The sequence below is a fragment of the Nocardioides sp. Z40_12 genome, assembly GCF_058215795.1.
In genome coordinates this window covers 166,288-275,924 of sequence record NZ_JBZAJA010000007.1, presented here as the reverse complement: position 1 = coordinate 275,924, position 109,637 = coordinate 166,288, and the positions used below count along the sequence as shown (strand labels likewise).

102 protein-coding genes and 1 pseudogene (1 of these 103 running past the window's edge) are annotated in these 109,637 nt (G+C 72.9%); 34 read left to right on the top strand and 69 right to left on the bottom strand.

Annotated features, from left to right (window positions below; translation table 11 throughout):
• Window positions 1–85: 85 nt before the first annotated feature.
• A pseudogene (locus tag AC4BG9_RS14885) lies at window positions 86–232 on the top strand (HNH endonuclease signature motif containing protein); the annotation flags it as partial.
• Window positions 233–250: 18 nt separating this feature from the next.
• Here the strand turns inward: AC4BG9_RS14885 and AC4BG9_RS14880 are convergent.
• From AC4BG9_RS14880 to AC4BG9_RS14840, 9 genes are all read right to left on the bottom strand, one after another.
• Entirely contained in the window at window positions 251–1,177 is a 927-nt protein-coding gene (locus AC4BG9_RS14880; protein WP_490571891.1) for an amidohydrolase family protein, read from the bottom strand.
• A gap of 3 nt (window positions 1,178–1,180) precedes the next feature.
• The gene (smpB, locus tag AC4BG9_RS14875; protein WP_490571890.1) at window positions 1,181–1,660 is read right to left on the bottom strand and encodes an SsrA-binding protein SmpB; all 480 of its coding nucleotides are present in this window, start codon (window positions 1,658–1,660) and stop codon (window positions 1,181–1,183) included.
• Between the two features lie 102 nt (window positions 1,661–1,762).
• Window positions 1,763–3,112, bottom strand: coding sequence for a peptidoglycan DD-metalloendopeptidase family protein (locus AC4BG9_RS14870; RefSeq protein WP_490571889.1), 1,350 nt, complete (start codon window positions 3,110–3,112; stop codon window positions 1,763–1,765).
• Between the two features lie 54 nt (window positions 3,113–3,166).
• Window positions 3,167–4,078 (bottom strand): permease-like cell division protein FtsX, encoded by a 912-nt coding sequence (ftsX, locus tag AC4BG9_RS14865; RefSeq protein ID WP_490571888.1) that lies wholly within the window; start codon window positions 4,076–4,078, stop codon window positions 3,167–3,169.
• 19 nt (window positions 4,079–4,097) lie between these two features.
• Complete coding sequence (gene ftsE / locus AC4BG9_RS14860; RefSeq protein ID WP_490571887.1) at window positions 4,098–4,787, bottom strand: cell division ATP-binding protein FtsE; 690 nt, start codon at window positions 4,785–4,787, stop codon at window positions 4,098–4,100.
• 154 nt (window positions 4,788–4,941) lie between these two features.
• Window positions 4,942–6,060: a peptide chain release factor 2 gene (gene prfB / locus AC4BG9_RS14855; protein ID WP_490571886.1), complete on the bottom strand. Its 1,119-nt coding sequence runs from the start codon at window positions 6,058–6,060 to the stop codon at window positions 4,942–4,944.
• A gap of 92 nt (window positions 6,061–6,152) precedes the next feature.
• Complete coding sequence (locus AC4BG9_RS14850) at window positions 6,153–6,998, bottom strand: NPCBM/NEW2 domain-containing protein (protein ID WP_490571885.1); 846 nt, start codon at window positions 6,996–6,998, stop codon at window positions 6,153–6,155.
• Window positions 6,999–7,167: 169 nt separating this feature from the next.
• Window positions 7,168–7,731, bottom strand: coding sequence for a CAP domain-containing protein (locus AC4BG9_RS14845; protein WP_490571884.1), 564 nt, complete (start codon window positions 7,729–7,731; stop codon window positions 7,168–7,170).
• Between the two features lie 58 nt (window positions 7,732–7,789).
• Window positions 7,790–8,887 (bottom strand): Gfo/Idh/MocA family protein, encoded by a 1,098-nt coding sequence (locus tag AC4BG9_RS14840; RefSeq protein ID WP_490571883.1) that lies wholly within the window; start codon window positions 8,885–8,887, stop codon window positions 7,790–7,792.
• A gap of 302 nt (window positions 8,888–9,189) precedes the next feature.
• On the opposite strand from AC4BG9_RS14840, the gene AC4BG9_RS14835 reads away from it, so the two are divergent.
• Window positions 9,190–9,699 carry a hypothetical protein gene (locus AC4BG9_RS14835; protein WP_490571882.1) on the top strand — a complete coding sequence of 170 codons (510 nt, stop codon included), beginning with the start codon at window positions 9,190–9,192 and terminating at the stop codon, window positions 9,697–9,699.
• Window positions 9,700–9,744: 45 nt separating this feature from the next.
• On the opposite strand, the gene AC4BG9_RS14830 is transcribed toward AC4BG9_RS14835, so the two are convergent.
• From AC4BG9_RS14830 to AC4BG9_RS14780, 11 genes are all read right to left on the bottom strand, one after another.
• On the bottom strand, window positions 9,745–10,197 hold the full coding sequence (locus AC4BG9_RS14830; protein ID WP_490571881.1) for a Tad domain-containing protein: 453 nt from the start codon (window positions 10,195–10,197) through the stop codon (window positions 9,745–9,747).
• On the bottom strand, window positions 10,197–10,682 hold the full coding sequence (locus AC4BG9_RS14825) for a hypothetical protein (RefSeq protein ID WP_490571880.1): 486 nt from the start codon (window positions 10,680–10,682) through the stop codon (window positions 10,197–10,199). The genes AC4BG9_RS14830 and AC4BG9_RS14825 overlap by 1 nt, the downstream gene beginning before the upstream one ends.
• Window positions 10,679–11,185: a TadE/TadG family type IV pilus assembly protein gene (locus AC4BG9_RS14820; RefSeq protein ID WP_490571879.1), complete on the bottom strand. Its 507-nt coding sequence runs from the start codon at window positions 11,183–11,185 to the stop codon at window positions 10,679–10,681. The genes AC4BG9_RS14825 and AC4BG9_RS14820 overlap by 4 nt, the downstream gene beginning before the upstream one ends.
• A gap of 53 nt (window positions 11,186–11,238) precedes the next feature.
• Complete coding sequence (locus AC4BG9_RS14815) at window positions 11,239–11,472, bottom strand: hypothetical protein (protein WP_490571878.1); 234 nt, start codon at window positions 11,470–11,472, stop codon at window positions 11,239–11,241.
• 107 nt (window positions 11,473–11,579) lie between these two features.
• A complete protein-coding gene (locus tag AC4BG9_RS14810) occupies window positions 11,580–12,521 on the bottom strand; it encodes a type II secretion system F family protein (protein WP_490571877.1) in 942 nt (313 codons plus the stop codon).
• Window positions 12,518–13,372 carry a type II secretion system F family protein gene (locus AC4BG9_RS14805; RefSeq protein WP_490571876.1) on the bottom strand — a complete coding sequence of 285 codons (855 nt, stop codon included), beginning with the start codon at window positions 13,370–13,372 and terminating at the stop codon, window positions 12,518–12,520. The genes AC4BG9_RS14810 and AC4BG9_RS14805 overlap by 4 nt, the downstream gene beginning before the upstream one ends.
• A complete protein-coding gene (locus AC4BG9_RS14800) occupies window positions 13,372–14,667 on the bottom strand; it encodes a TadA family conjugal transfer-associated ATPase (RefSeq protein ID WP_490571875.1) in 1,296 nt (431 codons plus the stop codon). The genes AC4BG9_RS14805 and AC4BG9_RS14800 overlap by 1 nt, the downstream gene beginning before the upstream one ends.
• 289 nt (window positions 14,668–14,956) lie before the next feature.
• Entirely contained in the window at window positions 14,957–15,727 is a 771-nt protein-coding gene (map, locus tag AC4BG9_RS14795) for a type I methionyl aminopeptidase (protein WP_490571874.1), read from the bottom strand.
• A 187-nt stretch (window positions 15,728–15,914) separates the two neighbouring features.
• On the bottom strand, window positions 15,915–16,598 hold the full coding sequence (locus tag AC4BG9_RS14790) for a helix-turn-helix transcriptional regulator (protein WP_490571873.1): 684 nt from the start codon (window positions 16,596–16,598) through the stop codon (window positions 15,915–15,917).
• Between the two features lie 28 nt (window positions 16,599–16,626).
• The gene (locus tag AC4BG9_RS14785) at window positions 16,627–17,442 is read right to left on the bottom strand and encodes a LamG domain-containing protein (protein WP_490571872.1); all 816 of its coding nucleotides are present in this window, start codon (window positions 17,440–17,442) and stop codon (window positions 16,627–16,629) included.
• Between the two features lie 114 nt (window positions 17,443–17,556).
• Window positions 17,557–20,622, bottom strand: a complete 3,066-nt coding sequence (locus tag AC4BG9_RS14780; RefSeq protein ID WP_490571871.1) for a PKD domain-containing protein — start codon at window positions 20,620–20,622, stop codon at window positions 17,557–17,559.
• A 181-nt stretch (window positions 20,623–20,803) separates the two neighbouring features.
• Here AC4BG9_RS14780 and AC4BG9_RS14775 point away from each other — a divergent pair, with 181 nt between their 5' ends.
• From AC4BG9_RS14775 to AC4BG9_RS14760, 4 genes are all read left to right on the top strand, one after another.
• Window positions 20,804–22,957 carry a hypothetical protein gene (locus AC4BG9_RS14775; RefSeq protein ID WP_490571870.1) on the top strand — a complete coding sequence of 718 codons (2,154 nt, stop codon included), beginning with the start codon at window positions 20,804–20,806 and terminating at the stop codon, window positions 22,955–22,957.
• Window positions 22,950–23,861: a glycosyltransferase family 2 protein gene (locus tag AC4BG9_RS14770; protein ID WP_490571869.1), complete on the top strand. Its 912-nt coding sequence runs from the start codon at window positions 22,950–22,952 to the stop codon at window positions 23,859–23,861. Before AC4BG9_RS14775 ends, AC4BG9_RS14770 begins: the two co-directional genes overlap by 8 nt.
• Before the next feature lie 214 nt (window positions 23,862–24,075).
• On the top strand, window positions 24,076–25,713 hold the full coding sequence (locus tag AC4BG9_RS14765) for a glycoside hydrolase family 26 protein (RefSeq protein WP_490571868.1): 1,638 nt from the start codon (window positions 24,076–24,078) through the stop codon (window positions 25,711–25,713).
• 68 nt (window positions 25,714–25,781) lie between these two features.
• Window positions 25,782–26,987 (top strand): hypothetical protein, encoded by a 1,206-nt coding sequence (locus AC4BG9_RS14760; RefSeq protein ID WP_490571867.1) that lies wholly within the window; start codon window positions 25,782–25,784, stop codon window positions 26,985–26,987.
• Here AC4BG9_RS14760 and AC4BG9_RS14755 read toward each other — a convergent pair.
• Together AC4BG9_RS14755 and AC4BG9_RS14750 are read right to left on the bottom strand one after the other, a co-directional pair.
• The gene (locus AC4BG9_RS14755) at window positions 26,891–29,413 is read right to left on the bottom strand and encodes an oligosaccharide flippase family protein (protein WP_490571866.1); all 2,523 of its coding nucleotides are present in this window, start codon (window positions 29,411–29,413) and stop codon (window positions 26,891–26,893) included. The two genes, AC4BG9_RS14760 and AC4BG9_RS14755, sit on opposite strands and share 97 nt — an antisense overlap.
• Window positions 29,410–30,852, bottom strand: a complete 1,443-nt coding sequence (locus AC4BG9_RS14750; protein WP_490571865.1) for a P-loop NTPase family protein — start codon at window positions 30,850–30,852, stop codon at window positions 29,410–29,412. Before AC4BG9_RS14750 ends, AC4BG9_RS14755 begins: the two co-directional genes overlap by 4 nt.
• Window positions 30,853–31,302: 450 nt before the next feature.
• On the opposite strand from AC4BG9_RS14750, the gene AC4BG9_RS14745 reads away from it, so the two are divergent.
• The 4 genes from AC4BG9_RS14745 (at window position 31,303) to AC4BG9_RS14730 (ending at window position 33,882) form a co-directional block, all read left to right on the top strand.
• Window positions 31,303–31,959, top strand: coding sequence for a response regulator (locus AC4BG9_RS14745; protein ID WP_490571864.1), 657 nt, complete (start codon window positions 31,303–31,305; stop codon window positions 31,957–31,959).
• A 176-nt stretch (window positions 31,960–32,135) separates the two neighbouring features.
• Window positions 32,136–32,573, top strand: coding sequence for a UDP-N-acetylglucosamine--LPS N-acetylglucosamine transferase (locus tag AC4BG9_RS14740; RefSeq protein WP_490571863.1), 438 nt, complete (start codon window positions 32,136–32,138; stop codon window positions 32,571–32,573).
• 2 nt (window positions 32,574–32,575) lie between these two features.
• Complete coding sequence (locus AC4BG9_RS14735) at window positions 32,576–33,145, top strand: glycosyltransferase (RefSeq protein ID WP_490571899.1); 570 nt, start codon at window positions 32,576–32,578, stop codon at window positions 33,143–33,145.
• Between the two features lie 41 nt (window positions 33,146–33,186).
• The gene (locus tag AC4BG9_RS14730) at window positions 33,187–33,882 is read left to right on the top strand and encodes a sugar transferase (protein ID WP_490571862.1); all 696 of its coding nucleotides are present in this window, start codon (window positions 33,187–33,189) and stop codon (window positions 33,880–33,882) included.
• 34 nt (window positions 33,883–33,916) lie between these two features.
• Here AC4BG9_RS14730 and ligD (AC4BG9_RS14725) read toward each other — a convergent pair whose 3' ends face one another.
• Both ligD (AC4BG9_RS14725) and ligD (AC4BG9_RS14720) read right to left on the bottom strand, forming a co-directional pair.
• Complete coding sequence (ligD, locus tag AC4BG9_RS14725) at window positions 33,917–34,825, bottom strand: non-homologous end-joining DNA ligase (protein WP_490571861.1); 909 nt, start codon at window positions 34,823–34,825, stop codon at window positions 33,917–33,919.
• Entirely contained in the window at window positions 34,818–35,798 is a 981-nt protein-coding gene (gene ligD / locus AC4BG9_RS14720) for a non-homologous end-joining DNA ligase (RefSeq protein ID WP_490571898.1), read from the bottom strand. Before ligD (AC4BG9_RS14720) ends, ligD (AC4BG9_RS14725) begins: the two co-directional genes overlap by 8 nt.
• Window positions 35,799–35,892: 94 nt before the next feature.
• Here ligD (AC4BG9_RS14720) and ku point away from each other — a divergent pair, with 94 nt between their 5' ends.
• Window positions 35,893–36,942: a non-homologous end joining protein Ku gene (ku, locus tag AC4BG9_RS14715; protein ID WP_490571860.1), complete on the top strand. Its 1,050-nt coding sequence runs from the start codon at window positions 35,893–35,895 to the stop codon at window positions 36,940–36,942.
• Between the two features lie 25 nt (window positions 36,943–36,967).
• On the opposite strand, the gene AC4BG9_RS14710 is transcribed toward ku, so the two are convergent.
• Complete coding sequence (locus tag AC4BG9_RS14710; RefSeq protein WP_490571859.1) at window positions 36,968–41,860, bottom strand: NAD-glutamate dehydrogenase; 4,893 nt, start codon at window positions 41,858–41,860, stop codon at window positions 36,968–36,970.
• A 94-nt stretch (window positions 41,861–41,954) separates the two neighbouring features.
• Here AC4BG9_RS14710 and AC4BG9_RS14705 point away from each other — a divergent pair, with 94 nt between their 5' ends.
• The gene (locus AC4BG9_RS14705; protein WP_490571858.1) at window positions 41,955–42,437 is read left to right on the top strand and encodes a DUF2505 domain-containing protein; all 483 of its coding nucleotides are present in this window, start codon (window positions 41,955–41,957) and stop codon (window positions 42,435–42,437) included.
• 269 nt (window positions 42,438–42,706) lie between these two features.
• Here AC4BG9_RS14705 and pruA read toward each other — a convergent pair whose 3' ends face one another.
• From pruA to AC4BG9_RS14690, 3 genes are read right to left on the bottom strand one after another with little or no spacing between them, the layout of a single operon-like run.
• Window positions 42,707–44,335, bottom strand: a complete 1,629-nt coding sequence (gene pruA / locus AC4BG9_RS14700; RefSeq protein ID WP_490571857.1) for an L-glutamate gamma-semialdehyde dehydrogenase — start codon at window positions 44,333–44,335, stop codon at window positions 42,707–42,709.
• A 20-nt stretch (window positions 44,336–44,355) separates the two neighbouring features.
• Window positions 44,356–44,757, bottom strand: coding sequence for a DUF6912 family protein (locus tag AC4BG9_RS14695; protein ID WP_490571856.1), 402 nt, complete (start codon window positions 44,755–44,757; stop codon window positions 44,356–44,358).
• Window positions 44,754–46,220 (bottom strand): WS/DGAT/MGAT family O-acyltransferase, encoded by a 1,467-nt coding sequence (locus AC4BG9_RS14690; protein ID WP_490571855.1) that lies wholly within the window; start codon window positions 46,218–46,220, stop codon window positions 44,754–44,756. Before AC4BG9_RS14690 ends, AC4BG9_RS14695 begins: the two co-directional genes overlap by 4 nt.
• Before the next feature lie 77 nt (window positions 46,221–46,297).
• Between AC4BG9_RS14690 and AC4BG9_RS14685 the strand changes: the two genes are divergently transcribed.
• The gene (locus AC4BG9_RS14685) at window positions 46,298–46,696 is read left to right on the top strand and encodes a hypothetical protein (protein WP_490571854.1); all 399 of its coding nucleotides are present in this window, start codon (window positions 46,298–46,300) and stop codon (window positions 46,694–46,696) included.
• Between the two features lies 1 nt (window position 46,697).
• On the top strand, window positions 46,698–48,020 hold the full coding sequence (locus AC4BG9_RS14680) for a hypothetical protein (RefSeq protein WP_490571853.1): 1,323 nt from the start codon (window positions 46,698–46,700) through the stop codon (window positions 48,018–48,020).
• Here the strand turns inward: AC4BG9_RS14680 and AC4BG9_RS14675 are convergent.
• Both AC4BG9_RS14675 and AC4BG9_RS14670 read right to left on the bottom strand, forming a co-directional pair.
• Window positions 47,983–49,290, bottom strand: a complete 1,308-nt coding sequence (locus tag AC4BG9_RS14675; protein WP_490571852.1) for a CpaE/TadZ family protein — start codon at window positions 49,288–49,290, stop codon at window positions 47,983–47,985. The two genes, AC4BG9_RS14680 and AC4BG9_RS14675, sit on opposite strands and share 38 nt — an antisense overlap.
• Window positions 49,291–49,302: 12 nt before the next feature.
• Window positions 49,303–49,956, bottom strand: a complete 654-nt coding sequence (locus tag AC4BG9_RS14670; RefSeq protein WP_490571851.1) for a hypothetical protein — start codon at window positions 49,954–49,956, stop codon at window positions 49,303–49,305.
• Window positions 49,957–50,075: 119 nt separating this feature from the next.
• Between AC4BG9_RS14670 and AC4BG9_RS14665 the strand changes: the two genes are divergently transcribed.
• The gene (locus AC4BG9_RS14665) at window positions 50,076–50,318 is read left to right on the top strand and encodes a helix-turn-helix domain-containing protein (RefSeq protein WP_490571850.1); all 243 of its coding nucleotides are present in this window, start codon (window positions 50,076–50,078) and stop codon (window positions 50,316–50,318) included.
• Between the two features lie 19 nt (window positions 50,319–50,337).
• On the opposite strand, the gene AC4BG9_RS14660 is transcribed toward AC4BG9_RS14665, so the two are convergent.
• From AC4BG9_RS14660 to sigE, 3 genes are all read right to left on the bottom strand, one after another.
• Window positions 50,338–51,387, bottom strand: a complete 1,050-nt coding sequence (locus tag AC4BG9_RS14660; protein WP_490571849.1) for a S1C family serine protease — start codon at window positions 51,385–51,387, stop codon at window positions 50,338–50,340.
• 431 nt (window positions 51,388–51,818) lie between these two features.
• A complete protein-coding gene (locus AC4BG9_RS14655) occupies window positions 51,819–52,331 on the bottom strand; it encodes an anti-sigma factor (protein ID WP_490571848.1) in 513 nt (170 codons plus the stop codon).
• Window positions 52,328–53,002, bottom strand: coding sequence for an RNA polymerase sigma factor SigE (gene sigE, locus AC4BG9_RS14650; RefSeq protein WP_490571847.1), 675 nt, complete (start codon window positions 53,000–53,002; stop codon window positions 52,328–52,330). The genes AC4BG9_RS14655 and sigE overlap by 4 nt, the downstream gene beginning before the upstream one ends.
• A 192-nt stretch (window positions 53,003–53,194) precedes the next feature.
• On the opposite strand from sigE, the gene AC4BG9_RS14645 reads away from it, so the two are divergent.
• Complete coding sequence (locus AC4BG9_RS14645; protein WP_490571846.1) at window positions 53,195–53,833, top strand: O-methyltransferase; 639 nt, start codon at window positions 53,195–53,197, stop codon at window positions 53,831–53,833.
• Between the two features lie 42 nt (window positions 53,834–53,875).
• Here AC4BG9_RS14645 and AC4BG9_RS14640 read toward each other — a convergent pair whose 3' ends face one another.
• The 3 genes from AC4BG9_RS14640 to AC4BG9_RS14630 are packed head-to-tail and all read right to left on the bottom strand — an operon-like array spanning window position 53,876 to window position 55,910.
• On the bottom strand, window positions 53,876–54,211 hold the full coding sequence (locus AC4BG9_RS14640) for a hypothetical protein (protein ID WP_490571845.1): 336 nt from the start codon (window positions 54,209–54,211) through the stop codon (window positions 53,876–53,878).
• Complete coding sequence (locus tag AC4BG9_RS14635) at window positions 54,208–55,740, bottom strand: leucyl aminopeptidase (RefSeq protein WP_490571844.1); 1,533 nt, start codon at window positions 55,738–55,740, stop codon at window positions 54,208–54,210. The genes AC4BG9_RS14640 and AC4BG9_RS14635 overlap by 4 nt, the downstream gene beginning before the upstream one ends.
• A gap of 2 nt (window positions 55,741–55,742) precedes the next feature.
• On the bottom strand, window positions 55,743–55,910 hold the full coding sequence (locus tag AC4BG9_RS14630; protein WP_082574674.1) for a DUF3117 domain-containing protein: 168 nt from the start codon (window positions 55,908–55,910) through the stop codon (window positions 55,743–55,745).
• A 138-nt stretch (window positions 55,911–56,048) separates the two neighbouring features.
• On the opposite strand from AC4BG9_RS14630, the gene AC4BG9_RS14625 reads away from it, so the two are divergent.
• Together AC4BG9_RS14625 and AC4BG9_RS14620 are read left to right on the top strand one after the other, a co-directional pair.
• Window positions 56,049–56,849, top strand: coding sequence for a PaaX family transcriptional regulator (locus AC4BG9_RS14625; protein ID WP_490571843.1), 801 nt, complete (start codon window positions 56,049–56,051; stop codon window positions 56,847–56,849).
• Entirely contained in the window at window positions 56,846–57,637 is a 792-nt protein-coding gene (locus tag AC4BG9_RS14620) for an enoyl-CoA hydratase/isomerase family protein (RefSeq protein WP_490571842.1), read from the top strand. Before AC4BG9_RS14625 ends, AC4BG9_RS14620 begins: the two co-directional genes overlap by 4 nt.
• Window positions 57,638–57,764: 127 nt before the next feature.
• On the opposite strand, the gene AC4BG9_RS14615 is transcribed toward AC4BG9_RS14620, so the two are convergent.
• The 4 genes from AC4BG9_RS14615 to dapE all read right to left on the bottom strand — a co-directional run bounded on the left by AC4BG9_RS14615 (window position 57,765) and on the right by dapE (window position 60,470).
• Window positions 57,765–58,187, bottom strand: coding sequence for a hypothetical protein (locus AC4BG9_RS14615; RefSeq protein WP_490571841.1), 423 nt, complete (start codon window positions 58,185–58,187; stop codon window positions 57,765–57,767).
• A gap of 50 nt (window positions 58,188–58,237) precedes the next feature.
• On the bottom strand, window positions 58,238–58,558 hold the full coding sequence (locus tag AC4BG9_RS14610; protein ID WP_490571840.1) for a DivIVA domain-containing protein: 321 nt from the start codon (window positions 58,556–58,558) through the stop codon (window positions 58,238–58,240).
• 74 nt (window positions 58,559–58,632) lie between these two features.
• Window positions 58,633–59,358: an LOG family protein gene (locus tag AC4BG9_RS14605; protein ID WP_490571897.1), complete on the bottom strand. Its 726-nt coding sequence runs from the start codon at window positions 59,356–59,358 to the stop codon at window positions 58,633–58,635.
• A gap of 26 nt (window positions 59,359–59,384) precedes the next feature.
• Window positions 59,385–60,470, bottom strand: a complete 1,086-nt coding sequence (dapE, locus tag AC4BG9_RS14600; protein WP_490571839.1) for a succinyl-diaminopimelate desuccinylase — start codon at window positions 60,468–60,470, stop codon at window positions 59,385–59,387.
• A gap of 150 nt (window positions 60,471–60,620) precedes the next feature.
• Here dapE and AC4BG9_RS14595 point away from each other — a divergent pair, with 150 nt between their 5' ends.
• From AC4BG9_RS14595 to AC4BG9_RS14580, 4 genes are read left to right on the top strand one after another with little or no spacing between them, the layout of a single operon-like run.
• The gene (locus AC4BG9_RS14595) at window positions 60,621–61,547 is read left to right on the top strand and encodes an ABC transporter ATP-binding protein (protein WP_490571838.1); all 927 of its coding nucleotides are present in this window, start codon (window positions 60,621–60,623) and stop codon (window positions 61,545–61,547) included.
• A complete protein-coding gene (locus AC4BG9_RS14590) occupies window positions 61,544–62,287 on the top strand; it encodes an ABC transporter permease (RefSeq protein ID WP_490571837.1) in 744 nt (247 codons plus the stop codon). The genes AC4BG9_RS14595 and AC4BG9_RS14590 overlap by 4 nt, the downstream gene beginning before the upstream one ends.
• A 21-nt stretch (window positions 62,288–62,308) precedes the next feature.
• The gene (locus AC4BG9_RS14585) at window positions 62,309–63,562 is read left to right on the top strand and encodes a sensor histidine kinase (RefSeq protein WP_490571836.1); all 1,254 of its coding nucleotides are present in this window, start codon (window positions 62,309–62,311) and stop codon (window positions 63,560–63,562) included.
• The gene (locus AC4BG9_RS14580) at window positions 63,559–64,194 is read left to right on the top strand and encodes a response regulator (RefSeq protein WP_490571835.1); all 636 of its coding nucleotides are present in this window, start codon (window positions 63,559–63,561) and stop codon (window positions 64,192–64,194) included. Before AC4BG9_RS14585 ends, AC4BG9_RS14580 begins: the two co-directional genes overlap by 4 nt.
• Before the next feature lie 19 nt (window positions 64,195–64,213).
• Here AC4BG9_RS14580 and ileS read toward each other — a convergent pair whose 3' ends face one another.
• Window positions 64,214–67,537 carry an isoleucine--tRNA ligase gene (ileS, locus tag AC4BG9_RS14575; protein WP_490571834.1) on the bottom strand — a complete coding sequence of 1,108 codons (3,324 nt, stop codon included), beginning with the start codon at window positions 67,535–67,537 and terminating at the stop codon, window positions 64,214–64,216.
• A 335-nt stretch (window positions 67,538–67,872) separates the two neighbouring features.
• Between ileS and AC4BG9_RS14570 the strand changes: the two genes are divergently transcribed.
• Entirely contained in the window at window positions 67,873–68,421 is a 549-nt protein-coding gene (locus tag AC4BG9_RS14570; RefSeq protein WP_490571833.1) for a DinB family protein, read from the top strand.
• Between the two features lie 267 nt (window positions 68,422–68,688).
• Here the strand turns inward: AC4BG9_RS14570 and AC4BG9_RS14565 are convergent, their stop codons facing one another.
• Window positions 68,689–69,114 (bottom strand): hypothetical protein, encoded by a 426-nt coding sequence (locus AC4BG9_RS14565; protein ID WP_490571832.1) that lies wholly within the window; start codon window positions 69,112–69,114, stop codon window positions 68,689–68,691.
• Window positions 69,111–69,509, bottom strand: a complete 399-nt coding sequence (locus AC4BG9_RS14560; RefSeq protein WP_490571831.1) for a hypothetical protein — start codon at window positions 69,507–69,509, stop codon at window positions 69,111–69,113. The genes AC4BG9_RS14565 and AC4BG9_RS14560 overlap by 4 nt, the downstream gene beginning before the upstream one ends.
• Window positions 69,510–69,548: 39 nt before the next feature.
• On the opposite strand from AC4BG9_RS14560, the gene dapD reads away from it, so the two are divergent.
• Window positions 69,549–70,511, top strand: a complete 963-nt coding sequence (gene dapD, locus AC4BG9_RS14555; protein WP_490571830.1) for a 2,3,4,5-tetrahydropyridine-2,6-dicarboxylate N-succinyltransferase — start codon at window positions 69,549–69,551, stop codon at window positions 70,509–70,511.
• A gap of 4 nt (window positions 70,512–70,515) precedes the next feature.
• Window positions 70,516–71,514 (top strand): VldE C-terminal domain-containing protein, encoded by a 999-nt coding sequence (locus AC4BG9_RS14550; protein ID WP_490571829.1) that lies wholly within the window; start codon window positions 70,516–70,518, stop codon window positions 71,512–71,514.
• Window positions 71,515–71,592: 78 nt separating this feature from the next.
• Here the strand turns inward: AC4BG9_RS14550 and dapC are convergent, their stop codons facing one another.
• A complete protein-coding gene (dapC, locus tag AC4BG9_RS14545) occupies window positions 71,593–72,702 on the bottom strand; it encodes a succinyldiaminopimelate transaminase (RefSeq protein WP_490571828.1) in 1,110 nt (369 codons plus the stop codon).
• 4 nt (window positions 72,703–72,706) lie between these two features.
• Complete coding sequence (fdxA, locus tag AC4BG9_RS14540) at window positions 72,707–73,033, bottom strand: ferredoxin (RefSeq protein WP_490571827.1); 327 nt, start codon at window positions 73,031–73,033, stop codon at window positions 72,707–72,709.
• Between the two features lie 123 nt (window positions 73,034–73,156).
• On the opposite strand from fdxA, the gene AC4BG9_RS14535 reads away from it, so the two are divergent.
• Window positions 73,157–74,056 (top strand): GNAT family N-acetyltransferase, encoded by a 900-nt coding sequence (locus AC4BG9_RS14535; RefSeq protein WP_490571826.1) that lies wholly within the window; start codon window positions 73,157–73,159, stop codon window positions 74,054–74,056.
• Window positions 74,057–74,079: 23 nt separating this feature from the next.
• Here AC4BG9_RS14535 and AC4BG9_RS14530 read toward each other — a convergent pair whose 3' ends face one another.
• From AC4BG9_RS14530 to AC4BG9_RS14500, 7 genes are read right to left on the bottom strand one after another with little or no spacing between them, the layout of a single operon-like run.
• Window positions 74,080–76,185, bottom strand: a complete 2,106-nt coding sequence (locus tag AC4BG9_RS14530) for an acyltransferase family protein (protein ID WP_490571825.1) — start codon at window positions 76,183–76,185, stop codon at window positions 74,080–74,082.
• A 37-nt stretch (window positions 76,186–76,222) separates the two neighbouring features.
• Window positions 76,223–77,977: a VanW family protein gene (locus AC4BG9_RS14525; RefSeq protein ID WP_490571824.1), complete on the bottom strand. Its 1,755-nt coding sequence runs from the start codon at window positions 77,975–77,977 to the stop codon at window positions 76,223–76,225.
• Window positions 77,978–77,986: 9 nt separating this feature from the next.
• The gene (locus tag AC4BG9_RS14520) at window positions 77,987–78,358 is read right to left on the bottom strand and encodes a DUF6113 family protein (protein WP_490571823.1); all 372 of its coding nucleotides are present in this window, start codon (window positions 78,356–78,358) and stop codon (window positions 77,987–77,989) included.
• Entirely contained in the window at window positions 78,355–79,269 is a 915-nt protein-coding gene (gene mshB / locus AC4BG9_RS14515) for an N-acetyl-1-D-myo-inositol-2-amino-2-deoxy-alpha-D-glucopyranoside deacetylase (protein WP_490571822.1), read from the bottom strand. The genes AC4BG9_RS14520 and mshB overlap by 4 nt, the downstream gene beginning before the upstream one ends.
• 10 nt (window positions 79,270–79,279) lie before the next feature.
• Entirely contained in the window at window positions 79,280–79,585 is a 306-nt protein-coding gene (locus AC4BG9_RS14510; protein ID WP_490571821.1) for a hypothetical protein, read from the bottom strand.
• Window positions 79,582–80,004 (bottom strand): (deoxy)nucleoside triphosphate pyrophosphohydrolase, encoded by a 423-nt coding sequence (locus AC4BG9_RS14505; protein WP_490571820.1) that lies wholly within the window; start codon window positions 80,002–80,004, stop codon window positions 79,582–79,584. The genes AC4BG9_RS14510 and AC4BG9_RS14505 overlap by 4 nt, the downstream gene beginning before the upstream one ends.
• A 3-nt stretch (window positions 80,005–80,007) precedes the next feature.
• Window positions 80,008–81,075, bottom strand: a complete 1,068-nt coding sequence (locus tag AC4BG9_RS14500; protein ID WP_490571819.1) for an NADP-dependent oxidoreductase — start codon at window positions 81,073–81,075, stop codon at window positions 80,008–80,010.
• A gap of 24 nt (window positions 81,076–81,099) precedes the next feature.
• Here AC4BG9_RS14500 and AC4BG9_RS14495 point away from each other — a divergent pair, with 24 nt between their 5' ends.
• Window positions 81,100–82,197, top strand: coding sequence for a hypothetical protein (locus tag AC4BG9_RS14495; RefSeq protein WP_490571818.1), 1,098 nt, complete (start codon window positions 81,100–81,102; stop codon window positions 82,195–82,197).
• Between the two features lie 55 nt (window positions 82,198–82,252).
• Here AC4BG9_RS14495 and AC4BG9_RS14490 read toward each other — a convergent pair whose 3' ends face one another.
• Window positions 82,253–83,053, bottom strand: a complete 801-nt coding sequence (locus tag AC4BG9_RS14490; RefSeq protein WP_490571817.1) for a thioesterase family protein — start codon at window positions 83,051–83,053, stop codon at window positions 82,253–82,255.
• Between the two features lie 278 nt (window positions 83,054–83,331).
• On the opposite strand from AC4BG9_RS14490, the gene AC4BG9_RS14485 reads away from it, so the two are divergent.
• From AC4BG9_RS14485 to AC4BG9_RS14470, 4 genes are all read left to right on the top strand, one after another.
• A complete protein-coding gene (locus AC4BG9_RS14485; protein WP_490571816.1) occupies window positions 83,332–85,470 on the top strand; it encodes a DEAD/DEAH box helicase in 2,139 nt (712 codons plus the stop codon).
• A gap of 253 nt (window positions 85,471–85,723) precedes the next feature.
• Window positions 85,724–86,257: a right-handed parallel beta-helix repeat-containing protein gene (locus AC4BG9_RS14480; RefSeq protein ID WP_490571815.1), complete on the top strand. Its 534-nt coding sequence runs from the start codon at window positions 85,724–85,726 to the stop codon at window positions 86,255–86,257.
• A complete protein-coding gene (locus AC4BG9_RS14475; RefSeq protein ID WP_490571814.1) occupies window positions 86,242–88,953 on the top strand; it encodes a choice-of-anchor Q domain-containing protein in 2,712 nt (903 codons plus the stop codon). Before AC4BG9_RS14480 ends, AC4BG9_RS14475 begins: the two co-directional genes overlap by 16 nt.
• A 37-nt stretch (window positions 88,954–88,990) precedes the next feature.
• A complete protein-coding gene (locus tag AC4BG9_RS14470; RefSeq protein ID WP_490571813.1) occupies window positions 88,991–89,887 on the top strand; it encodes an ATP-grasp domain-containing protein in 897 nt (298 codons plus the stop codon).
• On the opposite strand, the gene AC4BG9_RS14465 is transcribed toward AC4BG9_RS14470, so the two are convergent.
• The 15 genes from AC4BG9_RS14465 to AC4BG9_RS14395 all read right to left on the bottom strand — a co-directional run bounded on the left by AC4BG9_RS14465 (window position 89,823) and on the right by AC4BG9_RS14395 (window position 106,916).
• A complete protein-coding gene (locus AC4BG9_RS14465) occupies window positions 89,823–91,511 on the bottom strand; it encodes a peptide chain release factor 3 (protein ID WP_490571812.1) in 1,689 nt (562 codons plus the stop codon). The genes AC4BG9_RS14470 and AC4BG9_RS14465 overlap by 65 nt on opposite strands.
• Before the next feature lie 51 nt (window positions 91,512–91,562).
• Entirely contained in the window at window positions 91,563–92,063 is a 501-nt protein-coding gene (locus tag AC4BG9_RS14460) for a GNAT family N-acetyltransferase (protein WP_490571811.1), read from the bottom strand.
• 4 nt (window positions 92,064–92,067) lie between these two features.
• Window positions 92,068–92,949, bottom strand: a complete 882-nt coding sequence (locus AC4BG9_RS14455; protein WP_490571810.1) for an alpha/beta fold hydrolase — start codon at window positions 92,947–92,949, stop codon at window positions 92,068–92,070.
• Window positions 92,950–93,087: 138 nt separating this feature from the next.
• A complete protein-coding gene (locus tag AC4BG9_RS14450; RefSeq protein WP_490571809.1) occupies window positions 93,088–93,291 on the bottom strand; it encodes a cold-shock protein in 204 nt (67 codons plus the stop codon).
• A gap of 255 nt (window positions 93,292–93,546) precedes the next feature.
• Complete coding sequence (locus AC4BG9_RS14445) at window positions 93,547–94,461, bottom strand: spermidine synthase (RefSeq protein ID WP_490571808.1); 915 nt, start codon at window positions 94,459–94,461, stop codon at window positions 93,547–93,549.
• Window positions 94,458–96,143, bottom strand: a complete 1,686-nt coding sequence (locus AC4BG9_RS14440) for an ABC transporter substrate-binding protein (RefSeq protein ID WP_490571807.1) — start codon at window positions 96,141–96,143, stop codon at window positions 94,458–94,460. The genes AC4BG9_RS14445 and AC4BG9_RS14440 overlap by 4 nt, the downstream gene beginning before the upstream one ends.
• Before the next feature lie 160 nt (window positions 96,144–96,303).
• The gene (locus AC4BG9_RS14435; RefSeq protein WP_490571806.1) at window positions 96,304–96,639 is read right to left on the bottom strand and encodes a hypothetical protein; all 336 of its coding nucleotides are present in this window, start codon (window positions 96,637–96,639) and stop codon (window positions 96,304–96,306) included.
• Window positions 96,640–96,683: 44 nt separating this feature from the next.
• The gene (locus AC4BG9_RS14430) at window positions 96,684–97,496 is read right to left on the bottom strand and encodes a hypothetical protein (RefSeq protein ID WP_490571805.1); all 813 of its coding nucleotides are present in this window, start codon (window positions 97,494–97,496) and stop codon (window positions 96,684–96,686) included.
• A gap of 4 nt (window positions 97,497–97,500) precedes the next feature.
• Window positions 97,501–98,034 carry a protein TPRXL gene (locus AC4BG9_RS14425; RefSeq protein WP_490571804.1) on the bottom strand — a complete coding sequence of 178 codons (534 nt, stop codon included), beginning with the start codon at window positions 98,032–98,034 and terminating at the stop codon, window positions 97,501–97,503.
• 77 nt (window positions 98,035–98,111) lie between these two features.
• Window positions 98,112–98,660 (bottom strand): hypothetical protein, encoded by a 549-nt coding sequence (locus AC4BG9_RS14420; RefSeq protein WP_490571803.1) that lies wholly within the window; start codon window positions 98,658–98,660, stop codon window positions 98,112–98,114.
• A 201-nt stretch (window positions 98,661–98,861) separates the two neighbouring features.
• Entirely contained in the window at window positions 98,862–100,103 is a 1,242-nt protein-coding gene (locus AC4BG9_RS14415; protein WP_490571802.1) for a hypothetical protein, read from the bottom strand.
• Between the two features lie 146 nt (window positions 100,104–100,249).
• Entirely contained in the window at window positions 100,250–100,549 is a 300-nt protein-coding gene (locus AC4BG9_RS14410) for a flagellar protein FlgN (protein ID WP_490571801.1), read from the bottom strand.
• 70 nt (window positions 100,550–100,619) lie between these two features.
• On the bottom strand, window positions 100,620–100,907 hold the full coding sequence (locus AC4BG9_RS14405; protein ID WP_490571800.1) for a WXG100 family type VII secretion target: 288 nt from the start codon (window positions 100,905–100,907) through the stop codon (window positions 100,620–100,622).
• Between the two features lie 85 nt (window positions 100,908–100,992).
• The gene (locus AC4BG9_RS14400; RefSeq protein ID WP_490571799.1) at window positions 100,993–105,489 is read right to left on the bottom strand and encodes a type VII secretion EssC family protein; all 4,497 of its coding nucleotides are present in this window, start codon (window positions 105,487–105,489) and stop codon (window positions 100,993–100,995) included.
• A 47-nt stretch (window positions 105,490–105,536) separates the two neighbouring features.
• On the bottom strand, window positions 105,537–106,916 hold the full coding sequence (locus AC4BG9_RS14395) for an RDD family protein (protein ID WP_490571798.1): 1,380 nt from the start codon (window positions 106,914–106,916) through the stop codon (window positions 105,537–105,539).
• A 428-nt stretch (window positions 106,917–107,344) separates the two neighbouring features.
• On the opposite strand from AC4BG9_RS14395, the gene AC4BG9_RS14390 reads away from it, so the two are divergent.
• The 3 genes from AC4BG9_RS14390 to AC4BG9_RS14380 all read left to right on the top strand — a co-directional run bounded on the left by AC4BG9_RS14390 (window position 107,345) and on the right by AC4BG9_RS14380 (window position 109,340).
• Entirely contained in the window at window positions 107,345–107,713 is a 369-nt protein-coding gene (locus AC4BG9_RS14390; protein WP_490571797.1) for a cupin domain-containing protein, read from the top strand.
• Between the two features lie 533 nt (window positions 107,714–108,246).
• A complete protein-coding gene (locus tag AC4BG9_RS14385) occupies window positions 108,247–109,281 on the top strand; it encodes an SAVED domain-containing protein (RefSeq protein ID WP_490571796.1) in 1,035 nt (344 codons plus the stop codon).
• Window positions 109,242–109,340, top strand: coding sequence for a hypothetical protein (locus AC4BG9_RS14380; RefSeq protein ID WP_490571896.1), 99 nt, complete (start codon window positions 109,242–109,244; stop codon window positions 109,338–109,340). The genes AC4BG9_RS14385 and AC4BG9_RS14380 overlap by 40 nt, the downstream gene beginning before the upstream one ends.
• A 140-nt stretch (window positions 109,341–109,480) precedes the next feature.
• Here the strand turns inward: AC4BG9_RS14380 and ychF are convergent, their stop codons facing one another.
• A protein-coding gene (gene ychF, locus AC4BG9_RS14375) for a redox-regulated ATPase YchF (RefSeq protein ID WP_490571795.1) crosses the window boundary here: on the bottom strand, window positions 109,481–109,637 show its final stretch. Its footprint extends 917 nt past the window's final position; the window shows 157 of its 1,074 coding nt (coding positions 918–1,074); its start codon lies off the right edge, out of view; it ends in the stop codon at window positions 109,481–109,483.

Below are 109,637 nucleotides of genomic sequence, written 5' to 3'. Positions count from 1 at the left end.
GAATAGGTCGTCATCTAGACACCTCTCCGTGGTCTTTCGACCACTGTGACGGTGTCCACGAGACCGGGGGAAGACCAAAGCCCACCACCTCACACCCTGGACCCGACAAGGCCCCACCGACCTCGAGAACGGGCTCCTCCTCTGCTCCCACCATCACCACCTCGTCCACGACGACCGCTACCTCCACGACCGCCTCCCCAACGGCGACATCCGCTACCGCCGCCGCAGGTAGGAGCCCATATGCGGCCGGTCAGCGACCGAAGAGCCCGATGGCGTTCTCCCAGCACACGGCGCGGAGCCACGCCCGGTCGAGGCCGGGGTGGCGCTCACCGAGGCGCTCCAGCGACTCCAGCTGATGCACGTAGGGATAAGGGATGTTGGGGAAGTCGGAGCCGAGCAGCACCTTCTCCCCCAGGTCGACGAGCCGCGGCAGCAGCGCGTCCGGCCACGGTCCGCCCATCTCCTCGAAGAAGTCGGTGAACGCCATCGTGGTGTCGAGGCGCACGTGCTCGTAGGACTGCGCCAGCGTGGTGAACTCCTCGTACTCCGGCGCCCCCATGTGGGCGATCACCAGCGCCAGGCGCGGGTGCCGGGCGAGCAGCCCGGCGACCGGGCCAGGCCCGGTGTACGGGGTGGGGACCGGGCCGCTGCCGGCGTGCAGCACCACCGGGGTGCCCGCCTCGGCCACCACGCCCCAGGCCTCGTCGAGGAGCGGGTCGGTCACATGGAACGCACCCACCTGGACGTGCACCTTGAACAGCTCCAGGCCGTCCTCGATCCGGCGCCGTACGTAGTCGGCCGCCCCGGGCTCGGGAAAGAAGGTGCCGCAGTGCAGCGCCTCCGGCGTCCGCACCGCGAAGTCGTGCGCCCAGTCGTTGAGGAACTCGGCCATCCCCGGCTTGTGCGCGTAGGGCAGCGCGGAGAAGTGCCGCACCCCGAAGGAGCGCAGGAGAGCCGCCAGGGCCTCGTCCGTGTCGCGGTAGCGCAGCGGCCACGCCCCGCCGATGAGCGGACCGGCCGCGTCGAACTGGGCCCGGACCTTCGCCATCACCCGCGGGGGCAGGAAGTGGGTGTGGACGTCGAAGAGTCCCGGGAGCCCCATCCGGTCGATCCAGGCCCGGACGGCGGCGGCGTCCTGCTCTGGCGCCTCCCGCCCGTCGGCGTCGCGAGGGGGCACCCCTCAGTCCTTGTAGCCCTTGAGCCGCCGCTGGACGGCCTGCTCCTTCTCGCGGTTGGCCTGCCTCTCGGCCAGCGAGTGACGCTTGTCGTAGGACTTCTTGCCCTTCGCCAGCGCGATCTCGACCTTGGCCCGCCCGTCCTTGAAGTAGAGCTGCAGCGGCACCAGGGTGTAGCCGGAGTCGGAGACCTTGCGCTCGATCTTGCTGATCTCGGAGCGGTTGAGCAGGAGCTTGCGCTTGCGGCGCGAGGCGTGGTTGGTCCAGGTGCCCTGGCTGTACTCCGGGATGTGCACCTGGTGGAGCCAGACCTCGCCCCCGTCGACCTCGGCGAAGCCGTCGACCAGCGACGCGCGACCCTGGCGCAGCGACTTCACCTCGGTGCCGACCAGCACGATGCCGGCCTCCCAGGTGTCCTCGATGTGGTAGTCGTGCCGCGCCTTGCGGTTCTGCGCGATCGTCTTGGTGCCCTGCTCCCTGGCCATGGGGCTCATCCTCTCAACAGTGCGCAACCGGGTTCCCACAGGGCGGGCCGAGCCGACCCGCCCCCCGCCCGCGGTCCCGCCGGGCAGGGCACCCGGGAGCTCTCAGAGCCAGCCGCGCGGGTCGACCGCCTGGCCGTTGGCCATCACCGTGAAGTGCAGGTGGCAGCCGGTGGACCAGCCGGTGCTGCCGACGTAGCCGATGACCTGGCCGCGCTGCACGCTGGCGCCCGTCCCCACGGTGTAGCTCGTCGCGTGGTTGTAGACGGTGGCGAGCCCGCGGCCCGCAGCGACACCGTGGTTGAGCACCAGACGGTTGCCGTAGACCGAGGAGTAGTAGGACGAGACGACCCGCCCGTCGGCGGCGGCGTAGAGCGGCTCGCCGCAGTCGGCCGCCCAGTCCTGGCCGTCGTGCAGGCCCCAGTAGCCGTAGATCGGGTGGGAGCGGTAGCCGAACGGCGAGGAGAGAGTGCCTCCGCCGACCGGAGGGTTCAGGAAGCCGCCGCTGTTGCCGGGCGGGCCCGACTGCTGCGCCGCCCGGGCGCGCTGGGCCCGCAGGGCCGCCAGAGCCAGCTGTCGCAGCTTCTCGGCGAGCGCCTTCTCCTCGCGCTCGAGCTGGGCCAGCTCGGCCTCGTCGGCCCGCCGGGCGGCTGCGGCCTCCGCGTGTGCGTTACGTCGCTCCCCCACCAGCGCGGCCACCGACTCCTTGGCGGCCTCCGCCTCGGCCTGGTAGCCCTGCATCTCCACGAGGTGGTCGGCCGCGGCCTGCCGCTTGACCTCGACCGCCGCCTTGGCCTCGGCGACCCGGGTCTCGCGGACCGCGAGCAGCACCTCGGAGGCCTGGAGCTGCTGGTAGGCCCGGGCCTCGCGGTCGACGATCGCGTCGCGCATCTCGCTCTGGCGGGTCAGGTCGGCAGGGGTGCGGGCGTCGAGCAGCGAGGCGAAGGCGAGCAGCTCGGGGTCGCCCTGCTGGTACATGTCGGCGATGGTGGCGGCCACCTGGTCGCGCTGGACGGCACGGTCCGCCTGCCCCTGCGCGAGCTCGGCCTGCGCCTGCTCCAGCGCCGCGGTGGCCTCGGCCAGCTCGGCCTGCATCCGGGCGTCACGCTCCTGCGCGGTGGCGACCTTGGCCTCGGCGGCGGCCAGGGCGACCTGGGCGGCGCCGAGCTGGTCGCGGGCCGTGGCCAGGGCGGCGCTGGCCCGCTGCATCCGGCGGCTGGAGGAGTGCAGCTCGGACTCGGCGTCCTCGATCCGCTCGGCGACCTTGCGTCGCTTCTTCTTCAGGTCGTCGGCACCGGCCTGCGCGACACCGGAGTGCATGGCCATGGAGCCCTGCGCGGTCGTCGACGCGGTGGCCGCGCTCAGCTCGCCGACAGCGAGCGCGCTGACCGCCAGGGTGCTCGCGAGCAGCGCGGAGCCCGTGCGGCGACGCGTGGTACGGGGGAAGGGACGCACCGTGTTGCCTTCGATGTTCGGGGAAGTGAACTCGACGACGGTAACCGAGCGCGGTCAGACTTTGAGGTATTTGCGCGTCAGCACGAGTGTCGGGAGCAGGGTGAGCACCGGACCCAGCAGCGCGATCGCCGCCACCGCGGTGCCGTACTCCCCCATCCCGATCCACGGCATGAACTTCAAGTCGTCGGCGGTGCGCTCGTGGATCCCGAAGTACATGAAGGCCCCCAGCGCCCCGGCGGCCAGCGCCACCCCGATCAGCGCGGTGACCAGGGCCTCGAGGAGGAACGGCAGCGTGATGTAGAGGGTGGAGGCACCCACCAGTCGCATGATGCCGATCTCCTTGCGCCGGGCGAAGGCCGCCAGGCGGATGGTGTTGCCGACCAGCAGCAGCGCCGCGAGCACCAGGAACGCCGCGGTGCCCAGGGCTCCCCACTTCAGCGCGTTGATCGAGCCGTAGATCGGCTTGAGCGTCTCGCGCATGTCGCGGATGCCGGAGACCCCGTCGAGCCCCCGGACCGCGGAGACGATGCCCTCGTACTCCTCGGCGTTCTTGAGCTCGATCCAGACCGACTCGGGCATGTCCTCGGCGGTGGCCGCCGGGTTGGGGCCCTCGAAGCGCTCGGGGCCGACCAGCTCCTTGACCTTCTCGAACGCCTCCTCCTTGGACTCCAGGTGGTAGCCGGCCACCTCGGGGTTGTCCTCGACGACCGCCACCAGGGCGTCGCGCTGGGCGTCGGTCACCTCACCGGTGCAGGCCGCGGAGCTGTCCTCGGCCTTACAGAGCCACACGGTGATCTGCAGCTGGCTGCCCCAGTGGGCGGCGGCCTTGTCGGCCTGCTGGTTGAGCAGCACGCCGAGCCCGACCAGGGTGAGCGAGACGAAGAGCGTGAGCACCACCGCGAGATGCATCGACAGATTGCGCCGAAGCCCTTGACCGAGCTCGGAGAAGACGTAACGCAGCTGCATGGGGGGTTGTTGCCTCTCGTCAGTTCTGGACGCCGTAGACGCCCTGGGACTGGTCCCGGATGACCTTGCCGTGCTCCAGCTCGATCACCCGCTTGCGCATCTGGTCGACGATCCCGGCGTCGTGGGTGGCCATCACCACGGTCGTGCCGGTGCGGTTGATGCGGTCCAGCAGCTTCATGATCCCCACCGAGGTGGTCGGGTCGAGGTTGCCGGTGGGCTCGTCGGCGATCAGGATCATCGGCCGGTTGACGAACGCCCGCGCCACCGCGACCCGCTGCTGCTCGCCGCCGGAGAGCTCGTCGGGCATCCGGTCGCCCTTGCCCTCCAGGCCCACCAGCTCCAGGGTCTCCGGGACGAGCGTCTTGATGTCGGAGCGCGACCGGCCGATCACCTGCAGGGCGAACGCGACGTTCTCGCTGACCGTCTTGTTGGGCAGCAGGCGGAAGTCCTGGAAGACGGTGCCGATGTCGCGGCGCAGCCGGGGCACCTTCCAGCTGGCCAGCCGGTTGATCTCCTTGCCGGCCACGTAGACACGACCCGAGGTCGCCTTGTACTCACGCAGCACCAGGCGCAGGAACGTCGTCTTGCCGGAGCCCGACGACCCGACCAGGAAGACGAACTCGCCCTTCTCGATGTCGACCGAGACCTGGTCGAGACCGGGGTGCGGATGCCCTGGATAGGCCTTGGTGACCTTCTCGAATCGAATCACGTGACCCGAGGGTACGCGAGGGCACCAGCGGGTGGGGGCGCCGCGCCAGAGCGGCGGTCGACGCGTGCCGTGAGAGAGACCACGGGGGTGATCCCGGCCACCACCACCAGCCCCGGCGCCCGGTCCGCCGCGGCGGTCCCGGGGCGGGCCGGGGTCAGTTCTCCTCGGCCTTGTCGGTGCCCCGGCGCCAGCGGATGCCGGCCTCGAGGAAGCCGTCGAGGTCGCCGTCGAAGACCGCGCTGGGGTTGCCGACCTCGTAGCCGGTGCGCAGGTCCTTGACGATCTGGTAGGGGTTGAGCACGTAGTTGCGCATCTGGTCGCCCCAGCTCGCCTGGACGTCGCCGCGCATCTCGTCGAGGTGGGCCTTCTCCTCGGCCTTCTTCAGCGCGAGCAGCTTTGCCTTGAGGACCACCATCGCGGAGGCCTTGTTCTGCAGCTGCGACTTCTCGTTCTGGCAGGAGACGACCGTGCCGGTGGGGATGTGGGTCAGCCGCACCGCGGAGTCGGTCGTGTTGACCGACTGGCCGCCGGGGCCGCCGGAGCGGTAGACGTCGACCCGGATCTCCTCGTCGGGGACGTCGATCTCGTCGGTCTGCTCCAGCACCGGGACCACCTCGACGGCGGCGAACGACGTCTGCCGGCGGCCCTGGTTGTCGAACGGGCTGATCCGCACCAGGCGGTGCGTCCCGGCCTCGACCGAGAGGGTGCCGTAGGCGTAGGGGGCGTGGATGGCGAAGGTGGCGGACTTGAGCCCGGCCTCCTCGGCGTAGGAGGTCTCGAAGACCTCCACGGGGTACTTGTGCTGCTCGGCCCAGCGCGTGTACATGCGCATCAGGGTCTCGGCGAAGTCGGCCGCATCGACGCCACCGGCACCGGCGCGGATGCTCACCAGCGCCTCGCGGGCGTCGTACTCGCCGTTGAGCAGGGTGCGGATCTCCAGCGACTCCACCGACTTCTTGATCCGCTCGAGCTCGGTCTCGGCGTCGGCCATCGCGTCGGCGTCGCCCTCCTCCTGACCGAGCTCGACCATGATCTCGAGGTCGTCGATGCGGTCGCTGAGGCCGGTGAACTTGTCGAGCTCGCCCTGGAGCATCGACAGGCGTCCGGTCACCCGGGTCGCGTTGGCCTGGTCGTCCCACAGGTCCGGGGCCGCGACCTGGTCGCCGAGGTCGGCGATCTCGGAGCGCATCGCGTCCAGGTCGAGCACCTGCCCGATGGTGTGCATCGTCGCCCGGAGCTGCTTGATCTGCGCGTCGAAGTCGGTGCCTGCCACAAGGAGTCACCCTACGGCGCCGCCGGTGCCGTGTCGAAACCCCTCCTCGCAGTCAGGGCTCCGCCACGGTCACCGGCGGCGTCGGGGCGCGCTCACTTGGTGCAGAGGACCCACACGTCGCCGGCCGCGACCTGAGCGGCGGGCTCGGCGCTGGCGTTGAACCGGAAGAGCACCCGGTAGGCACCGGTGATGTCGCTGGTGTGCTTCTTGATCGCCCCGATGGTCAGGTCCTCCCAGACCTTGGTCACCCCGTCGGCCTCGAGCTTCGCGGTGCCGGTCGCCCCGGTGGAGCTGCTGTCGGTCAGCCCGTAGGTCGCGGACAGGGAGGTGCACAGACCACCCAGGGTGAACTCGACGGTGCCTTCACCGGGGGCCTTGGTCGCCAGGCTGTTGTCGTAGACCTGGGCGCCGATGTTGACGATGCCCGGGTCGACGTTGACCTTGGGGCCGAAGGTGCGAGCGGTGAGGCGGTCCCAGCGGTAGACCACGACCTTGACCTCCTCGGAGAAGGCCACCGTGGCGCCCTTGCCCGGGCTCTTGCGGATCCGGTAGAAGCGGGTGCCGGGGGCGCTCGGCGCGTCCTCGAGGGTGAACCGGCCGCTCGCGCGCAGCCGGGTGGAGCTCGACTTGGACCAGCGCGTGTTGCCGGCCAGGCGCTGCTGCAGGACCACCCGCTGCCCCTTGACCTTGGGCCGGGCCCAACCGGTGAACTTCAGGACGTCCGCACCGGCGACGGCGACCTCGCGGTCGACCTTGAGGCGGACCTTGCCCTGCTTCTTCGGCTGGGCCTTCAGGGCCGCCGCACCCGAGGCGTCGACGGCGCTCTGCGCGCCGGCCCGGTGCGCTGGCGCCTGCGCCGCGGTGCCGGCCGGGGCGGCCACCAGCGTCATGGAGGCGAGCGCCACGGCGGCGGCGGTGCTGATGATGGTGCGCTTCATGGGGTCTTCTCCCTCGTCGGTGTGCAGGCACCTGGTCCTGCAGGCTCGACAGTGTGACCCCATCGACCCCCCATTTGTTGTGACCAATTCAGGGTATTTGTTTGGGGTCGCGATCAGGTGGCCGGCGCAGTCACGCCGAGGACGTCGGCGACCCGCGCCCGCGCCCCGCTCACCGGCCGCCGAAGACCTGGGCGGAGTACCAGATCCCGTCGCCGCCCTTGGCCGCGCCGATGCCGATCAGGCGGAACTCGCGCCGCAGGATGTTCTCGCGGTGACCGGGCGAGTCCATCCAGCCACGGACCGCGGCCCGGCCCGTGCGATAGCCCATCGCCACGTTCTCCCCCACCGTGCGCATGCCGCAGCGGCGCAGCACCGGGCCCAGCTCCTGGTGGTACAAGGTCGCGCTCGCTGCCATCGCATTCGCCTGGGCCTGGGCCGACCGGACCAGGCAGCGGTGGGTGCGGAAGGTGCTCAGGCCCTGCCGGCCGCGGTGGGCGTTGGTGGCCCGCAGCGCCTTCTTGGCGTAGCGCCTGCCCGTGGCCGCCCGGCTCGATCCGGCGGCCTCGTGGCCCACCGCCCCGCGTACGCCGTTCCCGGTGCTCCCGTCCGGGCCGGCCACCGCGGCCGCCGGAAGCAGCAGCGTCAGGATGAGCAGCACCGGCAGGACGGGCAGCGCGGGCAGGATCGCGAAGGGCGTGGGCCGCGCGTGGCGGCGGCGTCCGGCACGAGGCATCTCGGGGCTCCGGTCGTCGAGAGGTCAGGACGGGCGGCCCACCGTAACGCGAGGGGGCTCACTCCTCGCCCGGGTAGACCAGACCGATCTGTCGACGGACCTCGTCCAGCGTCTCCATCACGGCGATGCTCTGCGTCGCGGGCAGCAGCGGCGACTCGGTGAGACCGGCGCGGACCAGTCGCTCGAGCTCCCGCGCCTGGTGCTGCATCCCGCGGCCCGCACCGCGGCCCGGCTCGCGGCCGTCGTACTCCTCGAGCAGCGTGCCGTCCGTGGCGATGACGCGCAGCGTGGTCGGCGCATACCAGGTGGGCGCGATCTCGACCCGCGCCCGCGTCCCCAGCACGACGGCGTCGTTGCGCCCGGCGACGTCGAGGGCGGTGTGCAGGACGGACTGCTCCCCCCGCGCGTGGGTGAGCGTGACCGCCGTCTGGCGGTCCACCCCGGTGGGCGTCGGGACCGACCTGCCGTCGACGGTGACCGGGGCACCGAAGAGGTCCCAGGCCAACGAGACCGGGTAGATCCCCAGGTCGAGCAGGGCGCCCCCGCCCAGTGCCGGGTCGAGCAGCCGGCCGGCCGGGTCGTCGGAGAGCTGCTGGCTGTGGTCGGCGACCAGGGTGCGGAGCTCGCCCAGGGTGCCGGCCGCCACGATCTCGCGCAGCCGCACCATGTGCGGCAGGAAGCGGGTCCACATCGCCTCGAGGACGACCAGGTGCCGCGCCCGTGCCTCGGCGACGACGGCCCTGGCCTGGGCCGCGTTGAGGGTGAACGGCTTCTCGAGGAGCACGTGCTTGCCCGCGCGCAGGGCGAGCAGCGCGTGCTCGGCGTGGAAGACGTGGGGCGTGGCGACGTAGACGACGTCGACGTCGGGGTCGGCGACCAGCGCCTGGTAGCTCGGGTGGGCCGTGAGCGGGCGGAGCTCACCGCCACCTCCCGCGGCCGTGCCGGAAGCGGCGGCCGACGCCGCGAACCGTTCCGCCCCCTCCCGGGTCCGTGACCCGACGGCCTGCACGCTCAGCCCGTCGGCCCGCAGGTCGTCGGCGAACCGCCGGGCGATCCCGCCGGTGCCCAGCACCCCCCAGCGCAGCGCGCCGGTCCGCCCACCCGCAGGCTCGCCCGCCCCCGAGTCCGTCCCCGCCTGCGACACGTCGTCCGTCACGTCGTCCCTCCCCCCACCCGTCATTCCACCCACCGTACGGAGTCGCGCTCGGGCTCCTCGGTCGACGGCCTCCCGCGAGAGCTCTCCCGGCCGGGGCGCTTCGCCCGGTAGGCCCTTCTTGGGGTCTTCACCCCATAGCAACGGCGTGTCACGCTGGCAAGTGGATGCCCGCGTATTGATCTCACCGACGCGGTCGCCGCTCAGTCGCACCGGGAGGATCCGTGACCCAGCCGACCCGAATGCTTCGGCGAACCGTCGTCGGTGTCGTCGTGACACTTGTGTGTTCAGGTCTGCTCTCGACAGTGTCCACCGCGCCGGCCGCGGCGGTCACCGAGGTGACGAGCGGCCGCCCCGGGCACACCACCGTGTACACACCGATGCTGACGATCCGGGACAACCAGGTGTACCTGGGGCCGGGGCTGATCATGTCGTACAAGTCGTTCGCCACGAACGGCCTCACGGTTGGCCGAAGTCCTCGACGAGGCCGCAAGCCCCGACCACAGACGGTCTCCGCCCAGTACAACCTGCAGTCCTGGGACGGAACCGCCTGGGTCACCTACCAGTCGAGCGAGCCATACACCTCCCGGATGGGACGGTGGACCAGGCAGGTCACCTTCCCCGCCTGGTCGGTCCAGCCTGCGAACCAGTACACGATGCCGGCCACCTACCGGCTCGCAGTGGCGGTTGCGTGGGCCAACCGGCGAGGACGGACGATCGGCACCAAGGTCATCTTCCACAACCTGCCCTCGGAAGTGCAGTGTGCGACCGTGCATCAAAGGTGCACGAACGACGGGGTCTCCCTCATCGTCTGACGTGTGCCCTGGCTGGGTGGCGGGCACCTCCTTGAGCCGTCGTCCCTACCGCTGCACCGTCACCGCCGCGGCGCCGCTGGCCGAGACCGCCGGCGGCTCCTCCAGCCCCGGCACGGCCAACGGCAGGTCGAGCGGGGCGGTCAGCGTCACCCGGACCAGCCCGGCTGCAGGGTCCACCTGCACGCTGTGGGTCAGCCCCGGGAAGCGCTGCCGGGCGCCCACCAGCTCGAGGTAGTCGCGCACCGCCCGGTCGACGGACTCGCGCTCCTGGCGGAGCCTGTCCTGGGGGATACCTCCGCCGTAGACGCCGGTGGAGCCCAGGTCTGCCCCCTGCAACGCGGCGCCGTCCGCCAGGGTGTCCAGCCCCTGGCGCTGGAGGTAGGCCGCCGAGGCGTCGATCACCACGGCGATGGCGATCAGCAGGATGGCGGCGAAGCCGATGATGAGCACCGAGACCTGCCCTCGTTCCTCGCCGCGGCGGCGCGGCGCCGGGCCCATCAGCCGCCGCCCTGGGTGTACTGCCCCACCGGGACGGTGTGGCTGGCCTCGAGGCCGAAGCTCGACCGGCCGCCCTTCAGCGCGTCCGGAATCGCCGGCAGGTCGACCCCGGAGACGACCTGCACCGTGATCACCGAGGTGCCCTCGAGGCAGCGCCCGGGCCCGTTGCTGCAGGTGACCTTGACCTCGGCGGTCATGCCCTCGCCGCCCTGGTCGTCGAGGGTCTGCTGGGCGATGGCCTCGGCGCGCCGCTGCGCGGTCCCCTCGTCCGGGGAGAGGGCGTACGCGCGCCCCGCCGCGCGGGCGGCGGCGCTCACCGCGAAGGCGCCCCGCTGCACCTCGAAGACCGAGACCACGATCCACACCAGCGGCACCAGCAGCAGGACTCCCAGCCAGACCAGCTCGACGAGCGCGCTGCCCCGCTCGTCGCGCCGGGCGCGGCGCCCCGGGAGCTGCCCGGTGCTCCCCCGTCCTCGGCGGCTCACGGCGCTCCCCCGTCCTCGTGGCCGCCCGCCGCTTCGCCGTCCTCGGGGCTCGGTGCCGCCGGCACCCCGCGGGCGGGGTCCGGCTCGATCACGGCGTTGCCGCTCACCTCGAAGGTGATCGCCGGCCCGCCCAGCCCGAGCGCCGGCACCCGGACCTGCGCCGTCATCCGGTAGGCGGGCTGCCCCTCGATCTCCACCGCCTCGATCTGCGCCCCCTCGACGAGCTCGGGCGCGAGGGCACCGGCGTACTGCTCGCGGGCCTTGGCGAGGCCGTCCTCGGGGGTGGCCTCCCAGGTGGCCGCGTACCTGGCGCCCTCGGCCATCGCCGAGGCGACCGTGTTGCGCACGTGCAGCACGAGCGCGACCTGGAGGATGCCGAGGACCAGCGGCACGAGGATCACCAGCACCAGCACGAAGTCGACGACCGCGGCGCCCTCCTCGCCGCGCCGGCCGGCCCGCTGGCCAGCCCGCCGTCCCGCGCGTCGTCCCGCCTGGCGTCCCATGTCGTCTCGGAGTCGTCGCTGCGGGTGGTGTCCGGAGGTCGCCTGGGACGTCGTCAGGACCCGACGGGCGTGACGCTGCCCAGCGCCGTCTTCAGGATGCTGACCAGCTCGGGCTCGGCGAAGCGGAGCAGCGCCGCGACGATGCCCGCGGACATCACCGTGACAAGCACCCAGCCCGGCACGTCTCCCCGCTGGTCGTCGGCCCGCTCGGCCAGTCTCGACCGCAGACGGGAGCGGCTGCGCTGCGGGGCGTGCGGGACGGTCTCGGAGCTCTGGCTCGGGGTCATGTCTGGTTCCTTCCGTGGGTGGATCGGTTGGTGAAGATCGGTGGGCGGATCGAGGTGGGTCGGTTGCTGGGCCGGCACGTCAGCGGGCCTGCCCGGCGGGCTGGGGCTCAGGGGGTGGCGAGGCGCAGACCGACCAGCCCGGGATAGAAGGCGAAGAGCACGGTCACGGGAAGCACCAGGAAGACGACGGGTACGAGCATCAGGACCTCCCGTCTGGCCGCACTCTCGATCAGCGCGCGACGACCGGCCTCGCGCACGTCGCCCGCCTGCGCGTGCAGCACGTCGGCGAGCGGGGTCCCCCGGTCCACGGCCACCGCGACCCCCTGGGCGAACCGGGCGACCAGCGTCAGCCCGGTGCGCCGGGAGAGGTGGTCGAAGGCGTGCGCCACCGGCTCGCCCGTCCTGATCTCGGAGAGCACGTGGCCCAGGTCCGCCGAGAGCGCCCCGTTGCTCCGGCGGACCACCCGGTCCAGGGCCGCCACCGGGCTTTCCCCGGAGGCCACCGAGAGCGCCAGGAGCTCGGCGATGATGGGGAACTCCGCCACGATCTCGCGCTCGCGCTCCACCGCCCGCGCCGTGAGCCGCTGGTCGCGCAGCACCACCCCGCCCGCGAAGGCGATCAGGCACAGGGCCGCCGAGGTGATGACCGACGAGGAGCCGGTGACGGCGCCCAGGAGCTCCCAGGCGGCCACCGCGGCGAAGCCGACCAGGCCCCAGACCACCTGCTCCACCCGGAACTCCTGGACGGTCTTGTCCAGGTCGGCACGCTCCAGTCGGCGTGCGACCGAGGCGGACCCGCCGAGCACCCGCTCGACCAGGTCGGCGGCCGAGCGAAGCATGGGGCCGAAGAGCTGGCCGGCGGCGCTGACCGGCGAGGAGGAGACCGCCTGGAGCTGCGGCAGGCGGCCGGCCTGGGGCAGGTCCCTGACGTAGGGCAGGACGCGTACGGCGATCGGGGTGCGCCGGATCGCGGCGACCCGGACCGCGACGAGCAGCACCCCGAACCCGGCGACCAGCCCCAGCAGGGCGCCGACCAGCGCGAGGCTCACGACAGGATCCTGCGCTCGACGGGGAGCCGGCCGATGCGGAGCATCATCGCGTAGGCGCCGAAGCAGAGGCTGGCGCCGACCACGAGCACCAGGGCGCCGCTGGGGGTCGCGTAGCGGGCGATCAGCTCGGTCTGGAAGGCCATCATGAGCAGGACCACCCAGGGGGCCGCGACGGCCAGGCGGGCGCCGTTGACGGTCCACGCCTGGCGGGACTCCAGCTCGGAGCGCGTCCTGGCCTCCTCGCGCAGGTAGCCGGAGAGGTTGCGCAGCAGGCGCCCGAGGTCTCCCCCGCCGACCTCGCGCGCGATCCGCAGCCCCTCGACCATGCGGTCGCCGACGGGATCGGCGAGCCGTTCCTTGAGCCGGTCGAGGGACTCCCCGAACCGGCCGGTGACCTGGTAGTCCAGGGCGAACTGGGCGAAGGAGTCGCGCAGCGCCCCCGGCCCGTTGACCGCCAGCCCCGACAACGCGTCGGGCAGCGACAGCCCGGCGCGGACGGCCGAGGAGAGGTTGTCCACCGCCTCGGGCCACACCTCGGCGAACTCGCGCTGCCGCCTGCGGACCCGCCCCGCCAGCACCGCCAGCGGCAGGTAGGCGCTGATCAGGCCGAACGCCAGGGCCACCGGGAAGGCGCCCGAGACCACCTGGACCAGCGCGAGCGCGCCCAGCCCGAGCACCGAGCACAGGGCCAGCAGGCTCGAGACGGAGACCTCGCCCATCCCGGCCCGGGCCAGGAGCTCCTGGAGCCGGCCGGCACGCCGTGACCCGCTCCGCTCGGCCCGGGGCAGGAAGAACGCCGACCAGACGAGCAGGGCGCCGGTGCCGAAGCCCAGGCCGACCAGGGCGCCCATCAGGAGCCGCCCCCGTTCAGGAGCTGGTGGACGTCGACGCCGACGCGCTGGTAGCGCTCGGGGCGGTGGGGCACCCCTCCGGTCCAGCGGAGCCCGGCGCCGCCGGGGCCCGAGGAGCGCTCGAAGATCGGCTCGATCTCGATGACGTCGTCCTCGACCCGACCCGGCACGGCCACGATCTCGTTGACCCGGCGCACCCCGCGCACGTCGATGCCGAGGTGGACGACCAGGTCGACCGAGCTCGCTACCGTCGGCACCACGAACCGGGCCGAGATGTTCTCCCCCGCCAGCAGCGGAAGGGTGCACATCTTGACCAGGGCCTCGCGGGCGCTGTTGGCGTGCAGGGTGCACATGCCGGGGAGCCCGGAGTTGAGGGCGAGGAGCAGGTCGAGGCACTCCTCTGCCCGCACCTCGCCCACGATCACCCGCGAGGGCCGCATCCGCAGCGACTCCTTGACCAGGTCGCGGAGCCGGATCTCGCCCGTCCCCTCGAGCCCGACCTGACGGGTCTGCATGGGCACCCAGTCGGGGTGGGGGAACTTCAGCTCGAAGACCTCCTCGGCGCTGATCACCCGCTCGCCGCCCGGGATGGCGGCCGCCAGGCAGTTGAGCATGGTGGTCTTGCCGGCCTGCGTCGCGCCGGCGACCAGGATGTTGAGCCCGGCCCGCACCGAGGCCTCGAGGAAGGCGGCCGCCGCGGGGGTGAGGCTGTCGAGCTGGACGAGGTCGGCCAGGCGGGCGGCCTGGAGCCGGAACTTGCGGATGTTGACGGCCGTGAACCCCCGGCTGATCCCCTGCAGCACCACGTGCAGCCGGTGGCCGTCGGGGAGCATGGCGTCGACGAAGGGCTGGCTCAGGTCGACCCGGCGTCCGCTGGTCTTCAGCATCCGCTCCACCAGCTCGGTGACCTGGGCCTGGGTGAGGACCAGGTTGGTCAGCTCGTGGCGGCCGTGGCGGGCCACGAAGACCCGGCTCGGGTCGTTGATCCACACCTCCTCCACCGTCGGGTCGTCGAGCAGGCTCTGCAGGGCGCCGAAGCCTGCCACCCGGGCCACCAGCTCGTCGACCAGCGCCTCGGCATCCGGCACCGGCGCCACCGCGCCGGTCAGGGACTGCTCGTCGTGGGCCGTCACCAGCTGCTCGGCGAGCTGACGGACCCGCCCGGCGTCGCGCTGGGGATCGATGCCCTCGCGGCGGACCACCTGGCGCAGCCGCGCGTCCAGCGCCTCCACCACCTCGGGCGGGCTGCTCACCGGCAGCGACGAGCCGGAGGCGGACACCACGGACGCGGTCATGGCTCTCCCCCCGAGCTCTCCTGCGACGACCCGAACATCGACCCCAGCGACGCTAGTGGAGCGCGAGGGGGCCTCGGCCGCCGTCCCGCGCTCCTGTGGAGGACACGCCGCCCGGGCGGGGAAGTTACCCACGATGGCGTAGGCGGGATACCTCAGCGGGCATAGGCCGAACGACGGACGAACGACCGGGGAGCCCGCCGCCGGCGGGCCGGACGGACTGCGACCCCGGGCTATCGGGGGTACGACGGGGACACCGGGCCACCGGGAACGGCGGCCATCGGAGCACGGGCTACCGCGGCAGGGTGAGGATCTCCGCGCCGTCGTCGGTGATCGCGATGGTGTGCTCGCTGTGCGCGGTCCGGCAGCCGGTGGCGCTCTTCAGCGTCCACCCGTCGTCGTCGGTGACCAGCTCGTCGGTGTCGGCCATCACCCACGGCTCCAGGGCCAGCAGCAGGCCAGGGCGCAGCGTGAATCCGCGACCCGGGCGCCCGTTGTTGGAGACGTGCGGGTCCTGGTGCATCGTCGAGCCCACCCCGTGCCCGCCGAACTGGGTGTTGATCGGGTAGCCGGCCGCCGCGAGGACCGAGCCGATCGCGTGGGAGAGGTCCCCGATCTTCGCGCCGGGCCCGGCCGCGGCGATCCCCGCCGCCAGGGCCCGCTCGGTCGCCTCGATCATGGCGGTGTCCTCGGGCCGCTCCACCTCACCGACCACGAAGCTGATGGCCGAGTCGGCGACCACCCCGTCGAGCGAGACGGCCAGGTCCAGGGAGAGCAGGTCGCCCTCGGCCAGCTCGTAGTCGTGCGGGAGACCGTGGAGCACGGCGTCGTTGACCGAGGTGCAGATGTAGTGGCCGAAGGGCCCGCTGCCGAACGACGGCGCGTAGTCGACGTAGCAGGAGACGGCCCCGGCGTCGAGGATCATCTCCTTGACCCCCCGGTCGATGTCGAGGAGGTTGGTGCCCGGGGTGCTGCGGCGCCGCATCGTCTGCAGGATCTCGGCCACCAGGGCGCCCGTCTCCCGGCCCAGGGCCACCCGGGCGGGATTGAGGATCTCGATCATGTGACGCCTTCCCGTGCTTCGGGACCGGTACAGCGCGACCGGCCCTCGCCCCGAAACTATCGCGGCCCGCCCAGCCCGGGACGGCAGCCCGGGACGCACGCCGGTGATGCACCCCCCGCGACTCACGCCGCGACTCACGCCGCGGCGCACGCCGCGCGACGCAGGGCCGGGGCCGGCGGCGGAGCGCTCAGCCGGTCTTGGAGTAGTTGAGGTCGGTCGCCTGCTGGTAGGCCGCCACCGCCGCGAGCTGCGACTTGACGTTGAGCTTCTGCCGGATCGCCCTCACCTGGCTGCGCACGGTGCCCTCGCTCACCCCGCCGGCCTCCGCGATGGCCTTGATCGACAGGCCCTCCTTGAGCATCTCCAGCACCGCCCACTCACGCGGGGAGAGCGCGGAGATCCGCAGGATCAGCGACCGGCGCGAGGCCCCGAGGCGCTCCCACTCCGCCAGCACCTCCTCGCGGGTCGACGCCGGCATCCCCGGCCCGCCACGGGCCACCGCCCACAGCGTGCGGGTCAGTACGTCGAGCCCGGCCGACATCGGGACGATGCCCAGGCAGCCCGCCGCCACCAGCGCCCCCCAGCGCGCCGGGTTGCGCGAGCCGGTGACCACCAGCCAGCGCATCCGGATCGACTCCACCATCGCCAGCGCGTCGCGCCACTGGCCCAGGTCGTCGATCTCGGCGACCACCACCCCGACCCCGGCCTTCTCCCGGGCGATCTCGCGGCGGGCCTCCATCAGCTCCTGGCGGGAGCGCGGGCTGGCCATCCGGACGATCTGGAAGTCGCGGGCGCTCAGCGCCACCTCGATGGCCTCGCCGACGAGGTGACCCTCGGCGACGACGACGACCTTCGGCGGGGACGCGCTCACCGGTCCTCCCCCTCCCCTCGGCCGGCGCTCACGAGATGTCCATGAAGACGTTGTCGATCAGCCCGTTGAACTGGTCGGTGTCGCGGGGCTGGATCCGCCCCTTGGGTGTCACCTTGCCGCCGATGGCGACCGGCTCCGAGCGCCGGAACTCGATCGCCCCGACGGCGGCCGGCACCGACCACACCTGGGGGTCGGGTCGCCCGGGCTCGCCCACCGCCAGGGTCAGCTCGTCGTGGCGCAGCTGGCACATGATGCGGTGCCACTGCTCACGGTCCACCGAGACCTTCGCCGAGACGATCGCCTCGCCCGTCTCGCCCCGCACCCGGCACGACGGCACGTCGCCGTCGAGCTGGAGCTTGACCTGTGCCTGGTCGTCGAAGAGACCGCGCTGCATCACGTTGTCGCCGTTGTCGCCCTGCGTCGTGCCCTGCTCGGCGTCGAGCATCACGTCGGCACCCCAGCGGAAGGCCCGGCTCCCGGGGCTGAGCTGGTCGGCGCCGCGGGGCTTGACCACCAGCACCGCGGCCGGGGTGGGGCCGGCGTCGCTGAACGGCGGGGTCCGGACCGCGTAGCCGGAGCGGCCCACGACCCGGTCGAGAGTTCCGCCGCCGGCGGTGCTCACGCTGATCCGCAGGGTGGCGGTGCCGGAGCTCTGCACCCGCCGCATCGGGTCGCCCTCAGCGCTCAGCCCTTCGTCGAACTCCAGCACGAGCTGGCCCCGCGGGCCCGGCAGGCTGGTCGCCCGCTCGGTGGCCTCGGTGGCGGAACCGCACCCGACCAGGGTGAGCAGGACGAGGACGCAGGCGGCCCCGGACAGCCGCCCCGATGCGTCTGTCTTCTTCACTCCCACCCACTCCCACCTGGTTGGCGACCGGGGTGGTCACCGAACCCCTGACACTGCTCTGATCTTTCGTCCCTCGGCGCTGCTGAACCTTCTCCCCCGCGGCGCCCGAACCGCCTACCTGAGACCGATGGCGGTGGAGAACACGATGGCACGGGACACCTCCACGGTGGTCCTGCCCACCAGGTTGCCCGCCGGCCCGGCGGCCACGGGGCCGTTCGAGTCCGAGATGGTGGCGGTGATCCGGCCGCTGCCGGCCCCCGACGACGTGGCTCGCGCGGTCTGCCCCCCGATCTGGCTCCAGGAGGTCTCGGCGGCCGCCTTCAGCGCCCAGTAGCTCGCCAGCCACCCCCCGTCCGCCGGCGCGGTCACCTGCGGCGTGGTGAACTCGGTGCCCCGCGAGGTGTGGAGACGCCCCTTGTGGTCGGCCACGTAGGCCTGGAGCCCGCCCGTGCCGCGGTAGGCGGCCACCGAGAGGTCGCCCTTGGCCGCGGCCCCGACGTCGACGCGGACGCCCTTGCCGGCGTCCCCGGCCGCCGCGTAGCGCCACCACGACCGACCCGCGACCCCGCCGCCGGAGAGTGTCTCCAGGGGCGTCCAGCCGGCCGGGGCGGTGACCTCGACGTCGCTGTTGAGAGCGAGCTGGAGCACCAGCAGGTCGCCGGCCGCCACCGTCGCCGGCAGCACGACCCGGTGGCTGGTGCTGTTGCTGTTGGCGGAGGCGGCCCCGCCGAAGACGACCTTGAGGAGGTTGGCGGCCACGTCCTGGGTGGTGCTGACGCTCACCCCGTCGCTGTCGGTCACCGTCAGGGTCACCCGGCGGGTGCCTTCGGCGGCGTAGGTCTTCTTCGGGGTCATGCCCGTGCCGTAGGTGTCGTCACCGAAGTTCCACGCGTACTGCAGGGGCCCCTCGGCGTCGGTCGAGGCCGAGGCGTCGAAGGAGCAGCTGGTGCCCAGGCACGAGGCGGTGAAGGCCGCCTGAGGGCGCTGGTTGACCCGGACCACCTCGACGTCGCGAGTGACCCGGCTGCTCCCGCCCCGCGTGCTGGTGATCGACAGGGTGACCTGCCGCCGGCCGTTGGAGGCGAAGGTGTGGGTGGCAGTCGGGCCCGTCGCCGTGGCGCCGTCGCCGAAGCTCCACTCGTAGGAGGCGACCTCGCCGCCCGGCGTCACCGACGACGTGCCGTCGAAGGTGCAGGTGAGGCTGGTGCAGGAGAAGTCGAAGGAGGCCTGCGAGTCCATCGGCGCCCCGCGTCCCTGGGCGTCCTGGAAGACGAAGAGGTCCCGCGCGGTCCAGTTGACCCCGCCGGTCCGCGGCTCCGACACCATCGCCATGGTGCCGGCCACGGGCGCGCCGGAGGTGCCCTTCTCGGTCCAGTCGATCCGGCGCAGCGCCCCCGAGGCGTCGGCCCAGTAGAGCTTGCCGTCCGCCAGGAACATGCCCCGGACCCCGGAGAAGCTGATGCCGGAGACGTTGCCGGAGGCGACCAGGCGCTTGGCGCCGACGACCCCGCTCTGCGGGGTGAAGTAGCGGTAGCGCAGCTCGTTGGTGCCCGACTGGGTGAAGTAGAGGCGGCCGTTGTCGTAGAACATGCCGGTCGCGGAGCGCATGTCCTCGCGCCAGGTCGTGTCCAGCCGGATCAGGTCGCTGGTGTTGACCCGCTCGACCGGACCGAGGGTGGTCCCGTCGAAGGTCCGCCGCACGAAGGTGCCGTCGGACTGCGCGAGGTAGAGCCAGCCGTTGACCATGAACGCGCCCTTGACCGTGCTGGTTGAGAGCCCGGAGACCGAGCGGGCCGGGCCCACGACACCGTCGCGCAGGCTGCGGGCGGTCACCGTCGAGCTGCCGACGGTGTAGACGTCGTTGGGCAGCTGGGCCGAGCGGACGGCCGGGAAGGTCACGCCGTCCAGCGGCAGCCGGGCGATCCGCGGCCTGAGCTGGCCCGCCCCGATCCGCTCGGTGTCCGAGGCGACCCACAGGCCGCTGCCGGTCAGGGCGAAGTCGAAGACCCCGATGCCCCGGTCGCGGCCCGGGTTCCAGGAGTAGGGCAGCCCGTTGGCCGGGTCCAGCGCGGCGATGCCGGCGCGACCGACGGCGCCGTAGCTGCCGACGTCGGAGCCGTAGGGGTTGTTCTGCCAGCGGAAGTGGCCACCGACGTAGACCACCGACTCGGTGACCTCCACGGCGTAGAGGGTGTCGCCCCCGGTGAGGTTCACCCACGAGGGCTGCACCGTCTGGCCGGAGGCGTAGGTCTCGAAGCGGGAGGAGGCGTCGCACGGCGAGTCCGCGCCGCCGTAGGCGCCGGTGGTGGTCACCACGAAGAAGGAGCCGTCGGGCGAGAAGTCGACGTCGCGCATGTAGGTGTCGAACGACTTGGAGCACGTCGCGGTGAAGAACCTGGTGTTGAAGTCCGTCTCGCGCGCCTCGGAGCCGCTGATGTCGAGCTGGAGGAGCTGGTGGCGCACCACGCCCTGCAGGGTGTCGAAGTTGCCGACCGCGACCAGCCGGTCGCCCCGGGGGCTGACGTCGATCTTGAGCACGTTGGTCGCGCCGCTGTTGTGGACGCCGGCGATGCGCTGGCGCATGTAGGGCAGGAAGGCGCCGCTGCGCGGGTCGACGGTCGCCAGCGCGGTCTGGTCGTGGCCCTGGACGTGGGTGAAGTGGCCGGCGACCCACAGGCGGCCGCCGGTCAGGCGCAGGTCGCGGACCTGGCCGGTGATCTTGCCGGCGTCGAAGGGCAGCACGGCGCCGTCGGAGATCCGGACCAGGGCCAGGTTCTTGCGGCTCTGGCCGCCGATGCTGGTGAACTTGCCGCCGACGTAGACCGACTGGCCGTCGGCCGCGGGCAGCACCACGCGGACCACGCCGTTGGGCTGGGGCACGAAGCTCTGGCTGATCTCGCCCGAGACCGGGTCGAAAGCCAGCAGGTTCTCGCGGGACAGCTGGCCGGTGGCGCCCTCGTTGCGCGCCTTGCTGAAGTCACCGCCCAGGACCATCTTGCCGCCGGCCTCGACCACGGAGTAGACCATCCCGTCGAGCACGTGCGGGGTGCGCGCCGCCGCCACGTCGCGGACGAGCTGTCCGCCCGGCTGGACGACGCCGACGGCGGGGAGGTGGCCCACCAGCGCCGTCACGCACGCGAGGACGACGATCGCCAGCGCGCGGTTGATCCTGCTGCCCATATGCCTTGCCACCGTTCCTAGAACCAGCTGGCGACCCTTGCGTCACCGGGACCGTTGGCCGTCCCGAGGTGGCCACCAGGGGGAATCTTGACCAAGGAACCTCCGGATAAGCCGTTCGAGGGCATGATTTCCCCTCAATTGATGACGCTCCCCGAAGGGGTCCCGGCCTGTGATGGACCGCATGACGCAGCTGGTGGGTGAGGCTGCCTCGCCGACCCCCGTGCGGACGTCGCCGCCCTCCCTGGCCGGCCCCGCTCGCACCCGCTGGTGGCGCCGCCTCGGCCAGGGCTGGCCGCTGGCCGCCATGCTGCTCGGCTGGCCCGTCTGGTGGCTCCTGGGCCTGGCCGAGACCGTGCCGCTCCTGGTCGCGGGGGTGATGGCCGTCCAGCTGGTCCGCCAGCCCCTGGTCCACCTGCCGCGCGGCTTCGGGTGGTGGGCGCTCTTCCTCGTCTGGATCGTGCTCGGGGCGGCGATGCTCTGGATCGACGCCCCCGGCGCGGTGCCCGGCGGGGCCGGCGGGGGCAGGCTGATGGTCTTCGCCTTCAAGCTCGCCTGGTACGTCGCCTGCACGGTCGCCCTGGTCTGGATCACCACGATGCCGCGCCGCACGGTCCCGGACCGCCTCGTCCACGGCTCGGTGGCGTGGATGTTCCTGGTCAGCACCGCCGGCGGCCTGCTCGCGCTGATCGCCCCCACCCTGGAGCTGCGGACCCCGTTCGAGATGCTGCTGCCGCCGGGAGTGGCCTCCAACGCCTTCGTCCAGTCACTGGTCCACGTCGAGGTCGCCGACGTGCAGACGGTGCTGGGCACCGAGGGGACCCGCCCCAAGGCGCCCTTCGCCTACACCAACACCTGGGGCGCGGTGATGGCGATGTCCCTGGTCTTCGTGGGGGGCTGGCTGGCCCGGGCCCGCGGCCGCTCCCGGGTGCGCTGGTCGGTGGTCGCCCTGGTGAGCGTGGCCGCGGCCCTGCCGCCGGTCCTCTACTCCCTCAACCGGGGGCTGTGGGGTGCCCTGGCCATGGGCGGGGTGGGCCTCGCGCTGCTCGCCGCGGCCAAGGGGCGACCGGCGCTGCTGATGGCGTGCGGCCTCCTGGCCGGCATCGGCCTGCTCACCGTGCTGGTCACCCCGCTCGGGGGCCTGGTCACCGACCGCCTCGACAACCAGCACAGCAACGACCGGCGCGGCGGCCTGCTCACCCTCACCACCGAGTCGGTCTCCCAGGGGTCGCCGGTGCTCGGCTTCGGCGGCACCCGGGACGTCCAGGGCAGCTTCGCCTCGATCACCGGCGCCTCCACGCCGGACTGCCCCGGTTGCGGGGTCCCCCCGCTCGGCACCCAGGGCCTGCTGTGGATGGTGCTGTTCTCCCAGGGCTGGCCGGGCCTGGCCTTCTTCCTCCTCTTCATCCTGCTGGCGCTGCTGAGGTCCTGGCGGTGCGCGACGGTCAACGAGACGCTCTGCACCTTCGCCATCGCCTTCTTCCTGCTGCAGCTCCCGATCTACGACACCCTCGGCCTGCCGCTGATGGTGCTGATGCTCGCCATCGGCCTGGTGGCCCGGGAGCGGCGCGAGGCCGACGGCAGCGGACCGCCCCGCCTGCTGACCACGCTGCCCCGGCTCGTCGCCGAGGTACGGCGCGGGCGCGTCGTCCTGATCGGCACCGCCACGGTGGGCGCGGTGGTGGGGCTGGTCCTGGCGCTGCTCGCCCCCGCTCCCGACCACGAGGCGAGGGTCGCCATCGCGATCACCCCCGCCCCGGTCTACCTGGAGACCGAGGTGCCCGAGGAGGAGGCGGTGGAGGAGGAGCTGAAGCGGCCCTCCCAGGACATCACCGTCGACACCGAGGCGGCGCTGCTGATGTCGGAGGCCACGCTGCGCGCGGCCGCCAGCTCGGTCGACTCGACCCCCCGCCGGCTGCGCGAGGGCCTGGCCGTGACCGGCGAGCCCAACTCCAGCGTGCTGGTGATGCACGTGCGCTGGCCCGACCCGGCCGAGATCCCCGCGCTGGCCACCGCCGTCAGCGAGTCCTACCTCGACGCCCGCGAGGACTACCTCGAGCAGCGCCGCCAGGACGTCGTCGCCCAGCTGCGCGAGGAGCTGCGCGAGCTCCAGGGCGGGGCCGCCTCGGAGGAGGCCCGGGCGAGCCTCAACGCCGCGATCAACCAGCTGGAGACCGACCGCCGGGCGGTCGGCGAGGTCGTCCGCACCGGTGAGCCCGAGCCGGGGCGACGCGACTACGAGCTGCTCACGGTGTCCGGGGGTGCGGTCGGCCTGCTGGGGGGTGTCATCCTGATGACGCTGATGCCCCCACGTGCCAGGAGACGAGAGCGTGACTGAGGCCTGCCCCGACGTGGACGTGGTGATCGCCACCCGTGACCGTCCCCAGCTGCTGCGGCGCGCCCTGGGGGCCGTGGTCGGGCAGGACTATCCCGGGGTGGTGCGCACCTGGGTCGTCTTCGACCGGAGCGAGGTGGACCCCTCGCTCGCCTCCACCGACCCCCGCCGGCCCGTCCACCCCATCGCCAACACGCGCTCCGCCGGGCTGGCCGGGGCCCGCAACAGCGGCATCCTGGCGGGGACCGCACCCTGGGTGGCGTTCTGCGACGACGACGACGAGTGGCTCGAGGGCAAGCTGCTGGCCCAGGTCGGCGAGCTCGCCCGTACCGGCGCCCCCACCTGCGTGACCGGCATCGTGGTGGCCTACGGCGAGACCCGCACCCCGCGGGTGGCGACCCGCGACGAGCTGACCCTGGCCAACCTGGTGCGCAGTCGCGTGATGTCGGCGCACCCCTCCACGGTGATGGTCGCGCGCGAGGCGCTGCTGGGCGGGATCGGCCTGGTCGACGAGGAGATCCCCGGCAGCCACGGCGAGGACTACGACTGGATCATCCGCGCCGCGCGCCACGGCGGTTTCGCCGTCGTGGAGCGGCCGCTGGTCCGGGTCACCTGGGGGCAGTCGATGTTCTCCCAGCGCTGGGCCACCATCGTGGCGGCCACCGACTACTGGCTGGGCAAGCACCCGGAGTTCCACGCCGATCCCCGGGCGCTGGCCCGGCTCCTCGGCCAGCGCGCCTTCGCGCTGGCCGCCCTGCGCGACCCCGGGGCCTGGGCCGCGATCAGGGCCACGGTCCGGGCCAGGCCGATGGAGCGACGCTGGCTGCTGGCCGCCTCCGTCGCACTGCGGCTGGTCTCGGCCGAGCGGCTGATGGACCTGGCCCACCGCCGCGGTCGCGGCATCTGACCCGCCGGACGCCGGTCTGGAGTGGCCTAGTCGGACCCGAGGAATGACCCGGGTTATCTACCCCAGATAGGGGATGGATCGCGAGACGCCTTACCGAAATTGGGGTACGTTCGGAGCATTGGTATGAGGGAGATCACTTCCCCCGCCGCCGCTTCACCTTCCGCGACTCCCGCCCCTCGCCCGGCACTGCGCCGGCCCCACGAAGGTTCTGCCCGTGACCCATTCACGCACCTCGGTTCAGCGCGCCCTCCTCCCGGCGCTGGCGACCGTCCTGATGGCTTCTCCCCTCCTCCTGGTCCCCTCCTCCGGCGCAGCGCCGGCGCAGGACGGCACCCAGCGAGCCGCCGCCTCCGCCCCCGCCCCGTCGTCCCGAGCGCTCTTCAACGAGACCTTCGAGTACGGCACCCGCGGCTGGACGGCCCGCGGCAAGGCCCGGCTGACCACCGTGGCGGAGGGCCGGCGCTCCCACCGCGCGGCCCGCCTGAAGGCGACGTCCACGGGCCTCGTGGTGGCCGCCTCCACCGCCCACGCCCGCGACCTCAAGGGTGCCCGGCACGAGGTCACCGCCTGGCTCCGCTCCACCCGGGGCCGGGTCCCCGCCCGTCTGGTGGTCCGCGAGGTCGAGCCCGCCACGGGTGAGGTGCTGGACACCCGCCGGGACAGGCTGACGGTCGGCAAGGCCTGGTCGCTGGCCCGGGTGCGGGTCGTCCGCAGCTCCGACACCTCGGTGGTCAAGGTGGAGGTGCGCACCCGTCAGTCGCGCCAGGACCGGGTGCTCCTCGACGACGTGCGGGTGCTGCGGGTCAAGAAGGGCAAGAAGGCGCGGCAGACGCCGCCCAAGGACCGCAAGCAGAACCCCGAGTCGAAGAACCCGAAGAAGAAGAAGCCACGCAACCAGAAGCCCAAGGGCCCCAAGCCCCCGGAGCCGACCTCCCCGCCGACCACCGAGCCCACGCCCACGCCCACGCCCACCGACGTGGCCGGCTACCTGAGCAACGGCTGCAGCTACGACAGCCGGGGCCTCCCCGCCTGCGGCGCCTACCTGGGCTCGGCCTTCGGGGCCAACTCCGACCCGGCCCCGATGGAGGCGGCCACCGGCCACCGTCTCGGCGTGCGCCGCACCTACTACCAGGGCCACCAGGTCGACAAGGCGGTGTCGGTCTCCGCCGCCGACCTGGCCGCCGGACGACTCCCCTGGATCAGCTTCAAGCTCCCGCTGAGCTGGGAGGACATGGCCGCCGGCAAGGGGGATGCCTGGGCCCTCGACCTCGCCGGCAAGCTCAAGACGGTCGGCGGACCGGTCTGGGTGGCCTTCCACCACGAGCCCGAGAAGGACGGCGACATCCGGGCCTGGAAGGCCATGCAGGAGCGCCTCGGCCCGCTGGTGCGGCACGCCGCACCCAACGTCGCCTTCACCGTGATCACCACCGGCTGGAACCAGCTCTACGGGCCCGCCGAGTTCCGGCTGGAGAACATCTGGCCCCAGACCAAGGTCGATGTCGCCGGCTTCGACGTCTACAACTGGCACATGACGAGGAAGTCCGACGGCACGCTCATCACCAAGACCGAGGACGTCAGGTCGGTCTACTTCGAGAAGTTCCAGGCGTGGGCCGCGGCCCACGACACCACCTGGGCGCTGGCCGAGACCGGGCTGACCGACGAGGCCTTCGCCGCCGACCAGGGCTGGCTCCAGCGGACCTACGCCCAGCTCGTCGACACCGGCGGCCTGGCCATGGCCTACTTCAACACCGAGCTCAACAGCTACGGCAACTCCTACCCGATCACCAGCCCGGCCAAGTTCGCCAGCTTCTCGGCCGCCCAGGCGGGCGCCCCGCTGCTGCCGACCCGCTGAACCGGCCGCTGAGCCGCTCACAGGTGTCGCAGGACGCCGGAGGCGGCCGGCTACGGGAGACTGCTCCCGTGCCCGCCGCCTCCGACGACGCCCTGGACGTGCTGCGCTCCACCCTGGAGCGGCTGTGGCCGGGGGCCAGGACCGAGCTGGTCCGCTCCCGGCGCGACGACCCGGGGGCCACCGCGGAGTTCCTGCTCCTCCCCCACGCGCGCTCCCCCCGACTCCTGCTCCCGGTGGGTCCGGCCGCCGCCGCGTCGTCCGTGCTGCGCTTCAGTGCGGCCGCCCGTCCCGCGGAGATCGGCGCCCGCACCCTGGCCTCGGCGGCCCTGCGCGCCGGCGCCACCCGCGCCCTGCCGGAGCGGCTGCTGGTCCACGCGCCGGCCGGCGACCCGGGCGGGCCCGGCTCGCTGGCCGACTTCCTGGCCCGGCAGCTGGGGACCTCGCGGGTCGACTTCAGCCTCAGCGTGGGTCCCGCCCGGGTCAACCGCAAGCCGGTGCTCCAGCTCTTCGACGAGCGCGGAGGCTCCCTGGGCTTCGCCAAGCTGGGCGACTCCGCCACCGCCGCGGCACACGTCGGCGCCGAGTCCCTGGCCCTGGCGACCCTGGCGGAGCTGGCGGCCGATTCCCCCTTCGCCACGCTGCGGGTGCCCCGGCTCCTCTTCACCGGGGCCTGGCACGACGTCCGGGTGCTGGTCCAGGAGGACCTCCGCGTCGGGCCCGCGGCGGCGCTGCCGGGACGCCGCGGCCTGATCCGGCGGGCCGGCGACGAGCTCGCGGCGGCGTTCTCGGCCGAGCCCACCCCCCTGGCGGAGCTGTCCTGGTGGCAACGCTGCCTGGCCCAGGCTCGGGCCGCGCCCGACCGCGAGGCGGGCGCCCGGCTCGCCACCGCCATGGACACGCTGTGCCGCCGCCACCCCGGACCGGTGCCGGTCGGCGCCTGGCACGGGGACTGGACCCCCTGGAACATGGTGCCGGGCGGAGCCGCCCACGGCGGCCGCGCCCTGCTCGTCTGGGACTGGGAGCGCTTCGAGACCGGCGTCCCCGCCGGGCTGGACCGGGTGCACTTCGCCGTCAACGCGGCCACCCGGCGCCACGGGACCACCGCGGAGGTGGTGCTCGCCGCCCTTCCGGGGACCGGAGCGGTCGAGGCGGCCTACCTGGTGGCCATCACCGCGCGCTACCTGGAGATGTCGGCCGCGCCGGGGGGCGAGCTGATCGTGCCGCGGGCGCTGGTCTCGCTGGCGGCGCTGGAGTCGGTGCTCGCCGGGCGCTGACGCCACATCGGCGGGCGGCCCAGGTAGGTCTCGAGCTGGGCGTCGGAGGACTCGAAGTGCTGGAGCAGCAGCTCCCGGCGCTGCTGCGGCAGGCGGGAGCCCCCGGGCCGGGCGTTCCACCGCTCGACCCGCTCGGGCAGGTGGACGGGGATCCCGAGGCGCCGCTGCAGGTCGGCGAACTCCCGGGCGGGGTCGGCGAAGAAGGCGTCGGCGTCGACCACGTGCACCCGGTCCCGGCCCAGGGCCTCGACGAACCGCGCGACCTGGCTGCCGTACTCCCCGCGGGCGAGGTAGGCGTGGTGACGGTGGGTGTGGCTGCGGTAGCCGGGATCGCCGGCCAGGCGGTCCACCTCGCCGTCCAGGCGGCGGGCCTCGACCGCCAGGGCCTCCTCCAGGGGCAGCTCCTCGAACCCGCGGGCCAGCTCGTGGCGGTGGGCCGACATCGCCCGCTCCACGGGGTCGCGGACCAGCACCACCACGTGGACGTCCGGCAGCTCCGCGGCCAGGCGCTCGGCGGCCAGGGGGTGGAAGAGGTAGTAGCCGCTGCTCTCGAAGGCCCGCGCCTGCGGGCCGCCGAGGAGACGCCCGGTCAGCCGGAGCGGGAAGTGCGCGCGGTACCAGCGGGGTCCCTTGTGGTGGTGGTCGTCGAAGTAGCCGGTGCCCTTCGACTGGGTGGGACGCAGCAGGACGGGGTGCGACTCCAGCATCCGGAACAACGTGGTGGTGCCGCACCGCTGCGCGCCGACCACCACCACCGTCGGCGTCATCCGCAGGTCGGCGGTGAGCCAGCCCCAGCCGAAGGTGAGCGCTCGCAGCACCCGGACCACCGGCTCGGGTGCGCGCTGCCTCACCGCGGAGGTGATCTTCCTGAGTCCCACGAGCTGGGTTCCTTCCGGTCGGGTTCCCGAGGAGACGGCGGCGCCCGAGACCCGCGCGCGGGCCGAGCGCCCGAGGACGTCGAGCTGGAGGTGGCGGCGCAGGACCAGCACCGCCGAGAGGTAGAGCGCCAGTGCCGCGGCCGCGGCCACCGGCCACGACGCCCCGGCGCGGGTGAGGCTGAGCACCGGCACCGCCACCGCGAGCAGGCAGACGCCGCCGGCGAGCCACACCACCGGAGCCAGCCCGACGACCCGGACCTCCCGGCGGACGAAGAAGACCGCGAGACCGGCCTTGACCAGCACGGCCGCGGCCCACGCCGTGGCGGCGCCGACGATCCCGAGGACCGGGATCAGCGCCAGGCACAGCGCCAGGTCGACGGCGAGCGCGACCACGGAGTTCACCATGCTCGTGGTGCTGCGCCCGGCCATCACCAGCAGCGTGTCGACCGGGCCGGTGGCCGCGGTGACCAGCATCGCGAGCGTCATCGCGATCACCACCCAGCGGGCCTGCTCGGTGTCGTAGCCCGGCCCGAAGAGCCCCAGGTAGGCGGCCGGGGCGCAGCCCACGGCGAGGTAGAGCGGCCAGGAGAGCAGGATGCTCCAGGCCGTGGCGGTCTGGTGGACGGTGGCCAGGTTGCTCCGCGAGCCCTCCAGCAGCAGGGTGGCGAACCGCGGCTGGAGCACCTGGGTGACCGCCGTGGCCGCCACCTGGCCCAGCGCCACGAAGCGGGTGGCCGCGGCATAGAGCGCGGCGTCCTGCGGGGTCAGCAGGGCGGCGACCAGCACCACGTCGACCTTCTGGATCCCCAGGCGGGCCACCACCGAGAGGGTGCGCGGCCAGGTGAACGACCAGAACTCCCGGGTGGTCTCCGCCGTCACCCCGCCCGGGTCGTCGGGGTCTGCGGCCAGCCGGCGGGCCAGGAAGGTGCGCAGCGCCAGGGTCGACCACAGGGCCGCCACCGGGTACCAGGCCAGCCAGGCGAGCATCAACCCCACCGGGTCCGCGCCGGCGGCGCCGGCGAGGGCGACCCCGGCCACCTGCGCGAGCGAGCGGCCGATGCGGTCCACCACCACGGTCTCGTGCATCCGGCCGAAGGCGCGCGTCCCGGCCTGGCCGAACTCGGCCAGCACCGCCAGCGGGAGGGCGAGCGCGAGGACCCGCAGCATGTCGGCCCCGGCGTCGCCCCACTCCATCAGTCGGGCGGCGGGGCCGGAGACCAGCAGGACCAGTGCGCTCAGCGCCAGCGAGCTGGCCAGCACACCGCGTCGCGCCTGGCCGAACAGGGCCCGCACCTGAGTGGCTCGGCCCTCGTGCTCCAGGCGCTGGCCGAAGCGGGCCAGTCCGGCCTCGGTCCCGAGCCCGGCCAGTCCCACCAGGATCAGGAAGACCGCGGTCGCGGCGAAGAAGAGCCCGGTCACCTCCGTGTCGAAGGCGCGGGCCACCACCAGGACGAGCCCGAAGGTGGCCACCGCGGAGACGGCCGACCCGGTCAGGCTCAGGCTCGCTCCCCGGGCGACGTGGCGGAGGTGCTGCCGCGCCTCGGTCATGGGGCGGGGGCTTCCTCGGTCCGGTGGACCAGCACGAGTCCGACGACCTGCCCGCCGGCGCTCCACATCATCGAGCGGGCCGCGGAGATGTCCTTGAGCCTGGTGCTCTCGGCGTGCACCTCGAGCAGCACGCCGTGGGTGTGGCGGACCACCGCCTGGCTCCAGGCCTCGTGCGCCGAGCCGGCGTCCAGCAGCACCACGTCGGCGCGCTTGCCCAGCTCGCCGAGCGTGGTGCCCATGTCGGGCGAGCCGAGCAGGTCCGGCAGCCGCTCGGGCATCCGCCCGGGGACCACCCGGGAGAGGTGCGAGGTGACCGGGACCAGCACGTCGTCGGGCGAGACCCGGTCGAGCACGAGGTCGGAGAGCCCCTCGCGGTTGCCGGCCCCCGAGGTGAGCTCGACCAGGACCGCCTCGTAGCGGGCGCGGGCCATGCTGCGCGCCAGCCCCTCGGCCACGTGCACCTCGCGCCCGGCGCTGACCAGCGCGAGCACCAGCGGCCGCTGCGGCAGCGCGGCCAGGATGCCGGAGCGCAGGCCGGCGGTGGTGAGGTCGTCGCCGTCACCGGCGTCGGCGACCTCGCCCAGCACGGGGACGCCGACCTCGGCCAGGTCGTCGATGGAGCGGACGCGGCCGTCGCGGCGGGCCCGCACGGCCGCCGCGCCGAGACTGCCGCCCAGACCGAGCAGCAGGCCCAGCCCGGCCATCAGCTCGCGGGGGCCGAGCAGCCCGGCCTCGGGCAGCGCCGCCGGGGTGACCACCTCGCCCGGGTCGGCGCGGGCGGCCTGGAGCGCGGAGAGCTGGGCGCGCAGCTCGACGAGCTGGGTGTTGATGTCGAGGATCTGCTGGCGCACGAGCAGGGCGCCCGGGGAGTCGGGCTGCGCCGCGGGCAGCTCGCGCGACTTGCGGTTGAGCTCCTGCTGACGCTGGGCGATCTGCTCGCTGACCTGCTCCGCGAGGGCGCTGGAGGCGGCCAGGGCGCGGCCGCGCCGGAAGTCGAGGTAGGACTCGGCGAACGCCTGGGCCGTGGACAGCGCCCGGTCGGGGTCCCGGTGCTCGGCGGCGATCCGCAGGATCTGGGTGTTGGGCGGCACCTCGACCGAGACCGACTCCAGCAGCTCGGCCGGCGACAGGTCGAGGGCCAGGTCGACCAGCACGTCGTCGGCGACCGCGTTGGAGCGCACCAGCTGCGCCTCGGTCTCCAGGTTGACCAGCGCGCTCCCGGTCCCGTCGGGACTGAAGGCGTTGCCCTCCAGCGGGCTGATCAGCACCACGGCGGTCGCCTCGTGGTAGGCGGCGCGGCGGGCGCCGTACCACCCGCCGGCGAGCAGGCCGAGCAGGCTCGCCAGGACGGCCAGGGCCACCCCGGTGCGCAGCCCGCGCAGGGCGCGCCGGGTCCACCGGTCCTCCGGCTTGAGGTACAGGTCGTACGGACCGCTCACCCAGCAAACTCCTGTCGACTGTCGGTGGCGGCGACGCAGGGCCGGACCGCCTCGGTTCCGTCGCACCCGCCACGACGAGCCCAGGGGCCATGGTCCGCCCTCGGAGGCCCCGGGGGGCACGAACGCCGAAGTTATTCCCCACTATTGATGAGCCTGCCCTCCGGATGCCTCGCCTCCCCCGCTCTCCGGCCGCCGCCGCGTCACCCAATTGAGGCAACGGATTCCCGAGACCGGGTGACGCCGAAGGAGGACAGGCCGTAACCTCCCTGGTGGGAGAAGACGCCAGGACCCGGAACCGGGCCGGTGTCCGACACGGAGGCCGGGGCGGCACCTCGGTAGACCAGCGGACGGCGGCCGGCGCCGCAGATTCGCCCGAACTCGTCCCGGACACCGGGACGACGAGACACGGTAGGGCGACAGTTGGAGGGCACGATGAGAGGCACATCGAGGGTGTGTGTCATCGAGGACCACACTTTGTTCGCGGAGTCGCTGCAGATCGCGCTCGAGCTCAAGGGCCACGAGGTGCGCCGCGTCCCGCTCCCCGCCGACCTGCACCAGGCCACCAGCCTGCTCCCCGCGGTGATGAAGCACCAGCCCCACGTCCTGCTCCTCGACCTCGACCTGGGCAACGCCGACGGCAGCCGGCTGATCGAGCCGGTGGCCCGGGCCGGGACCGCCGTGGTGGTGCTGACCGGCAGCAGCGACCGGGCCCGCTGGGGCCAGTGCCTGCGCCTGGGCGCGCGCAAGGTGATGGTGAAGACCGCGCCGCTCAACGAGATCCTGGCGACGATCCGCCTCATCGGCGAGGGCCGGCCGGTGATGCCGGTCGCCGAGCGCGAGGAGCTGGTGCGCCACTGGCAGGAGGAGCGAGCCGCGGTCAGCGAGTTGCAGGACCGTCTCAACCGGCTCACCGCCCGTGAGGCCGAGGTGCTCGGCCAGCTGATGGACGGGCGTCAGGTCCGCCAGATCGCGGAGACCAGCGTCGTCTCGGAGGCCACGGTGCGCACCCAGGTGAAGTCGATCCTCTCCAAGCTCGAGGTCACCTCCCAGATCGGTGCGGTCGGGCTGGCCCACCACGCCGGCTGGGTCGCCCCCGTCTCCTCCTGACCTGCCCGACTAGACCACCGGGCCTTGGCCGGAACAAATCCGGTCCTGCTGTCACATGCCCTATTTGGGGCATGCGTGCCTCTCGTTCGTTTCATAGCGTGAGCGCCGTCGCCCGCCAGGGTGACCCTGTGACTCAGGGATGCGGCGTGGGGGGGGACCGTTCGATGCGAGTGCTCATGGTCTGTTCCTCCGGCGGGCACCTCACGCAGCTGATGTGCCTGGAGTCCTGGTGGACCGAGCACGAGCGCCGGTGGGTCACCTTCGACACCGAGGACGCCGTGACCAAGCTGGCCACCGAGGACGTCGTCCACGCCCACCACCCCACCACCCGCAACCTGCGCAACCTGCTCCGCAACACGGTCCTGGCCTGGCGGGTGCTGCGCGACTACCGCCCCGACATCGTGCTCACCACGGGTGCCGGCGTGGCGGTCCCCTTCTTCTGGCTCCGTCGGCTCGTCGGCGCCAAGACGGTCTATCTCGAGGTGTTCGACCGGATCGACTCCAAGACCCTCACCGCACGGCTGTGCCACCCGGTGACCGACCTTTTCCTCGTCCAGTGGCCCGAGCAGGAGCTTCTCTACCGTGACTCAGTGCTGCTGGGGAAGGTGTGGTGACCATGCTCTCCCGCCAGATCCGCATCCCTCGGCAGCGGACCCTCCCCACAGTCCTGCGCAGCCCGGCCGGTCCCGGGGTCGCCGTGCTGCTCGGCACCGACCACCACCCCTTCGACCGGCTGGTGGGCTGGGCGGCCACGCTGGCCGCCGAGAGCCCCGACCCCTGGTTCGTCCAGCACGGCGCGACCGACCTTCAGGTCGGTCTCGACGGTCGCCACATGCTCGGCGGCCGCGAGCTGGCCCGCCTCCTGGACTCCGTCGACGTGGTCATCACCCACGGCGGCCCGGGTCTGATCATGGAGGCCCGCGGCGCCCGGCACATCCCCATCGTGGTCCCCCGCGACCCCAGCCTCGGCGAGCACGTCGACAGCCACCAGATCCGCTTCGCGCAACGGCTCGACGAGCGCGGCGACATCCGGATGGTCGACAGCCTCGACCAGCTGCGCGAGGCGGTGGCCCTGGCCAAGGTGATGGGCCGCGTCGCCGCCGACGTCCCGACCCAGCGCGCTGAGACGACCGTGCGATTCGGAGAGCTCGTGGACCAGCTGTACCGGGGAGTCCCGGGTCGATGACCGACCTGGCCCCGGCGCCGGGGAGCACCAGGCCCGCCCCGATGAGGCTCCGCCTCGTCCCGGCCCTCGACGACCTGGCACCCCCTCACACCTCGGCCACCGGCGTCCGGGCCACCGGCCGTCAGGTCGCCGTCTCGCCGGCACGCCTGGTCAAGGAGGTGTGGGAGCGGGCCTTCGCCGCCCTGCTCCTGGTCCTGCTGCTCCCGCTGCTGGCCGTCCTCATGCTCGCCGTCCGCTCCGACCGCGGCGGTCCGGCGATCTTCCGGCAGGTCCGGGTGGGTCGCGGGGGCCGCCAGTTCGTGATGCTGAAGCTGCGCACCATGCACCGCGGCGCGCACGAGCGCCTCGCCGACCTGAGCGACCGCAACGAGGTCGACAGGGTGCTGTTCAAGATGCGCCACGACCCCCGCGTCACCCGCCTCGGGCGGGTGCTGCGCAAGTACTCCCTCGACGAGCTCCCCCAGCTGTGGAACGTCGTGCGCGGCGACATGGCGCTGGTGGGGCCCCGCCCGGCCCTGCCGCGCGAGGTGGCGGCCTACCCCCCGGACGCCTTCCGGCGGCTGGTGGTCAAGCCGGGGCTGACCGGCCTGTGGCAGGTCTCGGGCCGCTCCGACCTCTCCTGGGAGGAGAGCAAGCGGATCGACCTGCGCTACGTCGAGGACTGGTCGCTCGCCCTCGACCTGGTCATCGTGGCGCGGACCGCGAAGGCCGTGATCGGCCACCGGGGCGCCTACTGAGGCTGCGGCTGTCCGGGCTTCCGGGCTGTGGGACTCAGTGGGCCCGGCGGGGATCGAACAGGTCCCGGTGCTCCGCGATGCGCGACAGCACCGTCTCCATGTCCAGCTGCTCCAGGGCCAGGGCGTCCTCCGCGCCGGCCTCCACCTCGGCCCAGGTGATCGGCGCGGCGACCGTGGGACGCTCCCGGCCGCGCAGCGAGTAGGGCGAGATGGTCGTCTTGGAGCCGGAGTTCTGCGACCAGTCGAGGAAGACCTTGCCGCCGCGCCGGGACTTGGTCATCGTCGCGGTGACCAGGTCGCCGTGCTCGCGCTGGAGCTCCTCGGCGACCTCCTTGGCCAACGCGGTCGTGCCCTCCTCGTCCAGCTCGCCGTCCAGGCCGGCATAGAGGTGGATCCCCTTGCTGCCGCTGAGCACCGGCCTGCCGGTCAGCCCGCGGGCCTCGAGGTGCTCGCGCACCATCAGCGCCACCCGAGCGCACTCGTGGAGGCCCGCCGGCTCGCCGGGGTCGAGGTCGATCACCAGGCGGTCGGGGTGGCGCAGCGTTCCGTCCCCGGCGACCCGCCACTGGTGCACGTGGAGCTCGAGGGAGGCGAGGTTGACCAACCAGGTGAGCGTGGCGAGGTCGTCGACCACCGGGAAGACCAGGGTGCCCGAGGCGTCCGAGCCGGCCCTCGACCCGGTCGTCGGCACCTCGGCGGTGCGGACCCACGACGGCGTCCGGGCGGGCACGTTCTTCTCGAAGAAGCTGCCGTCCTGGACCCCGTGCGGCCAGCGGATCCGGGTCACGCAGCGGTCAGCCAGGTGCGGCAGCATCACCGGGGCCACCTGGGCGTAGTAGTTGAGCACCTCGCCCTTGGTGGTGCCGGTGCGCGGGTAGAGCACCTTCTCCAGGTTGCTCAGCCGCAGGGTCCGGCCGTCGACCTCGACGTGCACCTCACTCATCGTCCTGCCCCTCCCCCTGCTCGGCCGGATCGTGCTCGGCAACCTCCTGCTCGGCCGGATCCTGCTCGGCCAGGTCCTGCGGGGCCAGATCGGTCCGGACCCCCCGGAACGACGGCTGGCGCAGCCGCGCGTGGTGGGAGAAGCCCAGCGACTCCACGTCGACGACCAGCTCGGGGCGCACCCAGTGGGTGCCCACGGCGTCGACCCGCGGGATCTCCTCGGCGAACGGCGACTCCGGGCTGGCGAGCGGCTCCAGCAGCGCCCTGAGCACCGGCCCCACCCGCCCGGCGATCCCGCTGCCGACCCGGCCCCGGAAGCGCAGGCCACCGGGAGTCACCTCGCCGACCAGCAGGGAGCCCACCCGCTGGGACGACCCGGTCTCGGGCCGCCACCCGCCGACCACCCACGAGGTCCGCTCGCGGTGGGGGAACTTCAGCCAGTGGGGGGTGCGCACGCCGGGCGTGTAGCGCGAGGAGAGGCGCTTGCTCACCACCCCTTCCAGCCGCTGCTGGCGGGTGGCCTCCCACAGCATCTCGCCGTCGTCGTAGACCGGAGGGACCTGGCACCGGTCGGTGCCCAGCCCCAGCGCCTCCAGCCGGCCCCGCCGCCGCTCGAGGGGCTCGCCGGTCAGGTCGGCCCCGTCGCGGCGCAGCAGGTCGAAGAGCAGCAGGGTGACCGGCCGCGACTCGGCCAGGGCCGCAGCCCGGCGGGCGTTGCGCTGGTGCATCCGCTCGGCGAGCGCGCCGAAGCTCGGCCGGCCGTCGTCGAAGGCCACCACCTCCCCGTCGAGGAGCGCGTCGGGCGCGTCGATCCGGGCCAGCTCGGGGAAGGAGACGGTGACGTCGTTCTCGTTGCGCGACCACAGCCGGGCCTGCCCGGAGACGACCTCGACGAGCACCCGCATGCCGTCCCACTTGACCTCGTGGCACCACTGGTCGCCGGTCGGCAGCCGGTCTCCCCGGGTCGCGAGCATGGGACGCACCGGTTCATCCTCGCGGACAGGGGGTAAGGATGGCGATACTGGGGCGACGCGACCCCGACGCGTCGCTGGGAGAGGAGATCGGCACATGAGGGCGATCTGGAAGGGCTCGGTCTCGTTCGGACTGGTCAACGTGCCGGTCAAGCTGTACTCGGCGACCGAGTCGCACGACGTCTCGTTCCGCCAGGTGCACGCCAAGGACGGCGGCCGGATCAAGTACCAGCGGGTCTGCTCCGTCGACGGCGAGGAGGTGCCCTACGCCGACATCGCCAAGGGCTACGAGACCGAGGACGGCGAGATGGTCATCCTCACCGACGACGACCTGGCCCAGCTGCCCTCCACCTCGTCGCGCGAGATCGCGGTGGAGAAGTTCGTGCCCAGCAGCCAGATCGACCCGATGCTCTTCGAGAAGAGCTACTACCTCGAGCCGGAGAAGAGCGGGGCCAAGCCCTACGCACTGCTGCGCCAGGCCCTCGAGGAGGCGGACCGGATGGCGGTGGTCACCGTCGCGCTGCGCCAGCGCACCTCGGTGGCGGTGCTCCGGGTCCGCGACGACGTGATCGTGCTCCAGACCATGATGTGGCCCGACGAGGTCCGCACCCCCGACTTCTCCGTCGAGGCCGGCGAGGTGAAGCCCAGCGAGGTCAAGATGGCCCAGATGCTCGTCGAGACGCTGGCCGGCGACTTCGACCCCGCCGAGTTCGAGGACGACTACGCCGAGGCGGTCGAGGAGCTGGTGACCTCCAAGATCGAGGGCGGCGAGGTCAAGCGGACCGCCACCTCCACCAAGTCCTCCGGCGAGGTGGTCGACCTGCTGGCCGCCCTGCAGAAGTCGGTCGCGGCCGCGAAGAAGGCGCGCGGCGAGGAGGTCCCCGACGACGCGGACGACGCGACTGGGACGGGCGACGGGGACGCGGACGACTCGGACGACGCAGGCGACGCGGACGACGCAGGCGAGGCGGACGCGGCCGCGCCGGCCGGCAAGGCGACCGCACGCAAGTCGCCCGCCAAGAAGACCGCCCCGAAGAAGGCCCCCGCGAAGGCCGCCACCAAGGCCGCCGCGAAGAAGGCTCCGGCCAAGAAGGCCGCCGCCAAGAAGACTTCGAAGAAGGCGCCGGCGGCGAAGAAGGCCAGCTGACCCGCGGCGAGTCCGGAGGACGGCCTCAGGCCAGCAGGCTGCGCACCACCCGCAACGCCACCGACATGCGGGCCAGGTCGGCCTCCTCGTCCAGCACGATCTCCTCCAGGGTCTGCACCGCGCCCCGCACCACCTCGGGGCGCTGCGCCTCCCAGGCGGCCACGCGCTCGTCGGCCGAGCCGTCGGGCGCCGCGGCGAGCGCCTCCGCGGTCAGCGAGGCGTGCACCGAGTAGAGGTCGTCACGCAGCGCGGCCCGGGCCATCGTCTGCCAACGGTCCGTGCGCGGGAGCTGCTGGATCCGCTGCACCAGCGAGGGCAGGCCCAGCCGCTCACCGAGGGCGAAGTGGACCCGGGCCACCTCGTCGGCCTCCAGGGACTTGCGCTGGGCGGTCTCCACCACGGAGAGCAGCGCATAGCTGGGCGGCAGCACCGCCACCCGCACCGCCAGCTCCTCGGGCACCCCGTGGTCGACGAGCCGGTCCCGGCGCTCCTCGAAGGCGGCCAGCTCCCGGCCGCCGAGCAGCCCCGGCAGGGCCGCCATCGTCCGCTGCACCGGGACGCTGAGGGAGTCGACGAGCTCCTCGCTCTGCAGCGGTCGCCGGTGGGTCACCAGCCAGCGGGAGGCCCGCTCGACCAGGGTCCGCATCTCCAGCCGCATCTGCGTCTGGAGCGAGGCCGAGAGCCGGTTGTCCCACTCCTCCAGCTCGCGGCGCAGCGCGAGCGAGCCGAAGACCTCCCGGGCCACGAAGTTGGCCCGGGTCAGCTCCCCGGCCCCGGCGCCGGTCTCCCGGGCGAGCCGGGTCCAGTAGGTCATCCCGGCCCCGTTGACCAGGTCGTTGACGACCTGGGTGGTGATGATCTCCCGGCGCAGGGGGTGAGCCAGCATCTGGGCCCGGTGGTCCTGGTGCATCCGCTGGGGGAAGTAGGTGATCAGGTCCAGGATCAGGTAGGGGTCGTCGGGCAGGTCGGTGGCGAGCAGCTCGTCGGCGAGCACGATCTTGGTGTAGGCCAGCAGCACCGAGAGCTCGGGCAGGCTGAGCCCCTCCCCCCGCTCGAGCCGGCGGCGCACCTCCTTGCGGTCCGGCAGCGCCTCCAGCTCGCGGTTGAGCACCCCCCGCCGCTCCAGGTCCCGCATCCAGTCCTCGTGGACGTGGAGCATCGCCGGGGCCTGGCTCGCCGCGTTGGCCAGTGCCAGGTTCTGCTCGTAGTTGTCACGCAGCACCAGGGCGGCCACCTCGTCGGTCATCTCGGCCAGCAGGGTGTTGCGCGCCTCGGCCTCCAGCTGTCCGTCGGCGACCGCGCGGTCGAGCAGGATCTTGATGTTGACCTCGTGGTCGGAGGTGTCGACCCCGGCGGAGTTGTCGATGAAGTCGGTGTTGATCCGGCCGCCCTCGCCGCCGCAGCCCTCTCGCGCGTACTCGATGCGGCCGAGCTGGGTGAAGCCGAGGTTCCCGCCCTCGCCCACGCAGCCGGCCCGCAGGTCGGCGCCGTCGACCCGGATCGGGTCGTTGGCCTTGTCCCCGGCATCGGCGTGGCTCTCCGAGCTCGCCTTCACATACGTCCCGATGCCGCCGTTCCACAGCAGGTCGACGGGGCTGGTCAGGATCGCGCGCATCAGGTCCGAGGGCGGCATCTTGTCCACGTCGTCGGGGATGCCCAGGGCCCGGCGCACCGCGTCGTTGAGCGGGATCGACTTGCTCTCCCGGCTGTGCACCCCGCCACCCTCGGAGATCAGCGCGGAGTCGTAGTCGCGCCAGCTGGAGCGGGGCAGCTCGAAGAGCCGCCGGCGCTCGGCGTAGGAGGCGGCGGGGTCCGGGTCGGGGTCGAGGAAGATGTCGCGGTGGTCGAAGGCGGCCACCAGCCGGATGTGCTCGGAGCAGAGCATGCCGTTGCCGAAGACGTCGCCAGACATGTCGCCGATCCCGACGCAGGTGAAGTCCTCGGCCTGGCAGTCGACGCCGCGCTCGCGGAAGTGGCGCTGCACCGAGACCCAGGCGCCACGGGCGGTGATGCCCATCCCCTTGTGGTCGTAGCCCACGGAGCCGCCGGAGGCGAAGGCGTCACCGAGCCAGAACCCGTAGTCGCGGGAGATCTCGTTGGCGATGTCGGAGAACGAGGCGGTGCCCTTGTCGGCCGCCACCACCAGGTAGGAGTCGTCGCCGTCGTGGCGGACCACCCTCGGCGGCGGCACGGTCCGCCCGTCGACCAGGTTGTCGGTGACGTCGAGGAGGCCGCGGATGAAGCTGCGGTAGCAGGCCACCCCCTCGGCCATCCAGGCCTCCCGGTCGGAGGGGTCCGGGAGCTGCTTGGCCACGAAGCCGCCCTTGGCGCCGACCGGCACGATCACGGTGTTCTTCACCATCTGCGCCTTGACCAGGCCCAGCACCTCGGTCCGGAAGTCGTCGCGCCGGTCGGACCAGCGCAGCCCGCCGCGGGCGACCCGGCCGAACCGCAGGTGCACCCCCTCGACGCGGGGCGAGTGGACGAAGATCTCGTAGGCCGGCCGCGGCTCGGGCAGGGTGCCGATCCGCTGCGGGTCGAGCTTGAGCGCGAGGTAGGGGCGGGGCCCGGCCTCGGGGTCGTCCCCCTCCGGCCGGAAGTAGTTGGTGCGCAGGGTGGCCTGCAGGTGGGTGAGGTAGGAGCGCAGGATCCTGTCGTGATCGAGGCTGACCACGTCGTCCAGCGCCGCCTCGAGCCGCTCCTCGACCACCGAGACCAGGCTGGTGCGGGCTTCGGCGTCGGCGGCCAGGTCGTCGCGGCCGGGGTCGAAGCGCGCCTCGAAGAGCTGGACGAGGAGGCGCGCGATCTCCAGGTTGGTGAGCAGCGCACCCTGCACCGAGGTGACGGTGAACGGCGCGTTCCCCTGGCGCATGTAGCGGGCGTAGGCGCGCAGCACGCTGACCTGTCGCCAGGTCAGGCCGGCGGAGAGCACCAGCGCGTTGAAGCCGTCGTTCTCGTTGCGTCGCTGCCAGGTGGCCAGCAGCGTCTCGACCGCCAGGGCGGCGGCGCCCTCGACGGGCGGCCGCTCGTCGCGCAGGCCGAACTCGTAGACGTGGGTGGGCCGGGCCAGCCCCTCGAGCTGGTAGGGCCGTTCGTCGACGACCTCCACGCCGAGGGAGGAGATCATCGGCAGCACCTCCGAGAGGGAGAGGGGTGCCCCGAGCCGGTAGATCTTGAGCCGGGCCTGGCTGCGCCGCTCCTGGTCCTCGTCGGCGAGCAGGACCAGGTCGAGGCCCTCGTCGCCCTCGATCGCCTCCAGCCGGAGCGCGTCCTCGGCGGCCGTGGCGGCCGAGAAGTCCTCCTTGTAGGCCTCGGGGAACGCAGCCGAGTAGCGCCGGGCCAGCTCGGCGCCACGGTCCTCGCCGCAGCGCGCGACGAGCTCGGCACGCAGGTCGTCGCGCCAGGAGCGCGAGGCCTGGGCCAGCAGCTGCTCGACCGTGGCCGGGTCGACGTCGCGCAGCACCCCGCCGGCGGCCGGGTGCACCACGAAGTGGACCCGCGCCGTGGCGGACTCGTTGACCCGGGCGGTGAACTCCACGTGCTCGCCGTCGAGGTGCTCGCGCAGGATGGCGGCGAACCGCTCCCGCACGGTCGTGCTGTAGCGGTCGCGGGGCAGGAAGACCAGGGCCGATACGTAGCGACCGTAGGTGTCGCGGCGCAGGAACACGCGCAGCTGGCGGCGCTGGCCGGCGTGCATCATGCTCTCCGCGATCGGCGCCAGCTCGGAGAGCGGGGTGTGGAAGAACTCGTCGCGCGGGTAGTGCTCGAGGGTGTCCATCAGCTGCTTGCCGGCGTGGCTGCGCCGGTCGAAGCCCACGCTCTCCAGGATCCCCGCGGCCTTCTCCCGCAGCAGCGGGATCCGGGTGATGGACTCGGTGTAGGCACCGCTGGAGAGCAGCCCCAGGAAGCGCCGCTCGCCGACCACCCGGCCCTGGGCGTCGAACTTCTTGACCCCGACGTAGTCCAGGTAGGCGGGCCGGTGGACGGTGGCGCGCGAGTTGGCCTTGGTCAGCACCAGCAGGGTCCGCTCGGCGGCCTTGTGGGCGGCGATCTCGGGCAGCCGCGAACCCTCCCCGCTCATGTCGGGGTCGGCCCGCAGGATGCCCAGCCCGGTGCCCGGCACCGCCCGCAGCAGCACCTGGTCGGGCTCCTCGCCGGTCTCCAGCCGGTACTCGCGGTAGCCCAGGAAGGTGAAGTGGTCCTCGACCAGCCACTGCAGCAGGGCCCGGCCCTGGGCGACCTCGTCGTCGGGCAGGGCGGGCGGGTCCTCGCGCAGCTCGGCCATCACCCGCTCGGCCTCGGCCCGCATCTTGGCCCAGTCCTCGACCGCCTCGCGGACGTCGCGCAGCACCCGCTGGAGGTTCTCCTCGACCACAGCCGCCTCGTCGGCGTCGACGACCCGGTCGAACTCGACCGACATCCACGACTCGACGCTGCCGTCCGCCCCGGCTTCCGGGGCCACGTGGGCCGTCTCGTCGACCGGACGGACCGACTCCAGGGCACCGGTGATGTCGCGGGCCACCGCGAACCGGGGGTGGATCACCCGGTGCACCCCGGAGCCGAGGCGGTCCAGCTCCATCGTCACCGAGTCGACCAGGAACGGCATGTCGTCGGTGACGATCTCCACCACCGAGTGGCCCTTGGCCGACCAGCCGGCCTCCTCGGCGACGGGGGTGCCGACGCGGACCACGGCGCGACCCTGGGGGCGCTCCTGCGCCAGCTGCCGGTGGCTCGCCCAGGCGCCGTACAGGTCGGCGGGAGTGCGCTCGACCACGTCCTCGGGAGCCACGTGACGGTAGTAGGCCCGCACGAGGGACTCCTCGTCCTCCCCCGGGTCCCGACCCGTCGTCCGACCGCGCCCCAGGGCGACCGCCTCCACCAGCAGCTGTGACTTGTCTTCCTCGAGGTCCACGGACACGCCCCAGACCCTAGGCACAGGGATGTGAGCCACACAACACCATCACCCCCCGGCGCGTCCCCGCCGGGCCCGCCGACCCGTCATGATGTCCCCCATGACGAAGCGACTCACGCACCTGCTGACCTACCCCGCCCCCCTCGAGGAGGTGGCCGCGATGCTGCGCGACCCGGGGTTCCGTGAGGAGGTCTGCCGGGAGCAGCACGTGCTGGAGCACCGCGTCTCGGTGGAGGAGCTCGGCGCCACCACGGTGGTCACCGTCACGCAGGTCCAGGAGGCCCGCGGCATCCCGGCCGTCGCAGCCAAGATCGTCGGGGACCGCATCGACATCGTGCAGACCGAGACCTGGCACGACCACGAGCGCGCCGACTACCGCGTGGAGATCCCCGGGAAGCCGGGCGAGATCTCCGGCACCGCCGTGCTCACCGAGTCAGGGGGCACGACGACCGAGACCGTGTCCCTCGACATCTCGGTCCGCGTCCCGCTCGTCGGCGGCAGGATCGAGGGGGTCGTCCACGACCTGGTCGTCAAGGCGCTCGAGGTCGAGAACCGGGTCGGCCGCGCCCGGCTCGCCGGCTGAGGCCTGCTCTGCCCGGTCGGCCACGTCGGCCACGTCGGCCACGTCGGCCACGTCGGCCATGTCGGCCACGTCGGCCCGGCGACGCAGCCACACCACCACCGCGAGCAGCGCGAACGGCCCGAAGGCGAGCAGCAGGATGAGGACCTGCTCGTAGGCGTGGAGCGGTCCCATGTGGAGCGGGAGGACGGGCATGCCTCCATTGTCCTCCCACCCCGCCGGCCGCGGCCACCCCGGCCGGTCGGCGGGGGCGTCGCGGGGGCGTCGGCGGGTCAGTCCATGTGCGGGTAGCCGATCTCGGTCGGCGGCACGAAGGTCTCCTTGATCGAGCGGGGACTGGTCCAGCGCAGCAGGTTGAGCGCGGCGCCGGCCTTGTCGTTGGTGCCCGACGCGCGGCCGCCGCCGAAGGGCTGCTGGCCGACCACGGCCCCGGTCGGCTTGTCGTTGACGTAGAAGTTGCCGGCCGCGAAGCGCAGCGTCTCGCTCGCCCAGGCCACGGCCGACCGGTCCTGGGCGATGACGGCGCCGGTGAGCGCGTAGGGGGCGAAGGACTCCATCTGGGTCACCACCTCCTCGAACCGGTCGTCGTCGTAGACGTGGACGACCAGGATCGGGCCGAAGTACTCCTCGGAGAACATCTGGTCGGTGGGGTCGCTGGACTCCACCACGGTCGGGCGGACGAACCAGCCGACCGAGTCGTCGCACTCCCCGCCGGCCAGCAGGCTCAGGTGCGGCGTCTGCGCCACCCGGTCGAGCGCCCGGCGGTGCCGGTCGAAGGCCCGCTGGTCGATGACGGCGCCCATGAAGTTGCCCAGGTCGGTCACGTCGCCCATGGCGAGCCCCTCGACCTCGGCGACCAGCGGGTCGCGCACCTTCTCCCAGACCGAGCGCGCGACGTAGGCCCGCGAGGCGGCCGAGCACTTCTGGCCCTGGTACTCGAAGGCGCCGCGGACCATCGCCACCCGCAGCACGTCGGGGTCGGCGGAGGGGTGGGCGACGATGAAGTCCTTGCCTCCGGTCTCGCCGACGATCCGCGGGTAGGCGCGGTAGGAGGAGATGTTCTCCCCCACGGTGCGCCACAGGTGCTGGAAGGTCGCGGTGGAGCCGGTGAAGTGGATGCCGGCCAGGTCGCGGTGGGCCAGCGCCACCTCGGAGACCGCCAGCCCGTCGCCGGGCAGCATGTTGATCACCCCGGGCGGCATCCCGGCCTCCTCGAGGAGCTGCATGGTCAGGCTCGCGGCCAGCTGCTGGGTGGGCGAGGGCTTCCACAGCACGGTGTTGCCCATCAGGGCGGGGGCGGTGGGCAGGTTGCCGGCGATGGCGGTGAAGTTGAACGGGGTGATGGCGTAGACGAAGCCCTCGAGCGGGCGGTGGTCGGTGCGGTTCCACACCCCACGGCTCTGGGCGATCGGCTGGTCGGTGAGGATCTGCTTGGCGTAGTGGACGTTGAAGCGCCAGAAGTCGATCAGCTCGCAGGCCGAGTCGATCTCGGCCTGCTGGGCGGTCTTGGACTGCCCGAGCATGGTGGCGGCGTTGAGCCGCTGCCGCCACGGGCCGGCGAGCAGGTCGGCGGCCTTGAGCAGGATCGCGCACCGCTCGTCGAACGACATCCGCTGCCAGGGGCCAGCCGCCTCGTGCGCGGCGGCCACCGCGTCGGCCGCGTCCTCGGCGCTCGCGCCCCGGAAGGTGGCCAGCACGTGCTGGTGGTCGTGGGGCTGCACCACCGAGGTCTCGGGTCCGCGCCCGGCCCGGCGCTCCCCGCCGATGTGCGCGGGCAGCTCGGACTGCTCGCCCTCCAGGCGGGCCAGCTCCACCAGGAGCTCCTCGCGCTCGGGCGTGCCCGGGGCGTAGGTGAGGGTCGGCTCGTTGACCGGGGCCGGAGGGAATGCGATGCCGTCCATGCTCGCGACCTTAGCCCGGCTCAGACGAGGTGCTCCAGCTCCTCGGGGGCGAACCAGGCGAGGTCGTCGTCGGGATCGGCGCCGGCGGCCCTGTCCTCGGTGTCGAGGTGCACGGCCACCACGTCGCGGCGCGCCGTGCCGGCCGGGGCCCCGGCCTCGGGGTCGGTCGCGAGGTCGGTCGCGGGGTCGGTCCCGGTCTCGGTCACCACCACGACCCGCCGGCCCCCGGGCACGCCCAGCCGGGCGCCGAGTGCGGTGGAGAGGTCCGCGGCGGTCATCAGGGCGGCGTACTCGGACTCCTCGTCGTCACCCTCGGCCCGGACCGGGCCCTCCTCGGCCACCTCGTCGGGCGGCAGCACGCCGCCGGCGACCAGCACGCCCAGCCCCCGGGTGGTGGTGGGCAGGTACAGCCGGGTGCTCACCGGCCCTCCTTGCCGGCGCGCGGCGGCGTGGCGCCGCTCTTGCGGCGACCGCGTGGCGCGCGGGGGCGGGAGTCGCTGGCGGAGTCCTTCAGCTCCTCGAGGGCCTCGACCACGCACTGGCCCAGCACGTCGGCGTCGGGGAGCAGGTCGCGGTCGGCGGTGATGCCGTAGAAGACCCGGCCGTCGTAGGAGGTGACGCCGATGGCCAGCGCGTGGCCGGGCAGGAGAGGGTGCACGGGATAGCTCTCGAGCATCTGGGCGCCGCCCGCGTAGAGCGGGAACTGCGGGCCGGGGACGTTGGTCACCGAGAGGTGGAAGCCCCGGCGCAGCTCCTGGGCGGCGACGCGCGAGCCGAGCGCGTGGAAGGTGGTCGGCGCGAAGCCGGCGATCCCGGCCAGCCGCCGAGCGCCCACGGCCAGGCCGGTCTCCCGGTGGCTGTGGAACCCGTAGCTGACCTGGAGCAGCCGGACCACGGGGCTGGGCTCGCCGATCGGCAGGTAGACCTCGTGCCCGGTCACCTGGGTGCCCAAGGAGGTCGCCTCGAGCTCGTGGTCGATCACCGACATCGGGACCACCGCCCTGAGGCGCTTGATGCCGTGCAGGCCCTCGTCCCGGGTCATCAGCCACCCGCGCAGCGCGCCCGCGACGGTGGCCAGCACCACGTCGTTGACGCTGGTGCCGTGCACCCGGCGGATGCGCCGGTAGTCGGCCAGGTCGGTGGCCACGGTGACCACCCGGCGCTGCTGGGAGAGGGGCCCGTTGACCGGCGACTCCGGGACCGGCCGGCGGTTGGACAGCGCACCGGCGACGTGGCTCACCCGGTGGCGGGCGTCGTCGGCGGTGCGCAGCAGCGCGCCCAGGTTGCTGCGGGCGGTGTTGACCAGGGTGCGGGGGGACTCCAGGCTCTCCAGCAGCGCGCCGGCGACCAGCGAGGCCGGCGTCGGCGCGCGCCCCGGGCGCCACTCGTCCCGGCCCAGGGGCGCCTGCTTGGGGTCGACGTCGAGCATGACCTGGCCCAGGTCGACGGTCTCGATCCCGTCGACCAGGATCTGGTGCGACTTGGCCAGCACGGCCACCCGGCCCTCGGCCAGGCCCTCGATCACGTAGACCTCCCACAGCGGGCGGTTGCGGTCCAGGGACCGCGACACGATCCGGGCGGTCAGCTCGCGGAGCTGGTCCATGGTGCCCGGGCGCGGCAGCGCCGAACGGCGTACGTGGTAGCTGAGGTCGAACTCCTGGTCGTCGACCCACACGGGGTTGGCGATCCGGCCGGGGACGGCCTGGAGCCGCTGCCGGTAGCGGGGCACGTAGGCGATCCGCTCGGCGATGAGCTCGACCACCTGGGAGTAGTCGAACCCGCGGGCGCCTGGCTCGAAGACCTCCAGCGTCGCGTTGTGCATCGGTGTCGAAGGCGAATCCGTGGCGAGGAACGCCAGGTCTCGCGGCCGCAGCCGCTCACTCATGTCTGCCCTTCCGTCCTCGGACTTGCCTGCTCATGGGATTCTGGCAGAAGGACCCCACCCACAGGAGGAACGCCCAGATGCTTGCCCCGATCCGCCGCCGTCGGCGACTCGCCGCCGGAGCCGCCGCCTCCTGCCTGGTGCTGCTCGGTCTGACCTCGTGCGGGGACGACTCCGCCGGTTCCGCGGACCCCGCGGAGGGCTCGACCACCCAGCAGCAGGCGCCGATCCGGGTGACGGTCGAGGGTGACAGCATCCAGCCCGCCGGCGAGCGGGTCCAGGTCGGGGTCGACGAGCCGGTCATGATCGAGGTGACCTCCGACCGCGACGGCGAGCTGCACGTCCACTCCACCCCCGAGCAGGAGATCGCCTTCACCGAGGGCACCACCGAGCACGAGCTGGTGCTCGACCGCCCGGGCGTGGTCGAGGTCGAGTCCCACGACCCCGACCTCGTCGTGCTGCAGCTCGAAGTCCGCTGAGGTGGAGCGCGACCTCCTCGCCCACGGGCTGGGCGGGGCCAAGGACCTGCCCATCTCCCCCGAGCTCGCGATCGCCGGGGCGGTAGCGGCCCTCGTCGTCTCCTTCAGCGTGCTGGCGCTGGCCTGGCGCACGCCCCGGTTCGACGGCGAGCCCGGCCGGCTCGCGCCGGAGCGGCTGCGCCGCGTCGTCGCCTCGGCCTGGTTCGTCGGCGTCGTGCGGGCGCTCGGGATGGCACTCTTCGGGTGGTTCCTCTTCGCGGCCGTCCTCGGGGAGAACCTGGTCATCAACCCGGCCCTTGGCATGTTCTACGTGCTCCTGTGGGTCGGCCTGGTGCCGCTGAGCCTGCTGCTCGGGCCGGCGTACAAGGCGCTCAGCCCCGTGCGCACCCTGCACACCGGCCTGGCCCGGCTCACCGGCTCCGACCCCTCGCGGGGCCTGCGCGACTACCCGGCCCGGTGGGGCTACTGGCCGGCGGCGCTGGGGCTCTTCGCGTTCGTCTGGCTCGAGCTGGTGCACCCCGACTCCACCCAGCTCGGCACGGTACGCCTCTGGGTCGCGGTCTACGTCGCGGTGATGGTGCTCGGCGGGGCCGTCTTCGGGGACAGGTTCTTCGAGCACGCCGACCCGTTCGAGGTGTACTCCACCCTGGTCGGTCGCCTCTCGGTGTGGGGACGGCGCGACGACGGCGAGCTGGTGCTGCGCTCCCCGCTGGCCAACCTCGCCCGGACCCCCGCTCGGCCCGGACTGGTGGCGGTGGTGGCGGTGCTCTTCGGCAGCACCGGCTTCGACTCCTTCCGCGAGTCACCCCCCTGGTTGCGCTACGTGCAGTCCTCCGAGCTCAGCTCGGTGCTGCTGGGCAACCTGGCGCTGCTCGCCTTCTGCGCCGGGGTGGGCCTGGTCTTCGCCGCGTCCACCGCCGCCACCGGCGTCGGGGACGACGTGCAGCGGCGCCGCCTGCCCGCGCTCTTCGCGCACTCGATGGTCCCGATCATCGTGGGCTACATCGTGGCCCACTACCTGTCCTACTTCATCGAGTACGGGCAGGTCACCCTGATCCAGATGAGCGACCCGCTCTCCCGCGGCGACGACCTCCTGGGCACCGCCGACCTCCAGGTGAACCGCTGGCTCTCCTACCACCCCACCCTGCTGGCCGACATCAAGGTGCTCGGCGTGGTGCTGGGCCACGTGCTCGGGGTCGTGGCCGCGCACGACCGCGCGGTCAAGCTGCTGCCCCGTCAGCACCAGCTGACGGGTCAGCTGCCGCTGCTGTTCGCCATGGTGGGCTTCACCGCCGGCGGTCTGTACCTGCTGTTCGCGGCCTGAGCAGCCGCACCAGCCGGCGGCCCGGACCACCGGAGCCGCCCGGCCGGCAGCTGGTCGGGTGCAGCGCGTCGACCAGCTCGACCACCGCCCGGGAGAGCGGCGACTCGGCCTGCTCGCCGACCGCACGCCCGGCCACCAGCGCCCGGTCGGCGCCGGCCCGGTCGTCGGGCAGGAAGTGCAGGCCGCAGACCCGGGCGAACCCCTCGACCATCCCGGCGACGTCGGAGTCGGCCCAGCCGAGCGAGGGCCGCATCCGGTTGACCGCGACCCGCACCGGCACGCCGGGGACGTGCTCGCGCAGGTCGACCAGCCCGCGGGCCAGGCGCGAGAGACCGACCGGGTCCGCACCCCCGACCACGAGCACCTCGTCGGCCGCCTCCAACGCCTCCAACGTCATCTGGTTGCGCAGGCCGGAGTGGCCCAGCCCCACGTCGGACTGCAGGTCGGCGCCGGTGTCGACGACGACGTCGCGGCGCTGCCGGGCCTCGTGCAGCACGTCGGCGATCGCGCCGGGACGCACCTCGACCCACCGGTCCGGGCGTGGCAGCCCGGTCATCACCTCCAGGTGCGGCGCCACGGCGCGGCAGGCCGACGGGAGCCGTTCGCGCAGGGTGCCGGAGGACACCAGCCGAGCCGCGGAGAGCACCCCGGAGACCTGGTCGAGGACGCCCAGGTGCTGGGCCACGGAGGCGGCGTGGGGGTCGGCATCGACCAGCAGGGTCGGGCGGCCGCGCCGGGCCAGCTCGGCCGCGACCGCGGTGGCCAGGGTGGTCCGCCCCGGGGCACCGGCCGGACCCCAGACCGCGATCACCCGACGCGACTGCGACTCCGACTCCGGCCCCGCAGCGGGCGGACCCGCCGGGCCGGGCCGGTCGGCCGGGCCCGGGGCGCCGGCGGCACGCACCGGACGGGACCGCGTGTCGGCGAGGTCGTCGGCCAGCGCCACCACCCCCGGCAGCTGGGCGACGTCGTCGGCCCCCACCCAGGTGCGCACCGCCAGCCGGGCCAGCCGGGCGGCCACGTCGTCGCGCCCGGGCGCGGCCACCACGGCCACCGGACGCACCGCGTGGCGGCGCAGGTGCTCCACGGCCGAGCCGTCCAGCCCGGGGGCCTCCAGGGCCACCACGGCGACGTCGGCCTGGCCGGTGGCCGCGGTCGCCATCAGGTCGTCGACGTCGACGCAGCGCTTGAGCACCACCACGCCGGCGGCCTCCCCCAGGTACCTGAGCGCGGCGGACTCCCAGGCCGCCCCGGAGGCGAGGACCAGCACGCAGACCACCGCTCAGCCCCGCCCGACCAGCATCAGGCGGCCCTCGCCGCTGGCGGTCAGCACCCGGGCCAGGGTGACCCCGTCGTCCGGGATGCCGAGTACCAGCTGGCGGTCCTGGCCCGCGACCCCGAGGTCGCCTGGGGCCCGCGGCGCGTCGACCACCCGCACCCCCGGGACGGCCAGCCTGGCCTTGCTCCCCTCGCCCGAGCCGGCGTGCGGAAGCATCCACACGTCGACCAGCGACCCGGTGGTCACCGCCGGCGGGAGCTGCCTGGCGGGGACGGAGACCGAGACGTGCGGCTCCTGCTCCTGCGCGGCGCCGAGCACCGTGCGCGGGAGCAGCTCGCCGGCCGCGACCCCGCGCACCAGGTGACGCTCGTCGGGCAGCTCCTGGTCGGTGGTGAAGTAGCGCGCCGCGTCGGCTTCGACGGCGAACCGGACCCGGCGCGCGACCAGGTCACCGGGCTCGACCTCCTCCCCCTCGGCGAGGTCGGAGGCGACGCTCCACATCGCGACCGTCTCGTCGGCGCCGCCGACCACCCGGGCCCCGACGACCACCGAGACCGCCACCAGGGCGAGCCCGACCCACAGGCGAGGATCCCGCCAGCCGGCGCTCGCGGAGCGCTGTGCGGCAGGACTGTCATCACCCGGAGGACTCGTCAGCACGGGAATCATCCTCCCGCGCCCGGACCACCCTTCCCCGGTCCGTCCACAGAGAGGGCATCTCTCCACAGCCCGGGGTCTCCTCCACGGATCAGGCAGGTCCGGATGGCACCATGGGGGCCATGCCCGGCACGCCACGATTCCTCACCCTGGCCGACGTCGCGGAGGTGCTCAACACCTCCAGCGCGCAGGTCTACGCCCTGGTCCGGCGCGGCGAGCTGCCGGCCATCAAGATCGGGGGCCGCGGTCAGTGGCGGGTCGAGCACACCCAGCTCGAGGACTTCATCGACAAGATGTACGCCGAGACCAAGCAGTTCGTCGACGAGCACCCCTTCGTGGAGGCCGAGTCGCGCGGCCAGGACTGAGGCGCCCGCCGGGGCGCCCTCAGCCGACCTCGGAGTCGAGGACGATCGAGACCGTCCGCTCCTCCCCGTCGCGCACCACGGTGAGCTCGAGGGTCTCCCCGGGCTGGTGGGTGCGGATCATCACGATCAGGGCGATCCCGTCCGCGATCCGGTCGCCGTCGATCGCCACCACCACGTCGTCCTTGCGGAGGCCGGCGGTGGCCGCGGGGGTGCCGCTCTTCACCTCGTCGATCCGCGCCCCGCGCACGTCCTGGTCGCCCTGGGTCTGCACGGTCGCCCCGATCACGGGGTAGCGCGCCTCACCGGTGCGCAGGATCTGGTCGGCGGTGGTCCGGACCTGCTCGATCGGGATCGCGAAGCCCACCCCGATGCTGCCCGCCTCGCGGAGCATCCCACCGGTGGTGGCGATCGCCGAGTTGACGCCGACCACCTGCCCGGCGAGGTCGACCAGCGGCCCTCCGGAGTTGCCCGGGTTGATGGCGGCGTCGGTCTGCACGGCGTTGATGAACGAGGTCTCGTCGTCGCTCTCGCCGGTGGTCACCGGACGGTTGAGCGCGCTCACGATCCCGGAGGTCACCGTCTGGCTGAGCCCCAGCGGCGCACCGAAGGCGACCACCGGGTCACCGACCAGCAGGCGGCTGGAGGCCCCCAGGCTGGCCGCCCGCAGGTCCTCGGCCCCTTCCACGGAGAGGACGGCGAGGTCGTAGACCTGGCTGGCGCCCACCACGCTGGCCTCATAGGTGCGACCCTCGGAGTCGACCACCCGCAGCGCTCCGCCGAGGGCCTCGACGCCGGCCACGACGTGCTGGTTGGTGATCACGTGCCCCTCGCTGTCGAGGACGAACCCGGAGCCCGTGGCCCCGGTCTCCCCCGCCCCCGCGAGCACCTGCACGGTGCTGGGCAGCATCTCCCGGGCGACCGCGGAGACCGACTGGTTGTCCTCGGCCAACGGCGGGGCGGTCCGGGTGGTCCCGGGCTCGAGGCCGGAGCCGCCGAGCTCCAGGGACTCGTAGAGCGCGCCACCGAGCGCCCCGCCGGCCAGCCCGACGAGCAGGGCCAGTGCGGCCACGGCAGGCCAGACGAACCCTGGGGCGGACCCGGCTCGCGCCCGGTGCTGGGACCGGGGGGCACCGGGGGCACCGGGGGCACCGGGGGCACCGGGGGCACCGGGGGCAACGGCGGGGCCCTGCTGCGACTGCGCCCACTCCTGCGACCCCGGCTGGCTCGGACGCGGTGCCAGAGGCTGTGTCAGCGGCTCGTTCGGGGGCTCGTTCGGGGGCTGGTTCGAGGGCTGGGCACCGGCCGCCGGCGGCGGCGGGCCCCAGGGCCCGGACTGCGGCATGGCCTGTGGCATGGACTGCGGCATGGCCTGTGGCATGGACTGCGGCATGGCCTGAGGGGGTCCCGGCGGCAGTGCCTGCTGCGGCGGCACCGGGGGCTGGGCGAGGGACGGCTCGTCGTCCCGCTGCTCGGGGGTCTCGTCCCCCGGGTGGTCATGGTTCACGGGAACAGTGTCGCCCGAGCGCCGCCCGGACGCACCGGTGAGGGCCGGATGGCCGGCTGGCCGCCGGTGCGGGAGTCGTTGCCGGAGGTCGGCGGCACCAGGCTGGTCACCGGGCCCCGGCGCTCGGTCTGCGGCGCGTTGGCGGGCACGGCACCGAGCGCCAGGACGCCGACCACGGCCACGGCCACCCCGCCTCCGCCCAGGGCGACGAGGTGACGTGGGCGCGGGCGGCCCGGGGAGCGCACCTCGTCCAGGTGGCGCTGCATCGGGGAGGCGCCCTCCGGCGCCATCGCCAGCAGCGCGCTGCGCAGGTCGTCGGCCACGCCCGGGGGGGCCGCCGGGGAGCAGTGGGTGAGCTCGGCCAGCCGGGTCTTCACCCAGCCCTCGCGCTCGACCATGTCGCGGCACGGGTGGCAGGTGTGGACGTGCTCCCAGGCCCGTTCCTCCTCCGCCGGGCTCAGGTGACCGTCGAGCAGGGCGCTGACCCGGCTTCCGAGGTGGCCGATCACGATCCGCTCCTCAGCACCGGCTGCTCCTCCGACAAGGGGCCGGCATGCCGTTCGCGTCCCTCCCCCGGAGCCCGGTGGGCGAGCGCCTTGCGGAGCATGGTGCGGCCCCGGTGGATCCGCGAGCGGACGGTGCCGAGCTTGGCGTCCATGATCTCGGCGATCTCCTCGTAGGAGAGGCCCTCGACGTCGCAGAGCACCACGGCCGCCCGGAAGTCCGGCGGCAGGGTGGCCAGGGCGCGCTCGATGTCGTCGTCGAAGGTGCGGTCGGCGTAGGCCGTCTCCGGCGCGGGCGAGGCGGAGGTCAGCCGGCTGGCCCGCTCGTCGGAGAGAGCGTCGAAGCGGATCCGCTGACGACGCCGGGCCTGGTCGAGGAAGAGGTTGGTGGTGATCCGGTGCAGCCAGCCCTCGAAGGTGCCGGGGGTGTAGGAGTCCAAGGAGCGGAAGACCCGGACGAAGACCTCCTGGGTCAGGTCCTCGGCGTCGTGCCGGTTGGCGGTGAGGCGGTAGGCGAGTCGGAAGACCCGGTCGGAGTGCCGCGCCACGACCTCGTCCCAGGTCGGGACCGCGCCGGCGTCCACGACTTCGGCGTCCGGGCGGCCCGCCGCCTCGCTGGAGCTCTCCACCGGGGCCTCCTGGGGGCTGGGACGGGACGACGGGGCGAACAGGCGCATGTCTCTCCTGACGCTCGAGGACGACAGTAGGTTCCCGTACTGAGAGGAACCTGTGAGGATCCCCCGGCATTCCCGCGCGGCGCGGGGCGTCCCACGCGATAGAGTCGCCGAGGGCCCGGGGCTGCGGACCTCCGCACACGGGCACTCGCCCGTTCCCACCCTGCACCCCAGGAGGTCGCCATCACCGCACCCATGAAGCCCGCCAGCTGGAACCACGCCGAGGGGTTCGTCGCCGAGGACGACGTGCTCCGCGCCGCCCGGGCCCGCGCCGAGGAGGTCGGGGTGACCCCGATCGGCTCCGGCGGGGGTGCTGCGCTGCGGTTCCTGGCCGCGGTCCTCGAGGCCCGCACCGTCGTGGAGATCGGCACCGGGACCGGGGTCTCGGGGCTGTGGATGCTGCGCGGCATGCGGCCCGACGGGGTGCTGACCACCGTCGACATCGAGGCCGAGCACCAGCGTCTCGCCAAGGAGACGTTCTCCGAGGCCGGGATCCCGCCCCAGCGCGCCCGCACCATCAGCGGTGCCGCGCTCGACGTGCTCCCCCGGCTCACCGACGGCCACTACGACCTGGTCTTCTGCGACGGCGACAAGCGTGAGTACTCCGCGTACCTCAAGGAGGCACTGCGCCTGCTGCGCCCCGGCGGCGTGGTGGCCTTCGACAACGCGCTGTGGCACGACCGGGTCGCCGACCCGTCCCAGCGCGACGAGGAGACCGTGGCGATCCGCGAGCTGGGACGCCAGGTCGCCGAGCACGAGTCGCTCGTCCCGGTCCTGCTGCCGGTCGGGGACGGGCTGCTGCTGGCGAAGAAGGAGTGGGCCGGCGAGGAGTGAGCGCCACGACCGGGGCCGGTTCGGCGTGTCGACCGGCACCGGTCAGCGGGGCGTGGCCTCGAAGCCTTCCCAGCCCTCCGCCACCGCGACGATCTCGCACGGCTCGATCAGCTCCGGGGACGAGCCGATGATCTGCGAGCCGGGCGCCTCCGCGGCCCCGCGCCGGAAGGTCTCCTCGAACTCGGCCCGCGCAGCGTCGTCGGCGAAGACGTAGCAGCCCTCGAACCACTCGCCCCGACGCATCCGCCAGGTCTTGAACCGCAGCCCCGCCATCCCGGTGAAGCGGGCGTGCGAGGTCTCGTCGACGTAGCGCGCCAGCTCCTCCTCGACGCCCTCGGCCGCCCCCGCCAGCGACCACCTGACGGTGAGCCCCCTCATCGCAGGCCCTCCAGCGGCGCCGGCCGCCCGAGCCAGGTCAGCAGCAGCCGGGCGCCGAACCCGCTGGGACCGGTCGTCCACTCGAAGCGCTCCTCGGGGGCGTCGCCCACCGAGGCGACGTCCAGGTGCGCCCAGGGCACGTCCCCGGCGAAGTGCTGGAGGAAGAGCGCCGCGGTGATGGCGCCGGCTCCCCCGGCCGCGTTGTCGGCGTCGGCGATCTTGGAGGCCAGCTTCTCCTCGTAGTCGGCGACCAGCGGCATCCGCCACACGCGCTCGCCCGACCGCTCGCCGGCGGCGGCGATGTCGGCGGCCAGCGCCTCGTGGTTGGCGAAGAAGCCGCCGGTCTGCTGGCCCAGCGCGACCTTCATCGCCCCGGTCAGGGTGGCCACGTCGACCAGCACGTCGGGCTTCAGCTCCGAGACCGCGTAGGCCATCGCGTCGGCGAGCACCAGGCGCCCCTCGGCGTCGGTGTTGTTGACCTCCGAGGTCCGTCCGCCGTGGTGCACGATCACGTCGCCGGGGCGCATCGCCGAGCCGCTGATCGCGTTCTCCGCGGCCGGGACCAGGCCGGTGACCCGCACCGGGCACCCCAGGTCGGCCAACGCGGCCATGGTGGCGAGCACCACGGCCCCGCCGGTCATGTCGCGCTTCATGGTGGACATGCCCTGGGCCGGCTTGATGTCGAGGCCACCGGTGTCGAAGGTGATGCCCTTGCCGACCAGGACCACCAGGGGCGCGTCGTCGGCCACCCCCTCGGGGCGGTAGTCGAGCCGGATCAGCCGGGGCGGGGTGCTGGACGCGGCGCCGACGGCGAGGATCCCGCCGAAGCCCTCCGCGGCGAGCCGGTCCTCGTCCCAGACGGTGATCTCGAGACCGGCCTCCTCGGCGACCTCGGCCGCCTGCTCGGCGAGCCAGGCGGGGTTCTTCAGGTTGGAGGGCACCGTGGCCAGGGTCCGGGCCCGCCAGCCGGCGCCGCCGAGCGCGAGCGCGCGGTCGAGCTCGACCCGGCGGTCCTGCGCCTCGGGCACGCCGGCCAGGACGACCTGTCGCACCGGGTGCGCGGCCGGCCCCTCGGAGCGCCAGTGGAAGCCGAAGGAGCCGAGCATCGCGCCGACCACCACCGCCTCCAGCCCCTCCTGGGGGGCGATCGCCGCGAGCGTGGTGGCCACGCTCGCGCGGTCCTTGACCGCGCGCGCCAGCGAGGCCCCGGCCCGACGGAAGTCGGTGGGCGACTGATCCCCGACGCCGACCAGCAGGACCTGGCGCACCTCGCCGTGCGAGACGGGCACCACGGTGACCTCACCGACGCGGCCGGTGGCCCGGGCGGAGTCGAGCAGGTCGAGCAGGTCGAGGCCGAGCAGCTCGGCCGCGTCGTCGGCGCCGGGCCCCAGCTGGAGCGTCCCGTCATCCTCGGCGGGGAGCACCGGGAAGGCCCAGCACTCGACACCGCCGATCTCGTGGGGCGCGTGCGCGGAGAGCGCGAACGCAGGCGGCGAGACCTGGGTCGGCAGGGCGGCGGAGACTGCCACGATCAGCCGACGACGTCCTTGAGGGCGTCACCGAGGGCTCCGGCCTCTTCGGCGTTGAGCTCGACCACCAGCCGGCCTCCACCCTCGAGCGGCACGCGCATCACGATGCCACGGCCCTCCTTGGTGACCTCCAGCGGTCCGTCGCCTGTCCTCGGCTTCATGGCCGCCATGGGCGCACCTCTGCTTCCTGTGATCGCGCGGCTCGGGGGCCGCGGGGATGCTTTGACCTCCCATTATCCCCCATAGGACCGGTGACCCGCACCACAGGTCTTCAAGACAGCGCACCTGGTGCCTGCCAGACTGCGGGAATGCACGCCCGTTCCGCGCTCTTCGACGTCTACGGTGATCTGCTCCCCGGTCGTGCCAACCGCGCCACGGTCGCCGGTCTGGTCCGGTTGCTCCGGCCGGTGGGCATCGCCGCGCCGGCGGTGCGCACCGCGATCTCGCGGATGGTCGCGCAGGGCTGGCTCGAGCCGGTCGCCCTGGAGCAGGGGCGGGGCTACGCCGCCACCGACCAGGCGGTACGTCGGCTGGCCCGCGCCGCCGAGCGCATCTACCGGCGCCAGACGCGCCCGTGGGACGGCGCCTGGCACCTGGCGCTGGTCTCGTGCACCGGCACCCGCACCGACCGGGCTCGGCTGCAGCGCGAGCTGGTCTACCTGGGCTACGCCGAGCTGAGGCAGCACACCTGGCTCAGCCCCTACCCCCGCGACGAGCTCCAGGAGGTGCTCGAGCGCTGCAAGGCGACGGCGGTCCTGGCCCGGGCGACCTCGTTCGAGCCGCACGGCACGCCCCTGGAGTGCTGGGACCTGACGGGGGTGGCAGCGGCGTACGACTCCTGGCTGGCCGACGCGGCCGACTCGGTGCGCCGCCACCTCGCCGAGCACCAGGACCCGGACGAAGGGGCGTTCGCCGCCCGGTTCCACCTCGTCCACGAGTGGCGCAAGTTCCTCTTCACCGACCCGGCGCTGCCCGGCGAGCTCCTCCCCGCGGACTGGCCCGGGGACCGCGCCGCGGCCTTCTTCTCCACCGAGGCCGAGCGCCTGCGCGAGCCCGCGGACCGCTTCGTGGCCCGGGCGCTGTCACCTGGGGCAGACTGGCAGCCATGAGTGCCCCCGTGCTGCTGGAGGTGCGCGACGGGGTCGCCACCATCACGCTGAACCGCCCCGAGGCGATGAACAGCCTGGACGTGGCCACCAAGGAGCTGCTGCGCGAGGTCGTCGGGTCGGTGGCCGAGGACACCGAGGTCCGGGCGGTCGTGCTCACCGGCACCGGGCGCGCCTTCTGCGTCGGCCAGGACCTCAAGGAGCACGTGGCCATCCTGCGCAGCGACGACCGGGAGTCCCTCTTCCGGACCGTGGAGGAGCACTACAACCCGATCGTCACCGCCCTGGCGACGATGCCCAAGCCGGTGCTCTGCGCGGTCAACGGCGTCGCGGCGGGCGCCGGGGTCTCCCTCGCCCTCGCCTGCGACCTGCGGATCCTCTCCGACGCCGCGGGCTTCAACTTCGCCTTCGCCGGGATCGCGCTGTCCTGCGACACGGGAGTGAGCTGGACGCTTCCCCGCCTGGTGGGCCGGGAGAAGGCCCTGGAGCTGCTCTACCTCCCCTCCACCGTGCCGGCGGCCGAGGCGGCCCGACTGGGGTTGGCCGGGCGGGTGGTCCCGCCCGACGAGCTGATGCCCACGACCCTCGACCTGGCCGGCCGGCTGGCCGCGGGCCCCACGGTCGCGCTGGGTGCGATCCGCCGCTCCGTGGCCTACGCGGCGGAGCACTCCTTCACCGACGCGCTCGCCTTCGAGGCCGCGATGATGACGCTCACCGGAGGCACCGAGGACCACAGCGCGGCGGTCGACTCGTTCCTGGCCAAGGAGCGGCCGACCTTCCACGGGAGGTGACCGCCCGGTCCCCCGGTCCCCGGACGGCCGAACGCCCGGACCGGCGGCTGCAGGTCCGGGCGCGAGGCCGGGCGTGACGACTCCGACCACGGGGCCGCCGTCGGGCGGCCCCGCGGACGGGCGCGGGCTACGCCGTCGTGAGGTAGAAGAACGTGAACACGCAGACGCCGACCAGCATCCCGAAGTGGGCCAGCACGGAGAGCCCGGGGCCCTCGCTCCAGGTGTCCTCCTCGACGTTGGTCGCGTGGCGCCCGCGGGACGGCAGCCACCGGAGCAGCAGCGCCAGTCCGGCGAGGGCGGTCACCCAGTAGAGGGCGAGCGCGATGATCCCGGCGAGGTTCCCACCGAGGAACGAGTCGTCAGGGGAGACGAGCCACGCGACCCAGAGGATGAACGCGGGCAGGCCCACGAACGTGTGCACATTGAGGGCCGGCTTGTTCACCTTCATGGGCCCCTCGGTCTCGTCCTTGCCCAGGCGGACCCGGGTGAGGAGGATGACCACGAGGCCCAGACCGGTGAGGACCCAGACGATGATTTCTTTGCTCTCCACGGACGGAAGTGTGCCGTAGAGATGTGGCCGCCGCCACGTAAACGCCCGATTCAGGTCCTGGCGCTGTCCGGGTCCTGTGCGCCGGGCCCGTCGGGAGACTCGCCGGTCGTCCCGGCGCCGACCGGCACCGGCGTGCTCGCGGACGACTCGATCTGGTCGGCGAGACGGTCGAGGAGCGCGTCGACGTCGCGCATCCGGTAGCCCCGCAGGGCCACCGGGAAGCGCACCCGGCGCAGGTCGGCCCCCTGGAGGCGACCCTCGGGGAGCACCACCGGGACCCGGTCGCGCTCCGGCTCCTCCCAGGTCCCGGAGCGGCCGGCCGCCACGGCGGCCACGCCGCCCAGCACGAGTACCAGCAGGATGGCGAACATCCACATCATCTTGCGCTCCTGACTCTCACGTCGTCTCTCCCTTGACCGGTCCGATCATGCCGCGCATGCCTGCCTCACTCCACCGGGTGCGGGGCCGCCGTGGGATAGCGACCCTCACGGGCGGCCACCATCAGCGCGACCGCCTCGTCCACGTCGTCGGTGACGCGCAGCATGTCGAGGTCCTCGGCCGAGATCTTGCCCTCGGCCAGCACGGTCTCGCGCAGCCAGGAGACCAGCCCCGACCAGTAGTCGACCCCCATCAGCACCACCGGGAAGGAGGTGACCTTCCGGGTCTGCACCAGGGTGAGCGCCTCGAAGAGCTCGTCGAAGGTGCCGAGGCCGCCGGGCAGCACCACGAAGCCCTGGGAGTACTTGACGAACATCATCTTGCGGGCGAAGAAGTACCGGAAGTTGATGCCCATGTCGACCCACTGGTTGAGCCCGGCCTCGAAGGGCAGCTCGATGCCCAGGCCGACGCTGACCCCGCCGGCCTCGCTGGCCCCCTTGTTGGCGGCCTCCATCGCGCCCGGCCCACCGCCGGTGATCACCGCGAAGCCCTCCCCCACCAGCCCGCGACCCACCCGCTCGGCGAGGTCGTAGTACCGGTGGTCGGTGGCGGTCCGGGCGGAGCCGAAGACCGCGATCGCCGGCCCGAGCTCGGCGAGTGCGTTGAAGCCCTCCACGAACTCGGCCTGGATCTTCATCACCCGCCAGGGATCGGTGTGCACCCAGTCCGACGGCCCCCGGGAGTCCAGGAGCCGCTGGTCGGTGGTGACCGTCTCGACCTGCTGGCGGCGCATCCGCACCGGTCCCTTGAACTGGTCCTTCACGACTCTCCCTCCAGCCAGCCCCGCAGCTGCTCCTCGCAGCGGAGGATGTCGGCGACCGGCACCTGCTCGTCCTGGCGGTGCGCGAAGAGCGGGTCGCCGGGTCCGTAGTTGACCGCGGGGACGCCGAGCCTGGTGAAGAGCGCCACGTCGGTCCAGCCGAACTTCGGCGCCACCTCGCCGCCCACCGCCTCGACGAACGCGCGGGCGGCGGGCCGGGACAGGCCGGGAAGCGCTCCGGGCGCGGAGTCGGTCAGGGTGAGCTCGAAGCCGTCGAAGAAGTCGGTGACGAAGGCGAGCGCCTCGGCCTCGCTGCGGTCGGGGGCGAAGCGGAAGTTGACCTCCACGACGCACTCGTCGGGGACGACGTTGCCGGCCACTCCCCCGCGGATGGCGACCGCGTTGAGCCCCTCGTGATAGGTCAGCCCGTCGATCTCGGGGGTCCGCGCCTCGTAGTGCCGCAGCCGGTCCAGCACCTCGCCGGCCGCGTGGATCGCGTTGACGCCGCGCCAGCTGCGGGCGGAGTGCGCCCGCGTCCCGCTGGTGCGGACCTCGACGCGCAGCGTGCCCTGGCAGCCGGCCTCGACAGCGGCGTTCGACGGCTCCATCAGGATGGCGAAGTCGGCGGCCAGCAGGTCGGGGTCGCTCTCGGAGAGCTTGCGCAGCCCGTTGTGGACCGCCTCGACCTCCTCGGCCTCGTAGAGGACCAGGGTCAGGTCCCGGTTGGGCTCGGGGACGGTCGCGGCGATCCGCAGGATGACGGCGTCGCCGCCCTTCATGTCGCAGGTGCCCAGGCCGTGCAGCGTGCCGCCCTCGCGGCGGGCCGGCAGGTTGCCGTTGACCGGGACGGTGTCGAGGTGGCCGGCGATGACCACCCGCTCGGACCGCCCCAGGTGGGTGCGCGCGACCACCGTGTGACCGCGGCGGACCACCTCCAGGTGGGGCAGGGCCAGCAGCGCCTGCTCGACGGCGTCAGCGATCCCGGCCTCGTGGTGGCTCACCGACTCGATGTTGACCAGCTGCTCCGTCAGCGCCACCGCGTCGAGGCTCAGGTCGAGGGCGGGGGATGTGGTCGGCTCGGACATGCCGCCCATCCAACCACCCGGACCAGGGTGGGGCTGCGAGCCGTCCGCCGGCGGGCGACCCGGCCTCCCTCGGTGTCATCCGATCGGTTGACCCGAGGTCGGGCCCGTCGGGCGATGCGCGCCGGCGCCCCGGGGCACCACGCTGGGAGCATGGACCAGGACAAGAACGTGGCGGTGCGGGTCACCGACCTGCGCAAGGCCTACGGCGACAGGACGGCGGTGGACGGCCTCAGCCTCGAGGTCGCGCCCGGGGAGGTGTTCGGCATCCTCGGCCCCAACGGGGCGGGCAAGACCACCACGGTGGAGTGTGTCTCGGGGCTGCGCACCGGCGACGCGGGCAGCGTCCGGGTGCTGGGGCTCGACCCCTGGACCGAACGCGAGGCGGTCACCCGGCTGGTCGGCGTCCAGCTCCAGGAGAGCCGGCTGCAGGACAAGATCACGGTCCGCGAGGCGCTGGAGCTCTGGTCGGCGTTCCACGACGACCCGGTGCCGTGGCCGGAGCTGGTCGAGCGGCTGGGCCTGGCCGGCCACGTCGACGCCCGCTTCGCCAAGCTCAGCGGAGGCCAGCAGCAGCGGCTCTCCCTGGCCCTGGCCCTGGTCGGCCGGCCCCGGGTGGCGATCCTCGACGAGCTGACCACCGGCCTGGACCCCCGGGCCCGCCAGGACGTGTGGCAGCTGGTGCGCGAACTGCGCGACACCGGGGTGACCGTGCTGCTGGTGACCCACCTGATGGAGGAGGCACAGGCGCTGTGCGACCGGGTCGCGATCATCGCCGACGGCCGGATCCGTGCCCTGGACACCCCCGACGGGCTGATCCGCCGGGCCTCCCGGGCCACCGTCACCTCCTTCGTGCCGAGCGCTGGCGTCGACCTGACCGCCCTGAGCACGCTGGACGGCGTCTCCTCGGCCCGCACCGACGCCGGCCGGGTGACGGTCGAGGGCAGCGAGGAGGCTGCCGTGGCCGTGCTCGGCTGGCTCTCGGTCCGGGGCGTCGTCCCGCACCGCCTCCGGGTGGTCGACAGCACCCTCGACACCGCCTACCTCGACCTCACCGACCAGACCCGGGAGACCGCATGAGCACCCCGACCGCCGCCGTGCTGCGCACCGAGGCCCGGCTCTTCACCCGGGAGCCCGGGTCCCTGTTCTGGATCGTGCTGTTCCCCTCGCTCCTGCTCTGCATCCTGGGAGCGGTGCCGGCCCTCCGCGAGCCGGATCCCGGCCTGGGCGGGCTGCGGATGATCGACACCTACGTCCCGGTCGCGGTGCTGCTGTCGTTGATCGCGGCCTCACTGATCTCGATGCCCCCGGTGCTGCTGGGCTACCGGGAGCGCGGGATCCTGCGCCGGCTGCGCACCACCCCCGTGCGGCCCGGCTCCGTCCTCCTGGCCCAGGTGACGCTGCACGCGGCGGCGGTCCTCGCGTCGGTGGTGCTGGTCCTGGCCGTGGGCCGGCTGCTCTTCGACGTCGCCCTTCCCGAGTCCGGCGCCGGCTACGTCGTCGCGCTGGCCCTGGCGGTCACGTCCTCGTTCGGCCTGGGCGCGGCGGTCGTCGCCGTCGGCTCCGACGTCCGGACCGGCACCGCGATCGGGATGGCGGCGTTCTTCCCCTCGATGTTCACCGCCGGTGTGTACTACCCGGTGCAGGGGATGGGCGGGGTGCTGCGCGACGTCGTCGTGCTGACCCCGATGGGGGCCGCCGCGGAGGCGCTGCACGACGCGACGCAGGGCGGGTTCCCCGACCTCGCCGACCTGGCGGTGACCGGCGGCTGGTCCGTCCTCCTCGCCCTGCTCGCGGTGCGTGCCTTCCGGTGGGAGTGACGCGATGACAGGCTGTGCCCCGTGAGCAGCCAGGCGACCGTCTCCCGTCCGGGGATCACCGTCGACCTCGAGAACGCGCGCTGGGCACGGCTGATGCCGTTCGCCCTGCTGGCCCTGGCCATCCTCGCGGCGGTCGTCTCCAACCCGCTCTTCGAGGACGAGGCGAAGGACCTGCGCGTGATCCTGGGCCTGGCCGGGCTCACGGCGGCCTGGATGGCGCTGTGGACGTTCGTCCTGCCGTCGACCCGGCGGCGCCGCCAGGTGATGTACGTCGGCCGGACGGCGGCTGCCTTCGCGCTCACCTGGCTCAATCCCTTCTTCGGGATCTTCGCCTTCGTCGGCTTCCTCGACGTCTTCGACATCTTCGAGGGCCGCTGGGCCTACCCCGGGGCCCTGGTGGTCGCGGTCACCCAGGCGGGCTCCCAGTCGGGCGGCCTGCCGCCGGACAGCGGGGTGCAGTGGATCGTCCTCCTCGCGCTGCTGGTGCTCAACTTCGGGATGGCGACCTTCTTCAGCCTGCTCACCCTCAGGATGGAGAAGGAGAACGTCGCGCGGGCCGTGACGATCGAGCAGCTGGCCCGGCTCAACGCCGAGCTCGAGCGGTCCGCCGCCGAGAACGCGACCCTGCACGAGACGGTGGTGGCACAGGCCCGGGAGGCCGGGGTCCGCGAGGAGCGGCAGCGCCTGGCCCAGGAGATCCACGACACCATCGCCCAGGGACTCGCGGGGGTCGTCGCCCAGCTGCAGGCGAGCCACGAGGAGGTCGACCTCGTACGGCGTCGCGCCCGCGTCGAGCGGGCCACCGCTCTCGCACGCTCGGCCCTCGCGGAGGCCCGGCGCTCGGTGCACGCGCTCGACCCGCTTCCCCTCGACCGGGCGACGCTGCCCCAGGCCCTGGCGGCCGTGCTCGACGGCTGGTCACAGGAGCACCCCGCCAAGACGGACCTGCACGTGACCGGGGAGGTGCGTCCCCTGCACCCCGAGGTGGAGTCGACGCTGGTACGGATCGCCCAGGAGGCGCTCGCCAACGTGGCGCGGCACGCCGGGGCCGACCGGGTCGGCCTCACGCTCAGCTACCTGGACGACGAGGTGATCGTGGACGTGCGCGACGACGGCGTCGGGTTCGACCCGGCGGGGGGCGGCCCGGGATTCGGCCTGCGGGGCATGCGGCAGCGCGCCGAGCGGCTCGCCGGGGTGCTCGACGTCGAGTCCGCCCCGGGCGGGGGCACGGCGGTCTCGGTCCGGCTGCCCGCCCTGGAACGAGGCGCGCCGTGACGGACGGTCCCATCCGCATCCTCGTCGTCGACGACCACCCCGTGGTCCGCGACGGCGTCTGCAGCCTGCTGGCAGCCGTCGACGGCTTCGAGGTGGTGGGCGACGCCGACAGCGGGCCGGCCGCGGTGGCCCTGGCCGTCGACCTGGACCCCGACGTGGTGGTGATGGACCTCCGGATGCCCGGCGGGGGCGGGGTCGAGGCGGTGGGTGAGCTGCGGAGGCTCGGACTGCGGGCCTCGGTGCTGGTGCTCACCACCTACGACACCGACTCCGACGCGGTGGCCGCGATCGAGGCGGGCGCCGCCGGCTACCTGCTCAAGGACTCCCCGACCGCGACCCTGGTCGCCGGCGTGCGCGCCACCGCCGCTGGCGAGACGGTGCTCTCCCCCACCGTGATGGCGCGGCTGGCCTCGCACGTCCGGGCCCCGGCGCGCACCGGGGCCCTGACCGCGCGCGAGCGCGAGGTCCTGGCGCTGGTCGCCCGGGGCCGCTCCAACCGGCTGATCGCCGAGGAGCTCTTCGTCAGCGAAGCCACCGTGAAGACCCACCTGGTGCGGATCTACGAGAAGCTGGCCGTCGCCGACCGGGCCGCCGCCGTGGCCGCCGGCTACCAGCGGGGCATCCTGGGCTGACCGGCGCTGACGGTGTGCCTCAGGCGTCGGCCACCCGCACCTGCACCGAGACCTCCTCGGCGGTCCCCGCATAGTCGACAGAGGTGGCCAGGGTCTCGCCGGCGAGCAGCTCCTGGTGGGTGCGCGCCGCGTCGAGCACCGCCTGGGGACCCGAGACGGTGAGCGCGATCCGGTCCGAGACCTCCAGGCCGGCGTCGCGCCGGGCCTGCTGCACCGACCGCACCAGGTCCCGGGCCAGGCCCTCGGCCTCCAGCTCGGGCGTCAGGGTCGTGTCGAGCACGAGGAAGCCACCACCGGGCAGCACCCCGGTCGCCGTGCCCCCTCCAGCGTCCCCGGCCACGGTCTCCAGGGTGTACTCCCCCTCGACCAGGACGAGGCCGCCGGCGGTCACGGTGCCGTCCTCGGCCACCGACCAGTCGCCCGACTTCGAGCCCTTGATCGCGCGCTGCACGTCCTTGCCCAGCCGGGGACCGGCCGCGCGGGCGTGGACGGTCAGGCGCTGCTCCACCGCGTGGGCCGCCGCCTCGGCGTCGTCGGCGCTCAGCACGGTGACCGACTTGAGGTTGAGCTCGTCGGCCACGATCGACTCGAAGCCGGCCACGGCCCGGGCGTCGGGGACCACCACGGTGAGCCCTGCCAGCGGCAGCCGGTTGCGCAGGCCTGCGGCCTTGCGCAGCGCCGAGCCCGCCGAGCAGACCTCGCGCACGGTGTCCATGGCGGCGACCAGCGCGTCGTCGGCGGGCAGCTCCTCCACGTCCGGCCAGTCGGTCAGGTGCACCGAGCGGCCGCCGGTCAGGCCGCGCCAGATCTCCTCGGTGGTCAGCGGGAGCAGGGGCGCGGTGACCCGGCAGAGCACCTCCAGCACCGTGTACAGGGTGTCGAAGGCCGCCCGGCCGGACTCGTCCAGCGCCCCGCCCGAGGCCCAGAAGCGCTCGCGGGAGCGGCGGATGTACCAGTTGGTGAGCACGTCGAGGAAGCCGCGGGTGGTCTCGCAGGCGTCGGCGATCGCGTAGTCGTCGAGCTGCTCGGTCATCGCGGCCACGTACTGCCGGGTCTTGGCCAGCAGGTAGCGGTCCAGCGGGTCGGTCGACGCGGTCGACCAGGCGGCGTCGTACCCGCCGGGGCGCGCCGCGTTGGCGTAGAGCTGGAAGAAGTACCAGCTGTTCCACAGCGGGATCATCACCTGGCGGACCCCGTCGCGGATGCCCTGCTCGGTGACCACCAGGTTGCCGCCGCGCAGGATCGGGCTGGCCATCAGGAACCAGCGCATCGCGTCGGCGCCGTCGCGGTCGAAGACCTCGCGGACGTCGGGGTAGTTGCGCAGCGACTTGCTCATCTTGTTGCCGTCGGAGCCCAGCACGATGCCGTGGCTGATGCAGGAGGAGAAGGCCGGCTTGTCGAAGATCGCGGTGGCCAGCACGTGCAGCGTGTAGAACCAGCCGCGGGTCTGGCCGATGTACTCCACGATGAAGTCGCCCGGGAAGTGGCCCTTCTTCTGCGCCGTCCCGTCGAACCACTCGGCGTTCTCGAACGGGTAGTGGTTCTGGGCGAACGACATCGAGCCGGAGTCGAACCAGACGTCGAGCACGTCGGTGACCCGCCGCATCATCGACTGGCCCTCCTCCGGCGTGCGCGGGTCGTCGGGGTTGGGCCGCACCAGGTCGTCGACGAAGGGGCGGTGCAGGTTGGGCTCGCCGTCGGCGCCCCGCGGCAGCCGGCCGAAGTCGCGCTCGATCTCCTCGAAGGAGCCGTAGACGTCGATGCGGGGGTACGCCGGGTCGTCGCTCTTCCACACCGGCACCGGGCTGCCCCAGAACCGGTTGCGGGTGATCGACCAGTCGCGGGCGTTCTCCAGCCACTTGCCGAACTGCCCGTCCTTGATGTGCTCGGGCACCCAGCGGATCTGCTGGTTGAGCTCGACCATCCGGTCCTTGAAGGCCGTCACCTCCACGAACCAGGAGGAGACGCCCTTGTAGATGAGCGGCTCCCGGCAGCGCCAGCAGTGCGGGTAGGAGTGGTCGTAGGACTCGCGGCGCAGCAGCACGGTGCCGGGCGTCACCGAGCCGGCGGCCTCCTCCCGCGTCGCGGCCTTGAGGTGGTCGATGATCTGCAGGTTGGCGTCGAAGACCTGCAGCCCCTCGTAGTCGGTGACCGGGAAGGTGAACCGCCCGTCCTTGCCGACCGGCATCACCGCCTCGATCCCCTCGCGGTCGGTGACCACCTTGTCGTCCTCACCGAAGGCGCCGGCGGTGTGCACCAGGCCGGTGCCGTCGGTGGTGGTGACGAACTCGGCCGGCACCAGGCGGAAGGCGTTCTCGTGGCCCAGGTAGTAGGAGAACGGCGGGGTGTAGGTGCGTCCCACCAGGTCGGCGCCGCGGTAGCGGGCCAGGACGACCGGCTCCTCGGCGTCCGGGAAGAGCTCGCGCTTGTAGGCCGCGAGCCGTGGCTCCGCGAGCAGGTAGCGGGCGGTGCGGTCGGTGCCGGGGACGGGGCCCTGGACCACGACGTAGTCGATGTCCTCCCCCACCATCACCGCGAGGTTCGAGGGCAGCGTCCACGGCGTGGTGGTCCAGACCAGGGCCAGCACGCCCTCGAGCGGGTCCTCGGCGTCGGCGGCCAGCGACGGGTCGCGCTCCAGCCGGTAGCCGACGGTGACCGCCGGGTCCTGGCGGTTCTGGTAGACGTCGTCGTCCATCCGCAGCTCGTGGTTGGACAGCGGCGTCTCGTCGTTCCAGCAGTAGGGCAGCACCCGGAAGCCCTCGTAGACCAGCCCCTTGTCGTGGAGCTGCTTGAACGCCCAGATCACCGACTCCATGTAGTCGGGGTTGAGCGTCTTGTAGTCGTGGTCGAAGTCGACCCAGCGGGCCTGGCGGGTGACGTAGTCGCGCCACTCGTCGGTGTAGCGGAGCACCGAGGCACGGGCGGCGTCGTTGAACTTCTCCACGCCCATCTCGTGGATCTCGTCGGTGGTCTTCAGACCCAGCTGGCGCATCGCCTCCAGCTCGGCGGGGAGCCCGTGGGTGTCCCACCCGAAGCGGCGCTCGACCCGCTTGCCGCGCATCGTCTGGTAGCGCGGGACGATGTCCTTGACGTAGCCGGTGAGCAGGTGGCCGTAGTGCGGCAGGCCGTTGGCGAAGGGGGGCCCGTCGTAGAAGACGAACTCGTTGCCGCCGTCGGCGCCCGGGTCGCGCTGCGCCACCGAGGCGCGGAAGGTGTCGTCGGCGGCCCAGTGCGCCAGCACCGCTTCCTCGATCGCCGGGAAGTCGGGGTTGCTCGGCACGGCGGGGGCGCCACCGGTCGCGGCTTCGCTGGTGCTGAGGTGGGAGACCTTCGGATAGGTCATCGGTGCTGCTCCTGCGGGTCGTCGTGCGTGGCGGATGCTGCTGGCCACGAGGACGACCACCGTCGCAGGACGACGAGAGCCGCGGTACCACCTCGCTTGCCGCCCGATGCCGGTCCGAGGGACCGGGCAGGGGCGACCACTTCGTTGCGGGCTGTGTCGGGCCCACCCGTCCGGTTCTAGTGGGGCGCTTCCCGGCGTGGAAGGCCTTTTCTTCCGGAAGGCTCGCCGCTGATGACGGCTCGGACGCCTGTGGTCACATGCTACGTGGGGGCCCCGAACCCCGCTACCCGGGTGTCCGGCGACGCTCCGCCGGGGATTCTGATGGAATGTCCCCCATGACCGAGCGCAAGGCACCCGACATGTGGGTCGATCCCGAGTACGACCCCCGCGTCGCCGACGTGCCCGCGGTGGGCGAGAAGGCGATCCTGCTGGAGTACCTGGACCGCTACCGGACCACCCTCGACCTCAAGTGCGACGGTCTGGACGCCGAGCAGCTCGCCCGCCGCTCCGTGCCGCCGTCGACGCTCTCCCTGCTCGGGCTGGTGCGCCACCTGGCGAAGGTCGAGCACCACTGGAACCGGCGGGTGCTGGAGGGCGACTGGGCGCTGCCCCGGCTCTACGACACCGACGAGGTGCCGGACAACGACTTCGACGGCGCCGTGGCCGACGACGACCTGGTGATCGAGGCCTGGGAGGCCTGGTTCCGCGAGCTCACCCACTCCCGCAAGCTCTTCGTCGAGCTCGACCTCGACTCCCACGTCCTGGTGCAGGGCATGCCGATCGAGGTGCGCGACGTCGTCGTCCACCTCCTGGAGGAGTACGCCCGCCACGTCGGGCACGCCGACCTGCTGCGCGAGGCGATCGACGGCCGCAAGGGGCAGTAGCCGGAGGGAGACACTCCACTTGCTCCCGGCGGCCTGGCCCGAGGCGGAGGCGTCCACGATGCCGTTGCGCGGGACCTTCACCTTCTTCGGGAAGTCGTAGGTGTTCTGGGTGTACGGCGGGATGCTCCCGTAGCCGCCGCACCGGGTCTGCATGGTGCCGGTCCATCCGACGACGCGCCCGTTGCGGATGCGGAAGCCGACCCGTCGCCCCACTCCTTCGACGGCGACCTTGCGGACAGCGGGCGAGCGGGTGGAGGCTCCGCCCCGTCAGCGCCCGGGGCGGGTCTCCGGCTCCACGTGCCTGAGCCAGGCCAGCCCGACGAAGGGCAGGACCAGCGGGACGAAGCCGTAGCCCTGGCCGAAGTGCGACCAGACGGTCGCATCGGCGAAGAGGTCAGGGTCCAGGACGGTCCACAGCCCGACGCCGAGCACGCCGACCAGCTCGAAGAGGCAGGCGGCGAGCGCGACCCGGAAGGCCCGACGCCCGGGACGCCGGAAGGCCAGCGTGGCGACGAGGTAGACCACCGCGGCGACCGCGGAGAGCAGGTAGGCGACCGGCGCCTCCTCCAGCTTGGTGACGATCTGGGCGAACGAGCGTGCCCCGGCCGCCACCGCGAAGACGGCGTAGGCCGCGATCAGCACCTGGCCCACCGCCCGGCGGCGCGCCGGGACCGGCGTGGCCGCGGGCCTCACCACGTCAGCTGGAGGCGGACCACCAGGACCACCATGGCGATGGCCGTCACCGCCACCACGCCGAGGTGCGGCAGGTCGGGCTCCGCCGGCTCCTCGCCGGTCTCCTCCTCCGCCTCCCCCTGTGCGTCGTCGACGAGCGGCCGCCGGTTCAGCAGGATCACCGGCAGGCCCACCGCCGCCACCGCGTAGCCGATGTGGGTCACCGGGGAGTCCACCTCGTGACCGCGCAGCAGGGTGATCACGTCGAGCAGCACCACCACGGCCGTGGCTCCGTGGGCGGCGACCATGAAGCGCCGCACGATCGGGTCGAGGCCGGGGAGGCGCAGCGCGAGGAGGGCGAGGACGGCGACCAGGCCGAGGAAGCCGGCGACTGCGTAGGACAAGGCGGGAGACACGTGCCCGAGGGTATCGAGCGCCCCCGTAGAGTTCTGCGGGTGACCTCGCCTGCGACCTCCGACACCGCCGCCTGGGGCTACGGCCTCGTCTCGCGCGACTCCTCCGACGCCGTCCTCGACGTCTGGTTCCCCCGGCCCGCGCTGGGCTCGGCCGACCGTCAGGGTGCTCCCGAGGAGCTCGCCGGTCTGGAGGGCCACGACGAGCTGCGCCGCGTCTCGCGCCGGGTCGAGCTGGTCGAGATCGCCGACCTCTCCGCCGCACCCAGCACCGCCCAGGACGCCTGGCTGCGGCTCCACCTGCTCTCCGCCCGCCTGGTCACCCCCCGCAGCATCTCGATGGACGGCATCTTCGGGCTGCTCGCCAACGTGGTGTGGACCTCCGCCGGCCCGTGCCGCGTCGAGGGCTTCGAGACCGTCCGGGCGCGGCTGCGCGCCGCGGGCCAGCACGTCACCGTCTTCGGCGTCGACAAGTTCCCCCGGATGGTCGACTACGTGGTGCCCAGCGGCGTGCGGATCGCCGACGCCGACCGGGTGCGCCTGGGCGCCCACCTGGCCAGCGGCACCACGGTGATGCACGAGGGCTTCGTCAACTTCAACGCCGGCACCCTGGGCACCTCGATGGTCGAGGGCCGGATCTCGGCGGGCGTGGTGGTCGGCGACGGCTCCGACATCGGCGGCGGCGCCTCGATCATGGGCACCCTCTCCGGCGGCGGCACCGAGGTCGTCTCGGTCGGCGAGCGGTGCCTGCTGGGCGCCAACGCGGGCATCGGCATCTCGCTGGGCGACGACTGCGTGGTCGAGGCCGGCTGCTACGTCACCGCCGGCACCAAGGTGACCGTGCGCGAGGGCGAGGGCGAGGAGACCCGGGTCGTGAAGGCGGCCGAGCTCTCGGGCGCGAGCAACGTGCTCTTCCGGCGCAACTCGGTCTCCGGGGCGATCGAGGCCGTGCCGTGGAAGGGCCAGGGCATCGCCCTCAACGACGCGCTCCACGCCAACGACTGAGCGCGTGCCGCACCGAGCACCCGCACTCTCGCGCCGCAGCGGCGCCCGGGTCTGGCGGTGGGTCCTGGCCGCCGTCGTGGCGCTCTCCCTCTTCGTGGGCATCGGCGTCGTCTTCGACCGCGGGGTCGGCCCGCTGCTGGCCCGCGACGAGTGCGTGGCGGAGGTCGACGGGCTGACCGTGCGGCTCTCGCACGAGCAGGCCGAGAACGCCTCCCTGATCGCGGCGATCTCGGTGCAGCGCGGGATGCCGGCCCGGGCGGCGACGATCGCCCTCGCGACGGCGTACCAGGAGTCGAAGATCCTCAACATCGAGTACGGCGACCGCGACTCCCTCGGGCTCTTCCAGCAGCGGCCCTCCCAGGGCTGGGGCACCCGTGAGCAGGTGCTCGACCCGGTCTTCGCCACCCACGCCTTCTACGACGCCCTGGAGAAGATCGGCGACTACCGCTCGATGGAGGTCACCGTCGCGGCGCAGACCGTGCAGCGCTCGGCCTACCCCGACGCCTACGCCGACCACGAGGACGACGCCCGGGTGCTGGCCTCGGCCCTGACCGGGAACTCCCCCGAGGCCTGGAGCTGCACCGTGGACGACGGCGTCGCCGACGCCTCGCCGGCCCTGACCGGGTCGGGCCTGACCAAGCGCGCGGAACGGGTGCGGCTCGCGGTGGCGGGGGCCTTCGGCCCCCAGCAGCTCGGCGGCTTCGCGCCGGGCGGGGTCCGTGCCGGGCACATGGCCGGCTCCACCCACTACGAGGGCCGGGCGGTCGACATCTTCTTCCGGCCGGTCTCCGCCGACAACCGGCGCCGCGGCTGGGCGGTCGCCCACTACCTGGTCGCCCACGCGGCCCGGTTGCGGGTGCAGACGGTCATCTTCGACGACCGGATCTGGCAGGCGCGGCGCTCCGACCAGGGGTGGCGCGACTACCGGGTGCCCGGCTCCTCCCGGGGCGACCCGGAGATCCTCGAGCACCGCGACCACGTGCACGTCGACGTCTTCGCCTAGCACCGCCCGGCCAGCCGGGCGCGCCCAGGAGAGCCCAGGAGCCCCGGGGAGCGCCTCGCCCCCGCGGGGCGGGCGGGCTCAGTGCAGGCGCGCGGCCGCGGCGGCGATCCGCTCGTCGGTGGCGGTGAAGGCGACCCTCACGTGGCGGGAGCCCGCGGCGCCGTAGAAGGAGCCCGGGGCCACCAGGATGCCGCGGTCGGCGAACCAGGAGACGGAGTCCCAGCAGTCCTCGTCGCGGGTGGCCCACAGGTACAGGCTCGCCTCGCTGTGGTCGATGCGGAAGCCGGCGTCCTCCAGGGCCCCGCGCAGCGCGGCCCGCCGGACGGCGTACCTGGCGTGCTGCTCGGCCACGTGCACGTCGTCGGCGAGCACCGCCGCCATCACCCGCTGCTGGGGCTCGGGCATCATCAGGCCGAAGTTCTTGCGGACGGCGAGGAGCTCGGCGACCACCGCCGGGTCACCGGCCACGAATGCGCACCGGTAGCCCGCGAGGTTGGAGCGCTTGGAGAGCGAGTGGACCGTCAGGATCCCCTCGGGGCTCCCCCCGCAGACGTCCGGGTGGAGCACGCTGACCGGCGGGTGGTCCGGCTCCCAGCCGCACTCGAGGTAGCACTCGTCGGAGACCAGCAGGGTCCCGCGGTCACGGCACCAGTCGACGACCTTGCGCAGGTGCTCGGGCGGGAGGACCTTGCCGGTCGGGTTGGACGGGCTGTTGAGCCAGAGCAGGCGCGGGGTCCGCGGCCCGATCGCGGTGAGGCTGTCGGTCGCCAGGAGCTCGGCGCCGACCAGGGCCGCGCCGACCTCGTACGTCGGGTAGGCGAGCGCGGGCTGGACCACCAGGTCGCCCGGCCCCACGCCGAGGTGGAGCGGGAGGGCGCCGATCAGCTCCTTGGAGCCGACCGCCGGCAGGACGCCGTCCACGCCGAGACCGGTCACCCCGAACCGCCGGGCCATCCAGTCGACGACGGCCTGACGCGTCTCGACCAGGCCGACGGTCAGCGGGTAGCCCGGAGCGTCGGCTGCCTCGGCCAGGGCGCGCTGAGCCAGCGCCGGAGTCGGGTCGACGGGGGTGCCGACCGAGAGGTCCACGATCCCGTCGGCGTGGGCGCGCGCGACGGCGCCGTACGGTGCCAGGTGGTCCCAGGGGAAGTCCGGGAGCCGCCCCGAGACCGGAGGCCCGGGGATCACCGACTCAGTGGTCCTGGTTCTGGGGGCCGAGGGCGGCGATCATCGGGTGGTCCTTGTCGATGACGCCCATCTTGGCCGCGCCACCGGGCGAGCCGAGGTCGTCGAAGAAGTTGACGTTGGCGTCGTAGTAGTCCTTCCACTCCTCCGGGGTGTCGTCCTCGTAGAAGATGGCCTCGACCGGGCAGACCGGCTCGCAGGCTCCGCAGTCGACGCACTCGTCGGGGTGGATGTAGAGCATCCGCTTGCCCTCGTAGATGCAGTCGACGGGACACTCGTCCACGCACGCGCGGTCCTTGACGTCGACACACGGCTGGGCGATGACGTAGGTCACCGGGGCCTCCTGGGCTCGGGAGCGGATGGACTGCGCTCAGCCTAGTATCCCCGGGTGACTTCGCCCCAGGAACCCCACCAGTTGGGCTCACCAGATTCTGCGGACCCGCGCCCGGGCTCCCACATGCTGGGGCCGCACGTCGTCGGACAGCGGGTCGTGGTGCGGCGCCTGGTGCCGGGCGAGAGCGGTCCGACGGGCGGCCCCGCCTTCACCGACGTGCTGGGGACCTGCCTCTCCTGGGAGGGCGGGCGCTGCCGGGTGGAGCGGGAGGACGGCACCGTGGTGACCATCGAGATCGCCCACATCGTCTCCGGCAAGCCGGTGCCGCCCCGGCCCCCCGTGCGCCTGCGGGTGGGCGTGCGCGACGCAGAGCTGCACACCACCTCGCTGTGGGCCGGGCTGGAGGTCGAGCCGCTGGGCGAGTGGGTGCTGCGCAGCGACCCCTCCCCCGCCGGGCGCCCGCTCAAGCGGGCCAACTCGTGCCTCGCCCTCGGCGACCCGGGGGTGCCCCTGCCCCGCGCGGCCGAGGCCGTGCGGGAGTTCTATGCCGCGCGCGACCGCCCGGCGCTGGCCCACACCGAACCCGGGTCCGCCCCGCACGCGGCGCTGCTGGCCGCCGGCTGGGAGCCGGTCCCCGGTGGGGAGTCCTGCCTGATGCTGGCCTCGACGGCGCGGGCGCTGCGGGCCGCCCGGGCCGCCGCGGGGCCCTTCGAGGTGGTCTCCGAGGAGTCCGAGGGCCGGCTCACCGCGACGGAGGGCGACGGCGTCGCCCGCGGTGCGGCGGCCTGCGACGGCGACTGGCTCGGGCTGCACCGGCTCCACGTCGACCCCGCGCACCGGCGCCGGGGCGCGGCCACCGCAGTCCTGGCCGAGCTCCTGGAGTGGGGCGCCGAGCGGGGCGCCACCACCTCCTGGCTGCACGTCGAGACCGACAACGCCGCGGCCCTGGCGCTCTACGGGTCGCTCGGCTTCCGGGTGCACCACGAGATGACCTACCTGGCCGCCCCGGCCGGGCGAGGCTGACCCGAGACCGACCCGGGCCGCGCTCACCCGTCGAGGAAGCCGGTCCCGCGCAGCGCCTGCCAGATCTCCTCGCGGTGCTGCTCGAGGTAGGTCGCGGTCACGTGGTCGGAGTTGCGCCACACCACCTGGCCGTCGATGACCGGGCGGCAGGTGGGGTGGTCGGGGCACACCACCGGGTTGAGGTCGACCGTGGCGGCCGCGGCGCTGGCCCCGGCTGCCACCCGGTAGTAGCTGTCGGAGAGCGGACGGTCCTCGGGCCAGACCACCAGGCACTCGCCCTGGGTCCGGGCCCTGGCCAGGCAGTCCAGCGGGTCGGGGCCGCCGGTGCCCCAGCCCCGGGTGCCCATGATCGCCTTGACCATCACCGCCCGCGCCCCCGCCTTCTCGACGAGCCGGACGGTGTCGTCCACCGCGTCGCCGAAGGCGCCCGGCAGGGCGACCTCGCGTCCCCGGTAGTCGACCAGCCCCTCCCCCACGCCGTCCCCGCGCGGGGCGTTGACGAGCAGCACCACGTCGGCGTCCATCGCGGGCAGGGTGCGGGTGTAGAACCCCTGGCGCGACTCCAGGCAGCGCGCCCGGTTGCTGCCCCGGGACTTGGTGCTGACCAGCCCGTGCGGCCAGGGGCAGGCGGGCACCACGTTGGCCGAGAGCCGGAAGCCCTGCTCCCGGGCCAGGGCGGTCAGGGCGGGGGTCAGCATCCGGGCGTGGCTGTCCCCGACCAGGACCACGTGCGGGCCCTCGCCGTCCACGACCAGGCACTGCGACGGGTCCTCGGGCCGGCAGCGGGTGACCGCGGGACCCCGGTCCTTGCCGATCCTCTTGAAGTCCAGCCCCTTCGGGACGGGCCGCTCCAGCTGCTCGGCCAGCCGGTCGCCGTCCTGGGCACGCGGGGAGACCACGGCCGCCGTGGCCGGCTGCCCGAGCGCCAGCACCGGGGTGCGGCCGCTGTCGAGCACCGGCGGCACGACCACGACCGCGGCGAGCACGCTGAGGGCGAGCCCGGTGCCGACCACCGGCCAGTGATGGCGGTCGAGCCGGCGCCCGGTCCTGATCGGCGACTCCAGGAACTGGTGGGAGACCGAGGCGAGGCCGATGGTCAGCGGCACGGTGAGGAGGGCGACCACGATCCCGGGCGCCTCCAGGATCCGCTCCAGGACCACGATGATCGGCCAGTGCCACAGGTACATCCCGTAGGAGATCTTGCCCAGGTGGGCCATCGTCGGCAGCGCCAGGAAGCGCGCCACCGGGGCAGCCGGGGCGGTGTAGGCGCCGGCGATCAGCGCGGCCGAGAGGACGGTCGCGAGGAGGTTGCGGTTGCTGACCGACATGGAGACCAGCTCGGTGCCGAAGACGAGGAAGCCGAGCGCGCCCGCGGCCACCAGCGCCCGGCCGGCCCGCGGCCAGCTCACGCGGTCCTGCTCGTCGCGGGACGCGGCGTACTCGCGCAGCGCGACCGCCAGCACCACCCCGGCCAGCAGCTGGAAGAGCCTGGTGTCGGTGCCGAAGTAGGCCCGCATCGGGTCGACCCGGGCGAGCAGCACCTGTGCGGTCGCCGAGGCGACCATCAGGGCGGCGCAGGCGGCCAGCAGCAGGCGCGGGCTGCGCCGGCCCCACCTGTACCAGGCGATCACCAGGAGCGGGAAGAAGATGTAGTACTGCTCCTCGACCGAGAGCGACCAGAAGTGCATGAACGGCGACTCCCGGATGTCTCCGGCGAAGTAGTCGGCGTCGTCGGCGATGAACTTCCAGTTCGCCAGGTAGAGCAGGGCCGACTGGGCCTGGCGGACCAGGGCGAACCGCTCCGGCTGGGAGGCGATGAGCAGGAAGACCGCGCTGGTCGCCACGATGGTGGCCAGCGCCGCCGGCAGCAGCCTGCGCACCCGGCGGGCGTAGTAGGCGCCCAGCCGCAGCCGCCCGGAGGCGTCGACCTCGCCGAGGACCACGTGGGTGACCACGAAGCCGGACAGCACGAAGAACATGTCCAGCACGATGAAGCTGGCGGAGAACCCGGTGACCTGGGCGTGGAAGAAGATGATCACCAGCGCGCCGAAGGCACGCATGCCGTCGAGCTCGGGTCGGTAGGACCAGCGGGGTGGTCCTGGACGGGGCGGCGAGGTCGACTGGCTCATCGCCACCCGAGGGTACGAGACGCGGGGGCGGCGGCGCTCAGTCCCCCTTGGGGGGCTTGCAGACGACCGAGTCGGACGGGGTGTAGGTGGTGGTGAAGGTCTCGGTCCTCACCACCTCGGAGCTGCCGGGGCGCCGGAAGAAGCGCTTCACGTCGACCGTGAAGCCTCCGTAGCCGGAGTTGGGGTAGCAGTCGGCGGTGTCCAGGGTCCGGGTCGCGGGCTGGGTGAAGGCGTAGCGGTCACTGGTCGAGGAGGTGATGTCCCAGACCTTGGTCGACCACATGCTGACCGTGACGGTGCCCTGGCCGCCGGGGCTGCTCGGGGTGACCTTGGCGTCGATCAGCACGCCGTAGTCGGTGTCGTTGCGGAACCGCAGGTCGATCGCACCCCACGCCACGGTCGCCTCCCGACCGACCGGGTAGCGGTCGATGTAGAAGGAGTGGGGCTTGTGCTCGACGTCCTCGAGACCGGCGAAGAACATCGCGTTGAACACGGTGGTGGCCATCTGGGAGACCCCGCCGCCGAGCTCCTCCTTGAAGATGCCGTCGGCGATGATGAACCCCTCGGTGAACCCGTTGGCCCGGGTGCGCTCGCCGACGGTGTCGTTGAGGGAGAAGGTCTCCCCCGGCCGGAGCACGGTGCCGTCGATCAGCTCGGCGGCCCGGCGCAGGTTGGTGTTGCGGTAGTCGGCGTGCGGGTAGTAGGTGGAGAACGAGGAGACCTTCTCCTTGATCCCGAGCGCCTCGGCGTCGGCGGTCTTGAACTCCGCCTCGGCGACGGTGGCGCTCACCTCGAGGTCGCGCTCCCCCGGGGGCGCGGCGACCAGGTCCAGGAAGGCGGCGTCGACCTCGGCCTGGTCGAAGCTGGTGCCGGGCTTGTCCGGGACCACCTGCGGGCGCCCGTCGACCAGGGCCACGGTGGCGTCCACCGGCCCGCCGGCGGTGTTGAGGGCCTCGTCGAGGATCTCGGCCAGCTTCTCCTCGTCCAGGGTGGGCTTCAGCGCGCCGTCGACCGGCTCCAGCGAGAGCGCGGGCGTGTACTGAGCCGGGGTGAGCGTGGTGACGTCGCTGCCCACGGTGAGCGTCACCGGCTCGGAGACGGCGGCGTTGGCGAACGAGGTCAGCGCCTCCTGCACGTCGGCCTCGTCGATCTCCGGCTCCACGTCGGTGGACTCGGTCTCGGCGCGGGAGTCCTCGGAGAGGTAGGCCGCCACCAGCGCCTCGCGGGCGGCGTCGGGGTCGACCCCCTGACCGATCCGCGGCTCCCGGGTGCGGACCTCGCCGTCGACCAGGCGCACCCGGCCCTCGACCGGCGGCGAGCCCACCTCCTCCTGCAGGCCCGCCAGGAACTGCTCCATCGTCGGCTCGTCGACCTCGACCACGGCCTCGAGCTCGTCGCCGCCGGTGAAGTAGTCCCACAGGCGGGCCGGGGACCAGGACTCCTCGCCGCCCGCCTCCGCGACGGAGGCGTCGTAGTCGACAGAGAGCCCGGCCTCGGCGGGGCTGACCTCGCGCTCGTCACCGTCGACGACCAGGGTCAGGGGCGCCTCGGCGCGCTCGGCGAGACCGCGCTCGAGCCGCTCGGCGGCCTCCGACTGGGGGTGACCACCGATGTCGACGCCGGAGACGGTGGTCCCGCGGGGGACCTTGTCGCCGGCCACCTGGTGGGCGACGGCGTAGGCGCCTCCTGCCAGGAGCAGCAGGCCGAGCAGGACCAGGACGACGACGCGGCCACCAGCCTTCTCGGCGGGCTGGTCGGCGGCGTCTGCGGGCGCGGCTTTGGTCGTGGGCACCCGGCGAGTCTAGAAGGGGGAACCCACTTCTCCCCCAGCCGCGCGGTCGCGTGGGCGGCCGGACCGGCGCGGCAGGGTCGCGATGCCCCACACCGCCGCCGCCAGCCCGGTGGCCATCAGCAGGTAGCCGCGGAGCGTGGAGGCGACCAGGAAGTCGCCCTCGGGGCGGGGCACCACGGCCCACCCCAGGGCCGCTACCCAGCCCAGCGCGAAGGCCAGGCGCGCCCACCAGCCCGCCGGCAGGGCGGTCATCGTGGCGATCAGGGCGGCCAGCACCAGCCCGATCCCCCACCAGCGGCCGTGGACCAGCACCGCGGCGAGTCCGGAGCCGACCCCGGCGACCAGCAGGCCGAGCGCGGCGGCGGCCCGCAGGGGGCTCACAGCCCGGCGAAGAGGTCGGTCTCGAGCCCGTCGGGCCCGAGCGGGCCGGGGGTCCCCTTGGCGATCCGGTAGAACTCGTCACCCCAGGCGGGGGCGCCGAGGTTGTTGGAGAGCGCGAAGAACGGCCCGTCGGTGGTGACCTGGGTGGCGTGCGCGGCCAGTGCCGCCATCTTGGTCTCCACGTAGTCGCTGGCCTCCACCACGGCCGAGAGGTCCTCGTCGGCGGTGACGAAGTGCGGCAGCGGGCCGTCGGGGTCCATCCCCTCGAACGTCGTGGCGTCGCCCGCCTCGCGCAGCGACCGGAGCCCGGCCCGCATCCGCGACTCCGACATCGCCCCCCAGTAGATCTTGGCGATGTCGTGCGCCTCGCCGAGGTCACGCCGGTAGGAGGGCACGGCCGCCAGCGCGGCGCCGTAGGTGGCGACCCGGTGAGCCTGGATGTGGTCGGGGTGACCGTAGCCGCCGAACTCGTCGTAGGTGACCATCACCTGCGGGCGGACCTCGCGGATCACCGCCACCAGGTGGTTGGCCGCCTCGGTGAGGTCGGCGCGCCAGAAGGCGTTGGCGTGGATGTCGTCGGCCGGGATCGCGTGGCCGTCGGGGTGCCACTTCATCCCGGAGTCGCGGTAGGTGCCGAAGCCGCCCAGCCACCGGTGGTCGGTGACGCCGAGCTCGCGCATCGCGGCCGCCATCTCGCCCCGACGGTGCTCCCCGAGCCCGTCCTCGCGGTCGGCGGCGAGGTGCTCGAGCTCGGGGACGAGGATCTCGCCCTGCTCGCCCGCGGTGCAGGTGACGAGGGTGACGCCCCGGCCCTCGGCGACGTACTTGGCCATGGTCGCGCCGTTGCCGATCGTCTCGTCGTCGGGGTGGGCGTGGACGAGCAGGAGGCGCTGGTCGGGCTGGGAGGTCATGGCCCAGAGCCTAGTCCGGGGGGTCCTCCCCGAGCAGGTCCGCTCGCTTCACCCGCTTGGGCGCGGTGGGCAGCTCCAGCGGCGGTGCGGCCGGGCCGGTCTCCTCCGGGAGGTCGAGCCACCCGTCGTACTCCTCCACTAGCAGCTCGAGCACCGGCTCCGGCGCGTCGCTGAGCACCGCCCACGGGTGGCCCTCGTCGTCGTCCTCCCCCGCGAGCCGCTCCCGCTCCAGACCGGCCTGCCACCCGTCGCGGAGCAGGCGGGCCACCGCGGCGCGGGCGTCGTCCTCGTCGAAGAAGACCGCACGGGCACTCATGCGCCCCACCCTCCGGGGGCGGCCGCGAGGTGGCCGCGCAGCTCCTCGAGGAACGGGCGGTCGGGCTCCAGCCAGTCGACCTCGCCGAGCTCGTCGGGGCCCAGCCACCGCAGCGCGTCGTGCTCGGCTGCCACCGGCTCCGGCTCGCCGGCACCCAGCCCCGCGACGGCGACGCGCAGCTCGTGGGCCTCGCCGATCGGCACCGTGCCGGTGAGCCAGCCGACCACCTCGACCCGGCAGCCGAGCTCCTCGGCCACCTCCCTGACCAGCGCCTCATCCGGACCTTCGCCGGGCTCGACCTTGCCGCCGGGGAACTCCCAGCGGCCGGCGGCGGCCGGCGGCGAGGTGCGACGGGCGGCCAGCACCCGGCCCTCCCGCACCACGGCCGCACCCACCACCTGCCTGCGCAACGCCCCCACTGCTCAGTCCCGGGTCGGGTCGTCGCCGACCTGGACGAGCACCTTGCCGAAGTTGCGGCCGGCGAGCATCCCGCGGAACGCCTCGGGGGCGTTCTCCAGGCCGTGGGTGACGTCCTCGCGGTAGCGCACCGTGCCGTCGGCCAGCCACGCCGCCATCTCGCGCTGGAAGTCGGCCTCGTGGTCGGCGACGAACTCGTCCTGGATGAAGCCGCGCACGGTCAGGCTGAGGCTGAGCACCCGGCCCATGAACCCCGGGAGCTGGTCGGGCCCCTGGGGAGCGGCGGTGGCGTTGTAGTTGGCCACCAGCCCGCAGACCGGGATCCGGGCGAACTTGTTGAGCCGGCGCGAGACGGCCTCGAAGACGTGGCCGCCGACGTTCTCGAAGTAGACGTCGATGCCGTCGGGGGTCGCCGCCTCGAGATCCTCGCGGAAGGTGGGCGAGCGGTGGTCGACGGCCGCGTCGAAGCCGAACTCCTCCAGCAGGGCCCGGCACTTCTCCGGTCCTCCGGCGATGCCCACCGCGCGGGCCCCCCGGGCCTTCGCGATCTGGCCCACCGCGGCGCCCACCGGGCCGGTGGCCGCGGCCACCGCCACCGTCTCCCCGGGCTGCGGGCGCCCGATCTGGAGCAGCCCGGCGTAGGCGGTGAAGCCCGGCATGCCGAGCACGCCGACGGCGGTCGAGACCGGGGCGGTCTCCGGGTCGAGGGAGCGCATGTGGCGGGCGTCGGCGACGGCGTAGGTCTGCCAGCCGGTGTAGGCCAGCACCAGGTCACCGACCGCGCGGCGCGGCGAGCGGCTCTCCACCACCTCGCACACGGTGGCGCCCTGCATCACCTCACCCACCTCCCAGGGCGCGGCGTAGGACTTCGCCGCGCTCATCCGGCCGCGCATGTACGGGTCGAGGGAGAGGTAGACGGTGCGCAGCAGCACCTGGCCCTCGGCCAGCTCGGGCAGGTCGGACTCCACCATCTCGAAGACGGAGTCGTCGGGCTCGCCGACCGGGCGCGCGGCCATCCGCACCTGGGTGCTGCGCCGGGGTGTGGGCTGGGTGCTCGCTGGGGTCTGGGTCACGCGCCCGAGACTACGGTGGCCCTCATGGAGCGACCAGCCGACGACCGTGCTGTCAGTGGCGTCCACCTGCGGCGCACGGAGGAGCGCGTCGCCGAGATCGACGCCCTCGCCGCCCGGCTCGGCGGGCGGGCGGGACTCGACGAGCTGCTCGGGGACCTCAAGTACCAGGCCCGACGCTCCCTGGCGGGCCGCCTGCTCGGCCGGGCGGTCGAGCAGGCCATCGCGTTCGACGGCTACGACCAGCGCGACCGGGTCTGGTGGCCCCAGGGCATCACCACCTCGGCCGACGCGAGCGACGACGAGGTCGTCGCGGGGCGGCGACTGCTGGTCACCTCCTGGTACGCCAAGGCCGCCCACGGGATCCGGCGCGGCTCCCGGCTCACCTTCCTCGACCTCGACACCCTCCGCTACCGCCACGTGCTGCTGGTCGACCCCCGCTTCGGCGAGGACGGGGAGCTGACCATGTCGGGGGTCCGCATCCACGCCGGCGGTGTCGTCTGGGCCGGGCCCTACCTGCACGTGGCCGCGACCGGACGCGGCTTCCTCACCTTCCGGGTCGATGACCTGATGCGGGTGCCCGGGGACAACGAGCGTCCCGAGGAGATCGGGATCTCCGGGGACCGGGTCGCCTCCTTCGGCCACCACCACCTGCTCCCGGTCCGCTTCGCCCACCAGGCCCACGCGCAGGAGGGGCACGAGCGGCTGCGCTACTCCTTCCTCTCCCTGGACCGGGCCTCCTCCCCGCCCGCCCTGCTGGCCGGCGAGTACGGCCGGGGCCGGCAGACCACCCGACTGGCCCGGTTCGAGCTGGATCCCGCGACCTGGCTGCCGGCGACCGACGAGGAGGGCATCTCGCGCCCGGCGCTGCACGCCGGCGGGGTGCCGGGGATGCAGGGTGTCGTGGTCGCGCGGGGGCGCCACCACGTCAGCGTCTCCCACGGCCCGCTGACCCCGGGCTCGCTCTACACCGGCACCCCCGGCGACCTGCGCCGGCACCGGTGGGCGCTGCCGATGGGCCCGGAGGACCTGACCTACTGGCCCTCGACCGACCGGTTGTGGTCGGTCACCGAGCACCCCCGGAGACGGTGGCTGGTCGCGATGCGCCGCAGCCGCTTCGACTGAGGCTCGGAGCCTGCCCGGCCCCGTTCCGGCGGGGGCTCGGGCACCGGGGGGGGTCTCAGCGCGCGCGGGGGGTCATCGCGAGCTGGCGCGACTGGGCCACCAGCCGTCCGGTGGAGTCCCAGATCTCGCAGTCCTCCTCGAAGAGCCCGCCGGCCACGTTGGTGGTCCAGGCACGCACCTTCAGCCAGCCGGGCGCCGGACGGGCCCGGACGTGGGCGGTCAGCTCCAGCGTGGGCGCCCACCCCCGGTAGCCGAGGTCGAAGACCACCGGCGGCAGCGAGTCGAGCATCGTCAGCAGCACCAGCGGGTCGGGCTCCCGGCCGTCCTTGAGCCGCAGCCAGGCGCGGATCTCGCCCTCGCCGCTCGGCTCCCCCAGGGCCCAGCCGACGCTGGCGGGGTCGAAGAGCATGTCGAAGCGCCCCATCAGCGGCGGCGCCGCGACCGGGTTGAGGTCGGCGGAGAAGCACTGGTCCTGCGGCGGGATCTCGAAGGGCTCCGCGCTGGTGCGTACCTCACCCTCGAGCCGCGACAGGTCGCCGTACGTCGCCAGCACGGCGATCTTCGGGGCGTCGTCCTGCAGCAGGGTGGCCTCCGCGGTGCCCACCGTGCCGCCCTCGCGCACGACCCGGGTGGCGACGTGGGCGGGGCCGGCCACCGACGGACCGAGGTAGTGGGCGCTGACGACGAGCGGGTCGGGCTTGGTGGGGAGCTCGCGCCGGATCGCCTCCGCCATGGTGGAGAGCAGGATGCCTCCGTTGATCCCACCGCCGATGTGCCAGCCCTCCTGGAGCACGGCGTCGTAGCCCCCCTCCGGGTTGCTGGAGAGGGCGATCGCGTGGTCGAACTCGCTGGTCATGCGCCGGATGCTACGTCCCGGACACCGCGTCGCCGTCGCCCCACCCGGGACGCGCCCTGACCACGGCTGCGCGATGACCCGACGGCGCGCTAGGATGATCCCAGCACGGCCCCGGAGTCTTTCGTCAGCAGCACCGCCTCTGCGCCTCGCTCCTCCGGGCAGATCGCCACCGGCCCCTCGGGTCGCTGGAAGTCGGACCCCGCTCACGGGTCGTGTCGAACCGAGACCACGGTCCGGTGCCGGTAGTGGGAGGCCACCCGGCGCCGACGAGGAGGAACTTGTCCGGCCAGACCAAGTCCGCAACGCGCAGCCGCGGCGGCAACAAGCGTCCCCGACGCGCCCCCCGGCGCCTCGACAACGAGGGGATCATCCCGGTCCTCGCCCGCGCCGTCCGCGAGATCGAGGCCGAGGCGCAGCGTGGCCGGGTCTCCCCCTCGGCGCGCACCCGCTTCCAGGTGGTCGCGCTGCTGGTCCGCGAGGAGCGTGCCCGGGTCAAGGTCGACACCACCTCGACCGAGGCCCAGCGCGCCGAGCAGCTCAAGCGGCTCGACGGCGTGGCGACCATCCTCGCCAAGACCGCCGCCCGCGACACCACCCTGCTGGCGCTGCTCGCCGAGGACGCCGAGGTCACCGAGTCGGCCCGCATCCTGCGTCGCAAGATGCTCGAGGCCGGCGGCCTCGAGGTGGTCGAGGAGGAGCCGCCGGCGGTCGTCACGGGCGAGACCCCGGCGGCCACCGAGCGCCGGGTCGTCCCGCAGTCGGTGATCGCCCGGCAGCTCGCCAACCCCTTCCAGGTCCCCGACTTCGAGGGCGTCGCCAAGCGCCTGGAGCCGCGCACCCACCGGCTGGCCAACTGGGAGCTGATCGGCCCGCTGCTGCGCTCCTTCGAGATCGCCAACGGCGCCCCCGCCTGCCTGGAGATGCCCGACCCCCGGGACCGCCGCACCCGCGACGGCCTGGAGATGATGCGCCACCAGGCGCAGCTGGTCGCCTCCGTCAAGGACGGCCACCGGACCTTCCTGCTCGCCGACGAGCCCGGCCTCGGCAAGACCGCGCAGGCCCTGCTCGCCGCGCAGGCCGCCGACGCCTTCCCGCTCCTGGTCGTCGTCCCCAACGTGGTGAAGACCAACTGGGCCCGCGAGGCCCAGCGCTGGGTCCCCCGGCACAAGGCCACGGTGATCCACGGCGACGGCCACGACATCGACGGTTTCGCCGACATCGTGATCGTCAACTACGAGGTGCTGGACCGGCACGTCGGCTGGCTGGGCGACCTCGGCTTCAAGGGCATGGTCGTCGACGAGGCCCACTTCATCAAGAACCGCAAGTCCCAGCGCTCCCAGCACGTGCTCCAGCTCTCCGAGCGGATCCGGGAGCGCACGGTGCGGCCCCTGCTGATGGCGCTGACCGGCACCCCGCTGATCAACGACATCGAGGACTTCACCTCGATCTGGCAGTTCCTGGGCTGGATCGACGAGAAGAAGCCCCTGCCGGAGCTGATGGCCCGTCTCGAGGAGACCGGCCTGACCCCGGAGGACAAGGCCTTCTACCCGGCCGCCCGCCGCGCGGTGGTCGACATGGGCATCGTGCGGCGTCGCAAGGTCGACGTCGCCGCCGACATCCCGGCCCGCCGGATCGCCGACATCCCGGTCGAGCTCGACGACGAGGCCGGGCGCTCCATCCGGGCCGCCGAGCGCGAGCTGGCCCGCCGCCTGGTCGACCGCTACGACCGGGTGATGGCGGCCCGCGACGAGGACAAGCGGGCCACCGGCATCGACGAGGAGCTGGTGCGCCGGGTCGCGGAGTGGGAGCGCGACGAGACCGACGACAACGCCTCGGGCGAGAACGTCTTCTCGATGATCCGCCGCATCGGCACGGCCAAGGCACCGCTGGCCGCCGACTACGCCGCCCAGCTGGCGCGCAGCGTCGGCAAGGTCGTCGTCTTCGCCAAGCACGTCGACGTGATGGACGCCTGCGAGGAGCTCTTCGCCCAGCGCGGGATCCGCTACTCCTCGATCCGGGGCAACCAGACGCCGAAGGCGCGCGAGGCGGCGATCGACTCCTTCGTCAACGACCCCGAGGTCGCCGTGGTGGTCTGCTCGCTGACCGCCGCCGGGGTCGGCCTCAACCTGCAGGTCGCCTCCAACGTGGTGCTGGCCGAGCTCTCCTGGACCGACGCCGAGCAGACCCAGGCGATCGACCGGGTCCACCGGATCGGGCAGGAGGAGCCGGTGACGGCGTGGCGGATCATCGCCGCCCAGACCATCGACACCCGGATCGCCGAGCTCATCGACTCCAAGGCGGGCCTCGCGGCCCGGGCCCTGGACGGCTCCGACGAGGAGGTCACCGCGTCGGCCGACATCCAGGTCGAGGCGATGGTCACCCTGCTCACCGACGCGCTGCGCAAGCGCCGCCGCTGAGCCGGGACCACACCGCCGCCTCCTCGGCGCGGTGTGGGCCTCGTCACGATGAGAACGCACCGGCGGTTAGGATCCGGACGCGCTTCCGCACGGTGGCGCGGATCCTGCCGCGCTCGGGCCGGCACCGACGAATCGGAGAGACCGGCCCGTGGCACCGACCCCGCACGATGACGTACCCCTGCGACGCCACACGCGACTCGGCGGTGCCTCCGCCCTCGCGGTCGGTCTCCTGCTGGCCGGCAGCGTGGCCGTCTTGGCGCAGCCCGCCGTCGCGGCCACCACCGTGGGAGTCGCGGCGTACGTCGCCGAGGGCGGCAGCGACGCGGACAACGACTGCGTGAGCGCGGAGGCGCCCTGCGCCACCGTCACCCACGCCCTCGGGCAGGTGGGGCGGGGCGCGACGATCAGGATCTCCGGCACCGTCCACGACAACGTCGTCGTGCCCTCGAGCCTCACTTCCGTCACCCTCAGCGGGGCCGGTTCCGCCGCCCCGGCGGTGCTCGACGGGTCCGGTCTCGACACGGTGGTCCTGAACCACGGGCCGCTGCGGATCGAGCACCTCGAGATCCGCAACGGAGACGCGACCCACGGCGGTGGGATCAGCGCCTGGGGACAGCTGGTGGTCGCCCACTCGGTGGTGAGCGGCAATGTCGCCGACGACTACGGCGGCGGGATCTACCTCCACCCCGGCAGCTCCGCGCGGATCCTGGACAGCACCATCACCGACAACCGCTCGGTGCGGAGCCATGCCGGCGGCGGGGCATCTACTCCATGGAGGCCCCCCTGACCGTGCTGCGCTCCACGATCTCCGACAACCAGTCCGGCAGCGTCGGGGGCGGCGTCAGGTTCGCCTCCACCAGCAAGCCCTTCCTCATCATGGACAGCACGGTCTCCGGCAACAGCGCGGACAACCGGGGCGGGGGCCTCTCCGGCGGCAACATGCTGATCCGGGGCACCACGATCGCCGGCAACACGGCGACGTTCGGCGGTGGGATCGACAACACCTCGCTCGGCGACAACCCGCTGCGGCTGCTCAACAGCACCGTGGCGCGCAACACCGACAGGAGCTCCGGCGGGGCGGTGCACGGGAGCGGGGCGGCGGCCCAGTTCGGCGGCACCCTCTTCGAGGGCAACTCCGTGCCCCAGTGCGACGCAGCGACCACCAGCAGCAGCCTCGGCCACAACCTGAGCAGCGACAACAGCTGCGTGGGGCACCCCACCGACCGCGCCGGCGCGGACCCGCGACTGGGCGCTCTGACCGACAACGGCGGCGGCACCCGGACGATGATGCCCGCCGCTGCCGGACCCGCGGCCGACGCCATCCCGGTCGGCACGACCCTGGCGGGACTCCCGGTCTGCGCACGCGACGACCAGCGCGGCGTCGCGGGACCGGTGCCTGGCGCGACCGGGTGTGCGATCGGCGCGGTGGAGCCCGCGGCATGGCACCTCGCCACCCAGCTCCCGCTGACAGTCACCTCCAGCGGCGACGTCGTCGCGGGGGTCACCCTCGGCACCGCCGGCGGGTCGGGCGACGGCGAGGTCGCCTTCGAGGTGACGCCGGGCACCGCCGCCGGCTGCCGCCTCGACGGGATCGCCGAGCCCTTCGTCCTGAAGGCCGACACCTTCGGCACCTGCCTGGTCCGGGCCACCCGGGGCGCTGCCGGCCGCTACGCCGCGGCGTCGTCCGAGGTGACCACTGTCACGGTGCCCCGCGCCCCTCAGCACACGGTCTACATGAACGGCGGGATCTCGGGCCCCCTCGACAGGGCCCTGCCCCTCGCCGCCTCCGGGGGCGCCGGCACCGGCGCCTACACCTTCGCGACCGTGCCCGGCGGCACCGCCACCGGCTGCTCGGTCAGCGCCGGCGCGCCCTGGACGATCACCGCGACCAGCGCGGGCACGTGCCAGGTCGTGGCCACCCGCGAGGCCGACACGCGCTACGAGGCACGCACGTCCGACCCCCAGCCGGTCGAGTTCCGGCTGCTGGCCCAGGAGGGCCTGCTGGTCAGCAGCCCGCTGGAGGCGACCATCGGGCAGCCGCTCGTCCTCAGCACCACCGGCGGCTCGGGCACCGGCGAGGTCACCTGGTGGACCACCCGCGGCTCGGTCGACTGCGCGGTGACCCGCTCCAGCCCGGCCAGGCTCACCGCCACCGCCGCGGGGTGGTGCAGCGTCTACGCCATCAAGGGGGGCGACGAGCGGTACTCCGCCAGGGTCTCGCCGACGGTCCACATCGCCTGGGACAAGGGCGAGCAGCCCCCGCTGGTGCTCACCTCCACGACCGGTCGCTTCGGCGTCCCCCTGCCGCTGGAGCACACCGGCGGCGCGGGCACCGGCAGCGTCACGGTCGCGACCGAGGACGGCACCGCCACCGGGTGCGCCGCCAGCCAGACGCGGCCCCTGCCCTTCATGCTCACCTCGAGCAGCCCGGGCACCTGCCTGGTCACCGTCAGCAAGGCCGGTGACAACGGCTACCACCCCGCGAGCTCGGCACCCACGACCGTCACCCTGACCAAGGAGCCGCAGGCGGAGCTGCGGATGAGCGGCACCCTCGACGGCATGGTGGGGACCCCGCTGCCCCTGGGGAGCGAAGGCGGCTCGGGCACCGGAGCGGTCAGCTTCACCGCTGCCGACGGCACCGCGGAGGCCTGCACGGTCTCCGGCAGCACCCTGGCCTCCAGCACCGCAGGCACCTGCCTGGTGACCGCGACCAAGGCGGGCGACGCGACGTACGAGGCTGTCTCCTCGGCACCGGCGACCATCACCTTCGCCCCCCTGGCGCAGGCGCCGCTGGCCGTCACTTCGGTGCTCGGCACGCAGGGCACCCCGCTGACGCTGACCAGCAGCGGCGGCTCGGGCACCGGCGCCCTGCACTGGAGCGCCGCCGACGGCACGGCGACCGGGTGCGAGGTGACGGCCTCGGCTCCTCCGCAGCTGACCGCCGCGTCCCCGGGGACCTGCCTGGTCACCGTCACCAAGGCGGGCGACGGGCGGCACGCGGCGACCACGTCCACCGCCACCCCGGTCACCCTGTCCGCTCCCCCCGTCGACCCCGGCTCCCCGGTCGACCCGGGCTCCCCGGTCGCCCCGGTCGACCCGGGCGTCCCCGTCGGCCCGGGCGTCCCGGTCGGGCCCACAGCGCCGACCGACCCGCTCCTCTCCGCACCGGGGACCGCGGTGCCCAGCGCGCCCGCCGCCTCGGCGCAGGCTCCCGGCAAGGTCACGAGGCTCAAGGTGACGGGCAAGCCCACCGCCGCCCGGCGCAAGGTCACCTGGCTCGCCCCGACCGGCGCCTCCGTGGTCACCTACCGGATCGTCGTCACCCGGGGCAAGAAGACGCTGCTCAGCAAGGTGACGGCCAGGACCACCCTCTCGCTCACGCGCAAGAGGCTGCGTGCCGGACGGCTCACCGTCACCGTCACCGCGGTCAACCCGGCGGGCACCGCGGCCGGGGTGCGCAAGACGTTCACGGTGAAGAAGTAGGAGGCGGGCAGCTGCGCGACGACCTATGCTCCGGCGGGTGACCGACGTCCTCCTTGCCACGTTCCAGCTGCTGCCCGACGGCGAGACCGGGGGCGGCCTGCTGGTCGAGGCGCTCGCCGAGCGCGGGGTCACCGCTCGCTGGGCCGTCTGGGACGACCCCTCGGTCGACTGGGCGGACGCCGGCCTGGTCGCCGTCCGCGCCACCTGGGACTACCACCGGAGGTGCCCGGAGTTCCTGGCGTGGAGCAGGGGCGTCGCCGCGGCGACGCCGCTGCTCAACGGTCCCGAGGTCTTCACCTGGAACGCCGACAAGGCCTACCTGCTCGAGCTCGGGAGGCACGTGCCGGTGCTCCCCACCGAGCTGGTGGACGACTCCGACCTCGCCGAGCGCCTGACGGCGGCCACCGACCGGTGGGGCACCGTGGTGATCAAGCCCCGGACCGGCGCCGGCGGTGTCGGGGTGGTGCTGGCCAGCAGCGTCGCCGACGAGCGTGTCGAGGGACTCACCGCGGCACCCTGGGTGGTGCAGCCGTTGGTCGAGTCGGTGCGCACCACCGGCGAGACCTCCGTCTACGTCTTCGACGGTGTCGCCGCCTCCCAGGTCGACAAGCTCGCCGTGGGCGGCGAGATCCGGGTGCACGAGCTCTACGGCGGCAGCTCGCGTGCCGTGGCGCTGGACGCCGACCGTGGGGCCTTGGCCGAGCAGGCCGTCCGGGCGGCAGGTGACCTGCTCGGCACCGAGCTCGCCTACGCCCGGGTCGACATGATGCGCTGGCAGGACGCCTGGCACGTCAGCGAGCTCGAGCTGATCGAGCCGGGGCTCTACCTCGACATCGACCCGGCGAACGCCGGGCGCTTCGCCGACCTCGTCACTGGTCGCCTGCGATCAGCGGCTCGAGGGTCAGCTCGGGGTGGTCGCGCTCCATCACGCTGATCCGCCACTTGTCGGGCGCGAGCACCAGTGGCGTGCCGTCGGTGCGCTCCATCACCTCGACCCCGCGGACCGCGGCGAAGACCGGCGCTGAGGCGGCATCCGTGCGCCGCGCCTGGGTGTAGCCGAGCATCTCCAGGCGGATCGCCGCCCCGAACTCGCTCTCCATCCGGGCCTGGGCGACCTCGAACTGCATCGGCCCGACCGCCGCGAGCACCGGCGACTGCGCCCCGCGCAGGTCCGAGCGGAGCACCTGCACCACGCCTTCGGAGTCGAGCTGCTCGATGCCCTTGCGGAACTGCTTGAAGCGCCCGCTGTCCTTGGCGGTGGCCACCGCGAAGTGCTCGGGGGCGAAGGTGGCGATCGGCGGGAACGTCACCGGCTCGTCGACGTAGATCGTGTCGCCGATCTTCAGCGTCATCGCGTTGACCAGGCCGATGATGTCACCCGGGTAGGCCGTGTCGAGGACCCCGCGCTCCGACCCGAAGAGCGTCTGCGCGTACTTCGTCGCGAAGGGCCGCCCGGACTGGGCGTGGGTGACGATCATGCCCCGCTCGAAGACCCCGGAGCAGACCCGGGCGAAGGCCACCCGGTCGCGGTGCTGGGTGTTCATGCCGGCCTGGACCTTGAAGATGAAGGCGCTGAAGGGCGCCGTGACCTCGCGGATCTCCCGGGGCCGACCCTCCTCGTCCGGCTCGCCGTGCCGGAAGGGCACCGCGGAGGGCGCCAGCTCGACCAGCGTGCGCAGGATGCTGGAGACGCCGAAGTTGGAGATCGCCGAGGCGAAGAGGACGGGCGTGGTGAAGCCCGAGAGGAAGAGCTCCTGGTCGTGGTCGGCGCCGTCGGAGGAGAGCAGGTCCGACTCGTCGACGGCTGCCTGCCAGACGTCGCCCTCGCGCGCCGCGGCCGCCTCGGCCCCCATCCGCTCCTCCGGCGCCCGGGTCGCCCCGCCCGCGGTCCGGGTGTAGGCGACGTACTCCCCCGTCCGGCGCTCCAGGACGCCGCGGAAGTCGCCGGCGATGCCGACGGGCCAGGTCAGCGGCGTCGGCACCAGCTTGATCTGCTCCTGGATCTGCTCCATCAGGGCGAGCGGGTCCAGACCGGGACGGTCCCACTTGTTGATGACGGTGATCACCGGCAGACCACGCGCCTTGCAGACCCGGAAGAGCTTGAGCGTCTGCGGCTCCAGGCCCTTCGCGGCGTCGACCAGCATCACGGCGGCGTCGACGGCCGAGAGCACCCGGTAGGTGTCCTCGGAGAAGTCCGAGTGGCCGGGGGTGTCCACCAGGTTGATCACCTGGTCCTCGTAGGCGAACTGCAGGGCCGCGGAGGTGATGGAGATGCCGCGCTCCTTCTCGATCTCCATCCAGTCCGAGACCGTCGCCTTGCGGCCGGCCTTGCCGTGCGTCGCCCCCGCCTGGTTGATCACCTCGGCGTGCAGGGCCAGGGCCTCGGTGAGCGTCGACTTTCCGGCGTCGGGGTGGCTGATCACCGCGAAGGTCCGGCGGCGGGCGGCCTCACGGCGTACGTCCTCGGGCGAGCCGGCGCGGGCCGGGGTCTCCGACCGGGTGGCTGACGGGGCGCTGGAGGGGCTGACGGGCTGGGCGGTGGAGGGCGAGGAAGTCACGGGGTCCTGGATCGTCGGGTGCCCGGCGTCTGTCGGCGGGCCTGCACCATCCTACGAGGCCCCCGGGGACGACGGCTCCAGGCTCTTCTCGAACCAGTGCCCGGCGTGCGGGTTGCCGTTGTAGTCCTCGATCTCGCGGTAGCCCGCCCGCCGGTAGAGCGCGAGGGCGGCGTCCATGCCGGGGCCGGTGTCGAGGCGTACGGCGCGGCAGCCGAGGCCGGCGGCGTCGTCCTCGAGGCGGCCCAGCAGGAGGCGGGCCACCCCGCGCCGGCGGGCGGCGGGGGCGACGTACATCCGCTTCACCTCCGCGACGCCGTCGCCGAGCAGCCGCACTCCCCCGCAGGCCACGGGCCTGCCGTCCAGGCTGACCAGGTGGAAGGCACCGCGCGGCGGTTCCATCTCCTCGGCAGAGACCGAGCCGCCCTCGCCCTGGCGCAGCTCGATGCCGCGGGCGGCGAGCTCCTCGGAGTAGGCCGCGAGCAGGGCCAGCACCTCGGGGTGGTCGGCCCGCGCCGGGACGAGGGTGGGAGCGCCGCTCGGCTCGGTCGTCATGGCCTCAGCCGGTGCGGCGGGCGCCGTGCACCGGGGCGGGGTCGGTGGTGGCCACGAAGTCCCGCAGCACCTCCGCGAACCGGTCGGTGTCCTCCAGGTGGGGGAAGTGACCGGCCCGGTCGAAGAGCACGACCCGGCACTCCGGCACCGATTCCTGGGCCTTGAGGGCGTGGAAGGCGGGGATCATCCGGTCGCGCGAGCCCCACACGATCAGCGTCGGCACCGGCTCCACGTGGCCGAGGTGGTCGTGGGCGCTGATGGTCTGCCCGCCCAGGTCGATCACGGCGCGGGTGGTGGCCAGGAAGGCACGCCGACTCTCCCGGTCGTTGAGGGAGGTGTAGCCCTTCCAGATGGCGGTGATGTCGGCCCCGGGCTTCCACCCGACCTTCCGGGCGGCGCGGCCGGCCTCGTCCAGCCGCCCCAGCAGCCAGCCGGAGGCGGCGATCCCCAGCACCTGCTCGGCGAGGGGCAGGGTGGCGGCCCGCAGCAGCGGGCTGACCTCCCGGCCCAGCCCGCCGCTGGCGACCAGGACGAGACGCTCGACCCGCTCGGGGAAGAGGTAGTAGAACTGCATCGCGATGCCGCCGCCCAGGGAGTGGCCGACCAGGGTGACCCGCTCCACCCCGAGCTGGTCGAGCAGGTCGCGCAGCGTGGCGGCGTGCGAGCTCAGGGAGTAGTCGCCGAGCGGCTTGTCCGACTCCCCGTGGCCGAACAGGTCGGGGACGATCACCCGCTGGTCGTCGTCCATCCGGTCGATCAGCCGCGACCACTGACCCCGGGAGCCGAGGATGCCGTGGATGAAGAGGACCGGGGCGCCCGAGCCGCTGTCGACGTAGGAGAACTCGTGTCCGTGCAGGGTGATCGTGCGGGGCTCGGCGCGGTCCATCAGGCTGACCTCCTCGGGGCGTGGGACCACCGTACGGGTCCGGGCGCCGCCGAGCCCTGGCGTGTCACACGGTGGGCAGCCCGGTCCGGACGCACGAAGGGCCCCGACCGCAGTGCGGTCGGGGCCCAACGAGAGAGATCAGATGACGCTGACGTTCTCAGCCTGGGGACCCTTGGGGCCCTGGGCGAGGTCGAACTCGACCTTCTGGTTCTCGTCCAGCGACTTGTAGCCCTGCGACTGGATGGCGGAGAAGTGGACGAACACGTCCTCGCCGCCACCGTCCTGCGCGATGAAGCCGAAGCCCTTGTCAGCGTTGAACCACTTGACGGTGCCCTGAGCCATGATCTGTTCCTTTGTTCCGTTTCGAGGGCGACGTGCCCTCGAGCCGCTGAAGCCATCCACCTGTGCTGATGTCCAGCGAACCGAAAACCAGGAAGTACGAGATACAAGCCGCGCATCGAGTGCGGCGAGGAAAGCCCTAGGGGGGCTATCCCTTCAACACCTTGAGCCTACGTCATGACCCCCGAGAACCCCACATCCTCGCCACTGTCCGCACCTGCCCGGCGGCTCGGAGCCGGTCTCCCGGGGTGCCGTGCCCTACTCCGGCGCCGCCTCGGGGGCGAGTGACTCGCGGACCAGGGATCCGAGCGAGGAGGCCTGCTCCAGCATCCGCAGCGCCGGCCCGACGTCGGGCAGGTCCGGCTCCGGGGACCACAGGCCGTCGGCGTCCACGACCACCTCCCCGGCACCGATGACCCCGTCGAGGTCGGTGACCAGCGCCGCGCGCGACGGGTCGCCGGAGAGCGCCGCCCGGATGGCGTCGGTCTCGATCGGCACGTCGGACCCGATCAGGACCGCGTTGCCGAACCGCAACCCGTGCAGCGAGGAGTTCTGCACGATGACCGCGGCGTGCTCGAACTCCTCCTTCAGGGTGGCGACCTGACGCCGGGTGAAGGTCAGGTCGCCTCCGGCCACCGAGTTGACGACCAGCATCCCGTGGTCGTCGAGCAGGTCGTGGGCCAGCGCGAAGCACTCCCGCGAGGTGAAGGCGGGCGGGATCCTGCCGCCCGCGAAGACGTCGATGACCACGGCGTCGCAGGCGTTCGGGACCCAGGGCGGCGTGCCGCCGGCCTCGAGCCAGCCGCGCGCCTCGGCCACCTGGACGGTGACGCCCTCGGGGACCGTGAACCGCTCCTCCACGAGCGAGGCGAACACTGGCTCGAGCTCGACGACCACCTGCCGCGCCCCGGGAGTGGTGGCTGCGACGGCGCGGGGCAGGGTCAGGAGACCGCCGCCGAGGTGTACCACCGTGGCACGACCGCGGCCCAGCGCCGCCAGCATCCAGCGAGTCACCGCCAGGGCCGGCACCGCGTCGTCGCCGTGGATGTGCGACTGGCGGACGCCGCCCACCTCGAGGACCCATCCGTCCCCTCGCTCGAACAGGTCGGCGCTCCCCCCGCCGGTGAGCTCGAGCGGCTCCCGGCCCCCGGACCCGCCCTCGGGCGGGGTCATCCGGTGCCTCGCTCCGGGCCCCACTCCCCGGCCTTGCCGAGCAGCGTGGCCGCCGTCCCCGAGTCGGGCAGCACCGCGCTCATCCCCTGCGTTGTCACGGTGACCACGGGCACGGGGGTCAGCGGCAGGGCGACCGCCTCCTCGATCAGGCCGGCCTCGATGGCCACCTGCGTCGTCCGGGCGTCGTACTTGTCGGCGGTGCGCTCGAGCTGCTTCAGCAGCGCCTGCCGGGCCGGGCTCCGCAGGCCGGTGATCGGCGAGGCCTTGCCGGCGCCCCAGACCGCGGAGATGTCCTCGGCGGTCTGCGGCAGGGGCACGGTGGTCAGGAGGGCCTGCCACTGCGTGCCGAGGTCCTTCGATCCCTCGATCCCCGCACGCCCGCAGTCGGTGACGCGCCACCCCGCCTCCGCGACGGACTCCACGAGCCCTTGGAACGCCCCGACGGCGAAGGGGTCGGCGGTGTCGTACGCGGTGCACACCGCGGTGCCCGCCGGGACCCCGGCCCGGTTCCGCTCGACGGACGCGTCGTTCTTCGCGGACTCGAACGCCGCCCGGTAGCCGGCGTCCTCGATCGAGACCTCGTACCCGTCGGAGTCGGGGCTGAACAGCAGGGACTGCGTCGCGGCGAAGGCGCTTCCCCAGGCCCCGGCCCCGGCCTGACGCACGTCGCCGGGGGTGACCGCGCGGAGGAACGCGCGGCGGGCCGCCGGCGCACCGAAGACGCCCCTGTCCGCGCGCAGGGCCAGCACCCACAGTCGTCCGTCGTGGGTCTCGGTGACGTGGTGGTCGCGACGCCCCAGGTCACGCACCGGGATGTGGTTCTCGGCAGTCGGCCTCAGCTGAAACACGTCGACGTCGTCCGGGAAGCTCGCCAGGGGGTCGCCGAACGGCCCGACCTCGATGCGCTCGTACGACGGCGGCGTGGCACCCTCGTAGGCCGGGTTGACCTTGAGCGTGACGCCGGAGGCGCCGGACTCCCCCGCCTCGAGGTCGGCCACCACGTAGGGCCCGCTGGCGACGGCCAGCCCCTCGGGCGGCGCGCCGTCGGTGCGGGCCAGGTCGAACCCCGAGCTCCAGGCCTCGGCGATGTCGGCGAGCGCCCGCCGGTCGTCGTCGAGGATCGCCTCCGTCACCGCCAGCTTGGCCTCCATCGGGTCGTCGATGTCCAGCGCCAGCCTGCCGACGACGTGGGCCGGCACGGCCACGTCGAGTGCGGTGTGCCAGTCGCGGACCGGCCGGGAGAAGAGGACGTCGATGCGGCGGGCGGACTCGTCGACCGCCGTCACCTCGAGGCTGTGCCGCAGGTCCCCCGGGACGGAGGCGAACTCGCCCTCGGTGACGCCGGCCCCCGCCGCCCACGCCAGCACGAGGTCGGCGGCGTCCAGCGGGACGCCGTCGGACCACGTCCGCTCGGCGAGGTCGTAGCGCACCGTGAACGAGTCGGCGGCCGGGTCGACGACCTCGACCGACCCGAACGACTCGTCGGCCTCGACGTCACCGCGGACGATCCGCGCGAACGAGTCGTGGGTCGCTGCCGCGATCTCCCGGTTGCCCCGGGTGCTCCCGCTCGCGGTCGAGGCGTTGAGGCTCGTCAGCGACTCCGACCACGCCACGGTGATCGAGGAGCCCTCGATCACCGACGCGGGCAGGTCCGCTCCGCAGCCCGCGACCAGGAGCAACATGCTCGCCGACGCAGCACTGACCCACGACCCTCGCCCCCGCATGGCGGCGAGGGTACCAAGACCACGCCGCCGGTCCGCTGCCTATCACCGATCAGGTGTGGGCCAGCACGCCCAAGCAGTCCCATGAGGGTGGCGCGCTCGCCACGCTCCACGTCTCGGCTCAGCTGTTGCCCAGCTTGGCGGTGACCTGGGAGGTGAGCTCTTCCAGCAAGCGACGGTTCCGCTTCCCGTCCATCAGTCCGCTGGGCTGGTCCGGTGCGACGTCGATACCCAGCTCGATGGTCGAACCGCTGCCGCTCGGGGTGATGCGTGCCCCACCCTGACGCGCGGTGTACAGCACGGTGCGCTTGGCGTCGAAGATCAGCTCGCCCGCGCCGGGGAGCGTCCCCTGCTCCAGCTGGTAGCCGAGGTCTTGGAGGACCGCGCAGAGGCCCTCGCTGGCGGCGGCGGGAGGAAGCGGGACCTCTACTTGGGCTTGTGCGAGGTGTCGGCTCATGGCGGCGACACTAGCAACGCCGCCTCCTCCCCCGCGACGCCGTGTCAGACGCGGGACCCCGCCGGCGGCCACGGCCGCTCGTCGCTCTTGTCGAAGTCACGCCACCCCACGGAGCGCAGCTCCAGGATCCTGCGTCGCTCGGCCTCGTCGACGCCGTCCAGCTCCTCCCAGTAGCCGAGCGGCATCTCCAGCATCCTCACCCGATCAGCCTCGTCGATCCTGACGAGCTTCCTGGCGATCAGGACGTCGAGGACCTCCGCCCGGGTGGCCCGGTAACGCATCCACGTCTTGAGGTCCTTGGGGCCCCGCCGCGGCGGCTTGCGGCTCTTCGCTCGACCGGCGCGTCGGGCGAAGGCGAACAACAGCAGGACGAGGACCCCCAGCGCCCCGGTCGCCAGGACGAAGATCTGGAGCCACTCGTCGCGAGGCGTACCAGGGTCCGAACGCATCACGGCATAGGCAACGGCTGCGGAGACCACGGCGACCACGCCCGTCACGGCCTGGAGCGCGTGCCGAGCGCGTTCGGTCTCGAACCACATCAGCATCATGGCCAGCAAGGAGACGCACGCGGCGACGAAGAGGAATCGGGCCGGCGTCAACCAGGTGGTCGGATCCTCACTGCCTCGGCTGAGCACGACCAGCGCCAACCCGAGAGCTGGTGCCGCCCACGTCACCGCGGAGAGGAGCGCGGCCACGATCCCCCCGGTGACCCCGAGCACGCCCCCGAGGAGCCGCTCCTGCGAGGTCAGGGTCTCCGCCACCGGCTCGCGTGCGAGGACTCCTGCTTCGACCTCACCCCACTGCAGGGGCTGGGCGAACGTGGCCGTGCGCGCCCACTCCAGGACCGGCTGCGACATCGGCCTAGCCTCCGGTGGGGACGCGCCAGCGCAAGCTCGCCACGCACGCGTCGAACAGCACCCGCATGGCCTCGAGGGAAGCGTCGTCGGGTCGCACGTCGGGGGTGCGTCCGAACCCGGCCACCAAGGCGAGCGCGCGGCGCCGGTTGCTGCCCGGGACCGGCGTCAGGTAGACCAACGAGTGGTTGACGACGGTGGACGTGCCGACGCGACGGGTGGCCTCGGTCTCGAAGCGCAGGGTCCTGGGATCGCCATGCAACGGGGTCGCGCCGTGCTCACGGATCAGCGAGCGCGCCAAGTCGTCGAGGGTCTCACCAGGATCGGCCTTCCGGATCGAGGCGTTGATCGAGGCCGGGATCGCTACGGTGCCCGGTGCAGGGTCGGTCGGGGCGAAGAAGGCGAACACTCCGGCCTTCCCCATGTCATGGAACGCCTGCTCGAGCTGGGCCTTGATCTCCCCGAACAACACGGGCTGGTGCGACTCCATGCACTGCCGCTTCGCCTTGGCGACCATCTCGCCCAAGGTGACGTCGTCCACGGCATGTCGCGCCCATCCTTGGGGCAGCTCCAGCTCGAAATCAGGGTCCGCGGTCACTCCGAGCTCGTCACGCAAGGTCATGGTGTCCAATCGTTGTCGACGGCCCACTCGGAGTCCGCGAGGACCCCGGTAGGCGGCTTCGCGGCAAAGGTGGTCCCGTCGGGGCGAGTCAGGGTCAGGGCGTTCGCGAACAGGGAGAGACCCACGAGCGCCTGACTGATCACGAACGACGGGGCCTCCTCGAGCCCGATCATCACGCCGCACTCGTCGTCGGCGAAGATGAGGTGGACGGCGTTGACGTCGAGCGGGGCACCGTCCAGGTCCTCGACCGTGCGCCGTGAGGAGTACTGCAGCCCGGGACCGAGGTTGCGGGCGTCCGCCGAGCGGACAACTCCCGGCATGTCCGACCAGTCGGGCAGATCCGTGGGTCTGACGAAGTTGACGTGGCACAGCACGAACGCCGGGCCCGACACGGGCCAGACCTGGTACATCAGGGCGGAGTCGGACTCGGCTCGTGCCGCGAGGCCCGCACGCACCAGCGGCTGCAGGTCCGCCTCGGAGGGCGGAGGCGCGTCGGGTTGTGTGGCCCCCATCACCTCACGGAGGAGTCGGGGCACCTCGGACACGAACGTGTCCGCCTCCTCGGCCGTCAGCCCCTTCGGAAGCGGAACCCACCCCGGCAGGTCGATGTCTTCGGCGAATCCCACGGCCCACCCGCCGAGGGTGTCATCAGTACTGCTGCTCACCGCTTCTCACGCCTTTCATCACCTCGTGTTGCTGCACAACGTACCGGCGCCGTCCTGTCGGGCAGGCCAAGGAACCCAGGACTAGCCGAGCAGCGGCCCGATGGGCTTGGGGAACTTCGGCACGTCGATGTTGAACGGCCCGAGCGCCGTTCCCAGCCGACCCAGGTGACCCGAGAAGGTGCCGGCCTTCTTGGACACGTAGTCCAACCCGGACAAGCCGCGGACCAGGGGCAGGTTCCTCTCCAGGAGCGCACGGTTGCCGACGTAGAGCCCGATGTTGGACCTGCGCACCGTCTTGTACGTCGGGCCGAGCAGGTTCTCCATGACCTTCGCCTTGCCGAGGAACCTGTAGGTGTCGGAACCGCCACGCGTGAAGATGGTGTGGAGCGGTCCCTTGGACGCGGCCTTCCACGTGCGGCTGGCGGCGTTGGCGAACCCACCCGCACCCCTCGTCAGCGCGGGGAACTGCACGAACTTGGTGAGGTTGGTGATCTTGCCGACCGGGATGATCGCCAGCGCCGACAGCGCAAGCTCTCCGCCGGTCTTCTTCCCCTGGGAGTACTGGAGGGCGGTCAGGAGGAAGACACTGACAGCAAGGATCGCGGCCAGGAGCAGGAACCCACCGAAGAAGATCGCGATCACACCGACGACCAGGGCCGCCCAGCTCAGCACCTTGGTCACGACGTCGACGAAGCCCATGAAGTTGTCCCACCGGCTGTCCTTGATCTTGCCGGACAGCTCGTCGGTGATGTCTCCGGCAGCGTCGTTGAAGGCGGTCTCCCAGGTGTCGTACCCCTCGTCGAACTCCTTCGCCGCTTCCAGCCAGTCCTCGTAGGCGGCAGACTTCGCCTCGTTGTTCTCCGCGATCTGCGTCTGCCGGGGGCTCGGACCCTCGTCCTTCGGGTCCATCTTCACCACGAACGGGTCGAACACGTCCTCGGCGCTGGTGGGGCCGTCCTTGTCACCGGGAAGACCCTGGTAGACCGCCCACTTGGTCTCGCAGTCGTCGACGGCGCCGTTGATCTTGGGCTTGCACTCCTCCAGGGCTTCACCGTACGTCTGGATCACCGGGCCCACCGGCTTGTACAGCTCGCCGGCCTCGCGCAGCTTCTTGTAGGAGTCGCCGATCGTCTCCTTGAGCGCCTCGATCGCCTTCCCCTTCTGGCTACCGTCGCCGACCGCGCCCTTCTTGATCGCCTCGAGCGTGTCGGCGCAGTCCTCCATCTTCGTGCCCAGCGAGGTGATGTCCTCGCCGCGGCTGATGATGTCTCCGGGGATTCCCTCGACCCGCTCGATCTCCCGCTTCTTCGGTGATCGCTCCATCGTTGCTACTCCTTGTGGTCTTCAGATGCGGATCGGGGGGCCGACTACCCGGATGCCGGCCTCCCCACGTGGCGTCGACAGCTACGGGGCGGGGGCCGGGACGGTCTTCCCGGCGCCCGACTCCCGTGCCGCGCGGTGGTACGGGATCACTCAGTTGCGCTGAGCTGCACTGCTGTTTCGGCGTCCCAGGCCTCGACGCCGTCTACCACGCCCTGGACGTGGTCCTTCACGCCCTTCAGGCCGTCCTTCAGCTCATCGCGCTTGTTGTCCCAGCGCTCCTCGAAGTCGCGGGCCTTGTCCCGGAGCTTGCTCTTGCCGAAGGGGTCGCCGATGGCGGCTTCCAGCTCTTCGGAGCGCGACGTGGCGTTCTCGAACTCGTCGATGATGTCGTCGAGCGCGCTCACTACCGTCTCGAGCTCCGAGAGCTTGATGTACACGTCTGCCATGGTCAGGTTCCTTCCGAGTCACCGCCGAAGATGGTGGGGCCGCCCCGAGCGGGCGGCCCCACCACCGACATCAGCCTCCGGCGAGCTGGTCGTCGAGGTCGCGGATGGCCTGCGCCATGTCGCGCAGCGCCTGGGCCATGTCGGTCACGCCGTTGGAGGCGTCCTTCAGGCCGTTGGTCAGCTCCTCGTAGCCGTCCTGGAACTTGCCCGACGCCTTCTCGGTCTTGAAGCCGTCCTGGACCAGCTCGTCCACGTAGCCCTGGCACTCGGTCAGGGCGCTCTCGATGGACTCCTTGCCGTCGTCCAGCTTGGTGGCGGTGCTTTCCATCTCGTCGTAAGTTGCGCCGAAGTCGCTCATCGCTCAGTCCGTCCTTCTTGGTATGGGCTGAGGGACCAGGCCCCCCGCCCTCGGTCGGAGGTGTAATCCCCCCGTCGCGCCGTATCTAAACATCCGCGATCGGCATTTGTAGTGTCATTGCGCGTCCGGCCTGGACGAAGATCCCCCGACCGTCGGGGAAGTCGGTGCGCTTCACGCGTCCGAACGGCACCTTGAACAGGTGATCCCCGTCGTGGGTGTCGGCCTTGAGCGCGATCCCCTGGCGGTCCGCCTTCCACGCACCCATGACGCCTGCGCCACTGCTGGCCCGGGAGATGTCTGCCTCGCCCACCAGCAGGTGCTCGCTGTTGGAGATGGCCTGCAGCAGGGCCCGCACCGCCCGGTCGGCCGGCCCGTCGACCAGGTGCGGCACGTCCTCGATGACGACCATGATCCGTCCCTGCACCGACTCGTCGGCGATGATCTCGGCCAGCTCGGTGGCCAGCTCCTTCTGCTCCTCGGGCCGGATGGCGCTGCGCACCCACTCGCGGTACGACGCCAGCTCGGAGCGACGGCTGCCGAAGTGGAACAGCTTGACGTCGGGGTCGAACCGCTCCACGGCCCTCACCAGGGCCCGCACCGCGTTCGTCTTGCCCGACTGCGGCGGCCCGGTGACCACGAAGAGGCCGACCGGGTCGAAGCCGAGAGGTCCCAGGGTGTCCTCGCCGATGCCGAAGACGGGCTGCCCGCCGACCCGGTCGGGCAGCTCGGAGCTGTCGATGCGCGTGGGCAACGCACCGATGGGCGCGACCTCCGGCACCCCCTGGGCACGCAGCTCGGTGGCCAGCGCGTCCATCGCCTTGGTCTGCTCGGCCACGTTGGCCGTCCCGCCGAGCACCGCCATCTGCACCTCGTTCTTGTCCACCACCGCCCGGCCCGGCACCGAGGTGTCGTCGAGGACGTCCTTCGGCGCCCCCAGCAGGGTGTACTGGTTGATGTCCGCCAGCCTGAGCACCACCCGTCGCGAGATGTTCGCGGCGACGGCCGTGGGGACGGCGCCACCTCGGTCGGCGGTGATGGCCGCGTGCACCCCCAGGGGACGGCCCTCCCCCAGCAGACGCATGAACACCTGGTAGTACGGCGCCCGGGCCGAGCTGATCTCCCACTCGTTCTTGAACGCCGGGTAGTTGTCGATCAGCAGGATGATCCGGGGCAGCGACGGGTCGACCAGGTCGCGGTACTCGGTGAGGTTGGCCGCGTGCGCCCGGGCGAACAGGTCCGAGCGTCGGTCCAGCTCCCGGCCCAGGCTCCGCAGCAGCCTCTGCACCCGCTCGGCGTCGTCACCGTCGATGATCGAGCCGACGTGAGGCAGTCGCTCGAGGGACCCGAGCGCCCCGGAGGCGAAGTCCAGCCCGAAGACCTCGCTCGTCCCGAGGTCGGGGCGCATGCCGGCGGCCGTGGCGATGGTCTTGAGCACCGTCGTCTTGCCCGACCCCGAGGTCCCGAAGACGATGATCGAGCCGTCGCGGTCGGGCAGGAAGTAGGTGGGGTTCTGCTGCTGCTTCTCCGGCAGGTCCGCGAGCCCCAGCAGGACCTGCCCGTCGCCGCGGGCCGGCAGGTCGCGCAGGTCGACGACGCTCGCGAGATCGTCGAGCCACGGACGCCGCGGGGTCTGGATCCCGGCTGCGTCGGCGGCCCGGATCAGGGTGGTGACCACCCGCTTCTGGTCGTTCGGCCCGAGGTCCTCGTCGTGGGAGTCCGACTCGGCGACCCGCTCGGGCTCCCACTCGATGATCGAGCCGAAGCGAAGCTCCGCGACCTTCACGTCGGCCGTGACGACCTCGTCCTCACTCGTCCAGCCGCCCACGTAGGCGGACTGGAAGGGGGTCAGCCGGCCCGGTCCGGTCTTCGCGATCCCACGCCCCGGCAGGCTGGCGGGGAAGGTGGCGGCCACCGGGTCGTCCACCACGTCCTTGGAGTCCGACTCGTCGGCCATCCGCAGCGCGACCCGGAGGTTGGTGTTGGCACGCAGGTTGTCCTTGATGACGCCGGCGGGGCGCTGCGTCGCCATGATCAGGTGGATGCCGAGGGATCGGCCGCGCTGGGCGACGTCGACGACACCGTCGACGAACTCCGGGACCTCACCGGCCAGGGCGGCGAACTCGTCGATCACCAGCACCAGCGCGGGCGGGCAGTCCGGGTCCTGCCGACGTTCCAGCTCGAGCAGGTCCTTGGCCTTCTTGCGGTTGAAGAGGTGCTCGCGGTGGTGGAGCTCGGCCCTCAGGCTGGTCAGGGCACGGCGCACCAGGTGCGGACTCAGGTCGGTCACCAGCCCGACGCAGTGCGGCAGGTCGACGCAGTCGGCGAACGCCGAGCCGCCCTTGTAGTCGATGAAGAGGAACGTCACCCGGTCCGGGCTGTGGGCGGCCGCCAGGCCGAGCACCCACGCCTGGAGGAACTCCGACTTGCCGGCACCCGTCGTGCCGCCGACCAGGGCGTGTGGACCCTGGCTCCGGAGGTCGAGGGTCATGGCGTCGCTGGCACCCTGACCGATGATGGCGCGCAGGTTGCCGGCGTTCTTCAACCGAGGACGCTCCCGCGCGCTGCGGTCGATGATGGTGTTGTTCTGCCGCCACCTCTCGATGACGGCCTCGGGCTCGTGGGCCGTCTCCTTGCCGACCAGGGACAGGAACATCACCGAGTTCGGGATGTCGGAGGCGTCCTGGATGACCGTGCTGACGTCGACGACCGGCGCCATCCGCTTGGCGAAGGTGTGCATGTAGTTGTTGGAGACCCCTTCGACGACCACGTGCTCGTAGAGGTCGCCGTTGCGGACCAGGCCCACCGTCGCGTCGTCCAGCCCCTCGGTGACGTCGACGAAGCTGCGGCAGGTGGCGGGCAGCGACTCCACCGTCGGCGAGCAGAAGACGGCGTGCACCCCGACATCGGCGCCCCGCTCCAGCACCTGCACCAGACGTGGTCGGTCGACGGGGGCGTCATCGGTCACGATGACGATGATCGAGACCGGTTGGCGGGGGGTCTTCTCCTCGGCGGCACGCGCCACGTCGGTGCCGTAGAGCATCGGGTTCCAGCGCTCCGGGAACGGCCCGCGCGGCTCGGCGCGCTGACCGGCTCGCAGGACGTACTCCTCCAACGCGCTGAGCAGGGCGTTGGCCGTCGGCGGCGAGTCGGCGAGCGGCAGGTCCTTGAAGGGGCTGGTCTCGCTGGTGGTGTGCGGGAGCCACTTCAGCCAGGCGAGCTCGGGCATCCAGCTGTCGCCCGCGATCGCGACCGTCACCACCTCGTTGGGCGCGTGCAGGCCGTAGAGCTGGACGGCGAGGCCACGAAGCACGTCGGCGGCGGCCCCGGTCGGGCCGGCGACGCCGACCGAACCGGCGACCCGCAGGGACTCCAGGACGGGGACGTCGTCGACGTAGCGGTAGCGCTCCCGGAGCCGGTCCAGTCGTTCGATGTACTCCGGGAGCCCGTCCTGGTTGTCCCGGTCCCCGATCGAGTTGCGCGAGGGGGATCTCGTCGTCCCGAGCCGCACGGCCAGGAAGTTCCAGTGCTCGGGCCGACGGGTCCACAGCAGGGGTCCCAGCCGAGCGGCGTGGTCGTAGACCTCCGCGACCGGAGGGACCTCGGCGTTGCGCGCGAACTCCTCCTCCGGCTTCTCGAGGAAGAGGGTCTCCTCGAGCTTCTCGAACTGCCGCTCGAAGAGCTCGGACTCGTACTTCTTCTTGGTCGCCGACTGGGTGCGCTGGTTCATGAAGTTGCCCAGCGCCATCATCGGCGTCATGAAGATCAGCAGCAGCGCGCGCTCCCGGCCGGTGAGGGCGTAGATGGCGAGCGCCATGATGATCGGGGCGACCAGGATGGTCCAGGGAAAGACCTTGTCCGCCTGCTCGGTCGGCATCCGCGGCGGGGGGTGCTCGGTCCCCGGGTAGCGCACCTCGACCCGTGGGCTGCGGTTGAACTGCAGACCGCCACCGCGCTCGAGGATCTCGGTCTCGACTTCCTCGAGATCGTCGGAGAGGTGCATCACCAGCGTCGTGGCACCGATCACCACCGCCCGGTTGGGGGTGAGCCACACGCGCTGGACCGGCACGCCGTCGAAGAGGATCCCGTTGGCCGAGTTCAGGTCCACCAGCTCGACCCGGCGCCCCACCTCGATGCGCGCATGGAGCTGGGACACCATGGGGTCGGCGAGCTCGATCTGGTTGGTGGGGGCGCGACCGATCGTCGCCTGCCCCACGTGCACCGGGAACTCCTTGCCCCGCAGCGGACCGGCGGTGGCCACCAGGGTGCCGACCTGCCTGCGGGCGGCGTACGGGATGGCCTGCAGGGAGCCGCGGGCTCCGCGGTTGACGACGGCAGCGGTGAACCCGGAGCCGATGGCCGCCTCGCCGATGTGCACCGCCGGGTCGAGAGGCTTCAGGTCGGACCCGTCGGGCGGCGCCACGGCCAACGTCAGGACGTCGTCGGGACCCACCGTCATCGAGCGTGCGGGATCGGACTCCACGATGAAGCGAGCGACCTCGGCGACCGTGGCCGTCGAGTCCGCCGTCACGACCACGTCCACGGGCTCCGCACGCTCCCGAAGGAGCGTCAGCTTGACCTTCATCCACTACCCTTCTCGAGCCGCGACGCACGCCACGGTCTTCCCTGCGCTCAGGTGGCCAGCACCGTGATGGTGCGATCACCGATCCGGATCGTGTCCCCCACACCTGCGACGACGATCTCGCCCGCCGTCACCGGGTGCTCCTGTCCGTCGCGGACGAGCACGGTTCCGTTGGTGGAGCCCTGGTCGACCACTTCGAGCCCTGCCGTCGACGGGCGGAGCAACGCGTGGGTCTTGGACATGGAGAAGCCCGGGTCGCTGATCGTCAGGGGCAGCGCTCCGTCGACCGGCTGGGGTGAGCGACCCACCACGACCGGGCCGGAGAGCGAGATCCGCTTCCCGTCGTCGAGAGCCAGCGTCATGCCCACCCCGGCCTGGGGGCCCCAGGCCGGCGCGACCACCTGCGGGGGCGCCGTCACGGGGCCGCCGTCCGGCCGCCCGGATGTGTCCACCGGGGAGACGGCACTGCCGGCGCCCTCGGGGTCGCGCACGAGGTACGCCCCCAGGCGGGGCCCGGTCTGCCCGTCGTCGGCGGGCGCCTCACCCGGCACGAGACCGGCGAGCCCGACCACCACCCGGCGATCGCGGTCGTGCGGACGGGCGGCCCCGAGCACGCCCGCGCTCGTCCGCGGCCCCGGGCGGTAGCCGCTGCGGGCGACACCGTCGGGCGTCGTCGCGAGCGACGGCAGGTTCTTGGGGCGCGGCGCGGGGATCGACGTGACGGTCTTCCTGGCGATCCGCATCCGCTTCTTGTCGAACGGGTTCAGGCCCTCCCGCACGTCGACGAGCCAGATGTCTCCCGCGCGGTCGTGCCAGCCGCGTCGGCGGTGTGCCTCGGACCACGCCGGCGATGCCAGCACCACCGGCGTGCCGACCACCGTCACCAGCGGCAGCCAGGCCACCACGGCGCGCCACGTGGTGCGCCAGAAGCCAGGTGCGCCGAGGCTCGCGACGTTCACCGCCCGCAGCCCGGTGGCGCGCTTCCCGACGGTGAACCCCCACCGTCCCTGCATGAACAACGAGGCGGCGCACCAGATGATCGAGAGCAGCAACGTGACCGCGGCGACGATTACGGTGAGCAGGAAGTCGGGATGGTTGACGAAGCCGTACCAGGAGATGCGCCCGCGGAGCAGGCGGCCCATGACCGGCAGCGACCAGAAGACGAACGGCAGCTGCAGGAGGGAGAAGATGCCGACGTCGATCAGCGCAGCCAGAGCCCGGCGACCCAGCGGGGCCGAGCGCAGACCGAGCGCTGCCGCATACGCGGGATCGGGCTGCCCGCGCTCATCGAGACCCTCCAAGGGTCGCTCGTCGTCGGGCAGCTCCCAGATCACGGTCTGCGGCGTCGTCGACGAGTGCTGCCCGCCGGATCCGGTTCCGAGGTCGGCGGTCGCCGCCCGCTGCGGCGCGCGTAGTGACAGGTCCCCCATGGGCGAAGGCTAACCCGATCCACCCGCCGGCCGTCGGCGCGGTCACAGATTGCTCCCTGTGCAGGGGCGCGCACGGCACGCGGCCACGGCGACATCCTGGTCGAGCAGCCGGGCGCAGGGTCCCGGCGCCGGGACTGACCGCGACCGCGGTGCGGGGTAGCGCGCTGCTCCTGGGCGGATCAGACGTTGAAGCGGAACGATCACGCGGGGTTTCGGCTGTTGGTGGTCATCGTTGGTCGGAGCCGGAGAACACGGCCTGACCTGCGCTTATGCGTTCGCCAGAGCGTTGGTGGTCGTTGGCGAGGATCGGCATCAGCTGGACTTCTTGCGGACTACTTGCGGACCGCGCCGCGCTCGGTGTGTCCCTGCTCCGCAAGCCGATCCGCTTAGGGACCGAGCCTGACCGACCTGGTGTGTCAAACTTGCCCATGACCAACGTACCCATAGACCTCGCTGGGAAGTTCTTGTCGTTCTCCGAGCATTGGTCACCGAAGGTGGTGGCGCGGTTGAACGACTACGAGGTCAAGGTCGTAAAGCTCAAGGGCGAGTTCGTGTGGCACACCCATGACGACACTGACGAGCTGTTTCTCGTGATCGACGGCGAGTTGACCATCCAACTGCGCGATGGCGACGTCACTCTTCGTCCTGGCCAGATGTTCGTCGTTCCGCGCGGCGTTGAGCACTGCCCAATCGCTGACGGCGAGGTCCACGCCGTGCTCATCGAACCCGTCGGCGTAGTGAATACCGGAAGCGCTGGTGGCACTCTCACAGCCGCGTACGACGACTCACTGATATAGGTCGAAGCGTTTCGATTACCGATCGTCTGCGGGACGGGTCCGCCCGGCTGGTCGCAATAGGCTGCGGTCCGTGACTCGGACGTGGGACCCGATGATGCCCGGGGTGCTGCACCTGCCGTCCGGTCGACTCGTCCGGGGACGTGGACTGCGCCGACAGATGCCCGAGGCGCCACATCCGGACTTCGGGGTGTACTTGCTCGGCAAGCCACCGGCTCGCATGGGGTGGGACACGCGTTGGCTCTACTGGCCGGACTTTCGGCTACCCGCAGATCAGGGCGACGCGCGAGACGCGCTGCGCGAGGCATGGCGCAGGGCAGCCGATGAGCGCGTGGAAGTCGCATGCGGCGGCGGGCGCGGAAGGACGGGCACGCGCTCGCCTGCCTTGCCGTGCTGGACGGCGTACCCGCTGATGAGGCCGTCGCCTTTGTGGGAGAGCGCTACGACACTCGGGCGGCCGAGACGCCCTCGCAGCGCCGCTACGTCGTGCGATTCCTCACCGCTTGACGATGGGCTCGCGGAGCGACCCGGTGCGGGTGTTCAAGGCACTCGACAAGAAGTCCGATCACCTCGACCCGACCAAGCTCCACGACGCTCTGGATCGACCGCGGACCGCCCTCGGCCGGCTCGTCACGACCTTCGCGACCCACCTGAGCACCGAACGTACTGAGGTCGTCGAGTTTCTCTCCAGCGTGACCTTCCGTAACGAGGGCTCCGAGAACGCCTGGCGCGAGCGGATCTCCGACCTGATGCGGCTGAGCGGGTTCCGCGGGGACGCCGAGGCCGTCACCAGCGCCCTGCGCATGGTCAGCGACTGGGTCACCGATGGCGTCGGAGAAGTCACCGTCGCCGACGCCCGACGGCGCCTCGAGGACCGCGATCTCCTGGCCCAGGACGGGACCCTGGTTCTGGCCGTGCACGGCATCGACCGCGAGGAGTCCCGGCAGTTCCCGAACGCCCGCGTCGACTTCACCGACCTCTACCCCGACGCCGACGCCTTCGAGCGGCGGACCATCACCGACCCCACCGCCTGGGACGCGATCGTGCGCCCACGGCTCGCGACAGCAGCTCGGACGCTTGAGGCATTCGCCTCCCGCAGGGTCCACGTCGTCGCGTCCGTCCGTCTCCCGGTCTGGTTCGCGATCGGCCGGACCCTCCCTGGCGTGCGGCGCTGGGTCCTCTCGCTGAACCAGGACGGCGTCGACTGGGCCAGCGACGTACGGGACGGGTCCGCCGAGCTGGTGGTCCTCGCCGACGAGCGCCTACCCGGCGACGGCGAGGAGCTCGTCATCTGCGTTGCCCTCCGCCACGATCCCACAGCCGACGTCCGCGACTACATCACTGCATCCGGCATTCCAGCCGGACGCCTGTACACCGCCACCGGCAAGACCGGCGTCGGCCCGGAGTCGGTTGTCGACGCCGCCTGGGCCACGTCCTGGGTCACCACGCTCCAGGACGCTCTGTCGCCAAGGTCAGGGAAACCGGCGCGACGAGGATCCAGCTATTCATGGCCGGACCGGCCGGCGTCGCCCTGCTGCTGGGGCACCGGTGGAACGTTCTCCCCGCGGTGACGGTCTACGAGCACCAGGGCGGAGCGAACTGCGCGCCGACGTTCCACTTCCCCGCCTAATCGGCTGGGTGGAGAGGGCAAATGGCAGGGCCCGGGGCCCGGAGATGCACCTTCCGTACGGCCACATCGAGGCCCATCCGCGAAATTTCTTGCGGACTGAGAGGGCTCACACCCCGTCCGACCTGCGCAAACGCGCCGATTCACACGTTGAAGCGGAACTCCACCACGTCGCCGTCGGCCATCACGTAGTCCTTGCCCTCCATGCGGACCTTGCCGGCCTCGCGCGCCTTCACCATCGAGCCTGCGGCGACGAGGTCGTCGAAGGAGACGATCTCGGCCTTGATGAAGCCCTTCTGG

What these genes read in the sequence shown, in the direction of transcription:
- smpB (WP_490571890.1), bottom strand. Translation starts at nt 1,660, where the DNA reads ATGGCCAGGGAGCAGGGCACCAAGACGATCGCGCAGAACCGCAAGGCG.
- ftsX (WP_490571888.1), bottom strand. Translation starts at nt 4,078, where the DNA reads ATGCAGCTGCGTTACGTCTTCTCCGAGCTCGGTCAAGGGCTTCGGCGC.
- AC4BG9_RS14850 (WP_490571885.1), bottom strand. Translation starts at nt 6,998, where the DNA reads ATGAAGCGCACCATCATCAGCACCGCCGCCGCCGTGGCGCTCGCCTCC.
- AC4BG9_RS14845 (WP_490571884.1), bottom strand. Translation starts at nt 7,731, where the DNA reads ATGCCTCGTGCCGGACGCCGCCGCCACGCGCGGCCCACGCCCTTCGCG.
- AC4BG9_RS14830 (WP_490571881.1), bottom strand. Translation starts at nt 10,197, where the DNA reads ATGGGCCCGGCGCCGCGCCGCCGCGGCGAGGAACGAGGGCAGGTCTCG.
- AC4BG9_RS14820 (WP_490571879.1), bottom strand. Translation starts at nt 11,185, where the DNA reads ATGGGACGCCAGGCGGGACGACGCGCGGGACGGCGGGCTGGCCAGCGG.
- AC4BG9_RS14815 (WP_490571878.1), bottom strand. Translation starts at nt 11,472, where the DNA reads ATGACCCCGAGCCAGAGCTCCGAGACCGTCCCGCACGCCCCGCAGCGC.
- AC4BG9_RS14805 (WP_490571876.1), bottom strand. Translation starts at nt 13,372, where the DNA reads ATGGGCGCCCTGGTCGGCCTGGGCTTCGGCACCGGCGCCCTGCTCGTC.
- AC4BG9_RS14800 (WP_490571875.1), bottom strand. Translation starts at nt 14,667, where the DNA reads ATGACCGCGTCCGTGGTGTCCGCCTCCGGCTCGTCGCTGCCGGTGAGC.
- map (WP_490571874.1), bottom strand. Translation starts at nt 15,727, where the DNA reads ATGATCGAGATCCTCAATCCCGCCCGGGTGGCCCTGGGCCGGGAGACG.
- AC4BG9_RS14780 (WP_490571871.1), bottom strand. Translation starts at nt 20,622, where the DNA reads ATGGGCAGCAGGATCAACCGCGCGCTGGCGATCGTCGTCCTCGCGTGC.
- AC4BG9_RS14775 (WP_490571870.1), top strand. Translation starts at nt 20,804, where the DNA reads ATGACGCAGCTGGTGGGTGAGGCTGCCTCGCCGACCCCCGTGCGGACG.
- AC4BG9_RS14755 (WP_490571866.1), bottom strand. Translation starts at nt 29,413, where the DNA reads ATGACCGAGGCGCGGCAGCACCTCCGCCACGTCGCCCGGGGAGCGAGC.
- AC4BG9_RS14740 (WP_490571863.1), top strand. Translation starts at nt 32,136, where the DNA reads ATGGTCTGTTCCTCCGGCGGGCACCTCACGCAGCTGATGTGCCTGGAG.
- AC4BG9_RS14735 (WP_490571899.1), top strand. Translation starts at nt 32,576, where the DNA reads ATGCTCTCCCGCCAGATCCGCATCCCTCGGCAGCGGACCCTCCCCACA.
- AC4BG9_RS14730 (WP_490571862.1), top strand. Translation starts at nt 33,187, where the DNA reads ATGAGGCTCCGCCTCGTCCCGGCCCTCGACGACCTGGCACCCCCTCAC.
- ligD (WP_490571861.1), bottom strand. Translation starts at nt 34,825, where the DNA reads ATGAGTGAGGTGCACGTCGAGGTCGACGGCCGGACCCTGCGGCTGAGC.
- ligD (WP_490571898.1), bottom strand. Translation starts at nt 35,798, where the DNA reads ATGCTCGCGACCCGGGGAGACCGGCTGCCGACCGGCGACCAGTGGTGC.
- ku (WP_490571860.1), top strand. Translation starts at nt 35,893, where the DNA reads ATGAGGGCGATCTGGAAGGGCTCGGTCTCGTTCGGACTGGTCAACGTG.
- AC4BG9_RS14705 (WP_490571858.1), top strand. Translation starts at nt 41,955, where the DNA reads ATGACGAAGCGACTCACGCACCTGCTGACCTACCCCGCCCCCCTCGAG.
- pruA (WP_490571857.1), bottom strand. Translation starts at nt 44,335, where the DNA reads ATGGACGGCATCGCATTCCCTCCGGCCCCGGTCAACGAGCCGACCCTC.
- AC4BG9_RS14690 (WP_490571855.1), bottom strand. Translation starts at nt 46,220, where the DNA reads ATGAGTGAGCGGCTGCGGCCGCGAGACCTGGCGTTCCTCGCCACGGAT.
- AC4BG9_RS14685 (WP_490571854.1), top strand. Translation starts at nt 46,298, where the DNA reads ATGCTTGCCCCGATCCGCCGCCGTCGGCGACTCGCCGCCGGAGCCGCC.
- AC4BG9_RS14665 (WP_490571850.1), top strand. Translation starts at nt 50,076, where the DNA reads ATGCCCGGCACGCCACGATTCCTCACCCTGGCCGACGTCGCGGAGGTG.
- sigE (WP_490571847.1), bottom strand. Translation starts at nt 53,002, where the DNA reads ATGCGCCTGTTCGCCCCGTCGTCCCGTCCCAGCCCCCAGGAGGCCCCG.
- AC4BG9_RS14645 (WP_490571846.1), top strand. Translation starts at nt 53,195, where the DNA reads ATGAAGCCCGCCAGCTGGAACCACGCCGAGGGGTTCGTCGCCGAGGAC.
- AC4BG9_RS14640 (WP_490571845.1), bottom strand. Translation starts at nt 54,211, where the DNA reads ATGAGGGGGCTCACCGTCAGGTGGTCGCTGGCGGGGGCGGCCGAGGGC.
- AC4BG9_RS14630 (WP_082574674.1), bottom strand. Translation starts at nt 55,910, where the DNA reads ATGGCGGCCATGAAGCCGAGGACAGGCGACGGACCGCTGGAGGTCACC.
- AC4BG9_RS14625 (WP_490571843.1), top strand. Translation starts at nt 56,049, where the DNA reads ATGCACGCCCGTTCCGCGCTCTTCGACGTCTACGGTGATCTGCTCCCC.
- AC4BG9_RS14620 (WP_490571842.1), top strand. Translation starts at nt 56,846, where the DNA reads ATGAGTGCCCCCGTGCTGCTGGAGGTGCGCGACGGGGTCGCCACCATC.
- AC4BG9_RS14610 (WP_490571840.1), bottom strand. Translation starts at nt 58,558, where the DNA reads ATGTTCGCCATCCTGCTGGTACTCGTGCTGGGCGGCGTGGCCGCCGTG.
- AC4BG9_RS14605 (WP_490571897.1), bottom strand. Translation starts at nt 59,358, where the DNA reads ATGCGCCGCCAGCAGGTCGAGACGGTCACCACCGACCAGCGGCTCCTG.
- dapE (WP_490571839.1), bottom strand. Translation starts at nt 60,470, where the DNA reads ATGTCCGAGCCGACCACATCCCCCGCCCTCGACCTGAGCCTCGACGCG.
- AC4BG9_RS14595 (WP_490571838.1), top strand. Translation starts at nt 60,621, where the DNA reads ATGGACCAGGACAAGAACGTGGCGGTGCGGGTCACCGACCTGCGCAAG.
- AC4BG9_RS14590 (WP_490571837.1), top strand. Translation starts at nt 61,544, where the DNA reads ATGAGCACCCCGACCGCCGCCGTGCTGCGCACCGAGGCCCGGCTCTTC.
- ileS (WP_490571834.1), bottom strand. Translation starts at nt 67,537, where the DNA reads ATGACCTATCCGAAGGTCTCCCACCTCAGCACCAGCGAAGCCGCGACC.
- AC4BG9_RS14570 (WP_490571833.1), top strand. Translation starts at nt 67,873, where the DNA reads ATGACCGAGCGCAAGGCACCCGACATGTGGGTCGATCCCGAGTACGAC.
- AC4BG9_RS14535 (WP_490571826.1), top strand. Translation starts at nt 73,157, where the DNA reads ATGCTGGGGCCGCACGTCGTCGGACAGCGGGTCGTGGTGCGGCGCCTG.
- AC4BG9_RS14530 (WP_490571825.1), bottom strand. Translation starts at nt 76,185, where the DNA reads ATGAGCCAGTCGACCTCGCCGCCCCGTCCAGGACCACCCCGCTGGTCC.
- mshB (WP_490571822.1), bottom strand. Translation starts at nt 79,269, where the DNA reads ATGACCTCCCAGCCCGACCAGCGCCTCCTGCTCGTCCACGCCCACCCC.
- AC4BG9_RS14510 (WP_490571821.1), bottom strand. Translation starts at nt 79,585, where the DNA reads ATGAGTGCCCGTGCGGTCTTCTTCGACGAGGACGACGCCCGCGCCGCG.
- AC4BG9_RS14495 (WP_490571818.1), top strand. Translation starts at nt 81,100, where the DNA reads ATGGAGCGACCAGCCGACGACCGTGCTGTCAGTGGCGTCCACCTGCGG.
- AC4BG9_RS14490 (WP_490571817.1), bottom strand. Translation starts at nt 83,053, where the DNA reads ATGACCAGCGAGTTCGACCACGCGATCGCCCTCTCCAGCAACCCGGAG.
- AC4BG9_RS14475 (WP_490571814.1), top strand. Translation starts at nt 86,242, where the DNA reads ATGGAGGCCCCCCTGACCGTGCTGCGCTCCACGATCTCCGACAACCAG.
- AC4BG9_RS14460 (WP_490571811.1), bottom strand. Translation starts at nt 92,063, where the DNA reads ATGACGACCGAGCCGAGCGGCGCTCCCACCCTCGTCCCGGCGCGGGCC.
- AC4BG9_RS14455 (WP_490571810.1), bottom strand. Translation starts at nt 92,949, where the DNA reads ATGGACCGCGCCGAGCCCCGCACGATCACCCTGCACGGACACGAGTTC.
- AC4BG9_RS14450 (WP_490571809.1), bottom strand. Translation starts at nt 93,291, where the DNA reads ATGGCTCAGGGCACCGTCAAGTGGTTCAACGCTGACAAGGGCTTCGGC.
- AC4BG9_RS14445 (WP_490571808.1), bottom strand. Translation starts at nt 94,461, where the DNA reads ATGACCCCGCCCGAGGGCGGGTCCGGGGGCCGGGAGCCGCTCGAGCTC.
- AC4BG9_RS14440 (WP_490571807.1), bottom strand. Translation starts at nt 96,143, where the DNA reads ATGTTGCTCCTGGTCGCGGGCTGCGGAGCGGACCTGCCCGCGTCGGTG.
- AC4BG9_RS14435 (WP_490571806.1), bottom strand. Translation starts at nt 96,639, where the DNA reads ATGAGCCGACACCTCGCACAAGCCCAAGTAGAGGTCCCGCTTCCTCCC.
- AC4BG9_RS14430 (WP_490571805.1), bottom strand. Translation starts at nt 97,496, where the DNA reads ATGTCGCAGCCGGTCCTGGAGTGGGCGCGCACGGCCACGTTCGCCCAG.
- AC4BG9_RS14415 (WP_490571802.1), bottom strand. Translation starts at nt 100,103, where the DNA reads ATGGAGCGATCACCGAAGAAGCGGGAGATCGAGCGGGTCGAGGGAATC.
- AC4BG9_RS14410 (WP_490571801.1), bottom strand. Translation starts at nt 100,549, where the DNA reads ATGGCAGACGTGTACATCAAGCTCTCGGAGCTCGAGACGGTAGTGAGC.
- AC4BG9_RS14405 (WP_490571800.1), bottom strand. Translation starts at nt 100,907, where the DNA reads ATGAGCGACTTCGGCGCAACTTACGACGAGATGGAAAGCACCGCCACC.
- AC4BG9_RS14400 (WP_490571799.1), bottom strand. Translation starts at nt 105,489, where the DNA reads ATGAAGGTCAAGCTGACGCTCCTTCGGGAGCGTGCGGAGCCCGTGGAC.
- AC4BG9_RS14395 (WP_490571798.1), bottom strand. Translation starts at nt 106,916, where the DNA reads ATGGGGGACCTGTCACTACGCGCGCCGCAGCGGGCGGCGACCGCCGAC.
- AC4BG9_RS14390 (WP_490571797.1), top strand. Translation starts at nt 107,345, where the DNA reads ATGACCAACGTACCCATAGACCTCGCTGGGAAGTTCTTGTCGTTCTCC.